We start from the raw sequence: 115,343 nt of genomic DNA, 5'->3' as shown, positions 1-115,343 counted from the left end.
GAATCAAGGGCTTTTTGATCCAGGACATCCACGGGAACGATTTCAAGATGGGGATGGCGTGCGTAGGGACGGCAAGCCAGTTTGGAAGCCGAACGGGCTCCGGCCCGGACATGGTATCCCTTGTCCAGCAGCAAGGGGACGAGACGACCTCCCACATACCCGGTCGCGCCAAGGACAAGGACGGTTTTGTGCGTGGTGTTCACGAAATCTCCTGTATGAAGAAGGGTACCCATTCAGATGGCTTGTTTACAAGACGCAACGTTGAACCGGAACGGATTGTGGGCGCATGTCTGCGTTGGAAATACCGGGGATGACCACCTGTTCTTCGTTTTGTCTGAACATTGCCGTTGTTGTTCATGTGCCGGGCAGAAACATTCATACATGATTGAGCAGTTGGAGTTCCACGGGATGGGGATGGAGATACCATTGTTCCTCCAGATACTTCTGCCTGTACAGACGAACATAATGATTGACCATGGTGATCGGAACAATCAGGGGCACATGACCGCTTTGGTACCGGGCGATGATTTCCAGCAGTTCCTGTTTTGCATCCGGCAAGAGGTCCCGTTTGAAATATCCCATAAGGTGCATGAGGACATTGACGTTCTTGTTCACCGTTGTCTTAAGGCTCAAGGCTTTGGTCAGCATGGCGAAATAGCTGTCAAACAGGACGTCGGTTTCCAGCTCGCTGCCTCGGGCCACCAATCGGCCCATGTCCTTGTATCCCCTGAGATGCTGGGACATAATCATGTACTTGTGCCGGGTATGAAAGGCCACCAGGTTACCCGTGGTTTTGCCCGCCTCCAGCATGGACCGCCACCGTTTCATGACAAACAGCCTGCGGATGAAATTCTCCCTGAGTCCGGGATCGTACAGCCGGCCACTGTCCTCCACCGGCAGCAAGGGAAAACGGTCCATGAACATGCGGGCAAATATGCCCACCCCCTTGGCAACGGGAACCCCCTTGTCGTTATAGACTTTGACCCGCTCCATGCCCGAAGATGGAGACTTGGGCGTGAAAATGAATCCGCACAGGTCAAGGGTTGCCAGCCGTTCCAGCTCCCTGTTTCCCCAGCGTTGCATCTGCTCGGTGTAATCAATGTGCGTGGTTCTGGTCTCCAGCCGGGGCATGTTCGGGTTGTTGCCCGTCAATCGCAGGGCTTCCCGGGGAACGGGCATACCGCACCCGACCTCGGGACATACCGGAACATACTCCAGATAGGGAGCCAGAATATCGGTCAGCAGACGACTGCGCTTGTGCGATCCGTCATAGCGTACAGGCTCCCCCAGGAGACACGCACTCACTCCGACCCGAATGGTTTTGCCCATGGAATCCTCCATCCACACCTTTTTGCCATACCACGACCATTACCCGGTTTGCGCGAAAAATGCCATGGGTTCGGACAAAAAAGAGGAGGCATGCCTTTTTCGCGCATGCCTCCTCTTCAAAAGCGTCCGTTTGCAACGAACATGTTGACCCATCAGGTTTGTAAGGGATATGCCTTGTACCTATGCAATCTCCTTTCAACACTGACGACTACTCATGAAAAACATTCTGATCCTCCTTGCCGTTGCCCTGGCCGCAACCTCCATCGCCCTGGCCGAACAGATCGGTTCAGTGGACACAGCCTTCAAGTTCCTTGGCCCTGATGACAAGATCGTAGTGGAATCCTTTGACGATCCGGAGGTTGCCGGTGTGACCTGCTATCTGAGCAGGGCCAAGAAAGGAGGTGTATCCGGCGCCATGGGGATTGCCGAAGACACCTCGGATGCGTCCCTTGCGTGCAGACAGACGGGAAAGATCGTTCTCCCGGAGAAAATCCGCAACAACGGCCACAAAGGGCGCAAGGTGTTCAGAAAAAGGACTTCCATCCTGTTCAAGACCATGCAGGTCGTGCGGTTCTATGACCAAAAACGCAACGTGCTTGTCTACCTGACCTATAGCGACAAGCTCATTGATGGCTCGCCCAAGAATTCCATCTCCTGTGTCACCATCCGCAACCGGGAATGGGAATAGCCTGCTTCACCTTTGCACCAAGGATCCTGCCATGCTCAACGTCTTGTTTCGATCACTTTTCCTGTGCTGCCTGACCCTTTGCATCACGAGTTCCCCTGCCCGGGCAGAGGACGCACTGGTCACCGGCGGCACCGTCTACGTCCCCATCTATTCGAACATCTACCACGGCCCCAAGGCCCGTCCCTTCGAGCTTATGGCCATCCTGAGCATTCGCAACACCGATCTCCAGGGGTCCATACGCATTGTCCAGGCCGACTACCATGACAGCCATGGCAAGCTGATAAAACGCCATGTGGGGAAAAACCTGATCCTTCCTCCCCTGGGATCGGCCGATTACACGGTTCCCGAACAGGACAAAACAGGAGGTGCCGGCGCCAATTTCATTGTCACCTGGGAATCCGACCAGCCGGTCAACGAGCCCATCATCCAATCCCTGATGATCAGCACCCGCTCCTCTCTGGGCATATCGTTCATCTGCCCGGGCAAAACAATCCATGTTTCCCCATAATCCCCTGGCTTACCCGGCCACAACCCGATTTCTTCCCCCCTTTTTGGCCTGGTACATGCGGGAGTCAGCCAAGTTGAACAGGGTCTGAAAATCCCTGTCCGGAAGTTCCCTGTCCAGGGAAACCACGCCCACGCTGATGGTGAACCGGATCATGGTCTTCTCGTCAACACTGACCTCGATCTTTTCCACGGCTTGACGCAATCGTTCGGCAACAGCCATTGCCTGCTCGTGATCCGTCTCGGGCAAAAGCACGGCAAACTCTTCTCCGCCCACGCGACCGGGCACGTCCTGCTCCCGGCAGATTGCCAGCAGATGCCTGCCCAGCATCCGCAAGACCTCGTCGCCCCGGTCATGCCCATAGGTGTCATTGATCTTCTTGAAATGATCGATATCAAAGAGCAACAATGCCAAAGGCCTTTTATACCTGATGGCCCGCTGGATCTCCCTGTCAGCGCAATGGACGAAATGGGTACGATTATACAGATTGGTCAGGCCGTCCCGGGTGGCCATGACCATGAGCCTGGCGGTTGCCAGGTGCTCCCGGTACCGGGCCGATGACCACAGCCAGGCAACAATGCCCAGCCCGATAAAGGTCAATACACCCAGGGGAACACCGATCAGAAAATATTCAATGCTCATGACATCCATGGGCACCCTGGAAATGAGCACCCAGGATTCCGTCTCCTCCAGGTGGGGATACACGGCACTGTTCTGCCCCTGGAAATGCCGGGTGGGCGTCATGGTCGTAAAGGTGAACAGATTGTCTCCCAGCACAACCTGACCATGGTCCTGCTGACGGATGAGTTCCCAGAGTTCCGGAAATCGCTCGCGTATATGCCCGCTATGCTCCCTCCCGGGCATGAACCCCCATTCTTCCTCCAGCGTCGGCCCTATGAGCCAGAACCCGTTGCTGTTGATGAGATAGGAGTCACCATCACCCGACTCCCCAACGCGTTTGATGGTCTCGATGAGTTTTTCCCCACAATAATTAAGAACAACCACACCCAACCGGTGACCGTCATGATCATCCACTGGCGTGGAAAACCTGAGCACCGGTTTGAGGGGGCGCTCCACCCGACCGTGCTCCATGTTCAGATCAAAACGTGAAATAATCACATCTCCGGATGCCGCCTGCAATGCCTTGATAAAATACGGTCTTGTGCCCTTGTTCTGCAGGTATTGCTGCTCAACCGCATACGGGCGCCCCTGTTCGACATTGATGCGCACAACCTCCCTGCCTGTGGCATCCAGAAAACGGACCTGGTCATACACCTGCTTGACCCGGCTCAGGCTGACAAGAAATCTTTCAAACAACCGTTGGCGCGAATGCCGGTCCGACGCCACCACCTGTCCCGAGCGGATGATATCCCCCACCAGCAGGGCATCGGACGCATGGGCGGCCAGATCTGTCTGGATGACCCGTTGTTGCTGCGCGACCACATTGACTGCACGGATCTTGATTCTTTCGGTCCGCAGGTATTTCTGCGCCTCCAGCCCCACGATCACCGTCACAACGGATATGACGACCAAGGGGATAAAATGCAGCAGAAAATCGCGATGCAAGGAAAACTCCCCAGGATGATCCATTTTCGCTGTTTCTTCCGTTTCACGCATTGACACGCTCGCCTGTTTCTGGGATCAAATAGTCTACGTTTCCCGATTGCCTACGGCAAATATCCTCTACCGTGATACACAAACCGCCTGCAATCATCTTTCCCCATACGACCATCCACCAAGGAGGAACTCATGGACATCACGGCCGAAAAACTGACCGCAAAACTCAAGGAAATCCATCCGGAAATTGATGCGTACTGCCTGGGACTCAAGGTGCGCTTCGACAAGGACAAACGAGCATGGATCGCCACCTTTCGCAAGGGCGACCACACACTGGAGACCCATATGGAAGAACAGGACGTAGAAAACTGCATGAATAATGTACAATGCGTCTATGTTGGTGTCCAGCTTGGCCAGTTCGTCAAGAACTATTGTGAAGGCGGACAGGAATGCAAAAGATAAACGCGCGGTCCTGATACGCCCCAGGCAATATCATGGGTGTGATATGAGTGTTTAACAAAACATCGCGTCATCATGCAACCTTTCCATGCTCTGCACCAATGCACAAAAAAAGGATGCCCCTTGGGGTATCCTTTTTTTGATGCAGATCAACCACGATACGCTGCCGTCATTCATCCAGCAGTTCCACATAATCCCGAACAATCACCTTGAGACCAAATCCCGGAAAATTAATCTTGTACTTGTCAGGATCGATCCGTTCCACAATCTTGCCCTGGCCAAAAATTTTGTGCCGACAGGTTGTGGGCGTTGTGGCCGACGAGACAGAAGGGGACGATGATAAGGGAGAGGTACCGGAAAACGCAGGAGCAGATGTCTTCTGGCCTGCGCCAACCCCGACGGTCCTGCCGCCATAGGTCTCCTTGAATTCGGTAAACAGATGGGACGGAATATCCTGCAAAAAGGGACAGGGCATGGCCGGATCGTTGCTTTGATAATACCGGTTGTACAGGGCGCTTGGAACAAACAGTCCCAGATACTCCCTGGCCCGTGTACAGGCCACATACAGCAACCGGCGTTCTTCCTCGAATTCCTCGGCCGAGTTCATGGCATGCCTGGACGGAAAGCGCTCCTCCACCAGATTGATGAGGATAACGGCCGACCATTCCAACCCCTTGGCCGAATGGACCGTAGAAAGGATGAGCTGATCCTGGCTCATGTTGCTGCTTCCAAGCTGATCAGGATTCTCCAGGGTCAGATCCGCCAGAAAGGTCTCGATATCCTTGTATGGCGAAGCGATCTGGGCCAGCTCGTCAAGGCCGGAGATTCTGCGGGGATAGTCATCGGGAAACCGATGCTCCACCAGGGGCTTGTAATATTCATACACGGCTTCCAAAGCCGACAGGGGCGTTGGCGATGACTCACGCAGGCTGTCAAGAAGATCCATGACCGTTCGTATGGCCGCGTTTTTCCTGCACGCCTTGTCAATGGTATCCCGATCCCCTGCCCCAAGGGCATGAAACAGCCGCTCACAGGTCTTGGGTCCCACCCCCTTGATCCCGGAAAAGGCCCGCCGAAACGCAGGCAGGTCAAGGGGATTGGCAACCAGCTTGATAAAGGCCAGAGCATCCTTGATATGCGCGGCATCCGAAAACTTGATGCCTCCGTATTTCTGGAACTTGATGCCCATCTTGTTCAATTCCACTTCCAGGGCATAGGAATGATAGCCCGCCCTGAACAGCACCGCTATTTCGTGCAGGGGAAACTCTTTTTCCAGCTCCAGAATCTTGGCCACAACCAGCCTGGCCTCGGTGGAATCACTCAAGGGCTTGACCACTTCAGGAAGGCGCGTGGACTCCTTTTGGGAAAAAAGCTTTTTGGTATACTTTTGCTGGGAACCGGCCAGAATGGCGTTGGTCAGGGAGAGAATGGGCTGGACCGATCGGTAATTCTGTTCCAGCTTGATCACCCGGGTGCCAGGGAAAACATCCGGAAAATCAAGAATGTTCTGGATGTTGGCCCCCCTGAAAGCATAAATCGACTGAGCGTCGTCGCCCACGGCCATGACATTGCCCGTATTGCCTGCAAAGAGCTTGACCAGCCGGGCCTGGACCCGGTTGGTATCCTGATACTCGTCCACCATGATATACTGATAGGCCGCGCGCTCCTGCTCCAGGACCTCGGGATGGGAGATCAGCAGTTTTTCCAGCACAAAGAGCAGGTCATCATAGTCAACAACCTGATATTGCGTCTTGAGTTCCTTATACCGTTTTTCCAGACGGAGGATGTCTTCCCGATACCCATCCAGGTGACCGGCATCCTGGCGCAGGATGTCCCCCAAATCCATTTCCTTGTTGCGCGCCTGACTCAACAGGCTGATCACGGTGGATTTTTTGGGAAAGCTCCGATCTCCCTTGGCAATGTCCAGTTCCTCCTTGGCCTGCTTGATAAGCCCTTCAGCATCGCTGCGATCAAGTACGGTAAACCCGTTTTCATAGCCCAGCAGGTGGGCGTATTTGCGAAGCAGGAAAAAGGCAAAGCTGTGAAAAGTCCCACCGCGTACCGCGTTCATGCCCATGCCCAGCAGTTCGCCGGCCCGGCCGAGCATTTCCTGGGAGGCCTTGCGCGTAAAGGTCAAAAGCAAGATGGAAGCGGGCGGAATGCCCTGTTCCACAAGATAGGCCAGACGGTAGACAATGGTCCGGGTCTTGCCGCTTCCGGCCCCGGCAATGACCAGCAAAGGACCTTCGGTTGTGAGAACAGCCTCATATTGGGCTGGATTGAGTTCTTTTTCGTAATCAATAAGCATGCAGATTCCGTCATGAAATGCAAAGTCGGCAGGCAAGGGGTGCCAAGCGCTCCGACTTCCAGAAATGGATCATCCTTGGATGGTGACCACCCACCACCGCAAGGCCGTATGAATAGACGAGACAGGATCGATGGGCAAGGTCGGCGGAGCACGCCAACAGGAAAGGCCGGGATGACAATCCCGGCCTTTCTGGACACAGCGTAAAACAATCGTGCATGAGGGGTCAGGGCAAACCTGTCGCCTCACAAGGCCCCGACAGGAGCCGTCCCCAGAACCACAGCATAAGTTTCAATGAGGGTTTCAATATGCAGACAGGTCCATGAGGGAACATCCTCAGGCGGCTGGACACGAACCTCACCCATCTGCAGTGCAACTCCCTTGCGGTGCATTTCCTCGCCAATGATCACGTTGAGATTGCCCAGCAGCCTAGCAACTTCCTTCTGAAAGGATTCCCTGGACGGAATGGTGGTTGTGGGCTGCTTGCCGTAGGCGATCTGGTAGGCCAGCACATCCGGCAGGTACACGCCCATCCAATGGACCCGCTGAGAATCCTTCTGGGACAGGAAAACCACATGATCAAATGCTTGGGATGGCAGGGCATGACTGATTTCACAAACATGCGTTGCATAGCCCAATCGATACAGGTATTTTCTGATCATCTCGTAGGCACACACAAAAATACCCTGATCATCCAGCCCCTGCAGAACCGATTGGATGGAGGCCTCCTTCTGGCGCATGTCCTGATCAAAACGATCAAGCTGACGATTGAGCTCACGGATGCTCAGATAGTTGCGTCGGGTCAGGGCCTCACCAAGAAAAACATGGTTTTTGCCCTGGATATTCAGGAGCTCCCTGACTTGCTCCTCTGTTAGATATTGTTTTCTTATGGCGATCTCACCGAATTTTTCATAACGCAGTTGTTGTTCCCGCATGATTTCGAGAACCTGCTCCCTGGTCAGCAGCCCCTTTTCCAACGCAAGGGAACCGAGCAGGGCGTTGTTTTCTCGCTGAAAGGAAATGGCCTCGTTGAGCTGCTTCTGGCTGATCAATCCCTGATCCAGGAGAAACTGGCCGAAAAACGTGACGTTCATAATACCCCTACCCTTTGGCTATGGTTGCTCATGGGAGAAATGATCGAATCCCTGCAACCGAATCCCCGTCCCATCAAGAGAAAATCCGTTTGCAGTGACAATCCCGAGCTTCCAAGCCTCAGGAATCCGTTCTCGAACAATCTCGAAATATTCCGGTTCGACCGCCCCAAGCAAAGCGTAGTCCTCACCACCCCTAAGACAAAACCGTGCCTGGTTCAAGTGGTGTCTGGCACAATACATTGTAACCTCCGGATGGATCACCGAAGGGTCCATGAACATTGTTGCCCCCTGTCCCGGGGCCAACAATCTGGGAACATCCTGCTCCAGACCGTCGGAGATGTCCATGGCTCCGCGTACCCCCGGCAATGCTGCCAGGAGTCGTCCCTGCTCCACCAGGGGTTCAGGATGCACATGCTGACGGATACACGCGGGAAACGCATCCAGGTCCTGCCCGGCCTCCAGAACACCAAGGCCAACCCGGGCCATACCGACCCTGCCAATGACAAAAAGGACATCCCCGATACGCGTCCGGCCCCGGGCAAGCACCCTTTGCCCCGGAGCTCCCCAGACCGTGATACCCACGGTAATCTTGTCTCCATCACTGAGATCCCCGCCCGTCAGGACAAGATCATGGGTTGCGGCCAGATGGGCCATTCCTTGCAAAAAAGGCTCCCAAAACGAGACAGGAACCCCTCGCGGCGCCACCAACGCAAGACTGAACCCCAGAGGGACCGCTCCCATAGCGGCCAGATCGCTCACATTCACGGCCAGGGCCTTGTGCCCGATATCCGCCGGAGCAAAATAGGACGTCCTGAAATGCACATCTTCCACAAAAAGATCCGTGGTCACGCACAAGGATGGCGGGCAGGCAAAAACCGCGCAGTCATCCCCTCTGGCAATGGACAACTCTTTATGCTCGTTGGGAAAATACCTGTTTATCAGGGCAAGAAAATCATCTTCGCTGTGAATGAAAGCATCGTTCATGGGATATGCTGTGCACCCTGCTTGTTGCCCAAAGCGCCAGGACAAACGCCTGCGGCAATCTTGTTTGTGAATCCGTCCCCGGCCATGTTGTTACCGTACGCCTTGAGGAATACTCCATGCCGGTCAAACCGGCAACAAGAACCAGGAGCAGAACCCAACCACGCAAGCTGCCCCTAGTGTACATGACCACGCTCTTATTTCCAGTGTCATGCTCTTGATCATCACGGAAACATTTTCGTTTTTGCCAATGCATAACGACCAAACATATTGAATTTATTCAATAAATTATTTGATGACAGGATTCAAGACTCAAGGGTACCATGTAGCTGCATGTTGGCGTTCTGACTTTTTCTGTGCCACACAAATTAATCAGGTGAATCTGTATGAAAATAGGCAAGATGATAAGAACAGATTGGGTGAGTTTGATTGTCCTTGGCTCTTGTTTGTGCTTGTCGTCGACGGCTTTGGCAAAAAATCCTCATCCCCTAAAAAGAAAAGTAAGCATACTCTATATAAGCAATTTCAGCTCTCAATATTATTGGAATAATATAATAAAAAAACAAATCATGAAACATTTTGATTCATTGGAAATTCCTTTGGATTTTTATGAGGAAGTGCTTGATGTACGAAGAAAAGATCCACGCTCAAGAGATGCTATTTTTTCTATTTTAAAAAAATTATATAAAGAAAAATATCGAAATATCAAAATTGATCTGATTATAAGCAGCGATGACTCCATCGTTGGCTCATTGGGAAGAAAACTTTTTCCAGATGTTCCATTTTTATTTTGTTATGCGAGAAACGATCTTAAAAAAAATTTGATTGATATGGGCAACGCTTCAGCAACGATTGACCACAGAAATCCTGAAACAATAATAGATATTGGTATAAAACTGCATCCAAACATCAAGCACATTTGCATTGTTTCAGACTATTCTGAAGTTTCCATATTTTTTTCCAATCAAATTCAAAACATTGAAAAATTTTACCCACAAAGAAAATTTGTCTATATTCGTACAGACAACATAAATGAATTGGTTGATAAACTTCGACAACTTGATAATAATACATTTATTATTGATACAAGTTACTACTCCTCCCCTTTTGAAGAATTTTCCCACCGAAAAACCAAATCCATTGTTTTTGAAACAACCCAGTTGCCAGTATACAGTCTGTGGAGCAATCCCGTGGGCAATGGTGTTGTTGCCGGGATGGACCTTGACCCCTTTAAGCATGGAAGTACGGCTGCTCGACTTGCCGTACAGATCATCCAGCAGGGATCGGCAGACAATGTTCCTCCTGTTTTCGTTCCCGAAGAACGTGTTTATTTTGATTATGAAATGCTCACTTTGTTTTCCATCCCCGAGGACATACTCCCCCCCACCGCGGTTGTAATCAACAAGCCCCTTTCGTTTTTTGAAAAATATCGTGCAACATTAGCCCTGATCTTTGTAGTTGTAGTATTTTTTTCGATTATTATCACAATGTTAATCGTGGCTTTGCGACAAAAGAAACGAGAGAAAAAAGTGCTCACCATGGAAATAGACGTAAAGAACAAGGAGGCAGAAGCACGGGAAAAGTTGCAGCAGGCCAAAAAAATGGAGGCATTGGGTACGTTTTCACTTGGTATAGCCCACGATCTGAACGGGGTGCTTGGCAGTATTTCAACATGCTCGCGGTTGGCACAACAAGAAATTTCTTCGGAAAGCCGTGCGTATGAAGATTTGCATCAGATAGATATCAGCATACAACGGGCAATAGATCTTATCCGGAAAATTTCCAAAAAAGGAAATATCTACACCAAAGCACCTCTTCCACTGAAAAAGGCCATGGACGAGTCCATGCACGTTTTGAATTCACAAATCCCAAAAACTGTTGAATTCAATTATGAAAACAACATCGGTGATGCAAAGGTGCTGCTTGATCCCGGCGAAATCCACCAGATTGTACAAAATCTTTGCGTCAATGCCGTCCAGGCGATGGATGGGCATGGCCGGCTATCTGTTTGTGTGCATGAAGATTGCAAACTAAAGGAAATCGTCATTTCGGTCACTGATACAGGGAAAGGCATCCCCGGCGATCATGTGGAGCGCATCTTTGACCCTTATTTTACCACCAAAAAAGACAAAGGGGGCAAAGGTCTTGGATTGTTTATCGTTCACAATATCATTGATTCGATTTCCGGAAAAATTACCGTTAAAAACAGTATGAACGCAGGAACGTGCTTTCAATTGTATATTCCAATCGCAGAGTAAATAAAGGATGACACATAAAATACTTATTGTAGATGATGACCTGAGCGTACAATACGCTCTAAAGCGCATCATAGAAAATCATGGCCATGATGTTATTTCTGCATGCACCCTTGAGGAAGGTTTTGCACATGCGCAGGTGTACTCTTTTTCCGTGGTTTTATTGGACATAGGATTGCCGGATGGTAATGGGATGGATGCCATTGGTAATTTTTCGCAAAGCCCGGGACATCCTGAAATCATTATCATAACGGGTCTGGGTACCGAAGATGATGTGAGCAGAGCCCTTGCATCCGGGGCGTATGACTATATTTCAAAACACGCACCCATGGAAGAGGTCATCGCAACCTTGGATCAGGCCCTTTCCTTGTGGGAATCTACGACTCATGACAGCCATGGATCTCCCGGACCTCAAGGAAAACGTTTTTCCCGGGACCGTCTGTGCGGTTCGAGCGCTCCTTTTATGCGATCCCTGGCCCTGGCAGAGCAATATGCCCGCGTTGATTCCAATGTGCTGATTCTTGGAGAAACCGGAACAGGTAAAGAGCTTTTTGCACGCACCATCCATGACAACAGTGCCCGAAAATCATCCCCTTTTGTTACCGTGGACTGCGCAAGTCTGCCGGATTCCCTGGCTCAGAGTATTCTTTTTGGACATGTCAAGGGAGCGTTTACCAGCGCAGATGTGCCCCAACGCGGCCTTGTAGCCGAAGCCGAGCAGGGGACCTTGTTTTTTGACGAGATTGGGGAGTTGCCCCTTGATGTTCAAAAAATATTTTTGCGGGTTCTCCAGGAAAAAACATATCGTCTGGTGGGAAGTACCCGAGAAATTGCGTGTGATTTTCGACTTATTGCGGCGACCAACAGAAATCTGCTGCAGATGGTGGAAGATGGAAAGTTTCGAAAAGATCTTTATTTCAGATTGCAGACCTGCATTCTGGAACTTGTTCCGCTGAGGCAAAGGAAAGAGGATATAGAAGAGCTGGTTGCTTTTTTCATCGAACGGTTTTGTGATTTTTACAGGCAGCCTTTGCGATCATGCACCCCGGTCTTTATGCAGGCGTTAACCAGTTACCCCTGGCCAGGTAATGTCAGAGAATTGATGCATGCCATCGAGTACGCACTCTCCGCATCCAGATCTTCAGACCCCCTTTCTGTACATCATTTACCTGGAAAGATACGCGTCCATGGAGTAAAACAGAAGTTCGTCAAAAACATCACAATGAGACACAAGACAACGAGTAATCGTTCTTGTGCTGATAGAAACTTATTACAAAAAAACAACTTCCCCGAATTTGCCGAGTACAGAAAGAATGTTTTATATCAAGCTGAAAAAAACTATATGCATCAACTATCCAGTCTTGCGAACAAAAATATTCAATACATGATGCATTTAAGTGGGCTTTCAAAATCTCGTTGCTATGCGCTTATGAAAAAATATCTTTCATGAAATATATTGACAATATATACAATGCATGAATGTCCATGACAAAAGGCTGTTTCTTGAAAAGAAACAGCCTTTTGCGTTGTTGTGAATAATAAATGTTTTGATCGGTTTTCTATTTGAGGCACGATGCACAGGGCTTGCCCCCACCCGTCAAAATGACCTTGTTGATATCAATGGACAGCGTATCGTTGGTACTGTCGAGAACGCCTATAGGTTCATAAACAATGTTCAGAGATTTGGGTGCGAATATTTTTCGCAACCAGTGATTGAAATAACCATTTTCCGGATCGGCATACCCGCGAAGATTCATGATGTTCAGGTCCATGGCCGCGCGGTCATTGGTACCAGGACGAATTGAAATTTTTCCGCTCAGTCCTTCGTAATTGATCTTGCGGAGATAGGGCATGAGTTTTTCGCCGGTGATATTGGTAACCCCGTCATCCTTAGCCAGTTTGATGGCATGGGCAACGGCCCAGATATTATCATACCCCATGACGCCCCAGTAGAACGTGACATCGTTGGCATCAATTATTTTGCCTTCAACCTTGCTAAGCTTCTCTCGCAACTGGTCAATTTTTTTGCCTTCAGGCATCTTGGCTTTGGGGGCAAAGCTCCCAATGGCCGCATAGATTCCCTTGGGAGGGTTATCCGCAGACAGCATTTCAGATGAATAAAAATAATAGCCCGATTTTGTCATGCCCAGAGATTTTGCAGCCATATATACGGTGTACGTGTCAGGGACAGGCATGATGATGGCAAAGTGCTTGATCCCCATCGCCTTTTTTCGACTCAACCAGGTAAACACCTTGTAGAAATTTGTATTTCTCGGGTATCCGCATATGTCAGCCTTGAGCCCCAGCTTTTTGGCTTCAGCTGCAGCAGATTCCATACCACCCATGCCCCAGGCATCGGTTGTATGAAAAATACTGATTGTCTTTGCCCCAAAATGTTGTGCCGTCCGAATCAGGCTCGTATCGATAACCGAACTAGGAGAGACCACGCGAATAAAATAGGGAAAATTTTCAACAGAGCTCAAGCTTTCCGCATTTGATCCGTATGAAATAGTCGGTATTTTATATTTTGCTCCGACTTTGGCAATTTTAACGGCAGGACCAGAGCAGTCTGCACCAACCATTGCTATGATGTTTTTTTTCTTGAACAATTTTTCGGCAATAACATCGCTTCCCTGTATTCTGCATCGATAATTGGAGATGTTTTCTTCTTTCATCGCGAGCTTATCATCCCCCAAAATGCCAGAATTATTAACGTCTTCAATGGCAAATTGAGCACATTGCAATGCATAGTTTCCCCAATCAGCCTTAAGACCATTGGCGTAGCTCAGAGAAAACATGCCTGCCAATTGATATTCCTTGGCCTGTACGCTTCCCACTGCCGTAAATAAAATTATGGCAAGAAGTAGCAAAGTTTTTTGTACATATACACGATTCATGATCATATCTCTCACGTTGTTATGGTTGGTAATGGGTTCTGAGACTTTATTTTTTTCCCTTGGCGAGCATCAAGGCACCGCGTTCTGCAATAAATCCCAAAATGATCCCCACGAGTAGGGATGCAATGGACTCAAGAGCCAGGGCACCCGAACCCAGGTAGGCAGCACATCCGATAAATGAACCCGGAACAAATGAAAGAAATGAAAAGTACCCTGCAGCACACATAATAAAAACACCACCCATCAACGGCAGAAGCATGGGATTGCTCATACCCGTAACAGAAGCAATATAGACAACGGCACATCCGATGGCGACGCCAAACAGGTTGGTGACAACGGTTTTCTGTGCTCCCTTGATCCCCCCTCCAGCTGCAAAAAAAGCGGCCCACGAGGCAAACCCGATCCACCCGAGCATACCCCAATCTGCGGAAAATTGTCCGAATACTCCAGCAAGAACGCACGATGTCAATGCTACTGCGATATGATAATTCATGGTTTGGTCTCCTTTCATGGTTAAAGCAAAGATGGTGATGGATCACATGTTGTACGGTTTGGATGTTTGCAAAAAGTCATGACGCAGATGTGGGTATTATCATGAGGTCTTACACAATTCCTCCTTTTCCATTCAGTTTGTTTGAAAATGGTGTGACTTTTCCCGATGTTCATTTTTTCATCTAGCAACCCATGTGCCAAATTTCTCATATCATAACTATATAAATTTATTAATCTTATTTGCTGTGATGATTTTTTTGCTGATGCGGTTTTCCTGCAACGCAGGAATGACCATTTCAATGCTAATCCCTATTTTTTCACAAAATCATTTAAATTCAAAATGTTATTTCAATGCCGTCCATTTTCGCCATAAAGGGAGAGTTCCTGCCAAGTGGGAAAAGTGCCTCTCATGCCAGGATGCCTGGCTCCAGCGCCAAGAGGCTGCCCAAGGAGGCTCGTAAGCCGAAACAAAATCAACACATACCCAGGTAGATGACTTGTGCACCAGTCGGCGCTACTTTTGGAAAATCAAGGAGAGGATCAGGTTCACAGACTTGGGATTCGAAGGATACGGCTAACGAGTTGACAGGGGGGGGGATAATCAAGCCGACGGCGTGATTGAACAACGCTACTCAATGCCGCGTGCATCCAGATTACCTCAAGGAAGGGATAAATATAAAACGAGGTACAATGCTATAACAATCATAAACTTATGCCTAGTGCACAAGTTCATGATTGTTATAATTCAACAAAAACACCATTCTTAAACACATATCATCATATAATATTTTTTCAGCAATTACTTAAAACTTCTTTTATTTTTTTAATTTGCATTTCAATATTCATCTAACAACACAAATAACCATGTGACAATTTATTTCATTGCAGCAGCATTTGCTATGCCAGACAGCGCTTTTTCTATTTTTAAAAGAACGTCTTCACAGCCAACAATAACATGTCTTTGTGCCAAATATTTTGGATCATTATAGGATATCCAGACATGCCCGTTGTCATCTTCCCAGATTAATGCTTTTTGAGGCAAATCAATGGCAACACTTTGCTGACATTTGATAAGAGGACTGCCAACCTTTGGATTACCAAAGAGTATGAGCTCAGTATCCCGAAGTTTGATGCCGACTGTATTCGCGCCTTCTGAATGCTGTATTCGATTGAATACAGTCATACCCTTTTCTTTCAAAATATTTTCCATTCTATCTGCCGTTTCCTTGACATTGGATGCGCTCTGAACATTGATCACACCATCTGCTGCCTGTGCATACATTGCAAAAAACAATATCAAACACGTTGTCATAATCATTTTTTTCATTGCTTTCTCCTTTATCTAACAGTGAATATGCTCAGACGGCCCCATAACACCGGCCAGCTTGAAGCCCCCGCCCACACCGGCATTGCATCCGGTATATTCCTGATCTTCTTCCGCATTACACGGACATATTCTTTCGCAATGCAAAATGCGGAAGAATATGCCCGTTCGTGCTACCTATCCTGATTTTTGGATAAGAGCCCTCGTTCCTTTGCATACTTGCGCATGGATTTGCACGAATCCTCCCAGATTTACCCCAAAAACAGGCAGTCCCACATATGGAGCAGGACCCCTATCTGGTTGCCCGGGGAAACCGATCCGAGGGTTCCTCAAACCGATCTGTTGTCGATGAAGCAAAACACAACCCCGAGGACCATAAACAACCACCAGAAAAACACGTAGCATCGTTGCCCCGCAAAACAACAACGTCTTTAACCATTACCGCATCGCACCCCGCATGCTTCCTTTGTGCAGCAGCATATCTATCTGTAAAACCTGAAATGCTAGTCTTAACCAGGCAAAGCATCATCCTCTTTTTTTAAAAATAAAAGGTAATCCGGCCAACAGAAGAAATGCGGCACCGGGGAGAGGTGTCGGGGATGTGGGATAATTGCCGGGATCAGATATCTCAGGATACTCTGGCTGGTGAGGGCCATGGATCATTGGAAGCATACCGCTCACACGAACAACCATATCGTCAAAATCATATCTACCTTCTGGCGCAGTATCTTCAAAATATAAAGTGTAGTAATGCTTATAAGGGTTGTGATAATCCGGGTCATCATATGGATCATCGAGATGATAAAGAGGTTCATCTGTTTCCGTATAGTAAGTTTGCATAAAATCAAACGTATAATGATCCGGAACCAAGTCGAGTTCTATATTTGTATTTGTAAACAATCCGTTCGGAGTATCAATATAAAACCCAAACGCACCCCATCGGTCTATTCTGGCAAGTTCAGGAGTTCCAAACACTTTTTCAGTTCCTACCCCATCACTTCCTGAAAACACTTCAACCCCATAAAATTGCGATCCATCTGACTGAAAAACCCCAAAAGAGTTAAAATCAGCAAATGCTGAATTTTCCTCTTCCAATGTAAAATATACTCCAGGACTCGCGCATAGTGCGTCATCAAAAACCCAGATCTGATCATATGTTACCCAGTTGGATGCATATGTAACCGAACAAAAAAGGACGGAACCGAGAATAACAAGGAGTTCGTAAAAAAATTTCATAGCTGCCTTCTCCTGATTAAAGATGAACAGTTCATGAGGGTGGACCATACTATTCTTAAAAGGCAACAAATGTTCCAGTGCTATCTTCCTGAAAATATGCTATTTTTATTTCAAAAAGATGTATTTTCCGTTTTGAACGGACATTTTCTCAAAAAATTATCCGGAAATAACGTAAAACAACATGAAAGTCCAAACTGTTAAGCGTTACATGTCCATATGAGACATAGTTCCCGGACGGGTACCCGGATTGAAAAAAGCATCCATACGTCAAGCAAAAACAATGAGGTACAGCATGTAACGATTTTTTTTAACGGTTTGGACATGAAGGGAACAAGTTTTTCATGTTCGGTATTGAAAAATATAAAAAATGAAGATATGAAATATGACGTAGAGCTAGTTGATGACATACTGACAGGATGACCTTGGCAGTCACCGCATGAAATACAGGCAAAAGGAAGGAAAATAGATGTGTAAAAAATTATTTTTTTTGCAAAACGAAACATATACCAAACACTTCATAGCTTATCGGAGTAACAATCAGATGTATCATGGCAAAAGTATATAAGCAGACGGGAGAATTGCAAAGAATGATTGCTGAAAATGTATTTGTGGAAATCGCTGCAATACTTGGCCTGGCAACGTTGACCGGGATCATCGGACAAAAATTGCGGCAACCATTGATCATCATGTTCCTGGCAACAGGTATTTTAGCCGGCCCCTCGTTTCTGGGCATTATTCAAAGCCATGAACAGATCGAACTTTTGGCCCATATCGGGATAGCTCTCTTACTGTTTATTGTCGGCCTCAAACTTGATCTGAAGCTGATCCGGACCACCGGTCCCGTCGCCCTGGCAACCGGCCTGGGACAGATCGTATTCACCTCGCTGATCGGATTTCTTTTGGCCGCGGCCATGGGCATGTCCTTTCTCAGTGCAGCCTATGTCTCCGTATCGCTTACATTTTCAAGCACGATTATCATCGTCAAACTCCTGTCGGACAAAAAAGAGATCGATTCCCTGCATGGACAGATCGCTCTTGGATTTCTCATTGTTCAGGATATTGCAGCCATTCTGGCTCTGGTCGGATTGACCACGGCAGGGGCATCTGTCAGCGGAGAGGATACGGGATATCTCTTGTTTCTTATGGTCGGCTTAAAAGGGGTGTGGCTGTTGGGCACAGTTGCCCTGCTGATGAAGTACGTCATTCCCTACCTGACCCGGTGGCTGGCACATTCACTGGAACTGCTGACTCTCTTTGCCATTACCTGGGCGGTCCTTCTCGGAGCAGGCAGTGAGCTGCTGGGGTTCAGCAAGGAGGTCGGGGCATTTCTGGCAGGTGTCTCTCTGGCTTCCACGACCTTCAGAGATTCCATTGGAGCGCGGCTCACCAGCCTTCGGGACTTCCTCCTTTTATTTTTCTTCATTAATCTTGGCGCACAGCTGAACTGGTCCATGGTGGGCTCGCAATTGGGTGCTTCACTGATCTTTTCCATCTTTGTACTTTTGGGCAACCCACTCATTGTTTTGATTATCATGGGAATCATGGGATACCGGCGTCGCACCGCGTTTCTCGCCGGTCTTACCGTGGCCCAGATCAGTGAATTTTCCCTGATTGTGGCTGCCCTGGGGCTGAGTCTCGGCCACATTACCGAAGAGACAGTGGGGCTGATCACCCTTGTTGGCGTGGTCACCATCTTTCTGTCCACCTACATGATACTTTATTCCTACCCCCTGTACCGTGTACTTTCCTCCCCATTGAAGATCTTTGAAAGACAAAATCCTTATCGGGAAGCGGCCATAGATACGTTTACCGAACTGAAGGATGTTGACGTCATTTTAGTGGGGCTGGGCAATTATGGCAGCGGGCTGATGGAAAATTTTTTACGACGGAAAAATGTCATTGTGGGGGTCGACTTTGATCCTAACACTCTGGAAAAATGGCGAAAAAAAGGTGTGCCTGTTTTTTACGGGGATATGGCTGACCCGGAAATGCATGAACATTTACCCCTGAAAAAAGCGCGATGGGTCATCAGCGCTGTTCGTTCCCAAGAGATGAACCTGGCGCTCATCCATAACCTCAAAAAGAATAACTATGCAGGAAAAGTGGCGTTAACAGCAAGAAACAGCCAGGAGGCCGCTACCTTTGAAAGGGCCGGTGCCAACCTGATATTTCAGCCTTTTAAGGACGCAACAGAACAGGCTGCCGACGCATTGACCTATGCCATGGATTTTCTGCCGGAGCATGTTGACTGGCCGGTCTCGTTCCTTGAGCTGCGTATTCGGTCCGATGCGCTGGCTGCCGGAAAGGCCATCAAGGAACTGCCTTTGTCCGCTTCCGGCATATCCATTCTGGCAGCCAGTCGCGGGGGGCGCATTTTTTATGAACCCACACCGGAATTCAGAATTTTCCCTTCAGATCGTTTGCTCCTCATAGGCCATCCGGATGGTCTGAAGGAGGCGGAAAATATGCTGAATCAACTCAAACCCCTGAAAGACACGGAAGAGAAAGACCCCTTTGAAATCGCCGAAATCATGGTTTCAAAACATTCTGATCTTTCAGGCAGGTCGCTGGCCGAACTTCACTTCCGTCAGCAATTCAATGCAACGCTCATCGGCATACGCAGAGGGGATGAGCAGATCACCACGATCAACCCTGGCGAAAAAGTGTACGGCGGGGATTGCCTGATCGTCATCGGCAAGGCCGGGGCCATCAACGAGCTCAAAAATCTCGCCCCTCTTTAAAATACATGGCGTGAGGGTATCCATGAAACGATTTAAAAACATTCTCTACGTAACCGAAACAACGGTGAACCAGGCTTCGGCTCTGGCCCAGGCTGTCTCATTGGCGGAAAATAATCTGGCCGATATGACTGTTATGGATGTCATCCCCCCCCAGGGGATGATGGCCGGCATGGACCTGCCAGCAGGAGGACCCATGGCCGAAAGTCTGTCGACTCCAGTGGAGTCCCATCGTCGCAAAAAACTGGAAGCCATGATCCGGCCCTTTAGTGAACGTCTGCACGTTCGTCTGAAAGTTCTGGTTGGCAAACCATATCTTGAAGCGATTCAGGCTGTTGTGCAGACCGGGCATGATCTGCTGATCAAACCTGCAGAGAATCCGGGCTGGACGCGCAGGCTTTTCGGCAGCGACGACCTGCACCTTCTGCGCAAATGCCCTTGTCCGGTCTGGCTCATCAAACCGACGGCAAAACAGAACAACAACTGCATCCTGGCGGCCGTGGATTTCCCTCCGGCAGCTTCCGGTTCTGCAGAAAACGATCTTAACCGCGAAATTCTGGAACTGGCCGCCTCTCTGGCTCTGGCAAACTTCGCCTCCCTGCACATTGTCCATGCCTGGGAAGCCCTTGGTGGAAAGACCATCCTGTCCCGGGGAAGCACGTCGTCGGAAGGACTGGGCCATTACATTGAAAGGGAGCATGATCGCCATAGACAGGAACTCGACCGGCTGGCCGGACAACTTCGGGAGTGGGTCGGCAGTGAGGCATACGACTACCTCGCACCAGTCTTTCATCTGCCTGAGGGAGCGCCAAAAAAGGTGATTCCTCCTCTGGCAAAAGGGTTGAGAGCGGATCTGGTCGTCATGGGAACGGCCGCACGTACCGGCATATCGGGACTGATCATGGGCAATACCGCAGAGGCCATTCTTGACCAGCTCACATGTTCGGTCCTGGCCATCAAGCCTCCCGGGTTCACCCCCCCGGTCAAACTTACCAGATGATATGTGTATCGTATGTCCTGCCATGGGAGGAGGAACAGGAGAAAGGGGGTTTTCCCTGCCTTCTGTTCCTCCCTGCCATTTTCTGGCTCTGACAATAATCCGTTGAAGCACAAAGTGCTGTGCCCCTCCCCCGAGTGCTCATGCCCCGAGCACGGCACATGAGCCCGGACCCTGAGTTGCGGCTCTGATGCAGACCCTGATTGCTACATGAATTCCACACAACACGTCGAAGAACCTTCAAAAAAATCAAAAAAAATCGAGACGGCCCCTTGTGTCATACATAATGGTGACGATATAGGCCAATTCAGTGCAAGATAATGCCTGACCAAATATTGTTTGTTATACAGCTAAAAAGCATCAGAAAACCAGGCGGGATATCTTCCAGGCAGCACATTCCATGATCAGTCCATACATGACCAATCGCACAGAAGGATACGACTATTACCATAAGCCGGGGGCTCACTGATCGTTCCTGCAACCGAAGACCGCTCCGGAATCAAAAATCCAGAGGACTCTTTCTCTTTTTGGGTCGTGCTCTTGAAGGTATGGGTATAGGTGGACCACGGTTCGGAGTTGATCATTGAGATCAGGAAGGATTGTCTCAGGCAGAGGGGGCGCGCGGTCCTTCTTGCCCTTGCCGTTATGGACAGTGAGGACCATAGCGTCAAAGTTGATATCCTGCACCCGCAGTTTCTGGCATTCGAAGAGCCCGAGCTCGCAACCATATAGCAGCTTGGCTACCAGATCAATTGATGTTTCGCAGCAAGCTTTCCTATAAAGAGCGTTAAGGTTGTCCGGTCTGATAGGTCATGCTGATACTTATGACAAAAATCAAAATAATACCTCAGCCATTACGGTAGAAATGCCTCACCCCCTCTGGGATGGACTCTTGAGCCAGGCATTTCTCAAAATTGTCTCGAAAATCGTTTGGGATGTTAATCATAGCCTTTGATCGCTAAAAAGATCTCGATAACATGCCAAATTCAAAGTTATCAGATTAGGAACTACTAACATCCAATCTTAAATTTTTGTCAACGGGCAGGGTTTCCTGGAGTTAGCAGGAAACCACATAATAACTTGTTAGCTCTACGAGAGTGTAAATTCAATAAAATGAACTATCAAGGCAAAAACATGGCAAGCAAACCAACAATTACACAAGTTGAGAACGCGTTCTTTCCTGCAAAAGAAATAACCGATGCCGATAGATTTGCAGGTAGAACAAGGCCAGTTGAAGATTGCTACTACGCTTTGATTTCTGAAGGAACAAATATCGCGATTATAGGGAATCGAGGAATCGGAAAGTCGTCGCTTTCACGACAGGTCATAAACATATCGACTGGTAACAATGAGCTGCTAGCTAAAGTTGGCCTCGATGTTGATGAAAAGCTGGATTTCTTGCCAATATACTTTGCGTGTGGAAAAAGTATTTCTACGCACCAAGAACTATTGGAAAAGCTACTTACCAATAAAGATTGCTTATCAGATTGGTCTTACGATATTCCCAAGGCTAGAAAATCTCTAGAAAAGTATCAGCCCAAATTCAATATAGGGATTACATCTTTAGGCGGGGAAAAGGCTACTGAAACAGCAGTAAAAACGTCCCAACCAGATCACGATGTAGAGACTGTTTTTACAAACGTCGTTAGCGCCATAATTGAACAAAAAATGGCCAAGAATGGACTGCTTTTTGTTATCGATGAATTCGATCAGATACAAAACAAGACTGGGTTTGCATCTTTTTTAAAAGCACTGGCAACAAATGTACCAGGCGTTAAATTTTGTATCGTTGGTGTGGCTCACGATATTCAAGAATTAATGAAAGAACATGCATCATCGGACAGGCTTTTTGCTGGTGGAATTATTCATTTGCCTGCAATGGATAACGATGAGCTGAAAGAAATTATTCGGGGAGCAGAAGCGAGCATTAATGACTTTATTAGATTTGATGACAATGCTACTAATAAAGTAATCAACCTAGCTCAGGGTCACCCTTATATGGTCCACCTCATTGGAAAGTACGCATTGAGAATGGCCTATAGAAATGGAGATACATACATTTCTGCAACCGATATAGAGCATACTCTCGCAGAAATCGCGGAATCAGGAACAGACCCTGTTTTAGAGGGACGATATAAAAAAGCAGTTGCATCCTCAAGGCAAAGGGAAGTTGTATTGAAGGCTCTAGCTGAAGTACAGGCTGGCGAGCTAGAGATACATACAGCAGAAGCATATAAAAAAGCTATTGACAACGGTGTCGATAATCCAAGTCAATTTGTGGGACATCTGGTAACAGACGATTACGGTGCAGAAATTGTTAAAATAAGAGAGCGTTACTATCGATTTAAAGATTCTCTGTTTGTTGCTTACTTGAATGCACGGCCATCAATCTTTAAGGAAACGAGCTAACAAACACATGCACAGGAAGTCAAAAGCACCGCTTCGCTCAGCTTTTGCCTCCTGTGATGTGGGCGTTGTTGCCGGACGCTTCGCGCCGGCAACAACGGCCCACGGATACCATCCGCTTGTTGCTCGACGCAAAGAGCCTTACAACAAGCGGATCGAGCGGATGTCCGCAGATCCAAGTAAACTTGCCCCGCGGCCACCGCTCATCCGCGGGCCGTTAGATGACATGGATGGCAGGATGGAAGTTTTAGATTAAACTCTGACCCGGTCCAGAGGACCGGGATTTCTATTCTACATTAAAAAATGTTCAAAAAACGAACCAGTATCTATTCTATTAGAAGTCAATAATAATTCAACTCCAGGTGATTTATTAATTTTTGTATCAACAATGTTGTTTGCTCTACAGACTCTTTTAACAAAAGAGGAAAGTGAAAGTATATTTGATTCATGTGCAAAATGGGTTGGATTGGCCTCAAAAGCAAAAGAATTAATAAAATAATCTAGCTAACAAATTGCTTCACCTGACCTCGTTGCACTTCGGCAGGTGAGCTTAGCGTTGTTGCTCGGCGCAAAGAGCCTCACAACAAGCGAATCGAGCGGATATCCACAGGTCCAAGTAAACTTGTCCCTGCGGCCACCATTCAACCGCGGGCCGTTAGGGGCCAATCCTAAAGGAAAACGAGTTGGTAGAGAAAATTGGACACATTAAAAACCCTCTGACGGTAATTGCAATATTTGCTGCAATTGCAGAAATCAGTGGCACAACAGTATTGCCCTTTATAGAGTCTGAAAATCAAGGTATCTATATTTGGTTTCTAATGCTGTTCCCTGTTTTTCTAGTCGGCATATTCTTCTTAACATTAAATTTTAACCATAAAGTTTTATACGCCCCATCTGACTACAAAAATGAAGATAATTTTCTAAAGTCATTTGGTAAGGCTACAACTGAAGAGAAAGAAAAAAAGCTCAGAGAAGAGGTTGAGGAAGCCGAAGATTCATCCTCAACTGACGAGAATGCACCCGGGACATCTGGTGACGACACTGAACCTCAAGAAACTTCAAGCAAGTCTGCTTCGTCCAAACATTCAGCAAGTTCTGTATTAAATTCAGAGCGTCACGCATCTTTGATGGCTAATGTCTCCTTAGCAGAAAAGCTTTCGATCATGAAACTGTCTAAAGACATGGGGCTCGAATTTAAAACTGACGTACGATTTGAAACCCCTAGCAGACGCAAAGTAATATTTGACGGTCTGGCAATAGACAAAAACAAAATTCACGCAGTAGAGGTCAAGTTGTTCAGAAATAAGCATGTAAACCCTTTGAGACTAGATAGGGTTTTACTTGAATCTGAGTTAATTGCGAGCCAACTAAAATGCATAGACTCAAAAGAATTAGTAATTCACTTTATGGCAGTCGTAGACAACCCAGAGGTAAATGCAAGTAGAGTAAAAGAACGTTTATCGCGTTATCTTGATAGATACAATGTGAACGTAAAACTTCATGTTGTCACGCTGGATGATTTAAAGAATGAGTATCAATACCGCCCCTAACAAGACGTGCTGTCGGACAACTTTTCCGCTGCGCTCCAAAATTGCCGCAAAGCGGGCCGTTAGGTTACAAAATGGAGTATCAAGTGACTGAACTTATAAACACAATACTGGAATGGCCATTGATAATTCAAGGCGCTTTGGGTTCAGGATTGTTTTGGCTGGTGCTTGTGATTGGTCAGAGGATTTCGGCTTTATCCGGAAAAGTTATTTCTCAACGGTCTACAGAAAACGAAATAAACTATTTAAGAGACCTACGGGATAAATACGTTGGCCTCAAAGCCCATCATGAGAATAATGTGCAAGTTGCAAACTATATCGCGACAGGGATTATATATAAAAGTTTACGCTCACTCTTTAAGGGGCTCATTTGGCTCGCACTAGGGTTAAGTTTTGGTTCAATAATTCCAGTTTTAGGGGTGGTGGGGTTTGTTGGTTGCCTTTATCACATGTTCAAGGGGCTTGCTGTAGTCCAGGAAGTAGATAAAAGCATTCCGCCTGCCGATAGAATAAGAGAAATCGATGAAAAGCTGGAACAACTAGAGCCTAACAAGTCAAGCAACTCGGATGGCGTAAACGCCGCCGGTTCTTGAGGCGTTGTTGTCGGACGCTTCGCGCCGGCAATAACGGCCCGCACATACCATCCGCTTGTTCAAGCAAACTTGCCCCCGCGGCCACCGCTCGCTCATCCGCGGGCCGTTATGGCGACGGTAAGTGTCAAAGAAGTTGTCGCTTTTCTTGACGCCCATGCAACGTTCTTTTCAGGTGATTGTTTGTGGATTTGGGGTAGAGTTCCCCTCGCCCACAACAGACCTGTTTCAGATCTTTCCAGACCAACGCTCGAGCCGATTTTCCGGAAAGCCAGATAGGGGAGATGCCGTTCCACCCGATAGCTACCCGCCACTCCCTGGTGACGACCCTTCAGAGCCACCAACCAAAGCCCACACACAATAAAGATGCATCGCATTATCCTGGCCACGAATGAGGCAGCCCATTCATGAGCAGCCTCCAGATTTCTAAAGGCTTTTGCGGATAATGCGAACATTCCTGGCAAGTCATGAACAGCAAGTCCAAGAAAGGATCAGACTGACAGACGATCCGTGCAAAACAGATGTAAGGGGTCACGTAAAACGAGAAAAATTTGCACATAAAACGAGAAAAATTTGCGGCCTCTCAAAATCTCGTTTTGTGTGAAAATCATCCACCACAGTCATCCGGTTTTATCTCGCAACCACCAAAACAGTTCGCCAAAATTGACACCGCATCGCCTGCACTCCTGGCTAATGCGCTTGAGCTCTCCTATTGTCGTTCTGTATCCATTGCAGTGCTTCATGTATCCGAGCCAGCTCGACAGGCTTTGCCTGATCGTCTCCGCAGATATCGTCCCGTTTGCATATCTATGCACGAAACCCTTCATCCTGCGCCTTGTCTTCTTGACGGTCCGCTTCCTGGGAAGGATGTGGGTTTTCCAGATGCGGTATCCGCAAAAATCAACACCTTGTGATGCTGGGTATATCCTTGTTTTTGGGTTGAGGCGCAGGGACAGGTCTGCAGCGAGATACTCTTTGATGCGCTCAAGCGTTTGCCTCAACCCCGCCTTGTCGTTGGAAACAATCACGGTATCGTCCATATATCTGACATATCGCTTGACGCCGAGGGCGTCCTTTACAAAGTGGTCAAGCCTGTCCAGATAAACATTGGCGATAACTTGCGACGTCAGTGCACCAACAGGTGTCCAGATTACAGTTTACAGTGGATCGCTGACGCAGCGCAGGCCCACGTTCCCGTCCACGTTCCACACCGTGCTGTACGCGAGCGCGCAGCGGGCCCCGGCAGGGTCGCCCCAGTCGCCGCCGACTCTGAGCTGGTACACACTTCCGTATAAATCGCCATGGTCGTATGCGCTGTCAACTCCCTCGTCGTGTGACGCCCACGATGATCCTCCGCCGAAACCAAGATTCCCGGTCAACTGGTATACATTCCCGCTCGGCTGGTCGATGTTCGCGCAGCTGACCATCCAGTCCTGACTGCCCGTGTTCACCCGGCCTGACGCCCCGGTGTTTCCTGCTGGCACCCCGTATGCGTACGCAAGGAACTCCTGGTATGTCGGAAGACGCTTGCCGGCATTTGCAGCAAGTTGGGCATAGTCAAAATAGGAATATCCTTCTGTCCCTGTGAGCGGAACGGCTCCATACACAGACTGCGGGATGGTTTCCGGCCACTGAGTCCCGTCTTCAGAATTGAGATAGATATCGACCCAAACGCCGCCGACCTTGGCCATTCCTGCCGGGTCAAGGCATGCCGGGCGACATATCAGATCCCATACAGAGTTTGGGACAACCTGTACGTCCAGCGTAGCTGTTTTGTCGAACCTCTGGTCATACGTCCTGACACGACCGTAGTGGAACCCTCCGATCTTGATTGAATTTGTCGCCGTATACCCGTCCGGGGCTGTTGTGTTTGCAGATATGACGGCCTCGCCGTATTTTGATCCGTCGTCGCACACATACACGCCATAGTTCTGTCCGAGAGTCAGCGATCCGATGTCAAGATCTTTAATCTCAAGGCCTTCTTCCAGCACAAAGCTGGTATGGGCGTCGCCAGATATCATGGGGACCACGGTTTCGGCGTTGATGACAACACCGTCCCCGTCATCGTTTACCGTGAGAATGGGCACGCCCTGCATGCCTCGCAGGGTCTGGGCCAGGGAAAGGGTCTCCGCCAGAATTTTCGTCTCGGCGCTATCCTCGTTTCGCCATTGTCTTCTCATTATTCTCCTCCCAGTCGGTCAATGTATTGCCTGATCGTTTCTGCGTCCAAACCGATTCTGGCGTACGCAGATGCAGGGTTGTCTTCGAGCCTGTATTGCACGATCTCTGTATTGCCGTCCTGTCCTTCTGTTTCCATGACCCTGTATTCAGGCTCGGGGCCATCTGCATCATCGATCGACTCTAAAACCTTGTCCCTCTGGTACACCTTGCCGGTGGCCAACATTGCCTGCAATTTTTTGATCACGCCGTTTTTGGGCAGATCTCCTTCCTCTGCCATGGATACGCATATTTCCACATCACGAGCAGTCCCAAATCGTTTCGGTATGCCTCTCATACTACCTCCGTTATTCAAGCATCATTCCTGGATAGCTTCCGTCTCCGCAATAGATTCCACATCCGCAGTAAATCGACGGCCCACACACAACATGAAGCGCATCGCTGTACAGGCTGTCATACAGCAGATCACCGTCACCAATAACCTTTGCCCGCACCTCGTAGGCCCCGGCAGTATCCCACGACAGCGTGATTGTGTTGTTCAGCGTTCCGGCCATCGCGCCGGACACCACGGTCGGGCTTCCGGTCGCGTACCACCGGATCTCTGTCGCCTCGCCATCTATCCCGTTGAGCGACAGCGTCAGCTCGCCAAACGTATCAATGGACGCATCCCCGGACACGCTCGGTGCATCGAGCCTGCGCACAAGATCGCCATTGGATCTCCGCCACCTGGCGTACTGTGACACCTCGGCTCTAACGCACATCCAGAAATCGTCTTCACCTGGATAGACCCAATACGTCCCAACAAGGTATCCATCATCATCCGGTGTAGGACGTCTTGAACGGCTGACACGTATATTGCCAAGCGAGATCTCCTGCTGCATGACGATAAGATTGGATATGCGATCGGACATTGCATCGAGTCTGTCCGCGAGATCGTCTGACCCGCCCCTGGCAGTAGAAATCTCTTCTTCGAGAGATCCCAGGCGCGAATCGCGGTTTGTGAACTTGTCGTTGTAGGTTGACCCCTCGGCATTGAACTCGTCCACCCACGCGTCAAGCTCTTCCTGCATGGTGACCAGTGCGGTCAAAAAAGCGTCGGCGCGCTGGTCAAAACTGTCCATGTCCTGCCGCGTAGGCGCTACCGGCAAGCTGGATATTTTTGATAGAGTCATGGGTCCTCCTTATATTAGGCCCTGTATTGTCAGCGAGCAGCTGGATGTCGTTGGCCCGGCAATAACAATGGAAAAGTCCGAAAAATAGCCGTACACAATCAGGGCATCATGGTCCGTGGAGTCGTTGTTGCAATCCCACACGCACGGCTTGCCGCGATACGACGCAAGCCTCCGCTGCAGATTGCTTACAGATGCTGTTGGCACGAGCAGGTCAACTGACAGTTCTTTTGACCAGGGCCCTTGCTCAAGCGATGTCACGCCGTCGGTGTCCGTCTCGGCTGACGAGTAATCGGTGATGCCCGCAGTCGGCGACCATTGCGATGCGGCAATGTATTGAGCGCGGCCGGCAACAACATGGCCGCACATTGCCTCGTCATCTCCGTTGGTTATCCGGATACGGGCGGAAGCGTTGTAGTAGAGCGGTGTCGATACGATAAGCGACGTCTTATACTCTGCCGGGGCAAAGAAATAATCTGCCCATGATGCGGATTGATCCAGACGCATGTCGAACGCCTCGGAAAACACAACCTCTCCGGTCGAGTCGTTGACAACCTCAATCTCCACGTCAGTTGCCTGGACATCAAGCAAGACAAGCGTGTCGCACCTACCAAACCCTATGGTCACGTCTATGTCGTCCGCCACGGTCTGCGAATTGACATAGGCGTCAAACATCTTCCAGCGATTCGTTGCGCCCACACGCTCCCATGCTGCGGCAATGGTCGTAGACGATACGCTTGATATGGTTGCCGACGCCCCGGAGTCATTCCCGGAGATCGTGTCCCCTGAATCGAAATCTCCGGACACGCCTGACAAAATCATATACCCGCCTGTTGTCCCGTCGATGAACGAGCATGTACCAGATGCCAGGGATGTCCCGACCGTCTCGCCGATGGTAAAGGATGACACATCTTCAGAGTCGCCGACAGATATCTTGACCCCGTCCTGGCCGTCACCGCTGCTGTCCGGAGGATAAAATCCGACATTGTCAGACCTTAGTGATGTGTATTCTTCAGCCACCCTCGGCGTCTCTCCGTCCTCTTCGTAGGATACAACAACGCGCTGCCCGGCTGCATATATTGTTTCGGCATCCCATTCAGAAAGCCCTGACTGCGTGACATTGCTGTCTATCAATTCGATATCTATCGGCTCGATGACCCTCATGCACGCACCTCCGGCATCCCGATGTGATCCCACCTATCAAGGATCTTCATTGATTTTTGGCAATACTTTGCAATGGCATACAGAGCTGCCGCCATATCTGATCCACCGCCAGCCGCTATCTGCTTCAGCGTGGTCAGCATGGCCTTGGTCTCGTCGGCAGTCATGATCCGGCCATCAACCCCGGGCATGAACAATTCCTGGCCGCGCTCGTTGATCTCGTACATATATCCCGGGGAGACTGGGCCACCAGCGTACCGGCCATATCCTGAGTTTCCGCCTGTGCTCGACGTGCTGCCACCGCTCGACGGGCCGCCACCGGCAGCGTCTGACGGGCCAAAGCCGCCAGAGCTTCCAAGGCCTCCTGACGGTCCGTACCCTCCGCTACCAGACCCGCTCCCCCATCCAGCCTCCTTTGCGGCTTCAAGGGCTGCATCTGCCCACGCTTTTGACAGCGAATCCGTGTCAATTCCAAGACTTCCAAGAGAATCAAGAGACCCTGAGATATCCCCAAGTGCATCTCCAAGGCCTCCGCCGACAAGCCCTGCAGCTTCGGCGAGAGATCCGACATCAACAAAAGAACCGTACGGCCCAACAGCAACGCGTCCGAGAGAGTCTGATATCCGTCCTGTTTCCAAGTTGAGCGACACTTCGCCGACACCGAACGGCTGGTATCCGACAATGGAGGTCGCATTCTCTGGGTCAAACCCGTACGCAGCTAGAGATCCGTATTCGGATATCTTTGCTCCTATCTCGGAGAGTTTGTCCTGTGCAGCAGCATACGCCCTGCGCCCTGTAATATGGCCATATTTATCCTCAAGCGCATCCTTGAGCGTTTCGTCTGATCGCAGGTCCATGGCATCAGCAATGCTCGATATGGCCAGCGCGGTTACAGGTGACAACGCGGCAATCATTGCTCCAGGGATGTTAACACCAGACAGAACAGACAAACCGTATCCAACGATCTTTCCGGCGGTTGCATAATCGGATACGCCTAGAACATCAGATGTTAGATTACCCATAAACGTTCCAGCAAACCCAGGAATTGCAGCCGAGACGAATCCCGACACCGCCTGATCAAACGCCGCATCCTTGATCGCTGAGGAAGAAATGTCATATCCGGCATTTTGCAATGCCTTGCCCATGTTAGATACTGCGGAGAAATTATTGATGCCTGCTGCGACACCACCCAGAACAGACGATTGCAGGGCCCCAATGGCATGGCCGGCAATATCCGGACTGTCCCACGACCCCGCAACATAGCCAGACGCCCTGGTTCCGATGCTGACGGCATTTGACACCGCATCAAAATATCCATCCGCAGACATGCCGCCGTTATCAATCGCCTGCCTTATCGTTTCAGCCTGTTTTGCCGGGATGACCATTTCCCCCTGCTGTAGGATGGCCAGCAATTCATCCTGCTTGATGCCTGTAGTCCCGGTATGGAATGTCAGAAGAGAATCGGCAAATGATGCACCCCAGGAGATGAGATTCGATGTTGCCCACTCTGTTGCCATCTGGGTTACATAGTCAGTCATGCTTCTCAGCATGGAGTCCCAGAAAGACTCCCAGTAGCTACCGAGTGAATCCATGTCTCCCTTGATCGCGTCAAACAGAAGATCAGACGCGGCGCCACGGGACGATCGGAAAAAATCGCTGACAATGTCGTACCCTGTTTCTCCCCATGTCCTTGCGTACCCGAGGTTGTCGTCATATCCAGCCTTCAGACCATCAAAAAAATCGTCTCCAGCCAACGCTTTGAGCCGGAACGCATCCTCAGCGTCATCAACCTCCCGCTTGTTTACTTTTTCGATTTCCTTTCTGGCCCACTCCGCGACCTTAACCTTGTCCGCCCCGGCATCATCGTAGAGCCTGGCTTTTTCGCGGATAGCCTGCCTCTCGAATTCGTACTGGTCGCCGGTGAGCTCCTCAAATTCTTTGACCAGGTCCTCCTGGGAATCGAGCTGGGACTTCTCCCATTTTGTCAACAGATCTCCACGGCGCTGGAGGCCTTTTTTGTATATATCGTTAGAGCTTTTTATGTACGAGCTATCCGCCTTGGCGACACTCTTTATTGCTGAATCTACACTCTTTGCGGTTGACTTGGCGGCCTTTTCTATGTTGGCCATGCTTTGCTTGCCTGTGTCTCCTGTATCGCGCAGGGCGTCCCTCAGGCTCTCGAACTTTCCGTGGAGGCCTTCAATTGTAGTGCTTGTGTCGATTATGTCCTTTGTTGCTTCTTCTTTTGTCTGCCTGATGGTTTCGCGCAGCGCGTCAATTGTTACCGCAGAGAGCTCCATGCTTTCCGGCAGCATCCATGTTGGTATAGATGTGTATAGATCGAGCAAGAATTCTTCTGCCTCTGCAATACCGAGCTTAAATGCGTCAAACGCTCCTCCAAGTCCATTAACTGAAAGCGCCAGTGTCTCCACAGCCCATGTGGATGCTTCCATGGTGTCAACAATGGCTTCACCAAATGACACAATAGAATCTTTATTCTCCCTGATCTCTCCAGATAAAAACCTAAGTGCTGTCTTTACTCCGTTCGACTGTCTCTCAAAAATGTCCAACCTTACGGACTCAACAACAGACTTGAATTCCTTCCACGCGCCGAGCGTGTCGTCACGCATGGACCCGGCAAGAGCAGATGTTGCTCCATCTACATTTTGCAGCTGTCCGTACAGTTTTTCGTACTGATCAATCTGCTCCATCAAAACCAGGACAGATTTTGATGCGATAATACCCCACTCTTCCTGAACCTTGGTGGCATCCCAGTTTGCATCTCTTGCGGCCTTGATTGTGCCGATCAGATCGTCGCTTCTTGTTCCGAGCTCTGCAGCAGCCTTGCTGTTGCGCAGCATGGCCTGCCGCAGATCCGTACCGGCGTCCGACGCTTTAATACCCGCGTTTGCCAGCGTGCCAAGCAGGGCAGATACCTGCTCAATCTCATAGCCCATGCTATGAGCAATAGGGGCAGCGTACTTAAGCGATTCCCCCATCATCTCGATGTTCGTATTTGACCTGGTCGTTGTCGCAATAAGCACGTCGCTGAAGTGCGCGAGATCCTCAACCCCAAGGCCCATGGCTGTAAGGCTGTCGGTCACGATGTCCGATGCACGGCCCAGGTCAAGGTTCCCGGCTGTAGCCAGGTCCAACACGCCGGGCAGGGCAGCGATGGACTGTTCAACGGTGAACCCGGCCATGGACATGTACTTCAACGCCTCGGCTGCCTGTGTGGCAGACCACTCCGTTGTTTCGCCCATTTCTCGGGCCGCAGCAGTCAGTGCTTTGTACTGCTCATCTGTAGCCCGGCTCACACCCTGCACGGTCTTCATGGTGTGCTCAAAGCTCATGCCCACGCTGGCAATGGATGTTTCAAACGCAGCCAGCGCCCTGACCGAAAAATAGGCCATTGCCCCTTTCATGGCCTTGGCCATCAGCTCGGCGCCTTTGGTCGTCCTGCCGATTTGGCTATTCAGGCTAGCCATGGACTTGCTGGCAGATGACCCCGCCCTGGTCGCGTCCTGGCCCATTGAGTCCAGGGCCTTACCCATGGACTTGACCTTGACAGACCCTTTGTCATCGACCTGCAGGGTGATCTTTACGGTGTTCGAGTTCATATCTGATCCGTCCCAGATCCTGCCATTCTTCCAGTGTTAAATCATCGCGCTCCAGCGGATACCCGCCGTCTTGCAAGGCCTTTATACGTAACAACTTGTGCGTGTATGGATGAAGATCTTCAGGCCTCTTTGACTTGCAGCCCTTACAGATGGCAGCAAGCCATCCGCCATTGTCTTTCCGGCACTGCTCCTGTCGGGCCGGGGTGCAGAGCCCGGCCCGAATAGCCTTCAGATCTTCCGTCAGTTTTTTTCTGCGTCCTCGCCCTGGTCGCGGGCAACCCTGGCAGACACATCAAACACCTGGGCGGCAAGCAGCTCGACCAGGTCAGACGCCTGCTCCAGCACAATATCTTTCCAGTCTTCGCGGTACCCAGGCTGGTTTGGATCAGTTACCAGGGGAACCCATTTCCCGTCCTGCTCAACTTCCAGGTCTCCGGCCCTGACGCCGACCAAGATCTCCAGCCCGTATTTCTGCCGCGCCTCGATTGTCCGGTTGATGAGTCGCCCGCCACTCCGCTCAACAGATGCGTTCTGATACGCCAGCCGCTGTTTATTCGTTGGCAGCGTGTAGTACATGGTTACACTGTCACCGGATATATTATCTTCAATCTTCAGGCTGCACTTGCCTCCAAGTCGTCTTGCCACGTGTATCTCCTTGATTGATGGCGGCACACGCCGCCCTTGTTTTACGCGTATGTCAGCACAACTTCATCATCCCCGGTCCCGGCATCGTCGATTGTTGCGGTGAACGCGAGTGAGTACGTCAGTATTCCATCCCGGTCTCCGTAAGCTGGGACCCCGTACTGAGCCTTGGGGATTGATATGCTGATCCGGTTGCCGATGTCTGATCCTACGGTTGCAGAAATGGCTGCTTTGGTCGATCCAGACCAGGCGGTCCACGGGTTGAACTCGGCCAAGGTAACGGCCTCCGGGTCAATTGATCCAGTCGGCGTCCTGGACTGGATCTCGATACCAGTCACTCCAGTGGAAGAATTGATATCTTTGCGCTGGCTCGTTGATACCCCAAGGTCAAACGAAAGGGCGTTACATACAGGCGAGTACCCGCCAACAGTAAGCCCGAGGCCCGCAACGATCGGGGGTACAATATCCGCAATAACCGGTGATGGCATAGCCTCGTCCACAGGATCGACCCACAGACCTGTCATTGAAAACTCGATTGTTCCCAAAGCGCTGACAGAAGCATCGATCTTAAACGACCCGCGACAGCCAATAGCCTTGTGAAGGAGGCCGTCTTGATAGTAGTATATTGTGCAGCTGTCGTGTTTGGCAGGGTCGGACTCTGGCTGATAAACCCAGCCTGTTGCCGCGTCGCCTGATTTTTTCATGCCACATGCCAGAAGCAGCGGCTCATATTCAGGCGGCAGTATGTCCGTATCCTCCATGCCGCCGCCCTTGAGTTCAGTTTGTATCGTTAGAGCAACAGTTTTTGTCGTCACGACAGACCCGATCGGACTCAAAACGTCACGTACATAATCCCTGGTAACCTCTTCACCAGAAGGCGTGATGTTTGACGAGACGTTGCAAATAAAAGCATCTGTTGCCGGATCAGGCGATGCATCGACCCCGTATGTCGCTTCAGTCTTTGCCAGGACAACCCGGCGTCTGGTTAATTTAGGCATGATATACTCCTATTTTCTCAAATACGTTTGGATAGAGAATACGGCTTCGTATCCGATGACACCGGACCCGTCTGGTACACGCAGGATGGAGTCTCTTGTCTTGACTATCTGCCCGGCAGCAATCTCTTGGCCGACCAGGGCGTCCTCAACCTTGTCCAACAGCTCCAGAGCCGCTGTGGCTGCCGCGTGACTGGACCTGTATTTTTTGGCCAATATCAGCACGGACCAAGACCACGTCTGTGCCTGCACCAGCGAGCCTGCTGCTTGGTTTTGCTTGGCAGGACCGCCCGCATAGACCACCCAGCACGCTGCCGAGCGCACGTCCATGGCTTTGCGGTCATCCATTCCCAAGGGCAGGGAGCCAATCCGGACCGACTCCGGGAGGGCCGATTTAAGCAGATCAATGATCTGGTCTTCTGTGGCCGAGCGGGTTGTCATACCAGATACCTCGTCAACGCATTGCTGATTTCATTCCAATCCAGTGAGTCTTCGTCCGGCAGAAATGGCCTTGCCGGGATCTTTGACCCGGGATGCCGGACAGACGTGACCGGATGGGACGCACCGGGCCAGACCAGGGCTTTCTTCGTCCTGGGCCGGATTGTCCTCGGTTTTGTTTTGCCACCAAACTGATGGATGGCCGCATACACAACATTCGTCCCCGTCTCGACCTTGTTACCCGACGCCCTGGCCGTAATGGAGTTTCTGAGCCTGGCTGTGTCCACCAGTGTCTGCCCGCCAGACGCCTTGACCCGTGCCGACTCCGGCCATTTGTGACCAGGAAGCCCGCCTTGCTCAAATGCTTCGGCGGACTGGGTGACAACGATCTCCCCGATCTCCCGCATGACAGGGGTAAGATCCCCCATCTTGGCAAGCAGCTCGCCGAGCATGGCCTGCACCTGGGACGTATCCACATCAATGCTGACGCCAGGCATCAGAAGCCCCTCCATCGACCACGGGGGAAAATGGGACGGGGAGCATCAACCAGCACTTCGTCGATGTCAGGTTCGGATTCGCTGCCCTCCTGCGGCCCGATAACGATCTTCCCGGAAACAATTGACTCCAGCAGCTTGGAGCACCTGGAGTGTTCCCGCTGCCAGGAATCAGGCTCGGCAACTCCGGGGCGGCGCAAATACAGGTGGTGCACAGCCAGCTTGGCCGATATGTTGGCGATAAGGCCAGGGACCGGATCGGCCAGGGGCACCGTTTGCACCGTGCCGACATACGCGTCGATCTCTCTGTCCGCTGCATCAATGGCTTCTTCGAGCACGGCCTGGACGGTTTCATCTTCCAAGCTGCCCGACCCGGCATCATCTGCCAGGTCGAGCAACTCGGATTCAGACAACAGCTTTTTCAGGTCTTCGATCGCAGAATACATGGCTACGCCTCAGATACCGTTGCCGTGCAGATTGCGGATGTGTTGACAATGGGGAACGGCTTGCTTTCTGCCACCAGCTTCACCCCAGAGGGATCTTTCATGGGGATGGGCTTGATGAAGAAGGGCATGGCCTGCAGCTTGCCGTCCAGATCATCAATGGCGCAGTAGGGCATCTTGTGCCCGCCGTCCTTGGCCACCATGACAAACTGATGGTCCCCGACCTTGGCCGTCATATTTCCATTGGAAGGATTGCGATACTTCTCGGCCATGCGCTTGACCTCGTACCCGCCAACATTGATCACGTTTTCCGAAATGGACACCTTGACCTTGGCCGTGGTGGTTGTGTTTTCGGCAATGCCGACAAGGTGGGAGTAGGCTGTTTTGCCCGCATAGGTGACAAATGATCCGCCAAACCCTTCCTCTTCGATCAGCTCGGCCATGTCGGACAGGATGGTGAATACATCCTTGAGCTTTGCACCGGTCGCACTGATTTTCGTCGACGGGATGTACGACAGGGGGGAACCGAAATCGACTTCCCAGGTTTCAAAACTCCCGGACTCAAGGGCAACAGGCCACTGGATCTTACCGGTCAGGGCCATGGCACCCATGGCCTCGGCAGTCTTCCGGCAGGCCTTGCGGAGATAGTCTGTCTTCTCCCGCGACCACGCCTGCTGACCACCACGACCCAATACCTTGAGATTGTTCAGATCTGCCCCAGTGACCATTTTGTTGGGCCGGATGGGCAGGGGTTCATAAAAGGTCACGGCACCGGATTCAGTGGTTGCGGGCACGGATGGGGCGCCACGCAACACAACAGGGAGCTCGCGGACAACTGCGCTCACCATGTCCGACCCAACCACCGGCGATCCCAGATTGGGCCGATCAGCGAATATCTCGTCGATGATCGTGGTGTGGATGGGAGGCAGGGATTTCAGGTTCTGGATGATGGCATCCCGGCTGAACAGCGATGTAAGATTAAGCATGCTTCACCTCGTTTTTTCTGGTTATTCGGCAAAGATTCCTGCGTCGCGCAGGGCATCAAGCTGGCTTTCGGTCGGCGATTCACTATCCGTAGCACCAACCTTGAGGGTCGTTCTGATGACAGATCCGTGGATGACCACCAGGCCGACCGTGGAGTTGGATGTGTCGATTTCAGCATCAAGCACACCAACAACAGCATTCAGCGGGGCGTCTCCGGTCGGATCATACGGGGCATACGATCCGTCAGCAGCTCGGGCGAGCAGAAGCCCCGTGGGATATGTGCCGTCATCGGCAGCAAATGTTCCCGACACGATAACCGGGGGATGCGCAGAGCCACGCGCCCGGGTGTCGTTGTAAGACAATATTGCGATTTTCGATGTAATGGTCATGGGTTCCTCCTGTGGTTATACTTTGTCTGTCAGATCGACATCTTCAGCCGGGGCCGCTGTGGGCTCCTTAAACTCGTCAAACAGACCGTGCCCCTTGTGGGACTCAAGGAATGCCCAGAAATGATCTTCCAGGCTCTTCTTGCCCTCGGACTCGGAAAAGCAGATCTCTTCATTTTCCGACCCAGATCCAAGATGCTCGGCAAAGGCAAGCACCTTGTCCTTTTCCGCTGGCATGACCTTGCCCGATTCAACCAGCTTGGCGATCCTGGCCTCTCTGGCCTCACGCTCCTTGGCCGCCTGGGCCTGGGCAACATCTGCAGCCAGCTTTTCCGCTTTGGCTTCAGCAGCTTCCCGGGCCGCCTTTTCCGCTTCCAGTTTTTTCTGCAGTTCCTCTATGGTCACTCCTGCATCCTCCTGTTTTGAGTATTCAAAATAATCGCCCTCATCGCTGAAACTGACTTCTCCCAAGCCTTCAACAGCTGGCTGGGCAGCCCCCAGTAACCCCACATGCCGGATACGCCCGTCCGGATAAAAGCTGACGCTCTTGTGTTTGTAGCGCCCGGCAGCAACCGCCTTTTTCAGTTCGTCCGGCACCTGCTTGAAACTGGCCAACAGCACATCTCCGGCTCGCTTGAGCTTATCGATCCAGCCGTATGCTGGAGCATTATCCTTGGGATGCCCAATGACCAATGGGGCTTCTCGCTTGCTCGGGTCATACGATTCAATGGCCTTGTCCAGGTCCTCCACCGTCCATGTCTTTGTCCGTCCACGGGAATCGGTGTGGGTCCCCGCGCGGAAGATAGGTGTCCATGTCATGACTGTTTCCTCGCTGCTAGACGTTGTTCCAAGGGCTGGCGCAGATTGGCCGGGTATTTGCTCAAGTCCGGTTCCCAGCCATCTTTCCCGCAATTGGTTTCAAAGCCTTTGTCCGGCATAAGCGGCCTGGCTGGCATCTTGTCGCCAGTCACAGGGTCCACGGGCTCAATCAGCTCTCCAAGGCCATTGCCGTGGCCCACTTCAATCCCTCGCTGTTCGACCTGCCGTTCAGACAACGTCTTCACCGAGCATCGGCAACGGAACCCGTTTGGCGGATAGAATGTGTCCCAAAACTCGCTGTCTGCCGGATAAACTTTGCCGTGCAGGGCCGCATGTGTCGGACGTGTGCGGGAGTCGTTGACAGCCGAGTATTGCCAGTACGGCCTGGATTCCCTGACGGCGACCATCTGCTTGTACCGCCCCGTTGCATAGGCAGTCTGGATGTTGGTCCGGAAGATATTGTCAACACGCCACGCCTTGACCCCGGTCCACCCCTGGTTCTCCCACACGTCAGACAGTGATGCCTTCCAGTCTTCAAAGCTGGTCCCATCGTCCAGGGCCTTGGTAATGGATTCAAAGATCATGGCCAGGACATCGGCTTCAGCAATGCCAGACACGGTAAATGCACGGGCCTTCCAAACGTCTGCCAGGGCGTAAAACTCGCTGGCAGTCATTTGCACCTTGGTGACCCAGTATTCTTTTGCCTCGTCCATGGGCAGCGGTTTCAATTCGACTGGCATGCTGTTTTTTGCTCCATAATACTAGTATTATACTAGTATAATACGCTTCACCGGCACTATTACCCCAAAAATAGCATTCAAGGCCTTACAAACGATTTTCGAGCGTTTTACCCCTTGTCGTACTCTTGCTGGCAATCTACGCACCGAACACACCCAGGAATGGCTTGCCTGCGGGCCAGGGGAATGAAGCACCCGCAATCAACGCACCTGACCCTGCCACACATGTTTTCGGAAGCGATATACACGGCATGCTTCCGCGACTCTTCCCATTCGCGCATGGATCGCCGCAGATAGTCGTTGGCAATATCAACCTCATCCATCGTCCTTAACCTCTTGATTCACCTGGAACCGTCCCCACAGATCAGCGGCGACCATGGCTTGCTGCAGCAGGTCTTCGAGATCTGCCCCGGCAAAGCCTTTTTCAAGCTCTTTTGCCAGGCGCTCCTGTACCTCGTCGTATGACCCTGATTCCTGGACGATTGCCTTGATGCGCGACATCACTTTCCGATCAAAAATTTTCGCTGCCCGGTCACGTCCCTGGTCTGCCATGTCCTCAAGCGCCTGTTGTTCAGCCGTGTAGCTGCCTTTGCCCTGGGCATGATCGATGTCCTGAGCTGCGCCATCTGTTGCGATATCAAACTCATCCTCGGCCAGGTTGTATCTGCGCACATAGTGGGCCTTGGTAAACCGAACGCCAGTGGTCGACAGCTTCTTGTCCAGGTCTGCCTGGGCGTCATAGTCTTCTGGCTCGCGGAAGCGGAAGGTCGGGGTAGGTACGCCAGGGGCGTTCACTTGCCCGTACACCCAGGCCAGATTTTCCATGAACGTACAGATCAGCACCTCGTCTGCTGCCGCATAGTCGGAAAGCAGCTTTCTGTGCGTCTCGGCCGCAGCCTTGGACCCTGATGACCCAATGTCCGCCGTCAGGGTCTGGCCCATGATGACCATAGCGATGGCATTGTCCATGTACTTGACCAAGTCGGCATGCAGTGATCCGCTTGCTTTGCCGCCGGTGGTCTCGACCTGCACTTCCGTACCCGCTGTGACCACGGCCACAGCGTCCTGGACCATATTGCTGAGCTGGCGCAAGATCTCCTGCCGCTCTGGCCGCTGCGCTCCGTTCCTGGCCCTGCCGATGACCCACGGCATGCCGAACTTTTCGCAAAGCGTTGTCCAAAATCTGATGCCGCCTTTTTTTATGGCCACGGGCCACAGGCACCGCGACAGAAGGCGCAGCCCATACGGGTTCCATGATGCAGGAAAATGGCGCACGGCAACGGCTTTGCGCGGATCAACATCCACACCAACGGCTGAGACATCGATAAATTTGAGCTTGTTATCAGACCCCCATCCAAACCATTCCGGGGGCCTTGGGATCATCTTGGACAGGGACATGGATCGGTTTCCTGGCGACCACACAAGCTCCACAACCGTATATCCAAAAAGCGGTGCATCAAGGATCTCTGAGAACAGGTTGTAGAGATCAACCCGCTCAAGATCTCTGGACAGCATGTCCCGCAGCCGAACCGCATCGTCTGTTGGCTCCTCGCCTTCTGCGTGACCCGGCTCCAGCACCCAGTCCTGTTTTTTCAGGGTGATCAGCTTCCTGGACTGTACGGATGCAGTAACCTTGTGATCAGCCAGCACGGCCCGCAGGGCATCCATTCCGGCGTTGGGCATCTTTTCCAGAACGGGGTCCGGGTCGGGCATGGTCCCCAGCCAGGATGCAGGATCAAACCCTGTAGCCGACAGGTATGTGTACATCTCGCTGCCGAGATCTGATTTCTTCAGATCATCAACATCCATGAATTGCGTTGGAGATACCCAAATTCCGCTCATCAATAACCCCGCAGCAGCTGTTTGCTGTGATTGATACCCGCCGTCAGCGCCTCAAACGGCCCGGAATACTCAAAATGCCTGCTGGCATACACGGCCAGCACATAGGCGATGGCCGCGTCACCATGTCGCTTGCCGCCATCACCGGCCTTTGTCCTAGTGCTGGCGGGGATCTTCGGGACTCCCTTCACCTTTTGCACGGCCCGCAGGTCGTCCATCACATCATCATCCCTTGGGATGGAAACGGTGCGATCCTCCAGCATGGCCTTGGCCGGGGGCCAGTTTTCCAGGAGCCAGGAATCATGAAAGCTGACCTGCTCAATGCGATCAGCGCCATACCTCTGGCGGCCACGCTCAGCCAAAAAAGCTCCGTTTCCGCCCTTATCCAGCGCACCACCGGCAAGCATGGGCAGCCGGTCGCAGACATGGAAAAGGATCTGCTCCTGCTGGGTAAAAGGGCAGTCACGGAGCTCAAGGAGGAAGGGCGTTGCAAAGGTTGCCCCGGGCATGGATTGCAAGGGCCAGATCACGGTCAGGTCAACGTCTCGTCCAAAGTCTTCTCCGAAATATGAGGGTCTCTGCGGAAGGCTCGCAAGCACATGGTCCAGCTCCGCCATGCACCAGTCCAATACCTCTCGAAATCTCTGATCATCGCGCCAGTCCACAAAGTCTTTGGACGGTGGTTCCCAGCGGATGACGGGTATCTCTGGCTTCCAACATGCCTCGATGGTCGAACGGAGCAGGTACGCACCGCCGCCCTGTGACGGTATGCAGAAGAGTTCTTCGTCGGCGTCGTCTCCATACGAAGCAATGATCTTATTGCGCCAATCAGCTTCCTTTTCAGCAGACCACTCTTCACCGCGTACCAGGCAAATTCGAGCATACAGCCCATCCTCCAGAGCTTCATCAAAGTCATACCGATGCACGGAGTATGGCAGCCGTCCGGCCCGGCAGTCCTCGATCAGCTGATTGAAATAGTTGGAGTCACCAAAATGGGTAGATATGACCACCACCTGACCGCCCCACATAAGCAGGGCCAGGGCCGCCTTCATGAGCCCTGCAAGGTCCTCATGGAATGCGGCCTCATCGATGACAACACGGCCTTGACGGCCGCGGAGGTTTGTCGGGCGGGAGCTCAGGGCAACAATCTGATGCCCGGACGCGAACGATATGCGAAATGCCGCAATGTCCTTGTCCCCGTCATCTGTCTTGTCCTTGAACACGAATTCATCGATGTCCGAACACGCTTTGGCGAACTGCTTGGCCCACCATGCGCATGTCTGGATGTACTCCCGGGTCATCTCCTGATTGTAGCCGATGTACAGCACGTCCATACCGTCCCGGCCTTCGGTGGCCGCTACAAGCACGTCATCAGACGCCTCGGCCCAGGTTATGCCGATCCGGCGGGATTTCTCAGCGATCTTGACCTCGGATTTATCGGCAACCCACTTCTGCTGGTATGGCAGCAGAACCGCAGGTGCCCGGTCGAGATCGCGTATGGTCAACATGCTGTTCATTGAATCCCTAAAATTTGCTTCCTGAACGCGTTCGCACTCTCAACAGAGAGCCCCTTGGCCCGGGCAGATTCCCGCCCGTCTGCGTTTGTCTGCGCCCGCATCTGGGAGATCATCTCCATGGCCTGACGCAATTCTTTGATTGATTTGAAATCGACTTGCCCCGGGTCACTCAACATCATGTTCAGCTTTGTGGATACGGCTTCGCTCAATGCTTCCACAGCATCCTCAGTTGTTTTGATCTCCCGCACCGGTGCCTTGGCGGCATTGACTGCCCGTCCTTCCCGGGCCGCCTTCTCCCTGGCCAGGGCCAGGTTCTCCAAAGCAGACACGGCAAAAGCGTCTTGCGCACCCTGGTCGGCAATCAGCTTTTTGAGCATCCTGGACCGGGCTTTGACGAAATCTGCCCGGATCTCGGATTCGGCCATGGCGATTTCTTCCCGCTTCTCACGCCACCGGTACTTTTCAGACCAGCGCTTGAGCGTGCTCGCAGCGATCCCGGTCATCTCGGAGACCTGGGCATACGACAGACGGTCAACGCAGTAGAGCTCCTGCGCTCGCCATACTGTTTCCGGATCGTGCTCCCAGCCCATTATTCCCCCAGGATGTCCTTGACCTTGGCCAGTCGCTTCAGGTCGGCCAGATACTTCAGGTGCAGATCAGACAGTTCAACAGCGGTAACAGCCACCGCCTCAATATCAAGATCTTTCAGGTCAGCCGTTGGATCAAGATTTGACCGGATGGTCTCAATCATGCCGGTTGCCCGGATCTCCATTCGCTTTACGTCGGTTTCCAGCTCGGCTTTTCTACCTAGGTATTTTGCCCGCTCACTGTTCATGCCACCCTCCTGGACTGCATCGCGTCGATCTTGTCACACAGTCGCTGCATGGTCTGGGTATTCAGGACCACTACGGAGTGGAGATCCCTGCACACCCGCTCGTATCCCTCGACCAGCAGGACGTTGTTCTTGTAATACGTAGATATTGCATCAACGGACTTGCCGTATTCTTCAAGGATTCGCGTTGTATCGGCACGATATGTCTCAAGCAGATCGGCCTGTCTTCTGGACGAGGTTGCGGATAAAAATATGACCACAAAGGGCATAACAAGCGGCAGCCCAAGCACAAGGATACCTATTCCCCATGGGCCTAATGCCCCGACAATTTGAGCCAGCGCCCCCATGGCAGCTGCTGTTGATGCGTCCATTATTCCTCCGTTTGTGGCGCGAGATCCGGCAGTTGTCTCAAGGCCTCGTTGGTTTTGCGCAGATCTTCGATTCCCGGGACCTCGTATCCCTCGTCAGCCAGCTTGGTGGCTGCATCTACAACCTGACCTGCAAGGCGTGTTGCTGTAGGGATCAAGGCGACAATCAGGTCAACAGTAGCAGGTGATATGGCCATGTCATTCCCCCTGTAGAGACAGAGACATCAACGTTGTGCTGATGTCCGATATGAGTTGCGCAATATCAGCACCCAGGGAGTCGAGGCCCTCGGGCGTGTCTATTGCATTGGTCCCGGCCCATACAATGACCATGTCGTTGTATGCGATGATTGCTCGTTTGAGGGCATCCATGGACTTGGCCAGCTCTGCTGGCATTGTCTCTCCTGCCGCCTGCAATCGTTCTTCGGTGGCAACATAGTTGGCGTACAGCTCTTGATATGCCTGCCCGACCTCATACCCTGTTGACTGCGCTCGCTCCCTGGGCGTCATGTTTGCCGAGCAACCGCAAGCGATACTGACGAGCATCACGACGCTGAAAAGCATCGGCAGGAAAAGGACAGATGTCTTGGTGGTCGATGTTGCGGATGTTTCCCCGGGCTGCTGCTTGGCCTTTCCTGTAACCAGTGCCAGCGCTTCAATAACCTTGTACACCTTGGCAACGAATGCATCGTCAGCAGGGGTGTCTGTCAGCTTGGTGATCAGGCTGGCAGCGGTCACAACAGACGTTGCCGCAGTCAGGATGCCAACCCAGTTTTCTATGATCCAATTGATTATATCCACGACTTCCTCCGTTATGCTGAAAACAGTTTGATGCCATATCGCGCCACATCATGATTGCGGCAGTCTATGTGCACCCAGGAAACGTCTGCCTCCATGGCTGTAACCAGGAACGTCCCATCATCATCACGCACAATATCAAGATCTTCGAGGATGGTCTGTCTGACAGTCTCTGCCGGGGCCCGAACTGGTATCAGGTCCAAGGCCCGTCCATAACGGTGCTGGGACAGTTCAGCGCCGACATTACATCCTGCAGGCCGAAACCCTCTGTACTGATTTGTCCCGCCATAATACCAGTCGTTTACGATCATGGGTCCAAACTCATCGCGCAGCCTGTCTGCGGCGCGTAATATGCGGGCATCAAAACAAATCCAGAGCCGTGCCCCATGCCTGTCAAGCAGGTCATGAGGCACAAGCTCGTGTAGGGAGAAATGGGATGGTCTGTACATGCGGCCAGGTTTAGCCGTCAGACAGGAACTGGGGAAATGAAGCGGATTCAGGGATTTTTTGCAGGAAAAACGAGAAAACCCCGCCATCATACACTGAGAGCGGGGTTCGTTTCGGCAATATTGTACCTGCTATTCTGGTCGATACATAAACGACCATTTCCCTAAGGCCAAGCCGTCAAAAGAAACGTCTGTCGTAAACGTCCGATGGTATCGAAGTGTATCTGTCGTTCGACCGGAAAGGGTACAGGTTACGGTGTCGACAACTGTCTCTCCCTTTACCAGAAAGAAAATAATCCTGCTGTTATGAATGTGGTGACACTTTTCGTCATGCGTCCAGTCTACGGTTCCATCGATGCAATATTCTTCACCGTTCTTTGACAAGACAGTATTAAACACACCGTAAATGCTATAATCTTGCATGCTGTACGGCAACGAGCTGTCACTGATAGGAGAGGAGTTAATCAGCACCCTTTTCCCAACATATGGACTCGAACAAGCCGCCAGCAACACTGCACCAAAAAACAAAAAAAACAACCTTTTCATTTTACCAAACCTCCTTTTTTCGATGACCAATATCCACTGCCTTACGCTCGTGCAAGGCAAAAATCAAAATCAGGCAATCAAATCGGCAGGCGGCGCTGTTTGGGTGCAGCATCGTTAAGGATCGCCCTGATGCGCCGTTCTGTAAGGCCATACTTTTTTGCCAGCTCCTGGATGCCGATTCCGGCCATCCTGTCCCGATAGATGGCCATGTCCCGTTTCCGCTGCTTTTCTGTCCTGTCCCAGATGGGGAAGTACACCTGGCATCCCTGGAACAGCTCGGCAATGCGCTTGGCAGTTTCGCGGTCCGTCACCGCCTCGATTTCCTGGTATATTTCAGGGATCATGAGGTCACCATCAGTTATCTTTTAAGCGTGTCAGACACAGCCTGGGCCTGCATGCGGAACAGCTCCAAACATCCCGCACACCGGGGGCCTGGGGACTGGCGATCAGGGCACCTGGTGCAGGCCACGTTCCGGATGGCCTCGTAAATTTTATCCACGTTCTCCGTGGGGGCCTTGCGTCCGTCCATGATCGCCCTCATCTTTCGTTCATGCCCGGCCTGGTCCCCGGCATAATTCCCGCCAGCCACCTGATACACAACTCCCTTGCTGGGCAACTCATCGGCATGGGACTTCCAGAACTTGTACACCGACCCATACCGGGCAACGATTTCATCCCTGAGACTCATCGTGTTTCAGCCCCTTCGCGACGCTGCTGGTAGGCCAATGCGGCTGTCATGGACTGCAACTGGTCATGACTGCACCAGACAACCCTGTCCACACCCCACATCTTGCGTGCAAGGCCGTCTGCGTACTCGGGCACAGGCCGCCCAAGAGAGTAGCATTGGGCCCAGATGCGCTTGATTTGACTTGCCTTGTCGGCAGGCAGTGCACCGTTCTGCTTCGACCGCCTGGGCTCAAACCCAAGCTTCCGCATATGAGCCACCACCCTGGTCAATCCGTACGAATCCAGATCACCGGCAGACTCGGCCCCGCCCACCTCGGCCAGTATGGCTCTGTACGCATCATCCGACAACCCAAGATCCTTCTTGGCAATATGAATCTTCGCAAGCATGTTCCTCCTGGTCATTGTTTCCTCCTATTCCCACATGTCGCAATCTCTCGAACACGATTCACACAGCGGTCGAGCAGAACGCGGATCACCTTTCCTGGTCCAGCGTTCTCGATTGACAAATCGACCACATGAACAGCAACGCTTATGATATTCAGTTCTTTTTTTCTTCACAGTACACACTCCTAACCAATTGATCCTTGATTTCCCCGCCCTGTTTGGGGGCAGGGTGTCAAATATCAACCGGCAATCCGTTTCACGTCTTCTTCGTTGTCCAGGAAAACATTATTGACCTCGTTCAGCGTCTTCCGCAATCGTTCCAGTTTTATGGCTTTCTTCCCGTCAATCCGTTTCCCTCCGATCATGAGACGCAACTGGGATAGCATAATTTCCATATCCGCAGCTTCTTCTGCCAGCTGTTCGAGTGCTGGCCTGTTCCTGAGCACATGCAGTGCAGCTGTAGCCAATTCCGTGGCTTCTTCGGCGACCATGGCCAACTGTGCTTCGACGCCCCAAGTACAAAGTGCTTCTTTGTAAATACTGTCCATTTTTTGTTTTTCCATACCAGTTCTCCTTGTATGTTATTTGGTTCATGATCTCGATCCAAAACGTTCTTTTATTTTTGCCAGGTGGGCCATGGCCCGCTGACGATTTGCCTCCAACTCCTGCTCCTCAATCCTTGCCTGCTCGTCCGCGCTGACAACCCTTCTCCCGTCTGTTGGCGAATACCGCAGGGCATCTTCTTTTTTCTTGTGGGCGACTTCAAAATTGCACTCGGCAATCTCGTAGGCGATGGCTCGCAGGTAGTTGTGTCCATCCATGGGCCTCTTCAGCTTCCCCTGGGCGTCCCGTTCCATCACGGCCTTGATGCCTTCCGCCCAGTATTCCGGGCGATTATCAATAATCCGGCCGCCTTTCCATTGCACTGTTTTGTCCCGGATGTACCCGTCCAGCTGACGGATAATGCGCAGGGCCCGGGACCAGGTCATGGCCCGGGGCGATCCGGGTTTCCGAAACAGGCCAAGATACGACCATATCAACCTGGGCAACTCCCCGGGCATGGCGTCCACTATAGTGACGGCAGCCTTGGCGTCAGCATCGGCCAAAAACAATTCAACCGGTCCGTATGTTCCGCAGTGAGGGCATGTTGCTTTCATCCCCGCGCCTCCATCTCGTCCTGCATCGCCCGCTTGCGGATGTCGTCATACGTCCAGGCGCACCTGTGCACACCGTCGGTCCCTGCTGCGTGGAAGCATTCGCACGTGCACCAGGTGCCGTGCCAGCAGCAGCAGTGCCGTTCGCAGAATTTTCGATCAACCTGGTCGCATGGGGGTCTGTTGATTTCTGCTCCATGGTCAACAACCTGGTTGCCTCGCAGTAGATCCCATCGACTACCCACCAGCCCAGCAGCTTCTTTCTGCATAGCATTTATCCTCCTTTTCCGTAGGCTGCTCGTCAGACCCGGGGCGCCGCCCCCGGATGACCCTGCACCCACTTTGCACCAGACAAAGTGGGTGCAGGGTTTCGCATTACCTATCCTGCAACTTCTTCAGCGTTTCCTCTGCATCTTTAACAGTCATACCGGCCATGAATGCATATTCGATCCACGCCTCTCCGTATAACTCCAGGAACCGGCCAAGGACCTCTATTTCTTGGTCTGTCAGTGCCATTTATGCCACCCTCCCTTTGATCTCCTGTTCGGCAATTTCATACCAGAACGTGTCTTTCTCAACCCGCCTGGCATGCACCAGGGCCAGCTTTTCGTCAGACCACTGGGAGAGTTCGTCCTTGTTCACAGATTCCTTGACCCGGATGGCCTCGGTAAATCCCAGTTCCTTGAGCTTGCCCAGCACCATGGCCAGGGTCTTCTTGGGCATTGGCTTGATCTCTTTGGACCTGCGGTACCCGATGCAGCCAAAGTCCAGGTCTTTTGACCGTTTATCCACGAACAGTTCGTCCTTGTTGAACTCGGCAAATGCCAGCAGGCCGTTTTCCAGGCTGGCCATCTTGGCTTGCAATGGAGCAACCGCCGCCTCTGTCTCCGCCTTCAGCCGATCAATCTCATCATTCATTGCCGATTCCCGGGCTTTGATGGACCTCTTCAGTTCGGCAATCTCGGCCAGGGCCTTGTTGGCAGCTGCCAGATCTTTCACCGGGTAGAGATTTTTTGGTTTCTGTCTCGCCATGTTTCCTCCTCAAGCTGTTTTTGCCATTTCTTCGGTTATTTCTTCGTCACCAGGGATTGACTCTGCCATCCTGGGGACAGGAAACAACCCTTCCATTTCCTCTGCCTCGTCAGCTGCAACGGCAAGATTTTGTCTTACAAGACGGAGCACTGCAGCCTGTTCCGGCCTGACTTGATGCATGATGCTACCCAGGGCGATGGCGCATGATCGTATTTCCTGACTAACCATTGTATCCTCCTAAAATATGTACGGCTATAAGTCTTCAAGCATTACATACAAAAAAATTGTCTCTTTAACATGTTTTATGTCTAAATTCAGCCTTGTTGCAATATCTCTTGCCTTCCACTCGATGTTGTCTCTACAGCTTTGGCAAATATCTATGGTTTCAAAATTATCTTCGTTTATGTGTCCGTCATAATAATCTCCACACTTAAAACATGTAGTCACGACATTGTGTTCAGTATTGCGACACACATCACAGACTTTTATTATTTTTGTATCCATTTTCAGCCCATATTTAGCATCTGTTGCATTATTATATACTGCTTCTTCAATGCCACCATGTTTTGATATGATTTCTTTAAGCCGTTCGATTTCGTCCCACATGGCAATAATGATGTTTGGATAAGTTTTCGCATACAGCTTTTTGACTTCATCGCGTAACTGTTCTTCTTCGCTTTTCATTTTTTATTCTCCACGGTCATGTTGGTGTTGGCACTCGTGACGATTAAATTACAGGCACATACTGGGCAAAATTAAAATAATCCCTTTCCGACTCCCAAAGGTGCATGGACTCCCAGGGGTCCTTGTCCCACGGTGTGGGCCGCCACGGTCTCCGGACCGTGCTCCCATTGGTGTCGGATGACAGGCCGTTCATTTTCCGGACAGCAGACACCCAGTCTTCGTCATACTGCTGGTCCTTATCCGGCCATACCCTGGCCATGACATTCTCAACAAAAAACGACCTGCGTATGCCGTCTGCGCAAAAATCGTATCTTGCCCGGATTGTCCTGGGCATGATGCGCGGAGTAATCATCCGCCCGCGCGGGGACTTGAGCCTTCCAAAATCACTGATCAGGTACCCGCGCATACCTGGTATTTTTCGCCATTGTTCAGCCATTGGATGCCTCCCCAAATCGATCAACAAGCGTTTGACAATGTTCCATCACCTTGGCCCGGGCCTTTTCCGAGTAGGGGTCCATTGTCAGAAATACCCGGACCAAACCAAGGGCCGCTGCCTTTTCAGCCTCAAACGGATCAGCATGTTTGATGGGTGGGTAGGGGGTGGCCCGCTGTTCCCGGGCCCGCATGGTTCCCCTGTACTTCAGAGTATTTCCGGACCGGCCGTAACGCTCGATGTACCCCTCTTCTTCAAGAAACACGCAATAACGCCTGACCATGGAGTACGAGACCCGGGTCACCTGGCTCAGGTCATGAAACGACCATCCTGGCCTGTGGCTCCGGACCGCCCGCCAGACACGAATGTACGACTCGCCATGCCTGCGCGGGGTCGCTTTGGGTATGTAGCGATACACACCAGGGGACACCCGCTCGGCCTCGCCGTGTCCAACCATGTCCTGCATGCGCCTGCGCAGGCGCACCTTTTCCCGCTCGTCATCAAGGCCGAAAACCTCATACAGCATGGCATGGCTCACTTCCCGCTTGCCGCCCTCGGACAAGCCCATGAGCACGCCGCGCAGTTCGTCCATTCCCGCAGTGATGGTCATATCTTCCGCCCCCGTGCCGTTGCTTTGGTCACCAGATCGGCGTCCACGCTTTGCGTCTGGGCGGCACGGCTCGCCTGTTCCACCTTGATCATCATGGTGTGGATGAGCCGAAAGTCGCCGCCGGACTTTTTTTTCAGGATGCGGGCCGCTTCTGGGCTCATCTTCAGCCCGGCAGCCCGGGCCGCATAGTTGAGCACGTCCATTTCCGACACGGGCCCAAAGACAACCTCCTGGGTCACGCGGGACCATATCCGGCGCCTGGATGACAGCAGGGGCTGCAATCCTGCCTCGCCGATCAGCACGATGGGGGCGCCGCTCTGGTCGTGGATGTCGCGCAGATCCTCGATGCGTTTGACATTGAGCCTGTCGGCCTCGTCGATAATGAGGGTCTGTCTGTCTCTCTCCAGCGCTTCCATGATGGCTATCTTGCATCGGTTCGCAGAGTGGGGGCGCTCGCCCTTGACTTCAAAGCAGAGTGCCTGCAAGAATGCCGTTTGAGTCCAATCCTGCCATACGCGCAGGAACACGCCGCCGTTCTCGGCGTGATAGTTCTCAGCGGCAAAGGTTTTGCCTCTGCCAGCCTGGCCGGACACAACGCCAATACCAGGCTGGCCCTTTTCCGTATCTTCCAGGTTCCGCATGGCTCTGCGGAACCTGGATACATTTTCCGTCTCCACAAATACTGGCTTCACGTCTTCCTCCTTATATGTTTACCGCGTGACCATCCTGGTCACGCAGCATGACCAGCGTCTGCCGGAGTTGGTTGTACCGTGGTGCAGCCACCTCGGCATATTCCCGGCTCTTCTCGTAATATTCCTTCCATGCCCGGTCTTCCTCGGTCAGCTCGATCCCTTCAACCTCGGAAATCTTGAACAGGTACTCGTATTTTTCCAATTCAGTTGAGAAAAAAGCGGGCCGATCATACCCGGGTTTGTCCGCGTCCAATTCGGCTGCAATGGCCTGCTGGGCAGCGATCAGCTCCGGGTCGATTTCGTCCTCATGCGCCACCTGGGGCTGTTCCGGGACAATGTCCTGAACTTGCAGCTCCACCTTTTCCCGCTTGACCCACGGCAATTGCTGGATGGCCTCACTGTCCCGGCCAAGGCCCATGGCGTCAGCCTGGCGGAAGGTTTCGCGCTTCAGCCGAGCTTGGAGTCTGTTGGCCTCCTGAACCTTGAGCATGTCCAGTTCGTTGCCGAATTCCTTGGCCAGGGGATGGATGGCCGATACGGGCGTGGCCTCGCCCAGGGGATGGTTGTCCATGGTGAACATTTTGACAGTGGACAGGTCCGCCCAGTGGTACCGGATCTTGATCTTTTGATTGAGCCCGTAGAGTACATCGGACTCGTAATCGACACCGGCCAGCGTAAATCTGCACCGTTTCGGATGGACAACCTTGGTGTGCATGAAATGCTGGTCCAGCTCTTCCGTACTGATGCCCGGGCCGCGACCGGCCTCCAGAATTTGCATGGGCGTGATCCCTTTACCAAGGGATCTGCACGGTCTGTTTGCGTACCAGCCAACATACAGGCGAAAGATTTCTGCGGCCTCGCGAACGTTGGGAATCCACCCGGAGTGGCGGGCCTGATGAAATTTTTCGTTTCTGGATCTCCATGCTGGCTTGGAGTCGATATTGTGCCCGCAATATGATGGCAAAAGCCGCTGGCACTGCTCGTCAAATGTACGGAAGAACCGCTCCACAATTTTTGTCCTGGCCTCGTATGGCTTTGATCTGCGCACGGCTATTCCAAGCCTGGCATACAGGCCGTTGAGCTCGTCAATTTCGTCGTTGTGATCCAGGAAATATTTGGAGGTGAAGGCACGGCCATTATCAATATATGCCACCTTGGGGTACTTCCCCAGAGTCTGACACGCCATCCGCAGTGCAGATGAGATGCAGAAGGTCGATTCAGAAGGCATGATCTCCCAGCCAACCGGGCAGTGGGCCCGCCAATCAAACCAGACCAGCAGACACATGCGCACGGGCCGCCCGTGAACCGGGTGGAGGACCTGGAAATTAAGGTCATGACCGTCAGCAAAGATGCAGTCCCCGACAGAGAGAAGTTTGTCGTTTCGTGTGGCAAAAGGCCCAACCTTGTCCTTGAGAGCCTTTTCGCCATCGCGCATAAGCACAACCAGGTCGTGGTGATGGGCATCGAACCGTTTGGCAAACCGACGAAAACTTGCATAGGATGCTACAGGAACACCGCGCTTTTCCAGTACAGCCCTGGTTGCCTCGTATGCCAGGGCGATCCCGGGCCTGTTTGGGTTGAGCCATGCGGTCAAAAACACGGCTTCCGCCTCAGGACCGATCTGCCCTGGGCCCTTTTTCCCGCCCTTGAGCCATGCCCCGCGTTTGTCGCATAGCACACGGTAATCATCGCCGTTGTCGCGCAAGGCCTTGTCCCACTTGTACAAGGTTGGCCGTGAGACCCGCCCGCGCCGTGCGTGCACTTTGGGCAGCAATTGCCCGGAATGGTACGCCAGCAAAAAAGCATCAGTTGCCGCACCCTTGGTTGATGCGGACTTGGAAACATGGGCCCGCCATTCATGGACAATGCGGTACCTGTCCAACCCGCTCTGGTGGGCAGAATCAGGTATGGCTGCAGATGTTGGTATCTCGATAATGGCAGGGGCCTGGGGCTTAACTGTCTGGACGCAGGCCGTATCTTTTGCAGACTCGGCAAGTATTTTGTGCTGGATGTCTTCCGGCAGATCGGCAAGGTAGAACGCCTTGCCGCCGCCTCGCGCTTTCCGTTTGTGGCTTGTCCATGACTCGGCCTTGGCACGCTTCTGCACGGCCCTGACTGTAACGCCTATTGCGTCTGCTATTTCTTTTGGTGTGTACTCTTTCATTGCCTGTCCTCATCCGTTTAATTCCCTGCCCCCGATGAGCGGAGGAAGGGTCAAAATGGGCGAAGCGACTTGATCCAGTTTATGCGGCCACATCCTTTTCATCTTCCTTATACTTGTCCCCAAAGTAGGACTTGGGGACACCAAGCTCCAAAACAAAGTACAAGTACAGCCTGCGTGATGTCTTTTTGCCAGCAATGAACATGCTGACAGTTGGTTTGGAAACACCAAGTTCTAATGCTACCTGCGCCTGGGTAATGCCGTGGAGCAACAGCCAGGCTTTGATTTTTCTGCTTTTCATTATACCCCCAGCTTCTGCATCAAGGCGCGTTTCTTCTTCTGACGTTGCTTCTCTTCAACCACCAGCCTGCCATACTCGACATACATCTGATCATCCTCATCCAACACGGCCAGGCCGGTCCCTTCCAGAATGGCGGATACAATCCCGGCATCGCCGGTTATCACCACCAGTGCGGACACATACTCCATGGGGAAGCGCCAGTCCCTCTTGGCCCCAGACGTCCAGTTGTTGATGTGGTTGATGGAGATCGATTCCCCTGTCAGCCGAGACATCTCAGATGCAATCTGTTCTCTGCTCAACTGGCAGGAATCCATCGCATGTGTCAGTGCCTCGCGCACCGCGTCCTTCCGGCTCAGACTACCGGCCCTCATGGACTGAGAGCCCGATGTCTGAATCGGGAGCAGGAGCTGCCTGCATGGTCCGACAGATTTTTTCGGGTTCCTAGACATTGAGTTTACTTCCAGATGCGGTTAGTTATCAGTTTAGCGGGTAAGCTGTTACCCCGCTGAAGTTCGTAGTACCCATGAATTTTGGTCTTTGTCAACAAGTTTTTGGGTTCGCACTTAAAAAATCCAAAAAATATATACTTCAAACATAAAAATCTTTAAATTTTGGACAGATAAATGAAAGAACGAACCAGCAACAAAAGTTCGCACTTAGGTTCGCACTTAACGCAAGGAACTGCGAACCAAAATTCATTTGCCTTTCGACTTCGCAAGGCACGCGAAAGCATTGGTATAACCCAAAAAGAGTTGGCCAAAAAAATTGGGGTTGTACCAAATTCTGTTCAAAACTATGAAGGGGGAACGTTTCCAAAGGGTGACGTTGTTGCCAAAATCGCAGAAGCCCTAAATGTTTCAACCGACTGGCTGCTGTCTGGTAAGGAGGAATTGGCACCGTATGGAACAGGTGGGGATTCTGGGGCTATAAATAATGATACGGCTCCAGAACATGAACGAGTTGCAAAAACACTTGAAGATGGTCAGGATTTCAATACAGCCGAGATCATATCAAAAACAATAGAAATACTTGAATCAAAGACCGTGTTCACAACGGCAATAGTAAGTAATATCGAAGCCTTTCACGAGGCTATCCAGATGAAAAAGGAGCTCCAGAAATTCAAAGCGGAAATGCAAACAGAAACCGCTAAAATGTTTAACGATATACGAAAAGAAGTTGCCAAGCTACGCCAGGAAAACCAGCAGCTACGCGACGAGATAAGGCGCGACCGAGATCAGGAAGTTACTGAGGACACGGGTTAGGCTCCACCACAACGGCCTGAGGCTTCACCGGGCATACACCAATATACGAAGCATCAGGACAGTCGGAAACCTTACCCAGATAGAATGGGATACACAGACGCAGCGTTTTGGTCGGGGCTCAGAAAGGATACGCGTTGTGGTGGGTTTTGCTGCATAACCCAATCACGCCATGCATGTATGACAAAATACGGCGCCATAAAAAAAGGGCCAAATCGGCCCTTTCAATTTTCTCGTTTTACCTGCAAATTTTCTACAAAAAGTAAATTTTTTCTCGTTTTCTCTTTGCGCCTCCAAATCTTGCCGTCAACCTCCACCAGCCCGCATCAGTCCTATGTTTGTCCCACATCAGGCCCCCTCCATCCCCCTATGTCAATATTTCTCATCTTCACTGACCCCCCACAACAGACATCACTCCAAGAGGCCTGCAGGGATTCTCCAGTTTTTCTGCAACTGGCACAAATTTGGAGCAGAACAGCTCAGGCACAAAAAAAGAGGTTAGATTTTCATCTAACCTCTTGATTTTTTTTGGTGGGCCACCAAGGAATCGAACCTTGAACCTCCTGATTAAGAGTCAGCTGCTCTGCCAATTGAGCTAGTGGCCCGGCGGGGTGTTGATTGGTCTCCCAAGCAACGAGACGACCTTTTATGGAGACGGGGTCTTCTTGTCAAGCACAAAAATTCATGTTTTCAGGATTTTTATCACCAACCCCATTCAATCCACCAGGGTATAGTCCATGGCCCTGCGCCGGGGTGTGAATCCGGCCGATGAGATGATGGCGCGGATTCGTTCTTCAGCCAGGCGGAATCGACAGCCGGTGGCAGCAACCACGTTTTCTTCCTGCATGGTGGATCCGAAATCATTGGCCCCCCAGAACAGGGCCAGCTGACCGATCATGGGTCCCTGAGTCACCCATGAAGCCTGGACGTTCTCGATATTGTCCAGATAGAGCCGGCTCAAAGCCAGAAACTTCAGGTACTCAACCGAAGAGACTTCAGGAGTCTTGATCAGGGTATTGTGGGGCTGAAATGTCCAGGGAATAAAGGCCGTGAATCCGCCGGTACGATCCTGAAGATCACGAATGCGATCCAGATGCTCCAACCGATCCTCAAAAGATTCCACATGGCCGAACATCATGGTTGCCGTGGTCTTCAGCCCAAGGTTATGCGCTGTTTCCATGACACTGATCCATTGGTCGGCATTGCATTTGCGCGGTGATATGCGGGCACGGATGGCATTGACCAGGATCTCGGCTCCACCACCAGGAATGGAATCAAGACCTGCCTGATGCAGGGCGGTTATGGTTTCCTCGATGGAGAGTTTTTCCTTGTCCGCCAGAAAGACGATCTCCGGCGGAGAAAACCCGTGCACCGCCACCATGGGAAACTCTTCCTTGATAAAGGCAAGCATGGACGTATAAAAATCCAGTCCCAGATCAGGATTCATGCCCCCCTGAAGTAAAAGCTGGTACCCGCCCAACTCCACGGTTTCCCGAATTTTGGCCCCAAGTTCTTCACGCGAAAGCACATACCCCTCAGGATGACCAGGGGGCCGAAAAAACGCGCAAAATTTGCATCCGGAAACACACACATTGGTATAATTGATATTTCTGTCGGCAATATAGGTGACAATGTTTCCGGGATGACGCTCGGTCCTGGCTGCGTGAGCCCTTTTGCCCAGGGCAAAAACATCCTCACGCCACAGAACCTTGGCATCCTGACGTGTCAATCGATCACTCATGGCTAACTCGCTTGCTGGTTGATGCTGCACACATTCTCGCGCACAAACGGGGTACAATATGCCTGCAAAAAACACTTGCAGGCAGGCCGGAACGCAACATGGTTCCGCGCCCCAGTGGTTTGGCTAGTCTTCCCGAAGGTATCGGTCAAGCCGGGATCAACAGGCAGACACCAGGAGCTGCAACCGGATATTGACCATGCATGCACATGGGAGTAGTTTTTTACTTTTGTATGCTGGCAAAAAAATCATCCGGGAGTATATCATCTCCCCGTTCAACCCCATTCAAGGACCTTTATCCATTCATGAAAACACCCCGTGCCTTTTCCTGCCGCATGTGCGGCCATTGCTGCCAGGGAACCGGCGGAATCGTTGTCTCCCCGGAAGAACAACAACGGTTGTGTCACTTTCTGGAACTTGATCTGACCGCCTTTCAAAAACAGTATACCCATCTGACTTCATCCAAACGGATCATTAAAAGCGATGCATCCGGGTACTGCATTTTTTTCAAAAAAGACACAGGGTGCTCGGTTCATGAGGCCAAACCCGATGTATGCAGGGCATGGCCCTTTTTCCGGGGAAACCTTCTTGATCCCACCAGCTGGGAAATGGCTCAGGACTATTGTCCGGGTATATGTCCCAAGGTGCCCCATGCGGAATTTGTGCGCCAGGGACTCATCTACCTCAAGGAACATGGACTGATCCACCATCAGGATCTGGATGCCAACGCCCTCAAGGTTTCGGATATCAAATCCCCGTAAACCCGCTGGCAGGCGGGGGTCGTCATCACTGCCCCTGCTGGGCAGAAACAAACCCTCCGGGTTCAGGCACACCTATCCTGACCAACCTTCTACTACCGCCAACCATTCATGGATCTACGACAAGCTTACAGAATCATAGGGCTGCGCTTTGGGGCCGATCTGGATACAGTCAAATCAGCCTTTCGCAAACAGGCCTTTGCCTACCATCCCGACCTCCATCCCGATGACCCCCAGGCGGCAAAAAAATTTCACGACCTGAACAAGGCCTATGTACATCTCAAGGAATACCTGACTGCCAAGGAACAGAAAAAAGCTGCCCGCAAACAGGCCCGTTCCGAGGACCAGACTCCCCCGACCGGATCCACCTCGTTTGCTTCTGCCCATGCCTCCAATGGGCACAAGGCCGATACATTTGCATCCGACAACAGGCAGAGGCCCAAAAAAGGATTTGCCGCCCGGCAGGAGGAAACCCTCAAGGACATTCTGAACGATCCCTTTGCCCGGCAGGTTTTTGAAGACATCTTTGAAAGGATCAAAACCCGCAAACCATCCATCTCCACCAGGGCGCAAACAACCGCGGGAACACCACAGAAAAAGCTGAGCCTGTCCTGGGGCAAACGGTCTCTTGATCTGGATGTCACCCATGGGTTGTGGACCGGCGTCAAAAAATGGTTCGGGTCCCAGCTGGACGATTGGCAGACCATCCATCTTCCGGCTCCGCAACTTCGTCCCGGCAGCAAGGTTCGGGTTCAGATCCAACGCAAGGGCAAGGGGTCCATGTCCCTGGAACTGCGCCTCCCCCACAATTTCATTGTTGGTCGTCCCATCCGCCTCAAGGGTCAGGGGCGCAGTCTGGGACCTTTCAAGGGAGATCTGTACCTGCGCTTTCTGGCTGTATGAGCAAGTGCGCATCGCGCACTTGAGTATGCAGTACACAGTGCGCAGGGAAAAACTTGTTCTGTGCTTTCCTGAAAAGTTCTTGCCTTTCTTTGCGCCCTTGGCGATCTTCGCGGTAAAAAAAAAGAAAAAGGAAACCGCCAAGCTCAGCAGGAAACGAGAAACAAGAACATTTTACCGACCAAAAACTTTTCTGCGCACTCCTGTGTTCTGTGCACTCCTTGCGCACTCCTCAAAACAAGGATCTCTCTTATGAACATGCAAGATCTCGAACTGATTTTCTTCTCCCCCACCAAGACCACCCTGGCCACGGTGGAGGCCATTGCCCAGGGCATGGGCCTTGGCGAACCAATCAAAACGGATCTGACCTTTCCCGTGGAAAACGCCCCTCTACCCAGTCCCTCACAAGGCGTGGCCATTGTGGGTGTTCCGGTCTACGCAGGACGAGTTCCCCAATTGGCAGCCCAACGCCTGCGCGATCGAGTCCAGGGAAATGGTAGACCAGCCATTCTGGTGACTGTGTACGGAAACCGGCACTATGAAGATGCCCTGCTCGAATTGGGCGATCTTGCCAAAGAACTGGGATTCATACCTGTTGCCGGGGGCACCTTTATTGGTGAACATTCCTTTTCTTCACCAGAACTTCCCGTTGCCCAGGGGCGGCCCCATGACAATGACCTGAAAGCGGCCCGGGATTTCGGGCGCCAGGTCGCTGAAAAACTGGCCAACCTCACATCCCTTGATACCATGGACCCACTCCATCTGCCGGGTAACCGGCCTTACAGGGACGGCGTGACTCCTGCGCCCATTGCGCCGGAAACCGATGTCAACCTGTGCATTTTGTGTGGAGAATGCGCCCGAGTCTGTCCTCCGCAGATCATCACGGTGGACGACACCGTGATCACGGATGTCTCCGCCTCGGGGTGCATCCGATGCAGCGCGTGCATCAAGGCATGCCCCACCCACGCACGGGCGTGGAAGGTGCCCAAGATCCATGAAATCCAGGTGTTCCTGCACACCAAGCACGCCCAGCCCAAACAACCTGAAATGTTCTTCTGAGGGATCAGATCCATGCCCCCTGCCCTCCAAGCCAATCTTGGCCGCTGCCGCGAAATCCTGCATGATACATTTGGATTCCGCACCTTTCGCCATCTTCAGGAAGAAATCATTGCCCATGTTGTTGGCGGTCATGACGGGCTGGTTCTCATGCCCACGGGCGGGGGCAAATCCCTGTGTTACCAGATTCCTTCCATGGTCCGTCCAGGGACCGGCATTGTCATTTCCCCCCTCATCGCCCTCATGGAGGATCAAGTTGCCGGTCTGCTGCAAATGGGAGTCAAGGCGGCCTTTCTCAATTCAAGCCTGCCCGCCCAGGAAACCGTGAACGTGGAAAATCAGCTCGTTGCCGGGCACCTCGACCTGTTGTACGTGGCACCGGAACGCCTTTTGACCGATCGTTTCCTTCACCTTCTGGAACAAAGCACCCTTGCCCTGTTTGCCATTGACGAGGCCCATTGCGTCTCCCAGTGGGGACATGATTTCAGGCCCGAATATACCCGGCTGAGCATTCTGGAAGAACGATTTTCCCAGGTTCCCCGACTGGCCATGACCGCCACGGCTGACATGCCGACCCGAAAGGATATCCAGAAACACCTGGGGCTGACCAGAGCCCGTGTTTTTGCCACCGGATTTGACCGGCCCAACATCAGGTACACGGTCATCCCCAAAAACAATCCTCACCAGCAGCTGCTCCAATTCATCCGCAACGAACATTCCGGAGAATCGGGCATTGTCTACCGATTCAGCCGTAAAAAGGTCGACCAGACCGCTTCATGGCTTGCAGACAAAGGACTTAAGGTCCTGCCCTACCATGCAGGTATGGACGCCCATACCCGGCGCACCAATCAGGATCAATTCATGCGCGAGGAAGGGATCATCATGGTGGCCACCGTTGCTTTTGGCATGGGCGTGGACAAGGCGGACATCCGTTTTGTGGCCCATCTTGAGCCACCCAGAAGCATGGAAAGTTATTATCAGGAGACAGGTCGTGCCGGTCGTGACGGACTGCCGGCCGACGCCTGGATGACCTATGGATTCGGGGATATCGTGGCCATTCGCCAGATGGTCATGGCCAACACCCTTCCCCAGGAACAACGGCGCATCCAATGGCACAAGCTCGAAGCATTGTTGGGATTTCTGGAAACAGCTTCGTGCAGACGACAAGCCTTGCTGGGCTATTTCGGAGATGCCTATCCCGAACCATGTGGCAACTGCGATAATTGCCTGCACCCCCTTGAGACCTGGGACGGAACCATTGCCGCCCAAAAGGCGCTGTCCAACATCTTCAAGACCGGCCAGCGGTTCGGAGTGGGACATCTGACCGAAGTTCTGCTGGGCAACACGACCCAGCCCATTATCAAATTCGGCCACCACAAGGTTTCCACCTTTGGCATTGGCACCGAACTGGACAAGCGGGGATGGGCCTCGGTCTACCGGCAACTGGCGTCGTCCGGATCCCTGTATGTGGATATGGAGCACTACGGGGCACTCAAGCTCAACGACGCAAGCTGGGCCATCCTGCGCGGGCAGAAAAAGGTCAGGTTCAGAACCGACCCCACCCCCCCAAAAAGCAGCAAAAAAACTTCGGGTTCACGTGCCGCCATGGCATTGACCACCGAAGAATCCAGAATTCTCTGGGAGTCCCTGCGCAACCTGCGCAAAGACATTGCCAGCAGGCAAAACGTCCCGCCCTACACGGTCTTTGCGGACAAAACACTTCTGGAAATGGTCACCTACAGGCCAACCGACCTGGAATCCATGCGTTCTCTCTATGGCATCGGCCGCACCAAACTGGACCGTTATGGCCAGCTTTTTCTGGATGCCCTTACACATCATGAAGCCCAGCACGGACGCCCGACCAACCTTCCCGACCTTCCGGCATCAGAACCGCCTCCCATGCCCGGCAGGGACAGGCAGGAGTTAAGCAAAACAGAAGCCCGGTCCCTCGATCTTTTCGCCAGGCTGGGCTCCATTGATCAGGTAGCCGAACAACGGGGCCTCAAGCCAACAACCATCACCAACCACCTTGCCCAGGCCATTGCCCTTGGCAAGATCAGTGTCCAGGAAGTCACGGGCCTGAGCGATCAGGAACTGGCCGCCATCCAAACCACCTTTGCGGACCTGACAACAAACGGCCAGGTCATGCTCAAACCCGTGTTCGAGGCCTTGGGCGGCAAATACGACTATGGTATCCTGAGATGTGTACACAAAGGGATGTGCGTTGATTGATCCATGGTCAAGCCCATTGCCCGACAAGCACCACAGCGCAAGGCACCCTCACGAAAGGCCAGAAGATGCCTGCCGCTGCGATGCCGCAATGGACATTTCGCAGGGGCACTTTCACAAGTACCCCCGCGGACTTGAATCATGAAACCGTCAGATTTTCGGTGATTTTCTCGGCAAGGGGCAGGATGGCGATTTTGTCCTGCAAGCCATCCACAAACCGTTCTGGGATATTGGAAAATCCCACCAGAGCGCCAGCCAGAGCGCCGGTAAGGGCGGCCCGGGCCATATTATTGCCTCCGCCATTGATGGCCGACAGCACGGGCATCTCGAATTCATCGGGAAAGCGGGCGGCAAGATAGTACGCTGCAGGCGCCAGAAACCCGAGCTGACAGGGCAACCCAAACAGCTGACAAACATGCAGGGGCGGGTCGATGTGGATGTTGGGGTTGCCGGCGGCCATGGCGATCAGGTCGGGCTGGATAAAGGCATCGTGAAAAAAACGAGTCAATCCGGTTGGTTCTGCCCATTTTGGCACAACCATACGGGTCTTGCCCAGGGGAATATCCCGGATAAGGGCGCATACGGTCAGGCAAAAGGCCAATGACTGGGCCGCAATGAATGGTTCGTTATGGGTCAGGTGGATATTTTTCAGAGCCACCTCGGCCAGTTGCTCCGGCTCATGGGCATAGGCTGCCGCCATGACCGTTGCCCGGATGGCGGCCTCGGCCGTATCCGCATACGATCCCGCATGTTCCCATGACCCGTCCTGGCTCCAGGCCTTCCACAGCTCGCGCATGGCAATATCCGTCATTCGCCCGCCATGGATGGACCCGTCCAGGGTGGCCAGCAAATCATTCATCCGGCTGGTGAAATCGTCCTGATCATACTTCCCCTTTGTACAGGCCAGGGATTCCAGGAGCATCAGGGTGACCTGACCCGTCTGGGAATTGTCTCCGGGTTGCAACCCCTCGTGCCACCGCCCCTTTTTGGGCGCTGTATACCCGCTGATCCACTGCCCGTAATCCTGACGCATCTTTTCCAGATTGTAGTACCAATGCGGCCCCACTCCCAGGGCATCGCCAATGAAACATCCCGCAATAGCGCCCATGGCCCTGTCTCGCGCAGCAATTCCCAGCATGATCACCCCCTGGTTCAAGGTCGTTTCATTCCCATGCAGATCACATGGCAGTACCAATGAACAGCTTTTTGCAACTCTTGTCCACCTTGTTGGTGAACCTCGAGTCACTCTGTTCCTACCATGCATCAAACGCCGTGCAAAGGGGCAACCCAACAGGCATGATTCATGTCGCAGGCTACACGAACATGACCCATGCCCCGGACAGCATGACCAGAACCGCAAACCAGCGTTTACTCACATCTTCTTGCAAAAACCATTTGGAGAGAAACAGGGTGACGATCATGCCGAGCATGGACACGGGTTCGGCAACGCTCACGTCAATGGAGGTGATGGCCACGAGCAGAAAAAGATAGGAATAGGCATTGATGGCTCCGCTGGCCAGAGCGGTCCAGGGCTGTTCCTGCATGATGCGGACGATACCCGTGAACCGTTTTCTCATGAGTACATAGACCAGCACATAACCGGCAATGATCAGGTAGAGAAAGAAGCAGTATACAAGGGGAGGGGTTGTCTGCATATTGCTTTTGTCGATGACCCGGCCCACGGCAATGAGCAGGGAAGCAGCCATCATGAAGCGACAACCTGTATTGTGCAGCAATCCGCGCATGGACTGGACAAACGTGGTATGGGCAAGACCGTTGCGATTCAGATGGGAGGCCCCGTACAAAAGCAGCGCGAGCCCCAACCACTTGTACAGGGTCAGCGGTTCGCCCAGAAAGATGAACGCGATGACGGCCAGAAAAACGATATTGAAATTGTAAAGCGGACTGACCAGTGAAGCCTCTTCCAGGGAAAGGGACCGGATATAACAGACAAAGGCCACGGAATAGAACAGGCCGCTGACAAAGGCCCGGGACAGGAAATCCCATTCCCCGAATCGTTCAAACAGGACAAAGGGTAGCAGGAACAGGGCGCCGACAAAAAAGAACAGGAACGTGGAACAGGAGGAATCGGCTCGTGAGCCCATCTTCTTGACCACGATCCGCTCCACACCCAAGGTGACTACCCGCCCGATCAGGGCCAGCATGGGGAGGGACAGGGGAAGGGTCATGGAAACAGCATTCTCCATGGAAACGGGAAGGGGTGCAGGAAAAAGGAAGGGGTGTAGACTCAAGGGGGACGGGAAGCGGCCAACATGCCCCGCCACCCGTCTACCCGCTAGTGATCCTCGACCTTGCCCAAAAACTCCCGGGTGCGTTCGTTCTGGGGATTGGCAAAAAATTGTTCAGGATCATTTTCTTCCACTACCCGACCGTCATCCATGAAAATGACCCGATCGGCCACATCCTTGGCAAAATTCATCTCATGGGTGACCACGATCATGGTCATCCCTTCCTTGGCCAAATCCTTCATGACGTCCAAGACCTCGCCCACGAGTTCCGGGTCCAGGGCGCTTGTTGGTTCGTCAAACAGGATCAGCTTGGGATTCATGGCCAATGAACGGGCAATGGCCACCCGCTGTTTCTGACCTCCACTCAACTGATCGGGATAGACATCGGCCTTGTCCCCGAGACCGACCTTGGCAAGAAGCTTGGTCCCCAGGGTCCTGGCCTCGGCCCGGCCCATCTTGCGGACCTTGATCGGTCCCAGGGTCACGTTTTTGAGCACGGTCATGTGCGGGAACAGATTGAACTGCTGAAAGACCATGCCAGCCTCGGCCCGCACCAGATTCATATTGGTGTTCTTGTCCGCCAGATCATGTCCGTCCACAATGACCCGGCCGTCCGTGATATCTTCAAGACGATTCACGCACCGAAGCAGCGTGCTCTTGCCGGAACCGCTCGGCCCGATGATGACCACCACTTCGCCAGCCTTGACATGGAGATCAACACCGTGAAGCACCTCCAGTTCGCCAAATCGTTTGATGAGATTTTCAATCCGTACCATAACATCCTACTTGGGTTGCCCGCCCGTCATATTGACAGGCGTCTTGTTGCAAGGGTCTCCGCATGCGTCGGCCGGACAGGTTCTGCCGGAGGGCAGCGTCCCGGGCCAAGCGCATACGCGGCAAGCTATCTTCTGGCAAAAACCAGCCTGTGCTCCACAATGGAAAGAATCTTGGAGATGGTCATGGTCAGAACAAGATACATGACGGCCACGGTGAGCCAGATCTCAAAGGACCTGAAATTGGTGGCAATGATCTCCTGACCGCTGCGGGTCAGTTCGCCCACGCCAATGACCACGAGCAGAGACGTATCCTTGAGACTGATGATGAACTGGTTGCCCAGGGGAGGAATCATGCGCTTGAAGGCCTGGGGCCAGATGACAAAGGCCATGGTCTGCCCCCGGGTGAGCCCGATGGACCGCCCGGCTTCATACTGGCCCAGACTGATGGACTGGACGGCACCGCGAACGATTTCCGCGATATAGGCCCCCGCGTTCACGGCAATGGCCACAATACCCGCTGTCAGGGGAGGGATACGCATCCCAAGGGCCAGGGGCAGCCCGAAATACAAAAACATGACCTGAACAATGAGCGGAGTCCCGCGAATGGTTTCAATATACGCGCCAGCCAGCTTGTGCAGGAACCAGTTTTGCGAAATTCTGCACAGCCCGGTTATGGCTCCCAGGATGAAGCCTGCAAAAAGCCCCACCAGAGCGATGAGAATGGTCAACTCGACCCCTTGAAGAAGAATGGGGATGGCTTCCCAGATTGCTTCGAACTTGAATTGAAAATTACCCATAACGATCCTTGAAACTGCTTGGCATTTGACATCAAAAACACACAAGACAAGGGCCCGTGTACGTTCTGAAAATATGCTTCAGAAAGTCATCATGCCCTGCCGGGCTCCGGGCCTGGTCCTGTCTGCGAAAAAAAATGCTGGTGCGGCAAACCTGTTTGCCGCACCAGAAAAAACCATGGTTTAGAGAGGATCAACGCCAAACCACTTCTTGTAGATCTTGGCATACTCACCCGATTCCATCAGCTTGAGGATGGAAATGCTAACCTTCTTGCGAAGGGGAGAGCCCTGGGGGAACCCGATGCCGTAATACTGACCGGCGTACACGGGGCCAACAACCTTGACCGCATCCTTGCCGGCATCCTTGGCATAGTATTCCACAACAGGCTTGTCGAAGATGACCGCATCAGCACCACCGCTTCGAAGTTCCATGAATGCGGCATCCTGATCCTGGAACTTGCGGATGGGCTTGGTGGTATAGGGTTTGACAAAATCCACACTGCTGGTGCCGATCTTGGTGGCAACAACCTTGTCCTTCAGATCTTCCACGCTCTTGATGTCCGTGTTGTCGCTTCTGACCAAAAGGCGCAGTCCGGACTGATAATACGGATAGGCAAAGTCAATGACTTCCATGCGCTGGGACTTGATGGTCATGCCGGCAATGCCCACATCCACATTTCCGGTCTGCAGGGCGGGAACAATCCCGTTAAAGGCCATGGGCTGCAGTTCGTATTCCAGGCCGAGGTCCTTGGCCACGGCATCCCAGAGATCAATGTCAAAGCCCACGTACTTCCCGGTCTTGGTATCCTTGTACTCAAAGGGCATGAACGCAGTGTCACAGGCGACCACAAGTTTCTTGGCCGCAGCGTTTCCGGCCAGGCAGCAGAGCATGAGCCCGGCGAGCAAGACAATGGCAATCCTTTGCATCTTTTTTCCTCCATGATTGGGGTTGTGAATGAAATAGACTGACAAATCACGGCATCGTAGGGAACATGCCGAAAACTACGGTTGCTGTTCGCGTCTGATATGGGCACCGACCCTGGCAAGCTTGACATCCATGGTCTCGTAACCACGATCAAGATGATAGATCCGGCGGACCGTGGTCGTGCCTTTGGCTGCAAGTCCGGCAAGCACAAGGGAAGCGCTGGCCCTCAAATCCGAGGCCATGACAGGAGCCCCGTTGAGGCGTTTCACCCCGCGGATATGGGCGGTCTTCCCCGAGAGCTTGATATCCGCCCCCAGCCTGACCAGCTCGAGGACATGCATGAACCGGTTCTCGAAAATATTTTCCGTGATCACGCCCGATCCCTGGGCAAGACACATAAGGGCCATGAGCTGCGCCTGCATATCCGTGGGAAACCCCGGATGGGGCATGGTTTCCACATCCACACACTCCAAGACGCCGTTACTCTTGACAACCACCCTGTCCCCGACCTCCTGGATGTGCATCCCCATTTCCCGCAGCTTGGCCACAACGGGTTCGAGTTCGGCAAAAGGACACGCTGCCAGGGAAAGCTCGCCCCCGGTGATGCCGGCGGCAACCATGTAGGTGCCTGCTTCAATGCGATCGGACATGACCTCATAGGAACAGCCCTCAAGACGGTCGACCCCCTGAATCCTGATGACACTGGTCCCGTGGCCTTCGATCCTCGCACCACAGTCGATCAGAAAATGCGCCAGATCAACCACTTCCGGTTCTTTGGCCGCGTTTTCCAGAACCGTTTCGCCCGAGGCCAGGGTGGCGGCCATGAGCAGATTTTCGGTCCCTCCCACCGTGGGGAAGTCAAAATGGATGCGTGCACCATGCAACCGGTTACAATAGCCGGTAATATCGCCCCCTTCAAGTTCGAACCGGGCCCCCATTTTTTCCAGGGCCTTGAGATGAAGATCAACAGGACGGGCGCCAATGGCGCATCCTCCGGGCAAAGCAACCCTAGCCTGCCCGAGTCTGCTGAGCAAGGGACCCAGACACAGCACGGACGCACGCATGGTCCGCACCAGATCATACGGGGCATCGGGGACCAGGTTGTCCGCCCTCACCCAGACACGATTTTCTTCCTGCCTGAGAGAGCATCCCAACAGGGAAAGGAGCTTGATGGTTGTTGCAATATCACGCAGTCGCGGAATCTTGGTGAGCTGCACCTCGCCATCACACAGAATGGAAGCGATACAAATGGGCAGGGCTGCATTTTTGGCCCCGCTGATGGTTACCTCTCCAAACAGGGGGTAACCTCCTTCTATAACGAGTTGGTCCATGAGAACGGCCTTGATCTGGTTGAAATCAGGAGTCTTGAAAGCGTTTCCAAAGGTCAATTCTCTACTCCAAAATCAGTTAAAAGTCATTTGTTAAATAGACCTGTCCATGATGGGCCTGCCATCGCTGCAGGCCGGGCCGACAGAGGACGCCCGATCGTCAGCTCCCGAATTCACACACGATAACCGGCGGTTTTACCTGCAACGCAACAACCCGAAGCCCACAGCACATGAACGGACTGGTTGTGCGGATTCCTCCCGGGAAACCTTGATCCCGGGCAACAAAAAAGACCTGCACGTGTACGTACAGGTCTTTTGTTTGTGGGGTGGATGACGTGACTTGAACACGCGGCCACCTGGGCCACAACCAGGAGCTCTACCAACTGAGCTACATCCACCGTCTGAAGAAATGCGTGTTTATAGAAATCAGTGACACCGGTCAAGGATTTTTTTGTCAACAGATTAAAAAATCCTTGCCGTGATCCAGCTGCCGGCGATGAACGTGCCCAGAGAACTGCCCACATTGGCCAGAACAACCACCAGAAGAATCCGGCAGACCGGATTCTTCCAGAACCCCTTGACCGAACCAATGGCCCGGGGAATGTCCTCCAGATCGGCCACCGTGGGTTTCTTGACCCAGGCCTGTACCAGCCCGGCCACCCAGCCCGCGGCAATGAGGGGATTCATGCTTGTCAGGGGCGCGGCAAGAAACGTGGCCAGAATGGTCAACGGATTGGCCAGGGCCAGGGCGGTCCCTGCAGCCGACAGGGTTCCGTTCACCAGAAACCAGATATACACCGACTGCATGGAATGCTCGGCACCTCCCTTGAAAAACCCCAGAATCAAAACAAGGAGAATGAGCGCGGGAATGACCCACTTGATGATCGTTTTGGCGTGTCCCTGGGGGGGGAGCTCCTCCAGGGGAGCAAGGTCGTGCTCCTCATGGATATGTTCGAGAATGCCCGGAACATGCCCGGCGCCCACAACGGCAACCACGGTATCCCCGGGGGCCGAACGGATTTTCTGACTCAGGTAGACATCCCGTTCGTCAATGAGCCGCTTCTTGACCTCGGGCAGGGACGACGCAAGGGAGGCCATCAGCCCTTCCATCTGGTCCTGCTGCTTGATCTCTTCAATGGTTGTTTCATCAATGTCTTCGCTGACAAAAATGCCGGCCACAAGCTGCCAAAGCATCTTCACCTTGCTGAAAAAACCAAGATAGCCCCAGACCCGTTTGAGGGTAATCTCCACATTGCGATCGGCACACACCAGATCAGCCCCCACAAGACCAGCCTGCCGGACTCCTTCCATCATTTCCGCACCAGGCTGCACCCCGAGCTTTTCACTGATCTTCCGGTAGAACGAGGCAAGCATGAGCTGCGCGAGCACGAACAAGGTCTTTTTTTCCTTGATGACCTTGAAAATGTCCATGCTCCTCCAGTTGTCCCGGTTGGTCATGGATCGGTATCTGGCCTCGCAGAGTTCCACGCAAACGGCATCCGGACGGATCGTCTTGATGCTTGTGCTGACGTCTTCCACACTTTCCCTGGAAACATGGGCCGTTCCCACGAGATAGATGTCCTTGCCGTTGGCCCGGACATGGGTACACGCTTTGGGTAGAGGTGATAAGGAGGATTGCATAGTATTCAATGGCTCAGCGGCCACGGATGGATAAAATGGATGGATAAAAAGAATACAAAAGAAAAGGCAAGGCGGCCCGCTTCCCGAGCCTTTGATGATCGGGTGGCCATCAAAGGCTCAAAAAGGATTGTAACATCCAGCAATCTGGGATAACCAGGGAGCATTCACTCACCTGCAAGGGCAAAGGGGTATGCGTATGCAAAGCCTTTCGTTCTGTAAAGAGATAAACGATCCCCAGGCACAAAAACGTCAGGACACGGTTAACGAACGCATCCGTCAAAAAATCGCCAATTACCGGCATTATCACTTCACCAGGGAACAGATCCACACCCTGGCCATTTTCTTCGACCTGGCCCAGGAGTTCAACTCCCTCGACGATTTGTACACCCTGGCGGTCTGCACCCCCAAGGCCATATTCGGTATTGACGCATCCCTCTACATCCTTGACGCCAAGGGACAATTCATCATCAAGAGCTCGACCATCGGCGATGATTGCGTTGCTGACGTCTGGAAGGAACCCCAGGCCTTTTCCTGGACTCCCTGGCAGCAGGGCAACCGGTTCATCCTGCCCGTGCGATGCAAACACATGCTCACGGCCCAGCTTCCCTTTGTACCCAAAAACAAGGATGTCATCGGTATTCTCGAACTGACCGCCTCCCGCCCTCTGACCGAACACGAACGTTTCTTTTTCGAAAAATACGCCAACCGGGTGGGATTTCAAACCCACAACAAGATTCTGAATTTTACCAACCAGGAACATTTGCGTTTTATCAAGAGCCTTGTTCAGGACATTGGCCACAATGTCATTGTGCCCAACATGTACTTCAAACTCCTGTTCAACAAACTCAAAAAACGGCTGGACGAACTCAGGGAACGGTTGCGCAATCTGACCTGGCAACTGGAATCAAATCTCCAGAAAACGAATATTCATCACCTGGATACCGCGCTGGGAGGTCTGGACAGGAGTGTCAACGCACTCATGGACCATTATCGTGAGATGTACAGTCACTACACCAGATCGAGCCTGTTTTTGGAAACCCTGCTCAGACGGAGTCATTTTGAAAAGGGACGCTATGTCCTGCTCAAACAGGCCTGCAATTTCAAGAAAAAGATCATCGATCCCCAGCTTGAGCATTTCCGACCCCATTTTGAACAAAAAAACATTGCCGTGGACACGAAACTCGGCGGCATTCCTGATGAGGACATCATGCTGGTGGCCGATATCGGGCTGTTGAGTCAGGTCTTTGCCAACCTGTTCTCCAATGCGGCCAAATATACACGCGAGGTCATCGGGCCCGACGGCAGGCCCCACAAATTCATTTCCTATGGATGGGAAAAGCTCCCCGACTATTTCGGTCCGGGCAAAGACGCCATCAAACCCAATGTTTTTTCCACCGGCCCCCACATCCCTCCGGAAGAACGCAGCTGGCTCTTTGAATCCAATTTCAGGTGCAAAGCCACCCAAAACGAACCCGGCTCAGGACATGGACTCTTCTTCGCCAAACAGATTGTGGAGCTTCACGGAGGCAAGGTGGGATACGAACCAACCCAAATGGGAAACAATTTCTATGTCATCCTCCCCTGCGCCAACTAGGGGGAATGGAATAACGGGCAACCGGAGAACGGATTATGGAGCATACCGTACTGACCATAGAAGATGACCAGATCATCCGGGAAACTCTGGTGGAATGGCTCGAGGACAATGGATTCACGCCCCTTATGGCCTCCAGCGGCGCAGAAGGTCTTGCAACCTTTGCCAGGGAACACCCGGACATGGTCCTGCTGGACCTGACCATGCCCGGCATGAACGGGTTGAGCGTGCTCAGGGCCATCAGGGAGCAGGACCCCGATGTACCCGTGATCATTGTTTCCGGAAGGAACAACATCGCGGACGTCATCTCGGCCTTCAAGGCCGGGGCATGGGATTATGTGACCAAGCCCATCCTGAGCATGGACATGCTCAAGGCAACCATCCTCAACTGTCTGGAAAAAAAGGAGCTCAAGGAACAGATCAAACAGGTGGAAGAACGGTACAGTCAGCTTGTCCAGAACCTGCCCATCATCATCTTTGCCCTGCGCAAGGATTTCTCCATAGATTTCATCAACCGGACCAGCCAGGCCATCCTTGGGTTTTCCGCTCACGAACTCATGGAAAAACGGGGTCTTTTCTTTCAGCGCATCCCCAAAGAGGATCGCAAAGAGATCATCCGGTCCTTCACCACCTGCTTTCGGCAGTCAACCACTCCGTTCTCCCTGGAATTCAGATTCAAGCACAAGCAGGGATACTTCATCCATCTCCAGGCCAAATCCATTGTTCTGGTCAACCCGGACAACCCCCAGACACCCCGCCGCATCGAAGGCGTGCTTTTGGATGTCACAGAGCACCATTTTCTCGAAGAGGTTCTGGTACAGCGGGAAAAACTGAACCTTCTGGGTACCATGTCCACGGAAATCGCCCACCAATTTCGCAACCCCCTCATGTCTCTGGGTGGCTTTGCGCGCATACTCCACAACAAGTATCCGGACATCAAGGAAGCCGAAATCGTCTTGAGCGAAGCCAAAAAACTCGAGGAACTTCTTGCCAACGTGGACGAGTATATCCGCCCGGTTTCCTTTTCCCCCACATCGTGCCAGATTAACGATCTGCTCATGTCTTCCATTGGCATGCTCAAGGAACTCTTTATCAGGCACCAGGTGGACCACAGCATGGACCTCACCCCAAACATCCCCCCCATCATGTCCGATGAAAACACCATCCGGCAGATCCTCATCAGCCTGATCTCCCAGATCGTCCCCCAGGCCCGCCATGGGCGCATCCGTTTTGCTTCCCACGCAACCAGCCAGCATGTCGGCATCACCGTGTCCATCGCCCCGAGCATCAAGGAGCTCAAACATCCCGGATTGAGTGTGCTTCCCTTTGAAAAGGAACAGGACAACTCCATGGCTGCCACCTACAGAATGGTCAAAAACATCGGGGGATACATCTCCTTCAAGCAGAGCACGGATCGTACCTCAGTAACCATCACCCTGCCCAAAACATTCAGTCAGGAACTGGTCGGAATGAGCGAACAGTTCTAGTCCAGGACAATGCCAGGCATGAAAAAAACGCGGCCGTCCCGAACCTGGGGGACGACCGCGCTGACGGATCTGTATAAAAGGAGTCGAACCGTGGTTCAATGCGGTTCGACATGGATCTCGGTTTGGGAAAACTGATTCACCCCGACCTTGACCCGCTTCAAGGCATCCTTGCACAAGGCCACGGATTCCTTGAGAGGTTCCAGACCTTCGGGCAACTCCATGGACCGGCCTGCGTCACGCAATGCATTGATCCGCTGGATCACCGCGTCGAATTGTTTGCGCACCTCAATGGCAGATTCCGGACTTTCCCTGCGCACCAGTCCTTCATAAATATCCATGGCCCGCCTGATATCAAAAAGATAGCCCTCGATTTCATCACACATGAATTTGAATTTTTTGCTTGCTTCACTCGTTGCCACGTTGTCTCCTCGCATCATGATCATCATGTTCTCTTGCCTGCTCACGTGGGGCCCGACCTGTTTGGACAAGCACCCCGGCCCACACAATCAATTCGACCGCCTCAAATGCAACCCGGCATCGCCTTTGCTCTACCAGTTTCCGTTTATATTCTTGTACAGGGCATAGGCAATGAGCCCGCCGACAAGGAACCCGCACAGGGTCAATATCCAGATATTCATACTCCCTCCAGGAAGTGCTGTCCGCGCCGCACGCCCATGGGAAAACCATTGCAACGTGCGTGACCGGGTTGCTCAAAGTCCGGAATCTACCTTTCCCCTCTGTTCCCGTCAAATCATGACCATCCTCGTGACCGGTCAGGAACAGAGCGTTGCCTTGTCATGCCCATCCGATCCTGTATTGATCCATGCAACGGCGGTGGCGTTCCCTTTCCAAAGGCTTCTTCCAAAGGGGTCAGGATACACTGCATTGAAGCATTCATTTTCCCAAAGACAGGTCAACCCGCATACCGGGCTGGTCTTCATCTCCTGAAGCAAATTTCGAAGAGGTGACAAAAACCCGGTCCGGGGCAATATTTCCCTTTTCCAGAAGATACTGCTGCACGCCGCGTGCTCGTTGATTGGCCAGATCCAAAAGATCGTCCTGCCCGATGGAGATGTGCTGGCGGACCGCCTGCTCCATGGCCTCCTGACTGGGCCGGACCACCCTGCCGAACCTGCGCGGCTTTTTGCCCGGCGTTGCCTTGTAGGCCTCAAACAGCCAGGTCATGTACTCATCCGGGGCAATGGTCACCTTGTTGACGTCCAACGCCTTGTCCTTGCCCGCATCATGTTTCCTCTCCTTGAGCTTGCGCATGAAGGCGTCGTGTTCAAGGGCCAGGCGATCCGCATCCGCATCAACCATACCCGAAACAAAAACCCTGAGTTTGGGCCGCTTGGTCAGGGCCGTTATCATGGTATCCAGCTTGATCCTGCTTGCCGGGGAAAGCATGGATTGGCCGGGGCCGTAATCAAGATGACTCAAGTCATCCCCTCCGCCGAACATGGCCCCGATAAGGGCGAAGGGTGCCGTGGCAATCTTGGAAAAAATGCCGATAATGGCCTTGAAAATCAGCCCGCCGAGACGGAATTGGGGATCATCCAGCCGGCCATGCACGGGAACATCCAGGGTCAGATCGCCGTTGCCATCCTGAAGCAAAGCCAGCCCGAGCTTGATGGGCACATTCACGGCATCGGGCGAGTCCACCTTGTCCCCCAGTTGAAACTGCTGAACAAAAAAGGTGTTGGTCGCATCAAGCACATTCGCCTCGGTAACGAATTTCCCGTTCCAGTTCAGCTTGCCCTGCACAATGGGATAGGCCAGGGACTTGAGGGTGTAGGGAGTCAGGCTGGTCATGTCCATGTGGGAAAGACGCACCAGCAGATTCGAGGCAACAGGCTGACGCAACGGACTGATGTCCCCACGCAGGGAGACAGGGGCATGATCGTTCAGGGTGGCGTTCAGATCCAGTTGGGCCCGCTTGGCGGGATCCAGGGATACATGACGAAGATCAAGACTGATCTTGTCCAGATTGACCGTAAAATGCGGAGACAGGGAGTGATCGTGAAAATCGACCCGTCCCTGGGAGACCTGCACCCTGTTGATGTCCATATCCCGAAACCAGTAGGGCTGTGTGTTTCCTTGCGCGGTGGTCTTGGATGACGGAGAATCCCTGTCCCGGTTTGTGCCGCCCAACACCCGGGCCAGATTGAGGATGCCCTGCTCGTCTTTGGCCAGGATCATATCCGGACTGGTTACAACAACACGGTCCACGGACAGGACGCGGGGCTCAAGGCCCAGTTGGATCCCATTCACCTCAAGGGCGTCAAACCCGGCCAGTCTGCTTTTGTTTCCGGATTCGCTGAACATGACATCGGCCATGCGGATATTTCCCCGGATGGTACCGGTCATGCTCTTCTGCCCCGCGAAATCCCAGCTTCCGGCAAGATCCAAGCGCCCACTTCCCACGTCAATGTGCATGGATTCGGGAAGATAGGGGGTTATGGGGGCAATGCCGAGTCGCGATATATCCAGATCCCCCGTCGAACCAAGGGTTGCGGGAATCACCGTGCCTTTGGCCCGGACGGTCCCGCCCTGGTTGACAACCGCGGCCAGGGTAAACCCGACGGACTGCTCGGGATCCGTGCTCACTCCGACAAGGTCCAGGTCCACATCCCCGACCTGGTTCACAACTCTTTGCTTCACCGCATGATCCCTGAATTCCACATACCCGTCGGCACAGTGCACCTGCCCAATGGCAATCTGCCAGGGAACGGATTCTGCGGGCACGTCTTCTGCCGGTGGTGTTTCCCCATTGGCCTGCCGGGCATGCCCGGCAAACAGGGTCACAAGGTCCACCTTCCCGTGGGAATCCCGTTCAAGCACCACCCGCGGGACCGTCAACATGGCATGGACAAACCCCACACGACGCCCTGTCAGATCAATGCTGCCCCCCTCCAGGGAAAGGGTGTCGAAGCCGATGCACGGTTTGGGAGCACCGGGTTTGCGCAACTGCATGTCGGCAAGATGCACCTGGACATTGTTCCATTGCATATCCAGGCCATTGTCCTGTGTGATGACAAATCCCGAAGCAATCCGGCCTTGACCCCGGTACAATTCCAAGGGGAGATACCGGGCATAATAGGAAGCAAAGGCCGGTATGGTCGCATTGTCCAGGCTGGTGGTACCGTTGCAGGCAAACGGGGTCACCACCACATCGGCCGTGAGGGCCAGAGAGGCTCCCTGACTGGTCCCTGCATCCAGCCGGACCCGGGAAACAGCCTGGGCCCGGGTATCAAAATCCCTGATCTCCACGTTCAAGGGAGCAATATCCGTTTCAAATCCCTGATCCACCACCTTGTCCCTGAAATGAATCCGACCATTTTCCACCAGAATGGAGGAGGCACTGATGTCCATGGACGGTTGGTCCGGGCCAGCAGCTGCCGTGGTGTTGTTCCCGCCGGGCACCCTCCCCTGGATCTCCTGAACATACCGCTGCCAGTTGATCACGTCCGCGCTCTCGCGGATCACGGCAACAAAGGGGTCCTGGACACGAATGTTGGCAAAGGCGATTTCCCGGCGCAGCCAGTCGAACCGCGTTACCGGGACCACCAGTTTGTGACAGGAAAGGATGGTTCCGTCCCGCTGATGGCTCAGCTGGGCATCATCCAGCTCGATCTGGCCTGCGAGAAACAGACTCAGGGGGTGATCGCCCGTGTCGGACTCTTCGATCAGCAGGGAAAGGTCGGTAGTGGCCCGACCCGAAACAAGGGTAAGCTGAGGGCCGATGGGCACGTACTTCCAGAAAGCGGTCAGATCGAGCCCGGCTTCGCTCAGATCGAATTCCGTACGTCGGGAAGAGGCAAAGGGGGTGGATGTTCCCTGGATCTCAAAGGGAGTCTTGTTGAGACGAAACGCAAGACGAGGAAGGATCTGGGTTCCAAGATCTTTGGAATGGGTTGAAAAATAGGGCACAAACAGTTCGATCCCGTCGATCAGATGGTTCACGGACCTGGGATCGTCCTGCACGCGCAGGGTGCCATTGATGCAGGCAAAATCCCTGATGATCACCGGGAAAAGCGACCCGGCTTCTGATGACTCTTCGGGCTCGGGTTCCTGATTGCCGTCACCAGCAACCAGATCCGTCAGATTGGTCCGGCCGGAGGCATCCAGAACATGAACAAATACCGAAGGAGTATCCAGAACAAGCCGTTTGACCACAATGGCGCCGCGAAAAACCGACACGGCCTGCACATCCACGTCAAGGCGATCCAGAGACATCTCAACGGTGCTGTTGTCCGTACCATACACGACAACCCCCTGAACCTGCGCCCGCAAGGTCAGGGGGTTGCATTCTATTTTTTTAATGACCACTCGCCGGGACAGGGCCTGTTCCAGCCTGGCACTCAGAACCGATTGGGCAATGGGTGGCACGGCCATGAAGCCCAGGGCCGTGTATACCACAAAAAGGCCTAGCAGAATAACGAGGGTTTTCATCCCCCCGTGCAAACCACGCCACGCATCAAGCATCCTTCCCATGCCTCCTCCGGGTTGTATTGGCCGATGTACCCAACCACATGCGGGCATACAATTTTTTGCCCGTCAACACAACACGTTCCCGGGAAGGATACGATGTCTTCCTTCTATCCAGCTGTCATTGCCAGACAGGCTTTCCTGATGCCCTGCTTGCCGATCCCCACCAACCGCCGAAGATCCTTTTGCGCCCCATGTTCCACAAACACGTCAGGTATGCCCAGCCGTTTGATGGCTTGACCATTCAGTACACCATGGTCTGTCCAGCATTCCAGCACCGCAGAGCTCATTCCGCCAGCCAGCGTACCTTCCTCCACCAGCACAAACGAGGCAAAACGGCCGGCCAGATCCACAAGGTCCTTCTGGGGCAAGGGCTTGACAAAACGAAGATTGTACAAGGCAAAAGAGCACTTGTGCTCGGCCTCGAGTTCCTGGATCGCCTCCAGGGCCGGATGTACCCTGCTGCCCACGGCAATGACACAGCCATCCGTTCCATCCTTGATCAATTCTCCCTGCCCCAGGGGGATGGACACCCCGTTCCTGTCCGGGACAGCACCCGTACCCACACCGCGGGGATAGCGCAGGGCAGCAGGACCGGGATGGGCTATGGCCGTTCGCAAAAGGGTTGCCAGTTCGGCCTCGTCCTTGGGGGCCATGATCGACATGTTGGGTATATGTCGAAGGTAGGCAAAATCAAACACCCCATGGTGGGTGGCGCCGTCCTCGCCCACCAGCCCACCCCGGTCGAGACACAAAGTCACGTTCAGGTTCTGCAGGCAGACATCGTGGACAATCTGGTCATAGGCCCGTTGCAAAAAGGTGGAATAAATGGCCACCACCGGCTTGAACCCCTGGGCGGCCAGACCCGCAGCAAACGTCACTGCATGCTGTTCGCAAATGCCCACATCAAAAAACCTGTCGGGAAAGGTCCGGGCAAAATGGGTCAACCCCGTGCCTTCGGGCATGGCCGCGGTAATGGCGACAATCTTGTCATCCTTGGCGGCCAGCTCACACAGGGTCTTGCCAAAAATATCAGTATACGACGGCAGGGAACAGGCCGCGAATTTTTTGGCCTTCCCTGTTTCAGGCTCGAAGCAGCCCACACCGTGGAAATGGGTGGGATTTTTTTCCGCAGGCTCGTACCCCTTGCCCTTTTTGGTCAACACATGGACGAGGATGGGGCCTTCCAGCTGCTTGACCCGATTGAACACGGAAACCAGTTCTCGAATGTCATGACCATTGATGGGTCCCACATAGGTAAAGTCAAAGGCCTCAAACAGCATGCCCGGCGTGAAGAAGCCCTTGAAGGAATCCTCGCCCCGCTTGAGATAGCCCACAAGTTCGGTGCCGATTTTGGGAATCTGGTTGATCCACGCCTCGGTTTCCTTTTTGAGCCGCATGACCCAACGGGAAGCAAACCGCTTGCTCAGGAAGGATGACAGGGCCCCAACGTTCTTGGAAATGGACATCTCGTTGTCGTTGAGGACAACAATGAAATTTTTCTCCAACCCTCCGGCCTGATTGAGGCCTTCGTAGGCCAATCCTGCGGTCATGGACCCGTCACCGATGATGGAAACCACATGGTGACGCAAACGGTTCAGATCTCTGGCCACGACCATGCCCAAACCAGCGGAAATGGAAGTGCTTGAATGGCCAACACCAAAACAATCGTACGGACTTTCATCACAACGCGGAAACCCGCTGATGCCGCCGAGCTGCCGCAGGGTATGAAAGCGGTCCAAACGGCCCGTCAGCAGCTTGTAGGCGTAGGCCTGATGGCCCACGTCCCAGATGAATCTGTCCTGATCGGCATGAAAGGACTTGAGCAGTGCCAGGGTCAGTTCGACTACCCCGAGGGACGGGGCAAGATGACCGCCCGTTCTGGAAACCGTCTGAATGATGATCTCACGAAGTTCAGTGGCAAGGGAAGCAAGCTCCTCGAACCCCAGTTTCCGGATATCCGTGGGAGATGTGAGGGAAGCGAGTCCGTCGGTCCGGGTGTACAGCGGCTGTTGCATGGTCTTCATACCAGTATCTGCTCTCTTTGTGGTTGGAAAGGATTCAACATGCCCGGGCCAGGACATATTCGGCCAGACCCGTCAAAAAATCCTTGTGCGGCCCATGAAATACGGCCAGGGCATCACAGGCCTGTTTGACCTGCGTGCGGGCAAGCTCCATGCTCGCATCCAGCCCCAGATGACGGGGATAGGTGTTTTTGTCGGCCACCTGATCACTGCCAACGGGTTTCCCCAGTTCCTGTTCGCTACCGACAACATCCAGAACATCGTCAACCACCTGAAAAGCCAGCCCCAGATGTTCACCAAAACAACGGACCTGCGCCTGTTCGTGGTCAGATCCTCCGCCCAGAATGACGCCACATTCACAAGACGCCCGGATCAGGGCACCGGTTTTCATGGCGTGCATGGAACGCAGCCCCTGCAGGGAAATATCCGAACGGCCCGTATATTCCATGTCCAGAACCTGCCCTCCGACCATGCCCCGACTTCCGGCCGCATGAGCCATGACCCGCATGGCCGCAACAAGACGGTCGGCCGAGACATTGGCTTGAAGCATCAGGGTAAAGGCTTCGCAGTGCAGCCCGTCTCCGGCCAGAATGGCCATGGCCTCGCCAAACTGCTTGTGACTTGAGGGTTTGCCCCTTCGCAGATCATCATCGTCCATGGCCGGCAGGTCATCATGGATCAGGGAATAGGTATGAATGCATTCGATCCCTGCGGCAAAGGGAAGAACATTCTCCATGATTTCTCCCGCAAGAGCAGCGCATGTCAGGCACAAAACCGGCCTGAGACGCTTGCCGCCCGCAAGCAGACTGTACTCCATGGCCGACGTCAGATGAGCGGGTACGGCAGGATCGTGCAGGCAGGTCGCCAGAAAGGTCTCAACCTGACTGCCGCGTGCGGCAAGTTCCTGTTTAATCGCGGGAATCACGGCCATCATCTTCCTCTTGGTCATCGAAATCCTTCCACATGTTATCCACCAGAACCCGAACCTCCTTTTTGGCCTGTTCGAGCTCTGTGCGACACTCTCGAGCCAGGGTGACCCCCTGCTTGAAAAGTTCCACCCCTTTTTCCAGCTCGGGTTCACCCGTTTCCAGCTGGGCCACGATGTCCTGCAGCGCCGTCAGTTTCTTTTCAAAGGAATCCTGCGTGTTGTCCATGAAGCGTTCCTTCCCCTTTCAAATGACCACAAACCGTACACCCGCACCTATTCGCCAAACAACGGCATGGGGTCCACGGGTTCACCAAGCAGATACAAGCCAAAATGCAGATGCGGCCCTGTGGCCCGTCCAGTCCTGCCCATGGCTCCGACAACCTCGCCCTTGCGCACCACCTGTCCTTCCTTCACATCAATGCGGGACAGATGGAAATACATACTCATGACGCCCTGGCCATGATCAAGATACACGGACCGACCTGAAAAATAGTGGTCGGCAACAAGATCCACAATGCCGTCGGCACAGGCCTTGACAGGCACACCCATGCCGCCTCGGAAATCCACTCCCCGATGAGGAGAACGGGGCTCGTCATTGATGATGCGACGCAGCCCAAAGGCCGAAGAAACACCTCCTGGAACCGGTCGAGTCAGGGGAAGGGACCAGAAGCGCCCCTTGCTGCGGCCCTTCAGGATCGTTGAAATCTCTTTTTTTTCTCTGTGATATCGCGCAAGATTTTCCGGGGACAGGTGAACCATCTTCCTGGGCAACGTGAGGCGTTGAACCGGATACTCCTTGTCCTCCACCTTGATGGTTTGCCGGGCGGTAAGCTTGCGGGCGTCCCGCATGCAGGACAACTCCAGAGTCTCCGCTACGGGTTGGCGGGTCAATCCCACTCCCAGCAGCACTTCCACCACCGGATCCCCGGCGCCCACGGCAACATCCAGAGTCTTGTCCAGCCATGTCAGCTGATAGTTGCTCCCCCCGTTCACCGGCGTGAACCGGCACACAAAGGCCTGCCCCCTGTACACGGTATGGGGTGCTGTCAGCTCAACCCCGGTTGCAGCATGGAGTACCGAGCCTGTTCCCAAAACCATGAGTATCAGGCCCAGCAGAAAACCCTTGTTAAAAACCATCAATCCCCCTTGCATCCCACGACCCGGATCCGGACACCACCTGTTTTTTGGGCCAATTTACGGCAAACATCAAGTCACGGCAAAATCGGACAAATATCACCATGCCCGAGACGGTACAAGAAGCAGGCTTTAACCCTTTTTGGCTGGTTGATGATCAACCACACGGGCAACGATCCGCCCCCGAGCGGGCAGGATTTCAACCAGCTCGTCAGGAGCCACCTCGCCTTGGTCACGCACAAACGAACCGTCTTCCTTTCTGACCAGGCAATATCCCCGTTGCAGGGGCGCATGGGGATCAAGCCCCTGCAGCCTGGTCTGCACAACCCTGGTTTGGGCCATCTTGGCCTCCACAAATCCCTGTCCATGGAGGGCAAGACGATCCCCCTGGGTCAGCAGGGAATGCTCATGCATGCGCCAGAATCCCGGACCAAGAGCCGTACAAAGGCGCGTGGCCTCCCTGATCAGAAGATCACTTTTTCGGGCCATCCATTGGGTGCCAGCCTGTTTTAGCCCGAGGATTGCATGGTTCACCTGGTCCATGATCCGGTTGATGCGCGTCTCGGGACTGAGCCAGTCAAGCCCCTTTTCCTGATGCCCAAGGCGGGCCTCAAACCCGGATATGAGCTGATTCATGGCCCGGGAAAGACGAATGCTCAACTCGTCCAGCCCTTGCATCATGGTTTCGCGCTCGGGCCATATGATCTGGGCTGCATGGGTGGGGGTTGCCGCACGCACATCCGCCACCAGATCGGCGATGGTGGTATCCACTTCATGACCTACCCCGCAGACAACCGGAAGGGGGCTGGAAAAAATGGCCGTTGCCACGGACTCGTCATTGAATGCCCACAAATCTTCAATGGATCCACCGCCCCGGATGAGCACGAGGATGTCGGCCCAGTCGTCGGCAACAACACGATCCATGGCATGGATGATGGATTCCGGGGCCTTGTCCCCCTGGACCAGGGAGGGATACACCCGGATCTGTCCGCCCAGCCCCCGCGACCGGGCGATCTTCACAAAATCGCGAATGGCGGCTCCCCCGGGCGCGGTAACCACGGCCACCCGCCGAACATGTTTGGGCAGGGTCTGCTTACGGCCGGGATCAAAATATCCCTGACCGGCCAGTTTCTGCTTGAGCGCTTCAAACGCCAGGTGCAGGTCGCCCACCCCCTGCTCCTGCACCAGTTCGGCCACCAGCTGATACGTTCCCCTGGGGGCATAGACCTGTATCCGCCCGGCAACCAGAATGTCCATGCCTTCCTGGAGCACGAGCCCCCGACCCGAAAGGACTTCACCGGTCAGGGGATCAACGCGTTCCCCGGAGGAAGGCATCGTGCCCTGCTGGTTCGACTTGAACCAGACAACAGCCAGGGACGCGTTGTGGTCCTTGAGGGAAAAATAGATATGTCCGGACCCGGGACGGGCCAGATTGGTCACCTGACCACGGACCCAGACAAAGGGAAACTCTGCCTGCAGCGTATGGGCCACGGCTTCGGTGATCCCGGTGACCGTGAAAATCTGCACCATTTCCTCTCCTTGCAAACATGAAGGCGTTGTCATGAGAAACCGCCCGGACTCTGAACCAAACAGAAGTCCGGGCGATACATGTTGTTTCCATGACAACCACCAGCAGGCAGGCCATCGCGCCCACTCCATCCCGCCGTGAAGGGGGAGGCCTCTTCCCTGGCCGGGCCAACCAGGGGCGCGATTTACGCCACCTCAAGCCCCCAGGACGCATACACTTCCTTGCGCCATGCCTCGAATCCCTGCTGGAAACCTTCCAGGGGCAATTCCATTTTTTCCCCTGTCTTGCGGTTCTTGGCCTCAATGATCCCATTGGTGAGGCCTTTCTTGCCCAGAACAAGCTGCATGGGTGCGCCCATGAGATCGGCGTCCTTGAACTTGATTCCTGGACGCTCCTTGCGATCGTCCAGGAGTACCTCAACGCCCATGTTCTCCAGCACATCATGCAGTTCAACGGCCTTGGCCCTGAGGTCATCGTCCTTGGCCCCGGTCAGGGCCAGCAGAGAGACCTCAAAGGGAGCAATGGAAGGCGGAAACATCATCCCGTGCTCGTCATGGTTCTGCTCGATGGCCGCGGCAACCACCCGACTGACCCCGATGCCGTAACACCCCATGATCATGGGCTTTTCCTTGCCGTTTTCATCCAGATAACACGCATTCATGGATTCACTGTACTTGGTACCCAGTTTGAAAACATGGCCCACCTCAATCCCCTTGGGCAGGGTGATGGGAGCCCCGCACCGGGGACAGACATCCTGATCCGTAATCTGTCTGAGATCGGCATACCCGGTCAGCTTGACATCCCGGGCAATGTCCACGTGCATGACGTGGGTATCTTTCTTGTTGGCGCCCGCTATCCAGTCCGTGGCGGTTCGAACTTCAAAATCCGCATAGATTTTGTCTACCTTCAGCCCCACAGGTCCGGCAAAGCCCACCGGAGCCTGGGTCCACTCCTCAACCTGTTTGGCACTGGCCATTTGGCAGACATCACCGCCGAGCAGAGTCTTCAACTTGCACTCGTTGACCTCCCGATCCCCGCGCACCAGCACGGCAACGGATTCGCCATCAATGTCGTAAAGTAGGGTTTTGAGAATACGCTGGGGGTCAACACCCAGAAACGCTGCCACCTCGTCCACGGCATGCTTGCCGGGGGTGGCCACCTCTACCATGTCCTGGCTGCAGGCCGAACAAGCGTCCCCGGCAACACAGGTGACCTCTGCCTTTTCCAGATTGGCTGCGTAATCACACTGGGTGCACACGGCAATGGTGTCTTCCCCGGTATCGGCCAGAACCATGAATTCGTGGGAATAACTTCCCCCAATGGATCCCGTATCCGCTTCAACCGGCCGGAATTCCAGACCAATGCGTGAGAAAATGGCCACATAGGCCTCGTACATTCTCGCATAGCTCTGGTTGGCTCCGTCCTCATTTGCGTCAAAGGAATACCCGTCCTTCATGACAAACTCCCGACCACGCATCAAACCGAACCTGGGCCGGATTTCATCCCTGAACTTGGTTTGAATCTGATAGAGGTTCAACGGCAATTGCTTGTAGGAACGCACCTCTCCCCGGATGAGATCGGTGACCACTTCCTCGTGGGTGGGCCCCAGGCAGTAATCCCGGCCATGCCGATCCTTGAAACGCAGGAGTTCCTTGCCGTAAAATTCCCAACGGCCTGTTTCCTGCCAAAGGTCGGCGGGCTGGACCATGGGCATGAGAACCTCCAGGGCTCCTGCCCGGTCCATCTCTTCGCGCACGATCTTGGCGACCTTGTTCACGGCCCGTAGACCCAGGGGCAGGTAGGTATACATCCCCGACGTCAGCTTGCGGATCATGCCTGCCCGCAAGAGCAGTTTGTGGCTGATGACCTCGGCCTCGGCCGGATCTTCCTTGAGAGTGGGGACATAGTATCCACTGAAAAGCATGGGTGATCTCCTTGTATGAAAAATGAAACCCTGTCGGGTGCAGCACATGCACGAAAACCGGACCCGTACCACCAGCCCGACAGCTTGGCCTACGCGTTGTTGCAACCGGTTTCTTTGTGATGTTCCTGCTGCTTGTCAATGCTGTTGACCATCACGGGCAGGCGGCCCGGACTCGGGGAAAACAGTCCCTGGCAGATGTTAAAACATACCCCGTGCAACCATTAGCGCTGCCCCGGGCCATGTTCGCCGGTCCGGGCCCTCTGGTCCAGAAATGTCTCCAGTTCCTGCAGAAACTCCGGTATCAGGTTGGCTTCGCCCTTGATCTTGCGTACGATCCTGCCTTTTCGAAAAATAATCCCGCAATCCCGGCCACCGGCAATGCCGATATCGGCTTCCCTGGCCTCGCCAGGGCCGTTGACCACACACCCCATGACCGCCACGGTGAACACGTCGGTCACGTGCATAAGCCGCTTTTCAACAGCTGTTGCCAGGCCGATCAGATCCACCTCGGTCCGCCCGCAACTGGGACAGGAAACAATCTCCGGACCGCGCTGCCGGATCCCCAGGGAACGCAGGATTTCCCAGGCAACGAGCATTTCGTCCACTGGATCTCCGGTAAGGGAGACGCGCAGGGTGTCACCTATTCCCTGAGCAAGGAGCATACCCAGCCCGACCCCGGACTTCACGGCTCCCCGCAGCGGTGTCCCGGCCTCGGTCACCCCGATGTGCAGGGGATAGTCCACCTTGTCGCTCATGATCCGGTAGGCGTCCACGGTGGAAAGGACCGAAGACGATTTGAGAGAAATCTTGATTTGATCAAATCCCCGTTCTTCAAGCAGCCGTACATGACGCATGGCCGATTGGACCATGGCCTCGGGCGTGGGGCCGCCAAAAGTTGCCAGCAGATCCTTTTCCACGGAACCGCTGTTGACCCCGATGCGGATGGGCACATGGTGGGCCTTGGCCGCGTCAACAACCATGTCCACATGGTCCTTGCCCCCGATGTTCCCGGGATTGATGCGCAACCCGTCCACCCCGGCCTCCATGGCCGAGATGGCCAGCCGGTGGTCAAAATGAATATCTGCAATAAGAGGTACTTCTGCCGCCTCTTTAATGGCACGCAGACATAAAGCGGCCTCGGCATCAAGCACGGCCAGCCGCACGATCTCGCACCCGGCCTTGGCCAGGGCATGGATCTGGGCCAGCGTGGCCTGAACATCCCGGGTGTCCGTGTTGGTCATGCTCTGAACCCGGACAGGATTGTTCCCGCCAATGCCCACATTGCCCACAAACACGGTTCGTGTCGGTTTCCGTGAAATATGCATGAAGGACCCCTGTGGTGGTTTCTTTACAACAGATTGGACTGACAATCCCCGCCACTCCAACTGCCTCAACCATGCCGACATCCCCGGCAAAACAGGGCGAAGAAGCGCATCTCGTCGGCCATGGCAACTTGGAACAAACGTCATCAAATCAGGCTTTGGTAATGGATTTGCCCCACCATGTACAGACCGGGCTCCAGAGGACTTCCGGGACACCGCGGATTTTCTCTTGACGACCCCTTTGGTTGTGCTCCAGAAAGATATGTTTTAGTCTTCAAAACTATACACCCGTTCCGAACGTTTCCTTTCCCGTGTGCACCCTTTCCGTCAGGACCTCGGGCATTGTCATGAAGCACGCAACCATGCCGGATACGGGTTGTCCCTCATCAAGGAGCATCCATTCATGTCATTGAGTATTGGAATCGTCGGTCTTCCCAACGTGGGCAAGTCGACCATTTTCAACGCCCTGACCAGGGCCCAGAACGCAGAAAGTGCCAACTACCCCTTTTGCACCATTGAACCCAACAAGGCGGTGGTACCTGTTCCCGACGACCGCCTCCAGGCACTGGCCAGGCTGGTCAATCCGGAAAAGATCGTCCATGCCACCGTGGACTTCATCGACATCGCCGGCCTGGTGGCCGGGGCGAGCAAGGGCGAAGGATTGGGCAACAAATTTCTGGGCAATATCAGGGAGACCCAAGCCATCCTTCATGTTGTCCGGTGTTTTGAAAACGATGACATCGTTCATGTGGACGGGTCCATCGACCCCATCCGGGATATCGACATCATTGAAACCGAACTGATCATGGCTGATTTGCAGATGGTGGAAAACCGCATTTCCCGTCTGGAAAAGCAGGTCAAGGGTGACAAGAAACTCATGCCCGTCCTGGCCATGTGCCAGCAATTGGAAGCACACCTGGCAACGGGCAAGCCCGCAGCAACCTTTCCCCTCAAGGATGATGAAACCCTTGAATCCGCGTTTGGGGAACTGGGACTCATCTCGGCCAAGCCGGTCATCTACGCCATGAACGTGGACGAGGATGCCCTTGCCCAGAACAACGAGCATGTGTCCCGTGTACGGGAACTGGCCGGACAACGCGGGTGCGCCTGCATCAAGGTCTCGGCCAAGATGGAAGAGGAACTTGCGGGTCTGGACGAAGACGAGCGCGCTGAATTTCTGGAGTCTTACGGGGTGACCCAAAGCGGTCTGGAACAGGTCATCCACACCGGATACGCCACCCTCGGCCTGATCAGCTACTTCACGGCCGGACCCAAGGAGGTCAAGGCATGGACCATCCGCAAGGGCTGGAAAGCCCCCCAGGCAGCCGGCGTCATCCACACGGATTTTGAACGCGGTTTCATCCGGGCGGAAATCATCGCCTATGACGACTATGTTGCCAACGGGTCCGAAGCTGCCTGCCGATCCAAGGGAGTGCTTCGGGTGGAAGGCAAGGAATACGTGGTCAAAGATGGAGACGTTGTTCATTTCCTCTTTAATGTGTAATAAAGTGGGCAGTACACAGTACACACGAAGTACACAGGGATGAAAAAGACGATTTTCAGTGTTTATCGTCACCTCGTTTCTGACCTGCACGAATTATCTCCCCAAAAACGGATGAACGGATAATCCACATTAAAAACAATATGTTCTCCCTGCGCCCTGCGTACTGCGTACTGTGCACTCAAGTACTGCGCACTAAAGCACTGTGCACTAAAGCACTGCGCACCTTCTTCTCCTTCATCCTAACCTTTAACCCTTACAACTAAAAATGCCCCAACGCGGACCCCACATATCCCTGGCCCCGGAACGACTGGTCAAACGTGTCCTTGGCATTCCTCTGGAAGAATTCCAGACCTGGCCTGAATATCTTCAGGAACTGGCCCTGTCCCTTGCAGAAGAACTGTTCATGATTCGGTACAATCCCTTTATTCCCGCTGAAAACGTCCATGCCAGCGTCATGGACCGGCTCAAACGGGAAAAAGGGGCATTGTCTCCGGAATATTTCCATGACCTGTCCACGTGTCTGCAAGGCTATTGGGACCGGTTTGACCAGGATCGCAAATTCACGGCCAAACTGCTCAAGCGGATGAGTTCCATTCTGTCCAGAGATCAGATTTCCACCTCGCCCCACACCCTGGTGGAATGTTCCACCGATGCCACGGATCTGCGCATGGAGCTGCCGGCCATGGTCGTGTTCCCCGAGACCACGGAGCAGATCCAGAAGATTGTCCGACTGGCCAACGAGCTCGGCTTTGCCATTGTCCCCCGGGGCGGGGGGTCAGGACTGACCGGTGGTGCGGTCCCTGCCAAATGGCGGACCGTTGTGTTGAGCATGACCAGGTTCAACAAAATCCTTTCCGTGGACACGGAGAAAAAATGCATCTGTGCCCAGACCGGTGTTCTCACGCTGCACGCAGGCCAGGAAGCCGCCAAACACGGCATGCTCTTCACCGTGGACCCGGCTTCCAAGGCAGCCTCCTCCCTGGGCGGCAACCTGTCGGAAAATGCTGGTGGCCCCTTTGCCTTTGAATACGGCACAACCATCGACAACGTGCTCAGCTACACCATGGTCACCCCCTCGGGAGAGTGCATCCGGATCAGGCGCAAGAACCATCCCGGCCACAAGATCTTCCCCCATGAAACAGCCATTTTTGAAATCAGGGATGAACGGGACGAAATACGGGAGACCATTTCCCTGCGTGGGGACAAAATCCGGGCCGCAGGTCTGGGCAAGGACGTGACCAACAAATACCTGGGAGGCCTTCCCGGCATCCAGAAGGAAGGAGTGGACGGGATCATTACCGAAGCCTGTTTCACCCTGCATCCCCAGCAGGATCATTTTCGGGTCCTGTGTCTGGAATTCTTTGGCTCCTCCATGCGCAACGCCTCCCTGGTCATCCAGAGCGTGGTCGCCCTGCGCGACACCATCCGCAAGGAAGGGGACAAGGTCAAAATCTCGGCCATGGAAGAATTCGGTACCAAGTATGTCCAGGCCATTGATTACCGGAAAAAATCATCCAGGTTCGAGGGCGCGCCCATTTCGGTACTGATCATTCAGCTTGATTCTGATGACGAAGCGGCTCTGGACAAGGCCATGCAGGAAATCGTCCATATCACCGATCCTTTTGACAACGTGGATATCTTTGTTGCCAGGGACGAAAAAGAAGCCGAACGGTTCTGGCACGACCGCCATCAGCTCAGTGCCATTTCCAAACGTACCAGCGGCTTCAAAATCAATGAGGACGTTGTCCTGCCCCTTGCCGTCATTCCGGAATTTTCCGACTATATTGAAGAGATCAACCTCCACTATCTGGCCAGGGCCTACCGCAAGGCACTGCAGCAGGTCACCACGCTGGAAGGAGTCGAGGTGGACGACGGATTCATCCAGATGGAACTGGGCGTAACCACGGACATCCTCAAGGAAAAAACAACCACTGCGGACATCTCCGAACAGGAACTGGAGCTCCAGGTCTTTTACTTTTTCCAGCATCTGAAAAACAAATATACGCAGATCCAGGACAAGCTGGACAGGATTTTCGAGGACATGACCGGGACCCGGATCATCGTGGCCAACCATATGCACGCCGGAGACGGTAACTGCCATGTGAACCTGCCGGTCAATTCAAATGATCCCCAAATGCTTGCCCTGGCCGAAGAGGCCGTGGTCAAGGTGACCCGCAAAGTCATTGAACTCGGTGGCGTGGTCTCGGGCGAACACGGCATAGGGATCACCAAGATCCCCTTTTTGCAGGAAGAAAAAATCATCGCCCTCAAGGGCTACAAGCGCAAGGTGGATCCCAACAATGTGTTCAATCCCGGCAAACTGACCCAGCGCGAGCTGGTGGTCCTGCCGTATACCTTTTCCTTCAACCGGCTCATCAAGGACATCAACAAGACGGCCATCCCGGGCAAGGATCGACTGATCAGCCTTCTGGTCGATATCCAGACATGCACCCGGTGCGGCAAGTGCAAGCAGGTCTGTCCCATGTTTCAGCCGGAAGCGGGATTGCTTTTCCATCCCAGGAACAAGAACATTGCCCTGGGCGCCCTTATTGAGGCCATTTACTATTCCCAGCTGCACACGGGTGAACCGGACAAGAAGCTGCTGGACCAGCTCCGACAGATCATGGATCATTGCACGGCCTGCGGCAAATGCACAGCCGTCTGCCCGGTCAAGATCCACACCAGTGACGTAACTCTGCACATGCGGGCCTACCTGAATGAAAAGGGAGCCGGAGGGCATCCGTTCAAGGCCCAGGTTCTCACATTGCTGAGCAAAAATCCCCAGAAGGTGCTTCCCATGGCCGCCCGGGCAGTCAGTGTGGGCCAGGCCATCCAAAACAAGGTGGTGAACCGGATTCCGGATGCATGGAAACAACGTATGGCCAATCCCCTGTTCACGGGCAAGGGGCCAAAACTGGATTTCACCAACCTCGCTCAGGAACTGGGGTTGAAAAAGGGAACCATCTTCCTCCCCCATGCCAATTCCTCCCAACCCCTGGAAACGGTATTTTATTTTCCGGGATGCGGAGCAGGCCTCTTCTACCCGTCCATTGCCGTTGCCGGGACATACCTGTTGCTCAAGGCAGGCGTTGGCGTGGCCCTTCCTCCGGTCCACCTGTGTTGCGGATATCCCCTGCTGGCGGCCGGACACAAGGAGGAGGCCCAGAAAATGGGACGGGAAAACCGGGAGGTCATCCACAAAACCATGGCCCGACTCGCCGACATGGGCCATGCCTGCACCTTTTTTCTGACATCCTGCGGCACCTGCCGGGAAGGAACCCAGGAATACCGGCTACGCCCTGGAGAAGGCAAAAGCATCAGCCATCTTGATGTGGTCCAGTTCCTCATGGAACGGCTGGAAGGACCAGACACAACCAGGGACCAGGGCTCGCTCATCTATCATGCGGCCTGCCATCCCGAATGGATGGGCATGGACCCGGCCAAGGCAGGAACCATCTATGCCAAAGCCCTTGCAACCCAGGCAGGCTGTACCGTGCGCATAAGTCCGGGGTGTTGCGGAGAGTCCGGCATGGGAGCCATGACTTCGCCGGCCATTTACAACAAGATCCGCTCCAAGAAACAGCGTCAGCTGAATCAGGACCTCAAGGGCTATCCCGCAAACGGCCCCGTTGTGGTGGGCTGCCCGTCTTGCAAAATCGGGATCAAACGTTCCCTCATCCAGATGCACCGGGAGAACGAGGTCCTGCATACCCTTGAGTATCTGGCCCAGCTCCACGGGGGCACGCATTGGAAAAAGGAATTCCTCAAGGCCCTGGCACGGGCCAAGGTGATCAATGGCGCCAGGGTGCTGCAGGCATGAACCGGACCGGTAAAGACAATGCCCTGGGGACGCAGAAAACACGTGCTCCCCAGGTGACAGAAGAACCCCAACGCCATCCGGACCATGGATCCGCAAACAGTCAACCAAAAAACAGCATCCCGACTACAACGCATCATGACGTCCTCGACAATCCCTTCGCCCCGCTATCTGGGCATTGATTTCGGCCTCAAACGGGTCGGGCTGGCCGTGGCAGGGCCCAACAGCACCATGGTCTTTCCCTTGAAGACCATCTTCAGGACCACCAGAGCCGCCTTGTTCGAGGAGCTTCTCGGGATCATTGCCGAGGAAAACATCCAGGCCATTGTTCTTGGCCTGCCCCTGGACCTTGAAGGCAACGAACAGCTGATCACCAGACAGGTCAGAAATTTTGCCGCCAGTCTGGCCAGACGAGTGGCCCTACCCATCCATCTGGAAAACGAGGCACTGACATCCTTTGAGGCCAGAAATCGCCTTCATGAGGCCCGGGTTTTCGGAGCCCGCAGGAAAAACGTTCTGGACCAGATGGCAGCCGTGGCCATTCTGGAGTCCTTTTTAAGCCGTCACCATCATCACGGATCTCTTCACAGACCCCAATAGGCATGCATTCCTGTCGTCTCTCCCCGCTCCAGCGGTTTCTTCTCGTATTTCTCGGCGCCATGCTCCTGGCAGCGGGCGTCCTGTTGTATCAAGTCCACCACTTTCTGCATACCGCGCCCGAGCATCCCGGCACCCCCCTGGTCGTGCGCATATCTCCGGGCATGTCCTTTTCTGCCATTGCCGCCCTGCTCGAATCCAAGGGGATTGTTGTCGACCGGACACGATTCGCCCTTCTGGGCAGGTTCATGAACAAGGCAGGCTCGGTACGGGCCGGAGAATTCACCCTGCATACCGGATGGACTCCCATGCAAGTGCTGGAAGAACTTGGCCGGGGCAGGGATATTCTCTACCCGCTGACCATTCCGGAGGGGCTCACATGGTGGCAGACAGCCGATCTTGTTCAGGCGTCAGGCCTTGGAACGCGGCAAGGTTTTGCCCGAATCGTCAGCGACCGGGACTTCCTTGCCAGGTGGCATATCCCGGGAGACAATGCCGAAGGCTATCTCTTCCCCGAAACCTATCTCTTCCCCCGTGTCGCGATCACTACCCCGGGCAACACCCCCACCGAGCAGGATCTGGCCATTGCCAACCACCTTTTGGCCATGTTCCGGGAAAAGACAAAAGAACTCTTTCCGCCGGACATGTCCCCCGAAGCCATCCGGGATATTCTCACCCTGGCTTCTCTGGTGGAAAAGGAAACATCAAGGGATGACGAGCGTGCCCGCATCGCCGGGGTCTATGCCAATCGGCTCAGAAAAAACATGCGTCTCCAATGCGATCCAACCATCATCTATGGTATCGGCCCGGACTTTGACGGCAACCTGACGCGCAAGCATCTCCGTGATAGGTCCAATCCCTACAACACGTACATGCATCCGGGTCTTCCCCCCGGCCCCATCTGTTCTCCGGGGCTGGCCTCCATCAAGGCGGCTCTGCATCCTGAATCCCATACCTATCTCTATTTTGTGGCCAGGGGCGACGGCAGCCACGCCTTCAGCAGAACCCTCAGGGAGCACAACCAGTACGTACGCACCTACCAATTGCACAGATAGGGCCGCTGGTTGTACGCAAGACTTCACTGTGATCGGTGCTTAAAAAGCTGTTTGATTTTTCAGGGATCCAAGCGTATGTGACCAGATCGCAACAATCAATGACAGCCAAGGCTGATGAAGGAGTTTGTTTTCTCAACTTTTTTCTGGAGGTAGAATCCATGAAAAGATTGTCAACCCTATTGCTAACCGCTGCCCTGGTGCTTTCCATGGGCGCACTCTTTGCCGGGCAGGCCATGGCCGGTAAATCCATCAAGGTGGCGTTTGACGCTGACCCCGTTTCCCTGGACCCCCATGTTCAGCTTTCCGGTGGCATGCTCCAGTATTCCCACATGGTCTTTGACCCATTGATCCGCTGGACCCAGAAGATGACCTTTGAAGGCCGTCTGGCCACCAAGTGGGAACGTATCGACCCATTGACCGTGCGCTTTTACCTGCGCAAGGGCGTCAAGTTCCACTCAGGCAATCCCTTCACGGCCAAGGATGTGGCCTGGACTCTGGATCGTCTGAAAAAAAGTCAGGATTTCAAAGCACTTTTCGATCCGTTCACCAAGCCGGTGATTGTTGACGACTACACCATCGACATCAAGACCACCAAGCCCTATCCCCTGCTCCTGAACATGTGCACCTATATCTTCCCCATGGACAGCAAGTTCTACACCGGCACGGATGACAAGGGGCTGCCCAAGGATGCCATCGTCAAGACTCAGTATTCCTTTGCCAATATCAACGAGTCCGGGACCGGCAAGTATCAGGTCACCTTTCGTGAACAGGGCGTGAAGATGATCTTCACCAAGTTCCCCGAGTACTGGGACCAGACGGGCAATGTGGATGAAATCATCCTGACCCCCATCAAGAATGACGCCACCCGTGTGGCCGCCCTTCTTTCCGGTGATGTGGATTTTATCATGCCTGTTCCTCCCCAGGATTACGCCCGCATCAAGGGCAACAGCGATCTCAAGCTGGTAACCATGTCCGGCAGCCGGGTCATCACCTTTCAGTTAAACCAGAAAAGACGGCCCGAATTCCGCAACAAGAAGGTCCGTCAGGCCATGGTTTACGCAGTCAACAACGCCGGTATCGTCAAGAAGATCATGAAGGGTACGGCTTCTGTTGCCGCACAGCAGGCCCCCGAAGGATTTGCCGGCTACAAGGCCAACCTGACCCCCCGCTACGACCTGAACAAGGCCAAGCAGCTCATGCAGGAAGCCGGATACCCCAACGGATTTTCCTGCTCCATGATCGCCCCCAACAACCGGTACGTCAAAGACGAACAGATCGCCCAGGCTGTTGCGGCCATGCTCTCCAAGATCGGCATCAAGGTGAATCTGAAGACCATGCCCAAGGCCCAGTACTGGGATGAATTCGACGCCCAGGTTGCCGACATCCAGATGATCGGTTGGCATCCCGACACCGAGGATTCCTCCAACTACACCGAATTCCTGCTCATGTGTCCCAACAAGGAAACCGGCTTTGGCCAGTACAACAGCGGCAACTACTGCAACAAGCAGGTTGACGGGCTGATCATGCAGGCCATGACCGAAACCGACATGGCCAAGCGAAGCGCCCTGCTCCAGGAAGTTGAACAGATTCTCTATGATGATGCAGCCTATATCCCCCTGCACTGGCAGAATCTTTCCTGGGCCTCCAAGAAGCCTCTGATGATCGAACCCATTGTCAATGCCCAGAACTTCCCCTACTTCGGGGACCTGGTCGTCAAATAAAACCCGTATCCAACGGGGGCGGAGCCTGTTATGGGCTTTGCCCCCGCATGGAACAACACAATCCGCATTCAAGAAATGTGAGCATTGAAGAAATGGCATGCACTGACGGTAACGGCTTGTCTTTTCTCCAGGCTCTCACATTTCTGTGCGTATGCATTGTTGTTGGAACAACAAATCCTGCATAGTCTGTATCCTGTATCTGTTATCCCTTTTTTTCCCAATCCTACTACCCCGGACAGCATCTCATGTTTGCCTTCATAGTCCGACGCATCCTTCAGGCCGTGGTCGTCATGCTGATTATCAGCGTGATCGGTTTTGCCATCAAGCAGAACGTGGGTGACCCGGTACGCCAGCTTACCGGCATTTCCGTTTCCAAGGCTGAACGCGAAGCCCTGCGAGACCAGCTTGGTTTGAATGACCCCTTTCTCGTCCAGTATGGCCGATTCCTGGTCAATGCGGCCAAGGGAGATATCGGCCAATCCTATTTTTACAAGAAACCGGCCATGGAGGTCATCCTCAAAAAGGCCCCTGCAACCCTGGAACTGGTCTTGTGCAGTTCCATTCTCATCGTGCTGGTATCCATCCCGGTGGGCATCTATTCGGCCATCTATCCCAAACGTCTCTTTTCCCGATTTGCCATGAGCGGAAGCATTGTCGGGGTCTCCTTTCCCGTCTTTCTGACCGCCATCCTGCTTGTCTACATCTTTGCCATCAAATGGGGCGTGCTCCCCTCATACGGACGGGGTGAGACCGTGAACATCGGAGGATGGTGGGACACGGGCCTGCTCACCTTGGACGGGCTCAAACACCTGATCCTGCCGACTATTTCCCTGTCCTCCATCATGCTTCCCCTGTTCATTCGACTCATCCGCTCGGAGATGATGGAAGTCCTGCAGACCGATTACATCAAGTTTGCCTGGGCCAAGGGCCTTCACAGATGGCGGATCTGGTTCGTGCATGCATTCAAGAACACCCTGCTTCCGGTTATCACCGTGGGAGGAGTTCAGCTGGGCATGATGATCGCCTACACCATTCTCACGGAAACGGTTTTCCAGTGGCAAGGCATGGGCTTCATGTTTCTCGAGGCAGTGGAGCGTTCAGACACCTCACTGCTGGTAGCCTACCTCATCTTTGTGGGAGCCATTTTCGTGTGCGTGAACACGGTCATCGACATCATCTACGGCCTGGTCAATCCCATGGTCAGGATCACAGGAAGGTCATAAATGGGACGCCTCAAACAATTCAAAGAATCATATTTTCTCTACAGTTTTTTGCACGACAAGGTGGCCATCGTCAGTCTGGTCGTTTTGCTCGTCCTTTTGGTCATGGGCATAGGGGCCCCGTTTTTTGCACCGCATGATCCCTATGACACCACAACCATCGACATTCTGGATGCCGAAATCCCGCCGGTATGGCTCGAAGGCGGCAACCCCGCCTATACCTTGGGTACCGACGATCAGGGCCGTGATCTGTACAGCACCATGCTCTACGGTATGCGCATTTCCCTGTTCATCGGCATTGGCGCCGTGGGTATGCAGGCTGTACTGGGCATCATCCTGGGGCTCATGGCAGGATATTTCGGCGGCAAGATCGAATCTCTGCTCATGCGCATGGCCGATGTTCAGCTGTCCTTTTCCACCATGATGGTGGCCATCTTTTTGAGTGCCATTTTCCAGGCTGCCTTTGGGGTGGCCCGATTCGAGGAAATGGCCGTCCCCTTCCTGATCATGGTCATCGGACTTGCCGAATGGCCCCAATACGCCCGTACGGTCCGTGCCTCGGTTCTTGCGGAAAAGAAAAAGGAATACGTGGAAGCGGCCAGGGTCATCGGGTTTTCCCCCAGAAGGATCATGTGGCGGCACATCCTGCCCAACACCCTTTCCCCCATTCTGGTTATCTCCACGGTTCAGGTGGCCAATGCGGTCATGAGCGAAGCAGCCCTGTCCTTTCTAGGCCTTGGCATGCCCGTGACCAAACCATCCCTGGGCTCCCTGATCAATTCGGGATTCGAATACATCTTTTCGGGCTCCTGGTGGATCACCCTTTTCCCGGGCTTTCTCCTTGTTTTGCTCATTCTGGTCATCAATCTTCTGGGCGACTGGCTCAGGGACGTGCTCAACCCCAAACTGTACAAGGGATAAGAAAGTACGCAGCACACAGTGCGCAGTACGCAGTAAAAACCTTTTTTTTTGCTAATGATTCTCACAAATGTATTTTAAAATAGCATGCACAGGCATGATCCAGAACCAACTTTCATAATCAGTGCAGTTACTTCTGTGCCCTGCGCACTGCGCACTGCGTACTGCGCACTTTTTCATCCACTGTGCACTTTTCACCTAAAACTTAACACCTAAAACCGACTCCCCCATGTCCAAACTTCTTGAAGTCAAAAATCTGGTGGTCAAATTCGGTCTCCGTTTCGGTGACCTGACAGCCCTCAACGATATTTCCTTTTCCCTGGGTCGGGGCGAACGCATGGGGCTGGTGGGAGAATCCGGAGCAGGCAAGTCCGTGGCCGGGTTTTCCATCATCAACTTGATCAGCCAGCCCGGATTTATCGACTCCGGCGAAATATTCTTCGAGGGTGAGGAAATCAGCCACTATCCCCTGGAAAAAATGCGTGATCTGCGCGGCAACCGGATCAGCATGATCTTCCAGGACCCCATGATGACCCTCAACCCTGTCTTGACCATCGGCACCCAGATGGTGGAAACTATTCTGGCCCACAAGCATATGTCCCGGAAAGAAGCCGAGGCCATTGCCATTGAAAAGCTGAGCAATGTCTACATCCCTTCACCCGAAAAACGCCTTGGCCAGTATCCCCACGAAATGTCCGGTGGCATGCGCCAAAGAATCGTCATTGCCATTGCCCTGTTGACCAACCCGAGTCTGATCATCGCCGACGAGCCCACCACGGCCCTGGATGTAACCATCCAGGCCGAAATCATGGACCTTTTGCTTGAACTTTGTGACACCAAAAAGATGGGGCTCATCCTGATCACCCACGATCTGGGCGTGGTCTCCCAGGTAACCCAGAAGGTGGCGGTCATGTATGCGGGAAGAATCGTGGAAAAGGGGTTGACCGAAGACATTGTCCGCAATCCCAGACATCCATACACCCAGGGCCTGATCAGCGCCCTGCCCCAGAGCAAGCAACGGGGCAACCGCCTCAATCAGATTCCGGGGATGATGCCCAACTTGACCTCCATTCCCAAGGGATGCGCCTTCAACCCGCGATGTCCTTTGTGTGAGGATATCTGCAGGCAACGCGAGCCGGAACTTCATGCCTGTTCCGGTGGCAGGGGCATGGTGGCATGTCATCTGGTCAAAGAAGAATAACCATGTGCACGCGTGTAGTGCGCAACAACGTATCATGATTATTGTCCGATGCCCTGGAACGATCCCGTTGAAAGGGCCTTGAAGGGAATCCGGCAACGTTGCCACGAATTTCTGACGGTAGCAGGCGTCCCCTGGTGCCATGAAAAATATCCAGCGCACTGCGCAGAGCCTTCCGGGCACTGCTGCATACAGCGTACTTCCCCAATTTTTTATCCTTGATGCTTATGCAACCACAACTCTCCACTTCCATAGAAAAAATTCTCTCGGTCAAGAACCTGGTCAAAATCTTCGATATTTCGGGAGGTTTTCTGGACCAGCTGAGCATACGAAATGGCAAGCCCGTACGCACGAAAACCACGGTCAAGGCCCTCAACGATGTATCTTTCAGTATTTTTCCGGGGGAGACATTCAGTGTAGTAGGAGAATCAGGGTGCGGCAAATCAACCCTGGGCAGAACGGTTCTGGGACTGTATCCGCCAACCAGCGGCAAGATTTTGTATCGAGGAGAACGGCTGGATAATATCGACCCGAAAAAGATGCTTCCCTATCGGGCCAAGATGCAGATGATTTTCCAGGACCCCTATGCGTCGTTGAACCCGAGAATGAAGGTTCGACAGATTCTTCAGGAACCCGTTGCCTTTCACCGGCCGGACAAGTCGGCTGCCGAACTCGCTGACAAGGTCGACGAAATAATGGAACTCGTGGGCGTGGACCCGGCATGGGCAGACCGATTTCCCCACGAATTTTCAGGTGGCCAGCGCCAGCGCATCAGCATTGCCAGGGCCCTCATGGTCGATCCGGAATTTATCGTGGCCGACGAGCCCATCTCCGCCCTGGATGTTTCCATCCAGGCCCAGATCCTCAACCTGCTCATGGACGCTCAGGAAAAAAAGGGGCTGACCTATCTCTTCATCACCCATGATCTCTCGGTGGTTGAACACATCAGTTCGCGGGTGGCGGTCATGTATCTGGGCTCCCTGTGCGAGCTTGCCAGGGCCGAAGATCTGTTTGAATCCCCCAGCCATCCGTATACCAAGGCACTTTTGAGCGCCATACCCAGGCTGGGCCAGAAAGGGCTCAAGCATATCAAGCTCAGCGGAGAGGTCCCAACGCCCATCAACCTTCCTTCGGGATGTTTCTTTCACGGCCGGTGCCCCCATTGCAACAAACGCTGCATGAACGAACGCCCCGAAACGCTGCATGAACGAACGCCCCGAACTGATCACCCTGGACAACGGGACCAAGGTCGCCTGCCATGGTGTGCAGGAAGGCAGAATCTGATTGCCGAAATCACACCCGTGGCGATCTTGAGGGTATGCCCGTCAATGTGATCGCGTGTCCTCGCATGGCCGGGACATGATTGCCGGCCTTGTGTTATTTTTTGGCCGCCTTTTTCATGGCCAGACCGATCTTGGTCAGCAGCTCGGTGGAATCCACGGACTTGACCACGTAATAATCCGCGGCAATGGATTTGAAATCCTGCTGAAAACTGTCGTAGGCCGTACACAAAATGACCGGGATATCCTGATTTTCCCTGCGAATTTCCTGAAGAAGATCCAGACCTGACCGCTCCGGGCCCAATTTGATGTCCAAAACCACGACATCTGGTTTTTCCTTCTTGATCAACGGAACGATTTGATCGCTCCCATCGGAAACTGCCACAGCGTATCCTGCACCTTCGAGTTCTTCCTGGTAAAGCAGCCGAATGTGAGGTTCATCGTCCACAACAAGCACTTTCTGATTGTCCATTATCACATCTCCGTTTGTAACCTGCATGGTTTCCCTTGTGTCCCCGGGCAGCCATCCCCCTTCATACATGACTGTTCGGAACGTTTATCGCAACATTTCAGCCCATGCGTGTTCCAGCCCCGTTGGGTTGCCAGAAGGATGTTTTGCTGGCCAGGGTGTGGTGCCGCCTGGAACACCCGGCATGACATCCCCGGCCGTTCGCATCGCCCGTGCATGCTCCACAATCCAAGGCAGTAACCAACCAGCCTGATCGGACCGCAACTCCATGCATACGTTTGCAGCGACCCGACCAAAAATGAACACGTTCAAAGGGCCTTGTCTGTGGATGAACCCGATGAGACATTAGCACACCCGCCCGTCCAGCTCAACGAAAACCTGTACCCAGGAGGTACTTTGCATATGGTGGAAGTGATCATAGAACCGGACAACATCCGGCTTTCATTCCCCAAGATCAATTCGGTACTCCAGCTGCTGCATCGTATTGATCGCAAGCCCGGCCATGTTCTGGTCATCAGGGATGGCCAACTGCTTACACCGGATCGCAAGATCGGTCCCCATGACACCGTCATCGTTCGAGATGTCGTTTCGAGAGGATAATAATTCATGAAATGCAAGCGCTGCAAAGCACCTGCGGTCGTGGCCCTGCCCAGTCACAATACGGCTTTTTGCAAGGAATGCTATCTGATTTTCTTTGCCCGTCAGGTGGAACGGGCCATTCATACCCAGAAAATGTTTTCCAAGGACGACCGATTGCTCGTTGCCATCAGTGGTGGCAAGGACTCCCTGGCCATTTCCTGGCAGCTCAAGCAGTTCGGGTACAATGTTACCGGCCTGCACCTTGATCTCGGCATCGGGGAATCGTCCCTGGTCGCCCGGACCATTTCCGAAAGATTTTGCAACCAGTTCGACATCCCCCTTGAAGTCGTGGAGTTCGCTTCCGAAGGGTTGGCCATTCCGGCTGTCAGAGACACGGTCAAACGACCCATCTGCTCGGTCTGCGGTCAGCTCAAACGCCATTTTTTCAACAAAATGGCTGTTGAAGGCGGATACACCGTACTCATCACCGGCCACAACATGGACGATGAGGTTGCTCGGCTGTTCTCCAATGTCATGGCTTGGGATGCAACCTACCTGGCAGGCCAGGGCCCGGTTTTGCCGGGAGAACACGGCTTTGTCAGAAAGGTCAAACCCCTGTACACCTTGTCGGAATTCGAGACCGCCAATCTCTGTTTTTTGGCCGGTATCGAATACGGATATCATCCCTGCCCGTACAGCAAAAAAGCCAGCTTCACCATCTACAAGAATCTTCTGAACCAGCTCGAAGAAATCCAACCCGGCCGCAAACGCAGTTTCTACCAAAAATTTCTGGAACACGGTCGACCGCATTTCCAGCATACCGAGGACAAGACCACTGTGCTGCATCCCTGCCCCCAATGTGGCTTTCCCACTTCGTCGTGCAATGACGAGCCCTGCGGTGCCTGCCGTATTCGGGAGTACATGCGTCAAACCAAGTGAACCTGTCTTGACCACACATTCTGCCGGATCCAAGGGTGCCTTGAGGGAACCTTGGACCCGGCAGCAGTTCCCGCCCTTCCAGGAGACATGACCCCAAAAAGTCTCCTGCATCATGTCCCCCTTTCTGCCCCCTTCTTTGTTTTCGTCTCATAATGTTTCAAATCAGTTCAATCCCACCATTGCGATTACGTCTCATTTTGTTTCTTTTTCAATCACGAGCCAACACTGTTTCCTCAATATCCCGATATACTGCTTCTTTTTTCATGGCACCTTGTTTGCTATTTCACAAGCTAATGTGTAACCCTTTGCCCACGACTGATCATGAATCCGAAAATCCTTTTTGTGGACACGGACCGATCCTTTTTGGCCCATCTTTCATCCAGGCTTCGTCAGCATGATATCCACGTTGTCGAACAGCTCGGTGTCAACGGGGTCAAAGAACAACTCCAGACCCATCCCATCGGGATTGTGCTCATCGACATGGAGAGAATCAAGGGTGAGGGGATCATGCTTATTAAATCCATCAAAACATCTTTTCCCCGCACGGAAATCATATTATTGACCAATCCCGAACAGATCTCCCTTTCCATAGAAGCCATGAAACTCGGCCCCTTTGAGGAGATCTATCTCCCCCTGGACATCCGGGCCCTGGTCAAAACCATCAGAAAGGCTCATAAACGGTGGGAGGACACATCTCGCCATGCTGATATATGACAGAGGCACAATCGTCCCAATACGCGAGGAGGTTTGACGTGAAAACTATCAAGGTTGAGGAACTCATGGTTCCTCTGGGAGAATACGCGCAACTCGATGAAAACAAGACCCTGTACGATGCGGTCATGGCATTGCGCAGACATCAGAAGGAAAAAAAGGAAAAAATCCATACTAGTGTTCTGATCGTCACCCAGGAAGGCACCATCGCCACCATGCTGACCATCCTGGACATTTTTCGCATCATGGAACCCAAGTACAAGGAAGTCGAGGATATTGATCTCTCCCGTTTCGGCATGCAGCCCGGATATGTGGAATCCATGCTCGAATCCTTTGATCTCTGGGCCAGCCCTTTGGAAGATGTATGCCACAAGGCAGCCCAGGTTGTTCTCAAGGACATTGAATGGGAAATGATCCCACAAGACGTGATTGATGCCGAGGCGACTCTGGACCTGGCTGTCCACCGCATGATCGTGAACAACAAACACGCCCTGCTGGTCAAGAAAGAAGATACCTTCGTAGGAGTACTCCGCTCCTTTGATATCTTCAGCACGTTCTGTGAAGCCATTGAACAATGTGACATCCCCCAGAAGAAATAGCTCTGGAGGATCCCTGCATATCCACTTTCCAAACACGCAAGGAGAAAAAGAGCATGACTGTTGCAAAAACCGGTGGAATTGAATGGAGCCGGATATTTTTCATTGTACTGGGCGTGGCTCTGTTCACCATTGTCTACTACTGCCCCCCATGGCCGGATGCCGTTAACCCCATAACCGGCGATCACATCACCCTGAGCAGGGAAGGCAAGGGAGCCCTGGCCGTGTTCTTACTCGCCGGTGTATGGTGGGTCTTTGAGGTCGTACCCATTGGTATCACCAGCCTGGCCATCGGGGTTCTCCAGGCCATGTTCCATATACGCGACGCAAAAGTTGCCTTTAAGGATTTCATGGATCCCTCGGTTCTGTTCATCTTTGCCTCGCTGATCATCGGTGCCGTGTTCACCAAAACCGGGCTGACCAAGCGATTGGCCTACAAGATGCTCATGGTTGTCGGGGAAAAGACGAGCATGATCTATCTCGGCTGCTTTGTTGTCACCGCGGCCATGACCCATGTCATGGCCCATACGGCTGTTGCCGCGACCATCTATCCCCTGCTGCTGACCATCTATGCCATGTACGGCGAAGGCAACAAACCCACCAAATTTGGCAAGGGGTTGTTCATCGGCATGGCCTATGTGGCCGGAGCCGGAAGCATCGTCACCCTGCTGGGTGCGGCCCGCGGAGCCGTTGCCATCGGCTTTTTCAAGGAGATCATCCACACGGACATCACCTTTTTTCAGCTGTCCTATTACATGGCGCCCATCGGCTGGCTCATGGTCTTTCTCTTGTGGGGCTTCTTCATGATCGTATTCAAACCCGAAAAAAAGACCATTCCCGGCCTTCGCGAAAAGGCCCGGGAGCTCAATTCCGTTCTCGGTCCCATGACCCGGGATGAAATTCTGGCCGCTGTCATTGTGGGCGGAGTCATTCTGGTCATGTCCCTTCGCTCCTTTATTCCCGAGCTCAAGTCCATCGACAAGACAGCCATCATCCTGGTTTCCACCATTCTCTTCTATGTGCTCAACATTCTGGACATCAAGAATCTGGAAGATGTTCCCTGGAATATCATCCTGCTGTTTGCCGGAGCCATGAGCATTGGTTTCTGCCTCTGGCAGACCGGAGCCGCCGAATGGCTGGCCATTAACTGGCTGAACATGTTCAAGGATTCCCACTGGTTCGTCTTTGTCATGTCCATTGCCTTTTTTGTCATGATGATGACCAACTTCATCATGAACGTGGCCGCCATCGCCATCTCCCTGCCCGTGGCATTGGTCATCGCGCCCTTTCTGCACGTTGCCCCCGAAGTCATTCTCTTTGCCTCCCTGGTGACAGCGGGTATGCCCTTCCTGCTCCTGGTAGGTGCGGCTCCCAACGCCATTGCGTATGACTCAAAACAGTTTACAACTGGTGAATTCTTCATGTACGGAATTCCTGCAAGCATACTGCTTATGGTTGTGGTCGGGCTGGCTGTTTATGTTGTCTGGCCGCTGATGGGCATGCCCATCACCATCCCCTAACCAGTCACCAAGCGTCTCAAACCCATAAAACCACGGAAGGCAGCCATGTCTTCCGTGGTTCTTGCTATAAAACACCATCAAACCAAAGGGAAAAAATACCCTGGAGGCCTATGAAACCATGGAACATCTTCGACAGCTTACCCGACGCATCGTCAACCGGATCAACATCAATCTGCGTGGTCCCAAAGTGGATTGCGGCCCCTATGCCCTAGAGCTCATTCCCGAGGAAAAATTCGCCCAGTTCTACGCATTTTACGGACTTTCCCCGGACCTCCCTCTGCATCTCAAGTTCAAGAATTCCTGCCTGGCAGGAAGCTATTTGCTGGGCAGATGCACGGTGGAGCACTCCCTCATTTACAAAACAGATATCCGGGGTGATGAGTTCAAACGCAAGGGAACACATTTTGACTACGAGGGTCTCAGCATCCCCTTGCACCATGATGAAAAAGTGGTCATCAAGGACAGTTTTCTCATCAAGACCCTGGTGCACAATTTTTCCCATGACCCGGAAAATCTGGAAGAATTCGTCATCAAAAACACCCTGTCCCTGCACCACGCCAACATCCACGGGGCACCCATGGAAGGAGCCTTTCTCGGCCCCTTTGCCACGGTGGATCTGACATCGCTGCATGACTGTGTCATTGGCACCTTTGCCTATGTTCAGGTGGGTGAACTGTCCCACCAATGGATTGAACCAGGCATGGTCTGGGTCCGCTCCGAAGGCAGTTTCGATTTCAGATACCGCTTTCCCCTGGAACCCCTGAAAAAATACATCGACATGAAGCCCAATGAGCGCCCCACAGGCATGCTCTTCGATTTTGTGGAATCCAAGAAGCAGGAGTTTGAGTCCATTTATTCCAGGGTTCAGAACCAGCCTCCCTTTTCCACCAAGGGCGCATCAGTGAGTCCTTATGCCGTGGTCAAACCCAAGACCCTTATTGGAGAAAACGTGCTGGTGGCCCAACGGGCCTATGTGGAAAATTCCTCGTTGGGTCGCGGTTCCAATGCCCAGGAAAATTGCTACATCATTGACTCCACACTGGACGGCAACAATGTCACCGCCCACGGGGGCAAAATCATCAACTCCACCCTGGGCCAAAACGTGTTTGTCGGGTTCAACGCCTTTGTGCACGGCAAGCCCAACGCCATCATCACCATTGGCAAGGATTCCATCATCATGCCCCATGCGGTCATTGATGCCCAGGAACCCGTGACCATCCCGGAAAACACCCTGGTCTGGGGATTGGTCACCTGCCAGAAGGACCTGGAACTCAACAGCGTCTCCCTGGACAAACTCGCCCAGGTGGACGGCAAATGGGAACAGGGCTCCATGGTCTTCCAGGGACACGGCAAGGCCTTTGTCGAAGCATTCAAACACCGCATCACCCATATTCTTGAGGCCAATGGGGCCTTTTTCGATGGTAAGGACATGGGGGGACACGCTCAAAAGGGACAGGATATCTCCTTTAACATCATCCAACCCTATGCCGAAGGTCCCTTTCGGGGCATGTACCCCACCATGGACATCCGCCATCTTGTAGATTGAGACCCCAACAAAATTCAACGGGCCGAAACAATACGGTTTCAGCCCGTGTATACATGACACGTGTTGTTTTCATTTCCAACCCAAACTGGAGTCCCCCATGCCAAAAACAGTCGCACAGGCACTGAACAAGAATCTTCTGGGAAATTCCCCGGACTGGTACAAATTGGCCATTATCGGCTTTCTGGTCGCCAATCCGGTGCTGCTGATGACAGTCGGACCCTTTATCACCGGATGGATTCTCATCGGAGAGTTCATCTTCACCCTGGCCATGGCCTTGAAATGCTATCCTCTGCCCGCAGGAGGACTTCTGGCCATTGAGGCCGTGGCACTCGGCATGACCTCGCCCGAAGCTGTTTACAAGGAAGCGGCTCACAATTTTCCAGTGATCCTGCTCCTCATGTTCATGGTCGCGGGCATCTATTTCATGAAAGACCTGCTCCAATACGCTTTCACCAAGATTCTCATCAAGGTGAAATCAAAAATCTGGCTTTCCCTGCTTTTCTGCTTTGCCGGGGCCTTTCTTTCCGCCTTTCTGGACGCCCTGACCGTCACGGCAGTCATCATTGCCGTGGCCTACGGCTTCTATGAAATCTATCACACCCATTGCACTGGTGGATCCTGTGCCCTGACCGAAGACGAAGGTATTGTTGATCAAAACCGCCTTGATCTCCGCCAGTTCCGCGGATTTCTGCGCAACCTGATGATGCACGGAGCTGTGGGAACAGCCCTGGGCGGGGTGACCACCATTGTGGGCGAACCCCAGAACCTGCTCATCGGTCATGTCATGGATTGGCATTTTGCCGACTTTTTCATTCGGGTGGCCCCGGTTTCCATGCCGGTTCTTCTGGTGGGCCTTTTGACCTGTGTTGTCCTGGAAAAATTTTCCCTGTTTGGCTATGGGTTCAAACTGCCGATCAATGTTCGGGCCATCCTGGAAGACAACGCCCGGCAGACCGAGGCCCAGATGACCAAAAAGTTCCAGGCCTCCCTGTTCATCCAGGGGTGTGTGGCCATTTTCCTCATTGTAGCCTTGGCATTTCACTTGGCAGAAGTGGGTATCATCGGCCTGAGTGTCATTGTCCTGCTCACGGCCCTCAACGGAATCACCGAGGAACACAAAATCGGGCATGCCTTTGAAGAGGCTCTGCCCTTTACAGCACTTCTGGTGGTCTTCTTTGCCATTGTTGCCGTGATCCACGATCAGCACTTGTTCTCCCCGGTCATCCATGCGGTTCTGGAGCTTTCGGGAAAAACCCAGCTGGCGGCCTATTATCTGGCCAACGGGGTCCTGTCCATGATCAGTGACAATGTCTTTGTGGCCACCGTCTATATTACGGAAACCAAAGAGGCCTTCCTGGCCGGAGCCATTTCCAAAGAGCAGTTTGATCTGCTGGCCGTATCCATCAACACCGGTACAAACATCCCCAGTGTTGCCACCCCCAACGGCCAGGCCGCGTTTCTGTTTTTGCTCACCTCGGCCCTGGCCCCGTTGATCAGGCTTTCCTACGGGCAGATGGTCAAGCTGGCATTTCCCTATACCATCACCATGTCTCTGACAGGACTGGCCGCAACCATCTGGCTGCTTTAACCGAAACAACATCCGTTGCCTCCACCACCGGCGAGACCACAGATGCATCGGATCAGCACCAAGGGAGAATACCATGACCAAAGTATCTTACGAAGTCCGGCTGCAACTCAACCTGGATCATTTGGAAGTCGCCAAGGAATCCATTGAAAAACTCTTTGGTATCTGGGAAGAAAATGTAGATCCCGAAGAGATGACCATGCTCTTTGACGAGCAGACCGGAGAGGTTCTCTTTGACACCAAGGGGGAACACGATGTGTCACCCTGGATCACCGACGATACCCCCCTGTTGCTTCATCAGCTGGGCAAACTGTCCTTGAGCGGCGCCTATGTCCATCATACCATGGACGGCAAAACCCTCCATTTTGCCGTAGGCCCCAACAAGCTGGCCAGACAGCAGGCCCTGGAAATGGCCCATATCCGCAAGGCCATCTACTCCCTCAACGAGGCCGTGGAATATCTGCCCGACGAATACAAGCCCCAGGTCGAGGAGTTGGTGACCACCCTGAGAAACCTCTATAAATGAGCCTCCAGTCGAGACTGCAGGAAAAAACCCGCAACCAGGAGGATTCCGGGATACTTCGTCTCAAGGTGTTCGCCGGGTTACGCGAAAACATCACCCTTTGGCGAGAACATCACAGACCAGCGCAAGCACATCCCGGTTTATCCTGAAACGCTCAAAGAAATAACCGCAATGCGGCCTGCACAGCACATACGTTGTGCAGGCCGTCCAAACAGCAAGGGACAGAATCCGTTTCGGATTCTGTCCCTTGCTGTTTGGACGAAAATGCCATGCCACACTCATTGCCGGGTTCTCAGCACTCTCCCTTGGAGCATGGTAAAACAAAAGCCTGCAAGCAGGGAGAGATGCGAACTGGCGCATCCCTTCCTGTTCGAGGTTTCATTCCCCGATTTCGTGAAAGTACACGGGATAATCGTATTCAATGCCCACACCATAGAGGTTGGTTGATCCCGAACGGACCGGCCTGCACCAAACCACCCTGCCAAAGTAGCCGCTGAAAATTTCCGGACCATCCTTTTCCTTGTCCGAATAATTGGACATGCTGATACGGATATCCTTACCGGGAACCAGAGGGCGCTTGGCCTCGATGTACATCCCTCCACTACTGTAATTTCTCATGGTCGCGTGATATGTCCGGTAGGAATTTTCGCTGACAAACTGAATGGGTGTGGAATGAGCGATTCTTCGATGGGATCGGGACTCACGAGAGTCTTGGGGATTGGTAGCATCGTTTTCCTGTGGCATGGATTCCTCCTTGAAGGGCTCGTAGGTGAGTACTCTGGAAATGCATATATACCCTGAAAAACCGTTTAAGACAACAAAAAAACAAAGAAGAGAACATGTTATACATTTTAAGATAAAAGGCCCACTTGTCCGACGCTATCACCTTTTCTCCCGCTCAATCGTTTACGATGGATCCCGCAACACACAACCGCACAATAAATGCCCACCTTCGTGCCAGCCTGCCAGGAACAGGGAACGACCTTTCCAATGCAACGGCAATCGGAGCCGATCCGCCACCACCTTGCAGGTCCAGCCACCATGCCCACAGGATAAACAGGATACGGCAGACAATCCTGATCCATCTCTTTTCCAGGGAGCAGATCCAAAACGCAAATTGACAGAATTGGCGTCTTGGCATTTGGCCCATGCCCTTTTGTGAGTGCAAATCAGGCAATACATCCCGCATGTTATCCGACATATGCCCAGGCTCGTACAGAGGTTTTTTTTACATTGCCAAAAAGCGTCAATTCAGTTAGTTAGTCCATCATATTCTGCTATGACCAGAAACGGAATATCCTGGCTCAGGCGTGTTTCGACATATTTGTAAAACACAAAAACCCACTCACAGGAGGCTCTCATGAGTAGAAAATCTGTCAAGTCAATACTGCTTGCGCTTCTCGCCTTTACCTTCATGTGCGGTATTTCATGGGCAGAGACCATCAAAATCGGATTGATGTGCCCCCTGACCGGTTCCTGGGCCAGTGAAGGGCAGGACATGAAACAGATCGTGGAACTTCTGGCCGAAGACCTCAACGCCAAGGGTGGTCTTTTGGGCAAGAAGGTGGAAATCGTTGTCAGCGACGACGGGGGCGATGCGCGAACTGCGGCCCTGTCAGCCCAGCGCCTGTCCACCATGGGCATTGTGGCGGTCATTGGAACCTATGGCTCGGCCGTAACCGAGGCCTCCCAGAATATTTTCGACGATTTCGGCATCATTCAGATCGCCAACGGATCAACAGCCATCCGCCTGACTGCCAAGGGGATGGACAAATTCTTTCGCACCTGCCCAAGGGATGACGAACAAGGCAAGGTGGCCGTCAAGACCATTGAATCCATGGGAGCCAAGCGTGTGGCCATTCTGCACGATAACACCACCTATGCCAAGGGGCTTGCCGAAGAAGCCAAAAAACTCCTCGACACCAAATCACAGATTGATGTTGTTTTCTATGACGCCATGACCCCGGGAGAACGGGACTACAATGTCACCCTGATGAAGATGAAATCAGCTGATCCCGATCTGGTCTTTTTTACGGGTTACTATCCTGAAGCCGGTCTGCTTTTGCGCCAGAAAATGGAAATGAACTGGAATGTTCCCTTTCTGGGGGGTGATGCCACCAACAATCCTCAGCTGGTGGAAATTGCGGGCAAAGACGCTGCCAAGGATTACTATTTCCTGAGCCCTCCGGTTCCCCAGGATCTGGATACCCCCGAAGCCCGCGACTTTCTCAAGAGCTATGTCAAAAAATACGGCACCGAACCCGGCTCTGTATGGGCCGTACTTTCGGGTGACGGATTCCTGGCCATTACAACGGCCATCAAAAACACCAAATCCACTGATTCCGACAAGCTGGCCGACTACCTGCACACCCAGCTCAAGGACATGCCCGGTCTCACCGGAAAGATCTCCTTTGACCAGCATGGGGACCGCGTGGGCGACCTGTATCGTCTGTACAAAGTCGATGCCAGCGGTGCCTTTGTTCTGCAGCCCAAATAAAACACATCTTCAGGAAAGACGCCGGGGTTGCATCTTTTCCGGCGTCTTTTTTTCATGCCGGTCCCACAAACCGGCTAACGTCATGCGTGAATGAGAGAAACGCTTATGGAGCTTTTTTTCCAACAATTGACCAATGGATTGGCCGTGGGCGGCATTTATGCCCTTATTGCCCTCGGATATACCATGGTCTACGGGGTCATGAAACTGATCAATTTCGCCCATGGCGATCTGTTCACCATCGGGGCATTTCTGGGACTGACCCTGCTGACGGCCATGGGGTTGACCGACACCCTGGGGCCGGTCCTGGGCATTCTGGTCCTGGCTCTCATGGTTATGGGACTGGTGGCCATTATAGGGGTCATCCTGGAACGGGTTGCCTACAAACCCCTGCGAAAAGCCGACCGCCTTGCTGCTGTTGTTTCCGCCCTGGGCGCCTCCATATTCTTTCAGAATGCGGTCATGCTCATCTACGGGGCCAGGTTCCGGGTTTATCCCCACGACATCCTGCCCAAGGTTGCCGTGAACATCCTGGGACTGGAGATTCCGCTCATCCGAATCATCATCCTGAGCACTTCCCTTCTGCTCATGGCCGGCCTGTATTTTTTCGTTCAAAAAACCAAGACGGGTACGGCCATCCGGGCAGCAGCCATTGACCAGGGCGCGGCCAAGCTCATGGGCATCAATGTCAATGGGGTCATCAGCATCGTGTTTCTCATTGGTCCGGCCCTTGGCGGGGCCGCCGGGGTCATGGTGGGGATGTACTACGGACAGGTCAATTTCACCATGGGCTGGATGTATGGGCTCAAGGCATTCATCGCTGCCATTCTCGGTGGCATCGGCAACATCCCCGGGGCCATGCTCGGAGGATTGCTCCTCGGTGTCATCGAGGCCATGGGGGCGGCATATCTGTCCATTGCCTGGAAGGATGCCATCGCCTTTGTCGTCCTGATACTCATTTTGATTGTCAGGCCTACGGGATTGTTGGGTGAACGCGTTGCTGAAAAGGTGTAGGCCATGAAAAAAATGTATCTCTGTTTTGCCGTCTTTGTACTTGCAATGGCCTTTGGCCCGTCGTTTCTGAACCCCTACTGGGTGGATGTACTGAACAACATCGGCATCTACGCGATTCTGGCCCTGAGTCTCAATTTCATCCTTGGTCATGCGGGCATGTTCCACATGGGTCACGCAGCCTTTTTTGCCGTGGGGGCCTATGTCACGGCCATATTGAACACCATGTACCATATCCCGATCGTCTGGCTCATGCCATTAAGCGGCATTGCTGCCGCTCTTTTTGCAGCGATTGTTGCCAGACCGATTATCCACCTGCGTGGCGACTACCTGCTCATCGTGACCATCGGCATCGTGGAAATCGTGCGCATCGCCCTGGTGAATGATATTTTCGGAGTTACAGGAGGCGCCAACGGGATCTTTGGCATCGGCAGGCCGGAATTCTTTGGGATGAAAATCAGAAGGCCGCATCAATTCTATTATTACATCTGGATATTCCTGGGTATAAGCGTACTCCTCTTTCGCATGCTCGAAAATTCACGGTTCGGTCGAGCCCTCAATTGCATCAAGGAAGACGAGCTGGCCGCCGAGGGATGCGGGATCAACACGGCCCACTACAAGCTGATCGCCTTTGTCCTGGGCGCGTTCTGGGCCGGCATGGTCGGCAATATCTATGCTTCCAAGATGATGATCATCTCTCCGGAATCATTTTCCTTCTGGGAATCAGTCCTCTACTTTACCATCGTCATCCTGGGTGGTTCCGGCAGCATCCCCGGGGTCATTCTGGGAGCCTTTCTCATTGTGGGACTGCCGGAAGTCTTCAGACAGTTCGCCAGCGCCCGGATGCTGATCTTTGGTGCGGCCATGGTCATCATGATGATCTTCCGCCCATCAGGCATTCTTCCGCCCCTGCCGCGGACCTACAAACTGGCCAAGGAGAACCGGGGAGGATCTGAGTCATGAGTCTTTTGCACGTTTCCCATCTGACCAAATCCTTTGGCGGTCTCATGGCTGTCAACGACGTGAGTTTTGACCTGGAAGCCAACACGGTTATGGGTCTCATCGGTCCCAACGGAGCCGGTAAGACCACCGTATTCAATCTGATCACCGGCAATTACCCTTCCGATGCGGGCGAGGTTGTCTTTAACGGCGAATCCCTGATCCGCCAATCACCTCATGCCATTGTCTCCAGGGGGATTGCCCGCACCTTCCAGACCATCCGCCTTTTCCCCAACATGAAGGTCATTGAAAATGTCCTGGCAGGCTGCCATTGCCGCATGCAATCTGGGATCTTTTCCTCCATGTTCCGCCTGCCCGGTCAGCGCCGGGAAGAAAAAAAGGCATTGGAACAGGCCTTCAAGGAGCTGGAATTCGTCAAATTGGCCCATCAGGCCAACAACAAGGCCAAGAACCTGTCCTACGGCAACCAGCGCCTTTTGGAAATCGCCCGGGCACTGGCCTCACAACCCAAGCTCATCATCCTGGACGAACCCGCAGGGGGCATGAACGCCCAGGAAACCGCCGAGTTGGTTGAACTGATCAAGGACATCAAGCAACGGGGCATAACCGTCCTGCTCATCGAACATGATATGAGCCTGGTCATGCGCATTTGCGAACAGATCATCGTTCTGGAACATGGTGCCTTGATCGCCCAAGGTTCTCCCGAAGACGTACAGAACAATCCCAGGGTCATTGAAGCCTATCTGGGTACCGACGAGGAATGATCATGCTGCTGGAAATCCGAAATCTTCATGTCACCTACGGGAATGTCAAGGCACTGCACGGGATCGATCTCACGGTGGAACAAGGCGAAATCGTGACCATTCTGGGCGCCAATGGGGCGGGAAAGTCGACCACTCTCATGTCCATAAGCGGTCTGGTCAAGGCAGCCCAAGGAACAATTTCGTATAAGGACAAGGAACTGACAACACTACGCGCCCACAACATCGTCAAACAAGGCATTTCCCAGGTTCCTGAAGGCCGACGCATCTTTGGCACCCTGACCGTGCAGGAGAATCTGAATCTGGGAGCCTTTACTCTGACAGACAAGGAAAAGATCGCCAAAAATCAGGAATGGATCTTTTCCCTGTTTCCACGTCTCCACGAACGCCGGCAACAGCTGGCCGGAACCCTCTCCGGTGGCGAACAGCAGATGCTGGCCATTGCCCGGGCCCTCATGGGCAGTCCTGAGCTTCTCCTTTTGGACGAACCCAGCTTGGGGCTTGCGCCCATTCTGGTCAAATCAATCTTCGCAACCATCAGGGAAATCAACAAGTCGGGCGTAACCATCTTACTGGTTGAACAAAACGCCAGAGCCGCCCTGAAACTCGCGGATCGAGGGTATGTTCTTGAAGTCGGCAGGATCGTCCTGGAAGGCAAAGCGCAGGACCTGTTGGAAAACAGGGAAATCAGTAAGGCCTATCTGGGTGGAGCTGGATGATCACGGGTATATCTCTGAAGTGGTCCCCCAATTTTGGACAACCGATTAAGCTTTGGCTAGCCTCCTAACCGCAGGAGGACCGATATGAGGACAAAGAGAAAAACATACAGCCCTAAGTTTAAGTCCCGTGTGGCTTTGGAAGCCCTGGAAAACGATCTGACAACCCCAGAGATCGCTGCGAAATATGGGGTTCATCCAACGCTGGTCAATAAGTGGCGCAAAGAGCTCCAGGCAGGCGCTAGCAGTATATTCTCCTCAAAAAGCAAGAAAAAGACCTTGGAGAAAGCCCATGAGGCCGAGATCAAGGAACTGCACGCCAAAATCGGCCAGCTAACTATTGAGCGAGATTTTTTAGCAAAAGCCTGCGGGAAATGAGCCGAACCCGCAGGCTGGAGTTGGTTGACCGCAACAACTCCAGGCTCAGTATCGTAAAGCAGTGCAAACTGCTAGGAGTAAGTCGATCTAGCTATTACTTCGAAAGAAAAGGTGAATCTGAAGAAAATTTGCGTATAACACGTGTTATAGATGAGATATTTATGGATTATCCATGGTATGGGAGTCGAAGAATGACACTATATCTACAACATCTGGGATATTGTATTAATAGAAAACGAGTGCAGCGTCTTATGCGAAAGATAGGAGTTGTCGCAATTGTTCCGCGACCAGGGACAAGCAAAAATCATCCTCATCACAAAGTATATCCGTATCTTCTACGTGGTCTAGAAATCAATCGTCCCAATCAAGTTTGGTGTGCCGATATAACCTATTTACCTCTTTCAAAAGGATTTATGTATCTTGTAGCCATTATGGACTGGCAATCCAGAAAAATACTTTCCTGGAAGATTTCAAACAGCCTTGAAACAGATTTTTGTGTCCAGGCCTTAAAGGAGGCGATTTCCGTGTATGGACCTCCTGAAATATTCAATACCGACCAAGGGTGCCAATTTACATCGGATGAATTTACAAGTGTCCTCAAGTCTCATGACATCAAAATTTCAATGGATGGAAAAGGTCGTTGGATGGATAACGTGTTCATTGAACGATTTTGGAGAAGCCTGAAATATGAATGTGTTTACATCAATGAATTTCACGGTGGCAACGCCTTGAAAAAGGGTTTACGGAAGTGGATCAACTATTATAATGAATTTCGCCTACATGCGGCTCTAAATGACAAAACACCTGACGAGGTTTACAGGCAGACACTAAATGTGGCTGCGTGATTAACCCTCGACTGGCAATAACATCTATCCGCATGGAGCCGCGGAACACAAACAAGGCTGGCAAAGCTTATTGGAGGCTCCAAGCTGTCCAACGTTATGGGTCCACCTCATCTCCGGACACTAAGATGGACCCCTTCAGAGGGAATCCATACCCCTTATGTAGTAACGCCGTAACGCTGGACAGTTTGAAGCCCGCATCAAATGTGGCAAGCCCTTCTTGTGCCCCATTGCTCCATGCGACCTGTGCGCGCATACCTTCCTTTTACTTTTTCCGTTGTATCCCTCAAAAACAGCCTTTGAGGGGGAACAAGAGTGATCCATGCTCCTTGAAGCCAGGAATGGCCTGGCTAGGAGATGGACGTGGTAAGGGGAGG

At 53.2% G+C, this 115,343-nt stretch carries 106 protein-coding genes, 2 tRNA genes, 1 other RNA gene and 2 pseudogenes (1 of these 111 running past the window's edge); 40 read left to right on the top strand and 71 right to left on the bottom strand.

The window, feature by feature from the left end:
- Both DPF_RS04420 and DPF_RS04415 read right to left on the bottom strand, forming a co-directional pair.
- A protein-coding gene (locus DPF_RS04420) for a DUF2867 domain-containing protein (protein ID WP_069857660.1) crosses the window boundary here: on the bottom strand, positions 1–203 show its start. The gene continues 1,828 nt to the left of window position 1, outside the view; only the first 203 of its 2,031 coding nucleotides appear in the window; the start codon lies at positions 201–203; its stop codon lies off the left edge, out of view.
- 172 nt (positions 204–375) lie between these two features.
- Positions 376–1,329, bottom strand: a complete 954-nt coding sequence (locus DPF_RS04415; protein ID WP_069857734.1) for a YbgA family protein — start codon at positions 1,327–1,329, stop codon at positions 376–378.
- Between the two features lie 214 nt (positions 1,330–1,543).
- Between DPF_RS04415 and DPF_RS04410 the strand changes: the two genes are divergently transcribed.
- Positions 1,544–2,017 carry a CreA family protein gene (locus tag DPF_RS04410; protein ID WP_069857659.1) on the top strand — a complete coding sequence of 158 codons (474 nt, stop codon included), beginning with the start codon at positions 1,544–1,546 and terminating at the stop codon, positions 2,015–2,017.
- 31 nt (positions 2,018–2,048) lie between these two features.
- Complete coding sequence (locus tag DPF_RS04405; protein ID WP_069857658.1) at positions 2,049–2,525, top strand: DUF3124 domain-containing protein; 477 nt, start codon at positions 2,049–2,051, stop codon at positions 2,523–2,525.
- Between the two features lie 9 nt (positions 2,526–2,534).
- Here DPF_RS04405 and DPF_RS04400 read toward each other — a convergent pair whose 3' ends face one another.
- The gene (locus tag DPF_RS04400; RefSeq protein WP_176724162.1) at positions 2,535–4,088 is read right to left on the bottom strand and encodes a sensor domain-containing diguanylate cyclase; all 1,554 of its coding nucleotides are present in this window, start codon (positions 4,086–4,088) and stop codon (positions 2,535–2,537) included.
- A gap of 183 nt (positions 4,089–4,271) precedes the next feature.
- On the opposite strand from DPF_RS04400, the gene DPF_RS04395 reads away from it, so the two are divergent.
- Positions 4,272–4,541 (top strand): hypothetical protein, encoded by a 270-nt coding sequence (locus DPF_RS04395; protein WP_069857656.1) that lies wholly within the window; start codon positions 4,272–4,274, stop codon positions 4,539–4,541.
- 166 nt (positions 4,542–4,707) lie between these two features.
- On the opposite strand, the gene DPF_RS04390 is transcribed toward DPF_RS04395, so the two are convergent.
- The 3 genes from DPF_RS04390 to thiL form a co-directional block, all read right to left on the bottom strand.
- Complete coding sequence (locus DPF_RS04390; protein ID WP_069857655.1) at positions 4,708–6,846, bottom strand: ATP-dependent helicase; 2,139 nt, start codon at positions 6,844–6,846, stop codon at positions 4,708–4,710.
- Between the two features lie 242 nt (positions 6,847–7,088).
- The gene (locus DPF_RS04385) at positions 7,089–7,937 is read right to left on the bottom strand and encodes a cyclic di-GMP-binding domain-containing protein, MshE-related (RefSeq protein WP_069857654.1); all 849 of its coding nucleotides are present in this window, start codon (positions 7,935–7,937) and stop codon (positions 7,089–7,091) included.
- An 18-nt stretch (positions 7,938–7,955) separates the two neighbouring features.
- Positions 7,956–8,921: a thiamine-phosphate kinase gene (thiL, locus tag DPF_RS04380; RefSeq protein ID WP_069857653.1), complete on the bottom strand. Its 966-nt coding sequence runs from the start codon at positions 8,919–8,921 to the stop codon at positions 7,956–7,958.
- Between the two features lie 383 nt (positions 8,922–9,304).
- Here thiL and DPF_RS04375 point away from each other — a divergent pair, with 383 nt between their 5' ends.
- Together DPF_RS04375 and DPF_RS04370 are read left to right on the top strand one after the other, a co-directional pair.
- Positions 9,305–11,176 carry a sensor histidine kinase gene (locus DPF_RS04375; RefSeq protein WP_083254463.1) on the top strand — a complete coding sequence of 624 codons (1,872 nt, stop codon included), beginning with the start codon at positions 9,305–9,307 and terminating at the stop codon, positions 11,174–11,176.
- Between the two features lie 7 nt (positions 11,177–11,183).
- Positions 11,184–12,623 carry a sigma-54-dependent transcriptional regulator gene (locus DPF_RS04370; protein ID WP_069857651.1) on the top strand — a complete coding sequence of 480 codons (1,440 nt, stop codon included), beginning with the start codon at positions 11,184–11,186 and terminating at the stop codon, positions 12,621–12,623.
- Positions 12,624–12,732: 109 nt separating this feature from the next.
- Here the strand turns inward: DPF_RS04370 and DPF_RS04365 are convergent, their stop codons facing one another.
- The 4 genes from DPF_RS04365 to DPF_RS04350 all read right to left on the bottom strand — a co-directional run bounded on the left by DPF_RS04365 (position 12,733) and on the right by DPF_RS04350 (position 17,122).
- On the bottom strand, positions 12,733–14,076 hold the full coding sequence (locus tag DPF_RS04365; RefSeq protein ID WP_083254462.1) for an ABC transporter substrate-binding protein: 1,344 nt from the start codon (positions 14,074–14,076) through the stop codon (positions 12,733–12,735).
- 40 nt (positions 14,077–14,116) lie between these two features.
- The gene (locus DPF_RS04360; RefSeq protein ID WP_176724161.1) at positions 14,117–14,563 is read right to left on the bottom strand and encodes a DUF1097 domain-containing protein; all 447 of its coding nucleotides are present in this window, start codon (positions 14,561–14,563) and stop codon (positions 14,117–14,119) included.
- Between the two features lie 873 nt (positions 14,564–15,436).
- Positions 15,437–15,889 (bottom strand): DUF302 domain-containing protein, encoded by a 453-nt coding sequence (locus tag DPF_RS04355; protein ID WP_069857649.1) that lies wholly within the window; start codon positions 15,887–15,889, stop codon positions 15,437–15,439.
- 522 nt (positions 15,890–16,411) lie between these two features.
- Positions 16,412–17,122 carry a hypothetical protein gene (locus tag DPF_RS04350; protein ID WP_069857648.1) on the bottom strand — a complete coding sequence of 237 codons (711 nt, stop codon included), beginning with the start codon at positions 17,120–17,122 and terminating at the stop codon, positions 16,412–16,414.
- A gap of 587 nt (positions 17,123–17,709) precedes the next feature.
- Between DPF_RS04350 and DPF_RS04345 the strand changes: the two genes are divergently transcribed.
- A complete protein-coding gene (locus DPF_RS04345; protein WP_069857647.1) occupies positions 17,710–19,863 on the top strand; it encodes a monovalent cation:proton antiporter family protein in 2,154 nt (717 codons plus the stop codon).
- Between the two features lie 22 nt (positions 19,864–19,885).
- The gene (locus DPF_RS04340; RefSeq protein WP_069857646.1) at positions 19,886–20,860 is read left to right on the top strand and encodes a universal stress protein; all 975 of its coding nucleotides are present in this window, start codon (positions 19,886–19,888) and stop codon (positions 20,858–20,860) included.
- A gap of 459 nt (positions 20,861–21,319) precedes the next feature.
- On the opposite strand, the gene DPF_RS14430 is transcribed toward DPF_RS04340, so the two are convergent.
- A complete protein-coding gene (locus DPF_RS14430) occupies positions 21,320–21,664 on the bottom strand; it encodes a tyrosine-type recombinase/integrase (protein WP_083254460.1) in 345 nt (114 codons plus the stop codon).
- A 273-nt stretch (positions 21,665–21,937) separates the two neighbouring features.
- On the opposite strand from DPF_RS14430, the gene DPF_RS04335 reads away from it, so the two are divergent.
- The 3 genes from DPF_RS04335 (at position 21,938) to DPF_RS04325 (ending at position 25,403) form a co-directional block, all read left to right on the top strand.
- Positions 21,938–23,266 carry an nSTAND1 domain-containing NTPase gene (locus DPF_RS04335; protein WP_069857645.1) on the top strand — a complete coding sequence of 443 codons (1,329 nt, stop codon included), beginning with the start codon at positions 21,938–21,940 and terminating at the stop codon, positions 23,264–23,266.
- A gap of 680 nt (positions 23,267–23,946) precedes the next feature.
- On the top strand, positions 23,947–24,813 hold the full coding sequence (locus tag DPF_RS14005) for a hypothetical protein (RefSeq protein ID WP_069857644.1): 867 nt from the start codon (positions 23,947–23,949) through the stop codon (positions 24,811–24,813).
- 71 nt (positions 24,814–24,884) lie between these two features.
- Positions 24,885–25,403, top strand: a complete 519-nt coding sequence (locus DPF_RS04325) for a hypothetical protein (protein ID WP_141721052.1) — start codon at positions 24,885–24,887, stop codon at positions 25,401–25,403.
- 617 nt (positions 25,404–26,020) lie between these two features.
- On the opposite strand, the gene DPF_RS04320 is transcribed toward DPF_RS04325, so the two are convergent.
- The 39 genes from DPF_RS04320 to DPF_RS04120 form a co-directional block, all read right to left on the bottom strand.
- Entirely contained in the window at positions 26,021–26,551 is a 531-nt protein-coding gene (locus DPF_RS04320; protein WP_083254459.1) for an RNA-directed DNA polymerase, read from the bottom strand.
- 6 nt (positions 26,552–26,557) lie between these two features.
- On the bottom strand, positions 26,558–27,580 hold the full coding sequence (locus tag DPF_RS04315; RefSeq protein ID WP_069857641.1) for a phage major tropism determinant: 1,023 nt from the start codon (positions 27,578–27,580) through the stop codon (positions 26,558–26,560).
- The gene (locus tag DPF_RS04310; RefSeq protein WP_141721051.1) at positions 27,580–27,933 is read right to left on the bottom strand and encodes a hypothetical protein; all 354 of its coding nucleotides are present in this window, start codon (positions 27,931–27,933) and stop codon (positions 27,580–27,582) included. Before DPF_RS04310 ends, DPF_RS04315 begins: the two co-directional genes overlap by 1 nt.
- Entirely contained in the window at positions 27,926–28,750 is an 825-nt protein-coding gene (locus tag DPF_RS04305) for a hypothetical protein (RefSeq protein ID WP_069857639.1), read from the bottom strand. Before DPF_RS04305 ends, DPF_RS04310 begins: the two co-directional genes overlap by 8 nt.
- Before the next feature lie 9 nt (positions 28,751–28,759).
- The gene (locus DPF_RS04300; protein WP_069857638.1) at positions 28,760–29,911 is read right to left on the bottom strand and encodes a hypothetical protein; all 1,152 of its coding nucleotides are present in this window, start codon (positions 29,909–29,911) and stop codon (positions 28,760–28,762) included.
- Complete coding sequence (locus tag DPF_RS04295) at positions 29,908–33,528, bottom strand: phage tail tape measure protein (RefSeq protein ID WP_069857637.1); 3,621 nt, start codon at positions 33,526–33,528, stop codon at positions 29,908–29,910. Before DPF_RS04295 ends, DPF_RS04300 begins: the two co-directional genes overlap by 4 nt.
- A 240-nt stretch (positions 33,529–33,768) precedes the next feature.
- Positions 33,769–34,173 (bottom strand): hypothetical protein, encoded by a 405-nt coding sequence (locus tag DPF_RS04290; protein ID WP_069857636.1) that lies wholly within the window; start codon positions 34,171–34,173, stop codon positions 33,769–33,771.
- 41 nt (positions 34,174–34,214) lie between these two features.
- Positions 34,215–35,168 (bottom strand): phage tail tube protein, encoded by a 954-nt coding sequence (locus tag DPF_RS04285; RefSeq protein WP_069857635.1) that lies wholly within the window; start codon positions 35,166–35,168, stop codon positions 34,215–34,217.
- Between the two features lie 9 nt (positions 35,169–35,177).
- The gene (locus tag DPF_RS04280) at positions 35,178–35,606 is read right to left on the bottom strand and encodes a phage tail terminator protein (protein ID WP_069857634.1); all 429 of its coding nucleotides are present in this window, start codon (positions 35,604–35,606) and stop codon (positions 35,178–35,180) included.
- Complete coding sequence (locus tag DPF_RS04275) at positions 35,603–36,100, bottom strand: phage virion morphogenesis protein (RefSeq protein ID WP_069857633.1); 498 nt, start codon at positions 36,098–36,100, stop codon at positions 35,603–35,605. The genes DPF_RS04280 and DPF_RS04275 overlap by 4 nt, the downstream gene beginning before the upstream one ends.
- Complete coding sequence (locus DPF_RS04270; protein WP_069857632.1) at positions 36,100–36,543, bottom strand: DUF1320 domain-containing protein; 444 nt, start codon at positions 36,541–36,543, stop codon at positions 36,100–36,102. Before DPF_RS04270 ends, DPF_RS04275 begins: the two co-directional genes overlap by 1 nt.
- A 2-nt stretch (positions 36,544–36,545) precedes the next feature.
- Positions 36,546–37,526 (bottom strand): major capsid protein, encoded by a 981-nt coding sequence (locus tag DPF_RS04265; RefSeq protein WP_069857631.1) that lies wholly within the window; start codon positions 37,524–37,526, stop codon positions 36,546–36,548.
- A gap of 21 nt (positions 37,527–37,547) precedes the next feature.
- Positions 37,548–37,913: a hypothetical protein gene (locus DPF_RS04260; RefSeq protein WP_069857630.1), complete on the bottom strand. Its 366-nt coding sequence runs from the start codon at positions 37,911–37,913 to the stop codon at positions 37,548–37,550.
- A 15-nt stretch (positions 37,914–37,928) separates the two neighbouring features.
- Positions 37,929–38,729: a phage protease gene (locus tag DPF_RS04255; protein WP_069857629.1), complete on the bottom strand. Its 801-nt coding sequence runs from the start codon at positions 38,727–38,729 to the stop codon at positions 37,929–37,931.
- Complete coding sequence (locus DPF_RS04250) at positions 38,726–39,469, bottom strand: phage head morphogenesis protein (RefSeq protein WP_069857628.1); 744 nt, start codon at positions 39,467–39,469, stop codon at positions 38,726–38,728. The genes DPF_RS04255 and DPF_RS04250 overlap by 4 nt, the downstream gene beginning before the upstream one ends.
- A 107-nt stretch (positions 39,470–39,576) precedes the next feature.
- Positions 39,577–39,789: a TraR/DksA C4-type zinc finger protein gene (locus DPF_RS04245; protein WP_069857627.1), complete on the bottom strand. Its 213-nt coding sequence runs from the start codon at positions 39,787–39,789 to the stop codon at positions 39,577–39,579.
- On the bottom strand, positions 39,782–41,308 hold the full coding sequence (locus DPF_RS04240) for a phage portal protein family protein (protein WP_083254457.1): 1,527 nt from the start codon (positions 41,306–41,308) through the stop codon (positions 39,782–39,784). The genes DPF_RS04245 and DPF_RS04240 overlap by 8 nt, the downstream gene beginning before the upstream one ends.
- Positions 41,308–42,813 (bottom strand): hypothetical protein, encoded by a 1,506-nt coding sequence (locus tag DPF_RS04235; protein WP_069857732.1) that lies wholly within the window; start codon positions 42,811–42,813, stop codon positions 41,308–41,310. Before DPF_RS04235 ends, DPF_RS04240 begins: the two co-directional genes overlap by 1 nt.
- A 5-nt stretch (positions 42,814–42,818) precedes the next feature.
- On the bottom strand, positions 42,819–43,412 hold the full coding sequence (locus DPF_RS04230; RefSeq protein ID WP_069857625.1) for a hypothetical protein: 594 nt from the start codon (positions 43,410–43,412) through the stop codon (positions 42,819–42,821).
- Positions 43,412–43,657: a hypothetical protein gene (locus DPF_RS04225; protein WP_069857624.1), complete on the bottom strand. Its 246-nt coding sequence runs from the start codon at positions 43,655–43,657 to the stop codon at positions 43,412–43,414. Before DPF_RS04225 ends, DPF_RS04230 begins: the two co-directional genes overlap by 1 nt.
- Complete coding sequence (locus tag DPF_RS04220) at positions 43,654–44,025, bottom strand: hypothetical protein (RefSeq protein WP_069857623.1); 372 nt, start codon at positions 44,023–44,025, stop codon at positions 43,654–43,656. Before DPF_RS04220 ends, DPF_RS04225 begins: the two co-directional genes overlap by 4 nt.
- A complete protein-coding gene (locus DPF_RS04215; RefSeq protein ID WP_069857622.1) occupies positions 44,025–44,219 on the bottom strand; it encodes a hypothetical protein in 195 nt (64 codons plus the stop codon). The genes DPF_RS04220 and DPF_RS04215 overlap by 1 nt, the downstream gene beginning before the upstream one ends.
- A 1-nt stretch (position 44,220) precedes the next feature.
- Positions 44,221–44,820 (bottom strand): hypothetical protein, encoded by a 600-nt coding sequence (locus DPF_RS04210; RefSeq protein WP_069857621.1) that lies wholly within the window; start codon positions 44,818–44,820, stop codon positions 44,221–44,223.
- Positions 44,821–45,886: 1,066 nt separating this feature from the next.
- On the bottom strand, positions 45,887–46,153 hold the full coding sequence (locus tag DPF_RS04195; RefSeq protein WP_069857619.1) for a Mor transcription activator family protein: 267 nt from the start codon (positions 46,151–46,153) through the stop codon (positions 45,887–45,889).
- A 14-nt stretch (positions 46,154–46,167) separates the two neighbouring features.
- Positions 46,168–46,497, bottom strand: a complete 330-nt coding sequence (locus DPF_RS04190; protein WP_069857618.1) for a hypothetical protein — start codon at positions 46,495–46,497, stop codon at positions 46,168–46,170.
- Entirely contained in the window at positions 46,494–46,883 is a 390-nt protein-coding gene (locus DPF_RS04185) for a regulatory protein GemA (protein ID WP_176724160.1), read from the bottom strand. Before DPF_RS04185 ends, DPF_RS04190 begins: the two co-directional genes overlap by 4 nt.
- A 236-nt stretch (positions 46,884–47,119) precedes the next feature.
- A complete protein-coding gene (locus DPF_RS04180; protein WP_069857616.1) occupies positions 47,120–47,443 on the bottom strand; it encodes a nucleoside triphosphate pyrophosphohydrolase family protein in 324 nt (107 codons plus the stop codon).
- A 27-nt stretch (positions 47,444–47,470) separates the two neighbouring features.
- The gene (locus tag DPF_RS04175) at positions 47,471–48,037 is read right to left on the bottom strand and encodes an HI_1489 N-terminal domain-containing protein (RefSeq protein ID WP_069857615.1); all 567 of its coding nucleotides are present in this window, start codon (positions 48,035–48,037) and stop codon (positions 47,471–47,473) included.
- A 285-nt stretch (positions 48,038–48,322) separates the two neighbouring features.
- Positions 48,323–48,410: hammerhead ribozyme type II (locus DPF_RS04165), an RNA gene on the bottom strand.
- A complete protein-coding gene (locus DPF_RS14000; RefSeq protein ID WP_176724159.1) occupies positions 48,410–48,550 on the bottom strand; it encodes a hypothetical protein in 141 nt (46 codons plus the stop codon). Before DPF_RS14000 ends, DPF_RS04165 begins: the two co-directional genes overlap by 1 nt.
- Positions 48,551–49,066 carry a host-nuclease inhibitor Gam family protein gene (locus DPF_RS04160; RefSeq protein WP_069857613.1) on the bottom strand — a complete coding sequence of 172 codons (516 nt, stop codon included), beginning with the start codon at positions 49,064–49,066 and terminating at the stop codon, positions 48,551–48,553.
- Positions 49,067–49,075: 9 nt separating this feature from the next.
- The gene (locus DPF_RS04155; RefSeq protein WP_069857612.1) at positions 49,076–49,294 is read right to left on the bottom strand and encodes a hypothetical protein; all 219 of its coding nucleotides are present in this window, start codon (positions 49,292–49,294) and stop codon (positions 49,076–49,078) included.
- 24 nt (positions 49,295–49,318) lie between these two features.
- Positions 49,319–49,750, bottom strand: coding sequence for a hypothetical protein (locus tag DPF_RS04150; protein ID WP_069857611.1), 432 nt, complete (start codon positions 49,748–49,750; stop codon positions 49,319–49,321).
- Between the two features lie 43 nt (positions 49,751–49,793).
- Positions 49,794–50,186: an NUMOD4 domain-containing protein gene (locus tag DPF_RS04145; protein WP_069857610.1), complete on the bottom strand. Its 393-nt coding sequence runs from the start codon at positions 50,184–50,186 to the stop codon at positions 49,794–49,796.
- A complete protein-coding gene (locus DPF_RS04140; RefSeq protein ID WP_231702129.1) occupies positions 50,179–50,793 on the bottom strand; it encodes an IclR family transcriptional regulator in 615 nt (204 codons plus the stop codon). Before DPF_RS04140 ends, DPF_RS04145 begins: the two co-directional genes overlap by 8 nt.
- On the bottom strand, positions 50,790–51,485 hold the full coding sequence (locus DPF_RS04135) for an AAA family ATPase (protein ID WP_231702128.1): 696 nt from the start codon (positions 51,483–51,485) through the stop codon (positions 50,790–50,792). The genes DPF_RS04140 and DPF_RS04135 overlap by 4 nt, the downstream gene beginning before the upstream one ends.
- 10 nt (positions 51,486–51,495) lie before the next feature.
- Complete coding sequence (locus DPF_RS04130) at positions 51,496–53,649, bottom strand: DNA-binding domain-containing protein (protein WP_083254455.1); 2,154 nt, start codon at positions 53,647–53,649, stop codon at positions 51,496–51,498.
- Positions 53,650–53,728: 79 nt separating this feature from the next.
- Entirely contained in the window at positions 53,729–53,947 is a 219-nt protein-coding gene (locus tag DPF_RS04125; RefSeq protein ID WP_069857609.1) for a helix-turn-helix domain-containing protein, read from the bottom strand.
- Positions 53,947–54,285: a hypothetical protein gene (locus DPF_RS04120; RefSeq protein ID WP_141721049.1), complete on the bottom strand. Its 339-nt coding sequence runs from the start codon at positions 54,283–54,285 to the stop codon at positions 53,947–53,949. The genes DPF_RS04125 and DPF_RS04120 overlap by 1 nt, the downstream gene beginning before the upstream one ends.
- A 285-nt stretch (positions 54,286–54,570) precedes the next feature.
- Between DPF_RS04120 and DPF_RS04115 the strand changes: the two genes are divergently transcribed.
- The gene (locus DPF_RS04115; protein ID WP_069857607.1) at positions 54,571–55,209 is read left to right on the top strand and encodes a helix-turn-helix domain-containing protein; all 639 of its coding nucleotides are present in this window, start codon (positions 54,571–54,573) and stop codon (positions 55,207–55,209) included.
- 526 nt (positions 55,210–55,735) lie between these two features.
- Here the strand turns inward: DPF_RS04115 and DPF_RS04110 are convergent.
- Both DPF_RS04110 and mqnC read right to left on the bottom strand, forming a co-directional pair.
- Positions 55,736–55,811 (bottom strand) — tRNA-Lys (locus DPF_RS04110).
- Positions 55,812–55,921: 110 nt separating this feature from the next.
- Positions 55,922–56,947, bottom strand: coding sequence for a cyclic dehypoxanthinyl futalosine synthase (gene mqnC, locus DPF_RS04105; protein ID WP_069857606.1), 1,026 nt, complete (start codon positions 56,945–56,947; stop codon positions 55,922–55,924).
- Positions 56,948–57,249: 302 nt separating this feature from the next.
- Here mqnC and DPF_RS04100 point away from each other — a divergent pair, with 302 nt between their 5' ends.
- From DPF_RS04100 to recQ, 4 genes are all read left to right on the top strand, one after another.
- Entirely contained in the window at positions 57,250–57,705 is a 456-nt protein-coding gene (locus tag DPF_RS04100) for a YkgJ family cysteine cluster protein (protein WP_069857605.1), read from the top strand.
- 108 nt (positions 57,706–57,813) lie between these two features.
- Positions 57,814–58,605 (top strand): J domain-containing protein, encoded by a 792-nt coding sequence (locus DPF_RS04095; RefSeq protein WP_069857604.1) that lies wholly within the window; start codon positions 57,814–57,816, stop codon positions 58,603–58,605.
- Between the two features lie 249 nt (positions 58,606–58,854).
- Positions 58,855–59,661, top strand: coding sequence for a 4Fe-4S binding protein (locus DPF_RS04090; RefSeq protein WP_069857603.1), 807 nt, complete (start codon positions 58,855–58,857; stop codon positions 59,659–59,661).
- Positions 59,662–59,673: 12 nt separating this feature from the next.
- Positions 59,674–61,890, top strand: coding sequence for a DNA helicase RecQ (gene recQ, locus DPF_RS04085; protein ID WP_069857602.1), 2,217 nt, complete (start codon positions 59,674–59,676; stop codon positions 61,888–61,890).
- Positions 61,891–62,026: 136 nt separating this feature from the next.
- Here recQ and DPF_RS04080 read toward each other — a convergent pair whose 3' ends face one another.
- The 8 genes from DPF_RS04080 to DPF_RS04045 all read right to left on the bottom strand — a co-directional run bounded on the left by DPF_RS04080 (position 62,027) and on the right by DPF_RS04045 (position 69,600).
- Positions 62,027–63,025 carry an ADP-ribosylglycohydrolase family protein gene (locus DPF_RS04080; RefSeq protein ID WP_069857727.1) on the bottom strand — a complete coding sequence of 333 codons (999 nt, stop codon included), beginning with the start codon at positions 63,023–63,025 and terminating at the stop codon, positions 62,027–62,029.
- A 175-nt stretch (positions 63,026–63,200) separates the two neighbouring features.
- On the bottom strand, positions 63,201–64,076 hold the full coding sequence (locus DPF_RS04075) for an EamA family transporter (RefSeq protein ID WP_231702127.1): 876 nt from the start codon (positions 64,074–64,076) through the stop codon (positions 63,201–63,203).
- 107 nt (positions 64,077–64,183) lie between these two features.
- Entirely contained in the window at positions 64,184–64,912 is a 729-nt protein-coding gene (locus DPF_RS04070) for an amino acid ABC transporter ATP-binding protein (RefSeq protein ID WP_069857601.1), read from the bottom strand.
- Positions 64,913–65,037: 125 nt separating this feature from the next.
- A complete protein-coding gene (locus tag DPF_RS04065) occupies positions 65,038–65,709 on the bottom strand; it encodes an ABC transporter permease subunit (RefSeq protein ID WP_069857600.1) in 672 nt (223 codons plus the stop codon).
- A gap of 180 nt (positions 65,710–65,889) precedes the next feature.
- Positions 65,890–66,633 carry a glutamine ABC transporter substrate-binding protein GlnH gene (gene glnH / locus DPF_RS04060; protein ID WP_069857599.1) on the bottom strand — a complete coding sequence of 248 codons (744 nt, stop codon included), beginning with the start codon at positions 66,631–66,633 and terminating at the stop codon, positions 65,890–65,892.
- 75 nt (positions 66,634–66,708) lie between these two features.
- Positions 66,709–67,962: a UDP-N-acetylglucosamine 1-carboxyvinyltransferase gene (gene murA, locus DPF_RS04055; protein WP_069857725.1), complete on the bottom strand. Its 1,254-nt coding sequence runs from the start codon at positions 67,960–67,962 to the stop codon at positions 66,709–66,711.
- A 319-nt stretch (positions 67,963–68,281) separates the two neighbouring features.
- Positions 68,282–68,357, bottom strand: a tRNA-His gene (locus DPF_RS04050).
- A 64-nt stretch (positions 68,358–68,421) separates the two neighbouring features.
- A complete protein-coding gene (locus DPF_RS04045) occupies positions 68,422–69,600 on the bottom strand; it encodes a TraB/GumN family protein (protein WP_069857598.1) in 1,179 nt (392 codons plus the stop codon).
- A gap of 196 nt (positions 69,601–69,796) precedes the next feature.
- Between DPF_RS04045 and DPF_RS04040 the strand changes: the two genes are divergently transcribed.
- Together DPF_RS04040 and DPF_RS04035 are read left to right on the top strand one after the other, a co-directional pair.
- Positions 69,797–71,194 carry a sensor histidine kinase gene (locus tag DPF_RS04040; RefSeq protein ID WP_069857597.1) on the top strand — a complete coding sequence of 466 codons (1,398 nt, stop codon included), beginning with the start codon at positions 69,797–69,799 and terminating at the stop codon, positions 71,192–71,194.
- 35 nt (positions 71,195–71,229) lie between these two features.
- A complete protein-coding gene (locus DPF_RS04035) occupies positions 71,230–72,678 on the top strand; it encodes a response regulator (protein ID WP_069857596.1) in 1,449 nt (482 codons plus the stop codon).
- 95 nt (positions 72,679–72,773) lie between these two features.
- Here the strand turns inward: DPF_RS04035 and DPF_RS04030 are convergent, their stop codons facing one another.
- The 9 genes from DPF_RS04030 to ispG form a co-directional block, all read right to left on the bottom strand.
- Positions 72,774–73,097: a hypothetical protein gene (locus tag DPF_RS04030; RefSeq protein WP_141721048.1), complete on the bottom strand. Its 324-nt coding sequence runs from the start codon at positions 73,095–73,097 to the stop codon at positions 72,774–72,776.
- 475 nt (positions 73,098–73,572) lie between these two features.
- Positions 73,573–77,130 (bottom strand): DUF748 domain-containing protein, encoded by a 3,558-nt coding sequence (locus DPF_RS04025; RefSeq protein ID WP_069857594.1) that lies wholly within the window; start codon positions 77,128–77,130, stop codon positions 73,573–73,575.
- 146 nt (positions 77,131–77,276) lie between these two features.
- Positions 77,277–79,193: a 1-deoxy-D-xylulose-5-phosphate synthase gene (gene dxs, locus DPF_RS04020; RefSeq protein WP_439951198.1), complete on the bottom strand. Its 1,917-nt coding sequence runs from the start codon at positions 79,191–79,193 to the stop codon at positions 77,277–77,279.
- 34 nt (positions 79,194–79,227) lie between these two features.
- On the bottom strand, positions 79,228–80,139 hold the full coding sequence (locus DPF_RS04015) for a polyprenyl synthetase family protein (protein ID WP_231702126.1): 912 nt from the start codon (positions 80,137–80,139) through the stop codon (positions 79,228–79,230).
- On the bottom strand, positions 80,099–80,344 hold the full coding sequence (xseB, locus tag DPF_RS04010; RefSeq protein ID WP_069857593.1) for an exodeoxyribonuclease VII small subunit: 246 nt from the start codon (positions 80,342–80,344) through the stop codon (positions 80,099–80,101). The genes DPF_RS04015 and xseB overlap by 41 nt, the downstream gene beginning before the upstream one ends.
- Positions 80,345–80,391: 47 nt before the next feature.
- Entirely contained in the window at positions 80,392–81,255 is an 864-nt protein-coding gene (locus tag DPF_RS04005) for a M23 family metallopeptidase (protein ID WP_176724158.1), read from the bottom strand.
- 129 nt (positions 81,256–81,384) lie between these two features.
- The gene (xseA, locus tag DPF_RS04000; RefSeq protein WP_069857591.1) at positions 81,385–82,782 is read right to left on the bottom strand and encodes an exodeoxyribonuclease VII large subunit; all 1,398 of its coding nucleotides are present in this window, start codon (positions 82,780–82,782) and stop codon (positions 81,385–81,387) included.
- 182 nt (positions 82,783–82,964) lie between these two features.
- Positions 82,965–84,704, bottom strand: coding sequence for a proline--tRNA ligase (locus DPF_RS03995; RefSeq protein ID WP_069857590.1), 1,740 nt, complete (start codon positions 84,702–84,704; stop codon positions 82,965–82,967).
- A 221-nt stretch (positions 84,705–84,925) separates the two neighbouring features.
- Positions 84,926–86,029, bottom strand: a complete 1,104-nt coding sequence (gene ispG, locus DPF_RS03990; protein ID WP_069857589.1) for a flavodoxin-dependent (E)-4-hydroxy-3-methylbut-2-enyl-diphosphate synthase — start codon at positions 86,027–86,029, stop codon at positions 84,926–84,928.
- Positions 86,030–86,429: 400 nt separating this feature from the next.
- Here ispG and ychF point away from each other — a divergent pair, with 400 nt between their 5' ends.
- The 9 genes and pseudogenes from ychF (at position 86,430) to DPF_RS03945 (ending at position 99,340) form a co-directional block, all read left to right on the top strand.
- Positions 86,430–87,530, top strand: a complete 1,101-nt coding sequence (gene ychF, locus DPF_RS03985; RefSeq protein ID WP_069857588.1) for a redox-regulated ATPase YchF — start codon at positions 86,430–86,432, stop codon at positions 87,528–87,530.
- Positions 87,531–87,795: 265 nt separating this feature from the next.
- Positions 87,796–91,350: an FAD-binding and (Fe-S)-binding domain-containing protein gene (locus tag DPF_RS03980; RefSeq protein ID WP_069857587.1), complete on the top strand. Its 3,555-nt coding sequence runs from the start codon at positions 87,796–87,798 to the stop codon at positions 91,348–91,350.
- 135 nt (positions 91,351–91,485) lie between these two features.
- Positions 91,486–91,947: a Holliday junction resolvase RuvX gene (gene ruvX / locus DPF_RS03975; RefSeq protein WP_069857722.1), complete on the top strand. Its 462-nt coding sequence runs from the start codon at positions 91,486–91,488 to the stop codon at positions 91,945–91,947.
- 2 nt (positions 91,948–91,949) lie between these two features.
- Positions 91,950–92,999 (top strand): endolytic transglycosylase MltG, encoded by a 1,050-nt coding sequence (gene mltG, locus DPF_RS03970; protein WP_069857586.1) that lies wholly within the window; start codon positions 91,950–91,952, stop codon positions 92,997–92,999.
- A gap of 158 nt (positions 93,000–93,157) precedes the next feature.
- Positions 93,158–94,720, top strand: a complete 1,563-nt coding sequence (locus tag DPF_RS03965) for an ABC transporter substrate-binding protein (protein WP_069857721.1) — start codon at positions 93,158–93,160, stop codon at positions 94,718–94,720.
- 245 nt (positions 94,721–94,965) lie between these two features.
- A complete protein-coding gene (locus DPF_RS03960) occupies positions 94,966–95,943 on the top strand; it encodes an ABC transporter permease (protein ID WP_069857585.1) in 978 nt (325 codons plus the stop codon).
- Positions 95,944–96,861, top strand: coding sequence for an ABC transporter permease (locus tag DPF_RS03955; protein WP_069857584.1), 918 nt, complete (start codon positions 95,944–95,946; stop codon positions 96,859–96,861).
- A 226-nt stretch (positions 96,862–97,087) separates the two neighbouring features.
- Positions 97,088–98,059 carry an ABC transporter ATP-binding protein gene (locus DPF_RS03950; RefSeq protein ID WP_069857583.1) on the top strand — a complete coding sequence of 324 codons (972 nt, stop codon included), beginning with the start codon at positions 97,088–97,090 and terminating at the stop codon, positions 98,057–98,059.
- Positions 98,060–98,283: 224 nt separating this feature from the next.
- Positions 98,284–99,340 (top strand): annotated as a pseudogene (locus tag DPF_RS03945) (ABC transporter ATP-binding protein).
- Positions 99,341–99,433: 93 nt separating this feature from the next.
- On the opposite strand, the gene DPF_RS03940 reads toward DPF_RS03945, so the two are convergent.
- A complete protein-coding gene (locus DPF_RS03940) occupies positions 99,434–99,808 on the bottom strand; it encodes a response regulator (RefSeq protein WP_069857720.1) in 375 nt (124 codons plus the stop codon).
- 399 nt (positions 99,809–100,207) lie between these two features.
- Here DPF_RS03940 and DPF_RS03935 point away from each other — a divergent pair, with 399 nt between their 5' ends.
- From DPF_RS03935 to DPF_RS03900, 8 genes are all read left to right on the top strand, one after another.
- Positions 100,208–100,405, top strand: a complete 198-nt coding sequence (locus DPF_RS03935) for a hypothetical protein (protein WP_069857582.1) — start codon at positions 100,208–100,210, stop codon at positions 100,403–100,405.
- A gap of 6 nt (positions 100,406–100,411) precedes the next feature.
- The gene (locus tag DPF_RS03930; protein ID WP_069857581.1) at positions 100,412–101,323 is read left to right on the top strand and encodes a PP-loop family protein; all 912 of its coding nucleotides are present in this window, start codon (positions 100,412–100,414) and stop codon (positions 101,321–101,323) included.
- A gap of 321 nt (positions 101,324–101,644) precedes the next feature.
- Positions 101,645–102,037 carry a response regulator gene (locus DPF_RS03925; RefSeq protein ID WP_069857580.1) on the top strand — a complete coding sequence of 131 codons (393 nt, stop codon included), beginning with the start codon at positions 101,645–101,647 and terminating at the stop codon, positions 102,035–102,037.
- 38 nt (positions 102,038–102,075) lie between these two features.
- Positions 102,076–102,633: a hypothetical protein gene (locus tag DPF_RS03920; RefSeq protein ID WP_069857579.1), complete on the top strand. Its 558-nt coding sequence runs from the start codon at positions 102,076–102,078 to the stop codon at positions 102,631–102,633.
- Positions 102,634–102,686: 53 nt separating this feature from the next.
- The gene (locus DPF_RS03915) at positions 102,687–104,150 is read left to right on the top strand and encodes an SLC13 family permease (RefSeq protein ID WP_069857578.1); all 1,464 of its coding nucleotides are present in this window, start codon (positions 102,687–102,689) and stop codon (positions 104,148–104,150) included.
- A 118-nt stretch (positions 104,151–104,268) separates the two neighbouring features.
- Positions 104,269–105,696 carry a transferase gene (locus DPF_RS03910; RefSeq protein ID WP_069857577.1) on the top strand — a complete coding sequence of 476 codons (1,428 nt, stop codon included), beginning with the start codon at positions 104,269–104,271 and terminating at the stop codon, positions 105,694–105,696.
- Positions 105,697–105,793: 97 nt separating this feature from the next.
- On the top strand, positions 105,794–107,284 hold the full coding sequence (gene nhaB, locus DPF_RS03905; RefSeq protein WP_069857576.1) for a sodium/proton antiporter NhaB: 1,491 nt from the start codon (positions 105,794–105,796) through the stop codon (positions 107,282–107,284).
- A 73-nt stretch (positions 107,285–107,357) separates the two neighbouring features.
- On the top strand, positions 107,358–107,807 hold the full coding sequence (locus tag DPF_RS03900; protein WP_069857575.1) for a hypothetical protein: 450 nt from the start codon (positions 107,358–107,360) through the stop codon (positions 107,805–107,807).
- Between the two features lie 375 nt (positions 107,808–108,182).
- Here the strand turns inward: DPF_RS03900 and DPF_RS13675 are convergent, their stop codons facing one another.
- Positions 108,183–108,548, bottom strand: a complete 366-nt coding sequence (locus DPF_RS13675; protein WP_083254452.1) for a PilZ domain-containing protein — start codon at positions 108,546–108,548, stop codon at positions 108,183–108,185.
- A gap of 616 nt (positions 108,549–109,164) precedes the next feature.
- Here DPF_RS13675 and DPF_RS03885 point away from each other — a divergent pair.
- The 6 genes and pseudogenes from DPF_RS03885 (at position 109,165) to DPF_RS03855 (ending at position 114,969) form a co-directional block, all read left to right on the top strand.
- On the top strand, positions 109,165–110,301 hold the full coding sequence (locus tag DPF_RS03885; RefSeq protein WP_069857572.1) for a branched-chain amino acid ABC transporter substrate-binding protein: 1,137 nt from the start codon (positions 109,165–109,167) through the stop codon (positions 110,299–110,301).
- A gap of 105 nt (positions 110,302–110,406) precedes the next feature.
- A complete protein-coding gene (locus DPF_RS03880) occupies positions 110,407–111,312 on the top strand; it encodes a branched-chain amino acid ABC transporter permease (RefSeq protein ID WP_069857571.1) in 906 nt (301 codons plus the stop codon).
- A 12-nt stretch (positions 111,313–111,324) separates the two neighbouring features.
- Positions 111,325–112,272: a branched-chain amino acid ABC transporter permease gene (locus DPF_RS03875; RefSeq protein ID WP_218069960.1), complete on the top strand. Its 948-nt coding sequence runs from the start codon at positions 111,325–111,327 to the stop codon at positions 112,270–112,272.
- Positions 112,269–113,033 carry an ABC transporter ATP-binding protein gene (locus tag DPF_RS03870; RefSeq protein ID WP_069857569.1) on the top strand — a complete coding sequence of 255 codons (765 nt, stop codon included), beginning with the start codon at positions 112,269–112,271 and terminating at the stop codon, positions 113,031–113,033. The genes DPF_RS03875 and DPF_RS03870 overlap by 4 nt, the downstream gene beginning before the upstream one ends.
- Positions 113,030–113,524: pseudogene (locus DPF_RS03865) on the top strand (ABC transporter ATP-binding protein); the annotation flags it as partial. The gene DPF_RS03870 and the pseudogene DPF_RS03865, both read left to right, overlap by 4 nt.
- Before the next feature lie 309 nt (positions 113,525–113,833).
- Positions 113,834–114,969 (top strand): IS3 family transposase gene (locus DPF_RS03855; RefSeq protein ID WP_088178305.1). Its coding sequence is split into 2 segments (ribosomal slippage): positions 113,834–114,110 and positions 114,110–114,969, totalling 1,137 coding nucleotides; the frame shifts between segments, so codons are not numbered across the junction.
- Positions 114,970–115,343: the final 374 nt, after the last annotated feature.

The sequence above is a fragment of the Desulfoplanes formicivorans genome (genome assembly GCF_001748225.1).
Lineage (GTDB): Bacteria > Desulfobacterota > Desulfovibrionia > Desulfovibrionales > Desulfomicrobiaceae > Desulfoplanes > Desulfoplanes formicivorans.
Note: the sequence above shows the minus strand (reverse complement) of the source record. Positions and strands in the feature narration are given on the sequence as shown.

Excerpts from the sequence above, each read along its gene's own strand:
- DPF_RS04415 (WP_069857734.1), bottom strand. The coding sequence starts at position 1,329 with ATGGGCAAAACCATTCGGGTCGGAGTGAGTGCGTGTCTCCTGGGGGAG.
- DPF_RS04410 (WP_069857659.1), top strand. The coding sequence starts at position 1,544 with ATGAAAAACATTCTGATCCTCCTTGCCGTTGCCCTGGCCGCAACCTCC.
- DPF_RS04405 (WP_069857658.1), top strand. The coding sequence starts at position 2,049 with ATGCTCAACGTCTTGTTTCGATCACTTTTCCTGTGCTGCCTGACCCTT.
- DPF_RS04395 (WP_069857656.1), top strand. The coding sequence starts at position 4,272 with ATGGACATCACGGCCGAAAAACTGACCGCAAAACTCAAGGAAATCCAT.
- DPF_RS04390 (WP_069857655.1), bottom strand. The coding sequence starts at position 6,846 with ATGCTTATTGATTACGAAAAAGAACTCAATCCAGCCCAATATGAGGCT.
- DPF_RS04385 (WP_069857654.1), bottom strand. The coding sequence starts at position 7,937 with ATGAACGTCACGTTTTTCGGCCAGTTTCTCCTGGATCAGGGATTGATC.
- thiL (WP_069857653.1), bottom strand. The coding sequence starts at position 8,921 with ATGAACGATGCTTTCATTCACAGCGAAGATGATTTTCTTGCCCTGATA.
- DPF_RS04375 (WP_083254463.1), top strand. The coding sequence starts at position 9,305 with ATGAAAATAGGCAAGATGATAAGAACAGATTGGGTGAGTTTGATTGTC.
- DPF_RS04370 (WP_069857651.1), top strand. The coding sequence starts at position 11,184 with ATGACACATAAAATACTTATTGTAGATGATGACCTGAGCGTACAATAC.
- DPF_RS04365 (WP_083254462.1), bottom strand. The coding sequence starts at position 14,076 with ATGATCATGAATCGTGTATATGTACAAAAAACTTTGCTACTTCTTGCC.
- DPF_RS04360 (WP_176724161.1), bottom strand. The coding sequence starts at position 14,563 with ATGAATTATCATATCGCAGTAGCATTGACATCGTGCGTTCTTGCTGGA.
- DPF_RS04355 (WP_069857649.1), bottom strand. The coding sequence starts at position 15,889 with ATGAAAAAAATGATTATGACAACGTGTTTGATATTGTTTTTTGCAATG.
- DPF_RS04350 (WP_069857648.1), bottom strand. The coding sequence starts at position 17,122 with ATGAAATTTTTTTACGAACTCCTTGTTATTCTCGGTTCCGTCCTTTTT.
- DPF_RS04345 (WP_069857647.1), top strand. The coding sequence starts at position 17,710 with ATGATTGCTGAAAATGTATTTGTGGAAATCGCTGCAATACTTGGCCTG.
- DPF_RS04340 (WP_069857646.1), top strand. The coding sequence starts at position 19,886 with ATGAAACGATTTAAAAACATTCTCTACGTAACCGAAACAACGGTGAAC.
- DPF_RS04325 (WP_141721052.1), top strand. The coding sequence starts at position 24,885 with ATGGAGTATCAAGTGACTGAACTTATAAACACAATACTGGAATGGCCA.
- DPF_RS04315 (WP_069857641.1), bottom strand. The coding sequence starts at position 27,580 with ATGAGAAGACAATGGCGAAACGAGGATAGCGCCGAGACGAAAATTCTG.
- DPF_RS04305 (WP_069857639.1), bottom strand. The coding sequence starts at position 28,750 with ATGACTCTATCAAAAATATCCAGCTTGCCGGTAGCGCCTACGCGGCAG.
- DPF_RS04300 (WP_069857638.1), bottom strand. The coding sequence starts at position 29,911 with ATGAGGGTCATCGAGCCGATAGATATCGAATTGATAGACAGCAATGTC.
- DPF_RS04295 (WP_069857637.1), bottom strand. The coding sequence starts at position 33,528 with ATGAACTCGAACACCGTAAAGATCACCCTGCAGGTCGATGACAAAGGG.
- DPF_RS04285 (WP_069857635.1), bottom strand. The coding sequence starts at position 35,168 with ATGCCTAAATTAACCAGACGCCGGGTTGTCCTGGCAAAGACTGAAGCG.
- DPF_RS04280 (WP_069857634.1), bottom strand. The coding sequence starts at position 35,606 with ATGACAACCCGCTCGGCCACAGAAGACCAGATCATTGATCTGCTTAAA.
- DPF_RS04275 (WP_069857633.1), bottom strand. The coding sequence starts at position 36,100 with ATGCCTGGCGTCAGCATTGATGTGGATACGTCCCAGGTGCAGGCCATG.
- DPF_RS04270 (WP_069857632.1), bottom strand. The coding sequence starts at position 36,543 with ATGTATTCTGCGATCGAAGACCTGAAAAAGCTGTTGTCTGAATCCGAG.
- DPF_RS04265 (WP_069857631.1), bottom strand. The coding sequence starts at position 37,526 with ATGCTTAATCTTACATCGCTGTTCAGCCGGGATGCCATCATCCAGAAC.
- DPF_RS04260 (WP_069857630.1), bottom strand. The coding sequence starts at position 37,913 with ATGACCATTACATCGAAAATCGCAATATTGTCTTACAACGACACCCGG.
- DPF_RS04255 (WP_069857629.1), bottom strand. The coding sequence starts at position 38,729 with ATGACATGGACACCTATCTTCCGCGCGGGGACCCACACCGATTCCCGT.
- DPF_RS04250 (WP_069857628.1), bottom strand. The coding sequence starts at position 39,469 with ATGCCAGTCGAATTGAAACCGCTGCCCATGGACGAGGCAAAAGAATAC.
- DPF_RS04245 (WP_069857627.1), bottom strand. The coding sequence starts at position 39,789 with ATGGATGAGGTTGATATTGCCAACGACTATCTGCGGCGATCCATGCGC.
- DPF_RS04240 (WP_083254457.1), bottom strand. The coding sequence starts at position 41,308 with ATGAGCGGAATTTGGGTATCTCCAACGCAATTCATGGATGTTGATGAT.
- DPF_RS04235 (WP_069857732.1), bottom strand. The coding sequence starts at position 42,813 with ATGTTGACCATACGCGATCTCGACCGGGCACCTGCGGTTCTGCTGCCA.
- DPF_RS04230 (WP_069857625.1), bottom strand. The coding sequence starts at position 43,412 with ATGGGCTGGGAGCACGATCCGGAAACAGTATGGCGAGCGCAGGAGCTC.
- DPF_RS04225 (WP_069857624.1), bottom strand. The coding sequence starts at position 43,657 with ATGAACAGTGAGCGGGCAAAATACCTAGGTAGAAAAGCCGAGCTGGAA.
- DPF_RS04220 (WP_069857623.1), bottom strand. The coding sequence starts at position 44,025 with ATGGACGCATCAACAGCAGCTGCCATGGGGGCGCTGGCTCAAATTGTC.
- DPF_RS04215 (WP_069857622.1), bottom strand. The coding sequence starts at position 44,219 with ATGGCCATATCACCTGCTACTGTTGACCTGATTGTCGCCTTGATCCCT.
- DPF_RS04195 (WP_069857619.1), bottom strand. The coding sequence starts at position 46,153 with ATGATCCCTGAAATATACCAGGAAATCGAGGCGGTGACGGACCGCGAA.
- DPF_RS04190 (WP_069857618.1), bottom strand. The coding sequence starts at position 46,497 with ATGAGTCTCAGGGATGAAATCGTTGCCCGGTATGGGTCGGTGTACAAG.
- DPF_RS04185 (WP_176724160.1), bottom strand. The coding sequence starts at position 46,883 with ATGCTTGCGAAGATTCATATTGCCAAGAAGGATCTTGGGTTGTCGGAT.
- DPF_RS04180 (WP_069857616.1), bottom strand. The coding sequence starts at position 47,443 with ATGGAAAAACAAAAAATGGACAGTATTTACAAAGAAGCACTTTGTACT.
- DPF_RS04175 (WP_069857615.1), bottom strand. The coding sequence starts at position 48,037 with ATGAAAGCAACATGCCCTCACTGCGGAACATACGGACCGGTTGAATTG.
- DPF_RS14000 (WP_176724159.1), bottom strand. The coding sequence starts at position 48,550 with ATGGCACTGACAGACCAAGAAATAGAGGTCCTTGGCCGGTTCCTGGAG.
- DPF_RS04160 (WP_069857613.1), bottom strand. The coding sequence starts at position 49,066 with ATGGCGAGACAGAAACCAAAAAATCTCTACCCGGTGAAAGATCTGGCA.
- DPF_RS04155 (WP_069857612.1), bottom strand. The coding sequence starts at position 49,294 with ATGGTTAGTCAGGAAATACGATCATGCGCCATCGCCCTGGGTAGCATC.
- DPF_RS04150 (WP_069857611.1), bottom strand. The coding sequence starts at position 49,750 with ATGAAAAGCGAAGAAGAACAGTTACGCGATGAAGTCAAAAAGCTGTAT.
- DPF_RS04145 (WP_069857610.1), bottom strand. The coding sequence starts at position 50,186 with ATGGCTGAACAATGGCGAAAAATACCAGGTATGCGCGGGTACCTGATC.
- DPF_RS04140 (WP_231702129.1), bottom strand. The coding sequence starts at position 50,793 with ATGACCATCACTGCGGGAATGGACGAACTGCGCGGCGTGCTCATGGGC.
- DPF_RS04130 (WP_083254455.1), bottom strand. The coding sequence starts at position 53,649 with ATGAAAGAGTACACACCAAAAGAAATAGCAGACGCAATAGGCGTTACA.
- DPF_RS04125 (WP_069857609.1), bottom strand. The coding sequence starts at position 53,947 with ATGAAAAGCAGAAAAATCAAAGCCTGGCTGTTGCTCCACGGCATTACC.
- DPF_RS04115 (WP_069857607.1), top strand. The coding sequence starts at position 54,571 with ATGAAAGAACGAACCAGCAACAAAAGTTCGCACTTAGGTTCGCACTTA.
- mqnC (WP_069857606.1), bottom strand. The coding sequence starts at position 56,947 with ATGAGTGATCGATTGACACGTCAGGATGCCAAGGTTCTGTGGCGTGAG.
- DPF_RS04100 (WP_069857605.1), top strand. The coding sequence starts at position 57,250 with ATGAAAACACCCCGTGCCTTTTCCTGCCGCATGTGCGGCCATTGCTGC.
- DPF_RS04095 (WP_069857604.1), top strand. The coding sequence starts at position 57,814 with ATGGATCTACGACAAGCTTACAGAATCATAGGGCTGCGCTTTGGGGCC.
- DPF_RS04090 (WP_069857603.1), top strand. The coding sequence starts at position 58,855 with ATGAACATGCAAGATCTCGAACTGATTTTCTTCTCCCCCACCAAGACC.
- recQ (WP_069857602.1), top strand. The coding sequence starts at position 59,674 with ATGCCCCCTGCCCTCCAAGCCAATCTTGGCCGCTGCCGCGAAATCCTG.
- DPF_RS04080 (WP_069857727.1), bottom strand. The coding sequence starts at position 63,025 with ATGCTGGGAATTGCTGCGCGAGACAGGGCCATGGGCGCTATTGCGGGA.
- DPF_RS04075 (WP_231702127.1), bottom strand. The coding sequence starts at position 64,076 with ATGACCCTTCCCCTGTCCCTCCCCATGCTGGCCCTGATCGGGCGGGTA.
- DPF_RS04070 (WP_069857601.1), bottom strand. The coding sequence starts at position 64,912 with ATGGTACGGATTGAAAATCTCATCAAACGATTTGGCGAACTGGAGGTG.
- DPF_RS04065 (WP_069857600.1), bottom strand. The coding sequence starts at position 65,709 with ATGGGTAATTTTCAATTCAAGTTCGAAGCAATCTGGGAAGCCATCCCC.
- glnH (WP_069857599.1), bottom strand. The coding sequence starts at position 66,633 with ATGCAAAGGATTGCCATTGTCTTGCTCGCCGGGCTCATGCTCTGCTGC.
- murA (WP_069857725.1), bottom strand. The coding sequence starts at position 67,962 with ATGGACCAACTCGTTATAGAAGGAGGTTACCCCCTGTTTGGAGAGGTA.
- DPF_RS04045 (WP_069857598.1), bottom strand. The coding sequence starts at position 69,600 with ATGCAATCCTCCTTATCACCTCTACCCAAAGCGTGTACCCATGTCCGG.
- DPF_RS04040 (WP_069857597.1), top strand. The coding sequence starts at position 69,797 with ATGCAAAGCCTTTCGTTCTGTAAAGAGATAAACGATCCCCAGGCACAA.
- DPF_RS04035 (WP_069857596.1), top strand. The coding sequence starts at position 71,230 with ATGGAGCATACCGTACTGACCATAGAAGATGACCAGATCATCCGGGAA.
- DPF_RS04025 (WP_069857594.1), bottom strand. The coding sequence starts at position 77,130 with ATGAAAACCCTCGTTATTCTGCTAGGCCTTTTTGTGGTATACACGGCC.
- dxs (WP_439951198.1), bottom strand. The coding sequence starts at position 79,193 with ATGAAGACCATGCAACAGCCGCTGTACACCCGGACCGACGGACTCGCT.
- DPF_RS04015 (WP_231702126.1), bottom strand. The coding sequence starts at position 80,139 with ATGACCAAGAGGAAGATGATGGCCGTGATTCCCGCGATTAAACAGGAA.
- xseB (WP_069857593.1), bottom strand. The coding sequence starts at position 80,344 with ATGGACAACACGCAGGATTCCTTTGAAAAGAAACTGACGGCGCTGCAG.
- DPF_RS04005 (WP_176724158.1), bottom strand. The coding sequence starts at position 81,255 with ATGGTTTTTAACAAGGGTTTTCTGCTGGGCCTGATACTCATGGTTTTG.
- xseA (WP_069857591.1), bottom strand. The coding sequence starts at position 82,782 with ATGGTGCAGATTTTCACGGTCACCGGGATCACCGAAGCCGTGGCCCAT.
- DPF_RS03995 (WP_069857590.1), bottom strand. The coding sequence starts at position 84,704 with ATGCTTTTCAGTGGATACTATGTCCCCACTCTCAAGGAAGATCCGGCC.
- ispG (WP_069857589.1), bottom strand. The coding sequence starts at position 86,029 with ATGCATATTTCACGGAAACCGACACGAACCGTGTTTGTGGGCAATGTG.
- ychF (WP_069857588.1), top strand. The coding sequence starts at position 86,430 with ATGTCATTGAGTATTGGAATCGTCGGTCTTCCCAACGTGGGCAAGTCG.
- DPF_RS03980 (WP_069857587.1), top strand. The coding sequence starts at position 87,796 with ATGCCCCAACGCGGACCCCACATATCCCTGGCCCCGGAACGACTGGTC.
- ruvX (WP_069857722.1), top strand. The coding sequence starts at position 91,486 with ATGACGTCCTCGACAATCCCTTCGCCCCGCTATCTGGGCATTGATTTC.
- mltG (WP_069857586.1), top strand. The coding sequence starts at position 91,950 with ATGCATTCCTGTCGTCTCTCCCCGCTCCAGCGGTTTCTTCTCGTATTT.
- DPF_RS03965 (WP_069857721.1), top strand. The coding sequence starts at position 93,158 with ATGAAAAGATTGTCAACCCTATTGCTAACCGCTGCCCTGGTGCTTTCC.
- DPF_RS03960 (WP_069857585.1), top strand. The coding sequence starts at position 94,966 with ATGTTTGCCTTCATAGTCCGACGCATCCTTCAGGCCGTGGTCGTCATG.
- DPF_RS03955 (WP_069857584.1), top strand. The coding sequence starts at position 95,944 with ATGGGACGCCTCAAACAATTCAAAGAATCATATTTTCTCTACAGTTTT.
- DPF_RS03950 (WP_069857583.1), top strand. The coding sequence starts at position 97,088 with ATGTCCAAACTTCTTGAAGTCAAAAATCTGGTGGTCAAATTCGGTCTC.
- DPF_RS03940 (WP_069857720.1), bottom strand. The coding sequence starts at position 99,808 with ATGGACAATCAGAAAGTGCTTGTTGTGGACGATGAACCTCACATTCGG.
- DPF_RS03935 (WP_069857582.1), top strand. The coding sequence starts at position 100,208 with ATGGTGGAAGTGATCATAGAACCGGACAACATCCGGCTTTCATTCCCC.
- DPF_RS03930 (WP_069857581.1), top strand. The coding sequence starts at position 100,412 with ATGAAATGCAAGCGCTGCAAAGCACCTGCGGTCGTGGCCCTGCCCAGT.
- DPF_RS03925 (WP_069857580.1), top strand. The coding sequence starts at position 101,645 with ATGAATCCGAAAATCCTTTTTGTGGACACGGACCGATCCTTTTTGGCC.
- DPF_RS03915 (WP_069857578.1), top strand. The coding sequence starts at position 102,687 with ATGACTGTTGCAAAAACCGGTGGAATTGAATGGAGCCGGATATTTTTC.
- DPF_RS03910 (WP_069857577.1), top strand. The coding sequence starts at position 104,269 with ATGGAACATCTTCGACAGCTTACCCGACGCATCGTCAACCGGATCAAC.
- nhaB (WP_069857576.1), top strand. The coding sequence starts at position 105,794 with ATGCCAAAAACAGTCGCACAGGCACTGAACAAGAATCTTCTGGGAAAT.
- DPF_RS03900 (WP_069857575.1), top strand. The coding sequence starts at position 107,358 with ATGACCAAAGTATCTTACGAAGTCCGGCTGCAACTCAACCTGGATCAT.
- DPF_RS13675 (WP_083254452.1), bottom strand. The coding sequence starts at position 108,548 with ATGCCACAGGAAAACGATGCTACCAATCCCCAAGACTCTCGTGAGTCC.
- DPF_RS03885 (WP_069857572.1), top strand. The coding sequence starts at position 109,165 with ATGAGTAGAAAATCTGTCAAGTCAATACTGCTTGCGCTTCTCGCCTTT.
- DPF_RS03880 (WP_069857571.1), top strand. The coding sequence starts at position 110,407 with ATGGAGCTTTTTTTCCAACAATTGACCAATGGATTGGCCGTGGGCGGC.
- DPF_RS03875 (WP_218069960.1), top strand. The coding sequence starts at position 111,325 with ATGTATCTCTGTTTTGCCGTCTTTGTACTTGCAATGGCCTTTGGCCCG.
- DPF_RS03870 (WP_069857569.1), top strand. The coding sequence starts at position 112,269 with ATGAGTCTTTTGCACGTTTCCCATCTGACCAAATCCTTTGGCGGTCTC.